We start from the raw sequence: 105,814 nt of genomic DNA, 5'->3' as shown, positions 1-105,814 counted from the left end.
CAAGTGTACGGTGAATATAATAAGAGGGACCAACCAACGCACGCCCCCCCCCCCCCCCCCCCCCCCCCCCCCCCCCCCCCCCCCCCCCCCCCCCCCCCCCCCCCCCCCCCCCCCCCCCCCCCCCCCCCCCCCCCCTGGTCCGTGCCCCCGCTACAGGGCCGCGGACACGGCGACGGCGTCGGTGACCAGCAGCTCGGCGGCGTCCTCGGGCACCTTCTTCCCCCGCTGCGCCGCGACCTGCTGCTGGAAGGCGAGCAGCTGGTTGGCCGCGGTGCCCATCAGGTCGCGCGCCATCGCGGCCTCGACCGCGCTGAGCGTCTGCTCCAGGGCGCGGACCAGCCCCCGGTCGGTCAACACCCCCTCGCCGGCGAAGCGGGCGACGGTGCCCTGCAGTGAGGCGACCGTGGCCCGCACGCCGAAGACGACGGTGCGCTCCGCCGCGTTGCCGGCCGAGTCGTGCGCGACGACGGTCAGGCGGTGCTCGCCGAGGGACAGGTCGAGCAGGTCCAGCGCCTCGGCGGTCGTCGTCGTCCCGTCGAGGCTGACGGCCACCTGGGCCACGTCGCTGCGCTCGTCGGTGACCTCGACGTCGACCGGGACGACCTCGTGGTGTTCGTAGTCCGCTGCCGCGGGACTGACGATCGAGATGGTGGGCGCGATCGTGTCGACGACGGTGAACGTGACACTCGAGGAGTTCGTGTTCCCCGCGACGTCCTCGGCCGTGACCTGGAGGGTGTGCTCCCCGAGGGAGAAGGAGGACAGGTCGATCGAGGCGCCGTCCTCGACCGGTTCGCCGTCGAGCGTGATCACGGCCGCGTGGACACCGCTGAGGTCGTCGGAGACCGCCACGTCGACGGTCAACGTCTCCTCGTAGCCGTAGCTGCGCTGCCCTGGTGTGGCGATGTCGATCGCCGGCGCGACGGTGTCCTCGGCCTGCAGCGCGGCCGCGTAGTCGCCGAGGGTCATGAAGACCGCACCGGCGTCGGCCGCCAGTTGCTGGAGCTCGGTCAGGGTCTGCTGGTAGCCCGCGAACGCCACCGGGTCCAGCGCCCCCGTCCGGAAGTCCGCGTCGAAGGACGTGAGCTCGTACAGGACGGAGCAGACCCCGTAACGCTCGAAGTCGTTGCGGCAGCGATCGGCCAACGACGCCGAGGCGTACTGCTCCCAGTCCGAGTAGTCCTTGCCGTCCCGGGTCGGGGTGCACACTGCCGGGTCGTCGCAGTCCACACCGCTGTGCGCGGCCAGCCCCTGGACGTCGGTGCGCTGGCAGTCGGTCCACGACGCAGCCCCGTTGCCGCAGGCGATCTGCGACCACGGCAGGTGCACGAGACCCGTGTCGTCGACGTAGGTGAACCTCGGCGACTCGGCGTACCAGGCCGAGGCGACCCAGCGGTACCCGAGCGCCTGGATGGCCTCGCCGGCCGCATCGTCGTACGCGTCGGTCGGCGGCACGAACCCGCTCAGCTGGTGGGACGCCCGGCCGAAGTCCACGGTCTCCAGCATCGCGTCGTGGCCCACCCGCATCAGGTTGTACGACCGGGCGGCGTCCATGCCGCAGTCGAACTCCGCCGCCGAGGACCCGTGCTCCTCGACGTAGGGCACGTAGACGCAGGTGTGGTACGTGCCGTGCTGGACCGCCTCGAAGTTCGGGTTGTCGATCACCTCGTCGAGGTACGCCGAGCCCCGGGCGGCGCCGAACCGCGGAGCGTCCCAGGGGATCACCGCGAGGCTGAAGGGCAGGCCGCGGGCGAGCGACTCGCCCACCAGCGCCTCCGCGATCTCCTGCCGGTATCCCACCGACATGGCATCCGCCCGCTGGGTGATGACCGGCTTGCGGCCCCAGCCGATCCGGTCTGCCATCTGCACCTCGTGGGACCCGGCTCCCGGGTGGTCCCTCCGGTCGTCACGGGCGTCACAGCGGTCCCCGCGTCCGTCCCCGTCGCCATCGCCCTGGTCGGGGTTCGGCGTCCACGGGCAGTTGTCGGCACCGTCCGCGGTGGCATCGCCGTCGTCGTCCGGGTCGCAGGCGTCCCCGGCGCCGTCGTCGTCGGTGTCCAGCTGAGCCGGGTTGGCGTTGTCCAGCTCCAGGTCCGGCTCGTTCGGTGTCGTCGGGCAGTTGTCCAGCGAGTCCGAGAGCCCGTCGGCGTCGGTGTCCGGCGCCTCGCCGTGCAGCATCGTCACCGGGTTGGCGACGAACGCGGAGTGGAAGCCGCGGAGGAGGTCGAGGTACCCGTCGCCGTCCCAGTCGGTCGCGTCCACCACGTTGTGGACCAGGCCGGGCAGGCTCGTCGACGTGCAGGACCGGAACACCGGGGTGGCGTCGGTCCCGCTGTTGAGGCACTGCCGGAGGGAGAACTGCTGCGTGCTGCCCTCCCGCGCTCCGGCGACGAGGAGGTCCCGCCTGCCGTCGTCGTCGACGTCGACGACAGTCGGCTCGAAGTAGGTCTCTGTCCCGAGCCCGGAGGTCGACCGGGACACCACCGTTCGCGCGTCCGCGAGGACCGGCGCCGTGGCCGTCCCGACGTTGGCGTAGAGCCGGACGGCCTTCTCGGTCGCCACACCGCCGGTGCCGACCAGCAGGTCTGCGTCGCCGTCGCGGTCCCAGTCGACGACCTCCGGGGAGACGTAGGCGGTGCTGCTGCCGGTCGTCCCCCCGACCAGTGCGCCGCTGGTCGTGCGCAGCTGCCGGCAGCTGCCGCCGTCGACCCCTCCCGCGGAACCGGTGGCCGCCGTGAGGCAGACATGGATGCCCTTGCTGCCGTCCTGCGTGCCGAACAGCAGGTCGGGCCTACCGTTCCCATCCCAGTCGGCGACGGCCGGCCGGACGAAGGTCACGGGGCCGGCCACGGACGACGCCGAGCCCGCGCCGAACGCCGACACCGGTGGCCCGAGGCTCCCGTCAGGGCGCCGGGTGGCCACCGCGACCCCGCCGAACTGCTCGGTGGTGCGCAGACCGACCAGGAGGTCGTCCCGCCCGTCCCCGTCCCAGTCCGCGACGGTCGGCGCCGGGGCGTGGTCCTTCGCCAACGCGACCAGGTCCACCATCGTGTCGTACTCCCACGGAACCGGCGCCGCGCTCACCGGCCGCTGCCCCGAGACCCCCATCGCCGCGACGAGGCCGAGCCCCGTCAGCAGCGTCACCACCCGCACGCGCCACCGCGTGCGCTCGACACGTCCGTGCACTCCGCGCCCCCGTACGTCCGTCGAACCGATGCCTCTCCGCGCCTGAAGACGACGCGGCCGGGATCACAGTAAGCAGACACTGACGCTCCGCAGTTGGAACGACTGCAGTGCGTGTTCTCACACCCGCGAACGCCCGGCTTGGGCCGGTCTGCAAGTCGGCCACCAGAGCGCGACAAGTGCGGCGAAAGGCCTCCCCACCAGGCTCCTCCCCGAGCCCCTTGGAGGAGGAACCGACCATGACGCAGCAGATCCACGACCCCCGCTTCGGCGCCGCACAGCCGTTCCCGCCCGGCCCGCCGGCCGCGCCCCTGGGCCCGCCGACCGGCCAGCCGCCGTTCGGCCAACCGCCGTCGGGTCAGCCGCCCTTCGGCCCTCCGGCCGGCTTCGGCGCTCCGCAGCCGCCGGCACCCCGGAAGAAGACCGGCGCGATGGTCGGCAGCATCTTCGGCGTCCTGGTCCTCGCCGGCCTGGTCGTCGGCGGGATCTTCCTGTTCGGCACCACGACCATCGACAGCGCCGAGGCCGAGCGCCAGATCGCCGCGCTGACCGAGGAGCAGGTCGGCGTGGCCGCAGCCGACGTCTCCTGCCCCGAGGACGTCGAGGCCGAGGCCGGCGGCACGTTCTCCTGCACCGGCACGCTCGACGGGCAGGGCGTCTCCTTCACCGTCGAGCAGACCGACGACGAGGGCAACGTGCAGATCTCGGGCGACAACACCCTGGTCGTCGTCGCCACGGTCGAGGAGTCGCTGGCCCAGCAGGTGGGCAGCGAGGCCGGTGTCGAGGCGGTCGCCACCTGCGACGCCGACGGCCGCAGCGTGCTGGTCGACCCGGCCGGGACGCCGATCCCGTGCACCGTGACCAACGCGACGGACAGCACCGACAGCGCCGACGTCCTCGCGACGGTCGACGAGGCCGGCAACGTCAGCTACGAGTTCGCCTGACCCCACGCCGACGCCAGGCGGTGGCCCGGGGAGTTCCCGGGCCACCGCCTGGCGTGGTGTCAGTGGCCCCGCTCGGCCGGCGGCACCCAGCCGATGGCCGGGGCGACGTGCCGGACGATCGTCTCCAGCAGCCGGGCGTTGTAGTCGACGCCCAGCATGTTCGGCACCGTGAGCAGCAGCGTGTCGGCCTCACGGACGGCGGCGTCCTTCGCGAGCTCCTCGGCCAGCTGGTCGGGCTCGCCGACGTAGCTCTTGCCGAACCGGGCGCGCACCCCCTCGAGCAGGCCGACCTGGTCCTCGCCCGAGCGCTCGCCGAAGTACTGCCGGTCGAGGTCGGTGACGATCGGCATGACGCTGCGGCTGACCGACACCCGCGGCGTCCGCTCCCAGCCGGCGTCGGTCCAGGCGGCGCGATAGCGCGCGATCTGGTCGGCCTGCAGCTCGTCGAAGGGCACGCCGGTGTCCTCGCTGAGCAGGGTCGAGCTCATCAGGTTCAGCCCCTGGCGCGCGGTCCACTCGGCGGTGGCGCGGGTCCCGGAGCCCCACCAGATCCGCTCGGCCAGCCCCGGCGACTGCGGCTGGATCGGCAGCCGGCCGGTCGCGCCGCCGGTCATACGGGGGTCGGCGTCCACGACCGGCTTGCCGGCGATGGCCGCCAGGAACAGCGCGGTCTTCTGGCGGGCCAGCTCCGTGTCGGAGGAGCCCTCCGGCGGCACGTAGCCGAACGCCTCGGACCCGCGCAGCGCGGTCTCGGGTGACCCGCGGCTGACGCCGAGCTGCAGCCGGCCGTCGCTGAGCAGGTCGGTGGCCGCGGCTTCCTCGGCCATGTAGAGCGGGTTCTCGTAGCGCATGTCGATGACGCCGGTGCCGATCTCGATCCGGCTGGTCCGCGCGGCGATGGCGGCCAGCAGCGGGAACGGCGAGGCCAGCTGCCGGGCGAAGTGGTGCACGCGCACGAAGGCGCCGTCCACGCCGAGCTCCTCGGCCGCCACGGCCAGCTCGACGCTCTGCACCAGGGCGTCCCGGCCGGTCCGCACCTGCGACCCCGGGATGGGTTGCCAGTGCCCGAAGGACAGGAACCCGATCCGCTTCTCTCCTGCGTCCACGCCCCTGCGAGCGCCGCGGGCAGCGGGTCTGTTCCCGGTCCGTGGGCACCGCACAGGGCGGTCGCCCCGGTCACGGACCCGTCCCAGCCGTCCCTCCTGCCTCAGTGCACACGGGGAATGACTCTCCGTGTCCGTTCGACCACGACTCTCCGTCGACGGGTTCCGTCACTTGACGGCTCCGGTCCCGCACCCTGTCCGGGTGACTCTGAGCGCCCCCGACGTACCGCGGCCCGGGGCGGGGACCCCCGGCCCCGCCGCCGGCTCGAGGCTCCGCGCCATCGACACCCTGCTCGCCGACCGCGGCCAGCTCTTCCGCGCCCTCTTCCTCGAGGCGCCGATCCCCAAGGCCCTCGTCGGCCTCGACGGGCACCTCCTCGTGGTCAACGAGGCGCTCTGCGAGCTCACCGGCCGTAGCCCCGAGGACATGGTCGGCCGACACGTCGACCTGCTCGCCCACCCCGACGAGGCGCCGGTCCCCGACCTCCCGCCGGACACCGAGGCCGCGCTCGACCCGTGGCTTCGGCTGGACGGCGAGCGGCGGCTGCGCCGGGCCGACGGCGAGGAGCTGTGGGCCCAGCAGTCGCACCAGGTCGTCCACACCAGCACGGGGGCGCCGCAGTTCGTCGTCCTCTCCCTGGTGGACGTCACCGACCGCCGCCGCGCCGAGGAGGACCTGGTCCGGCGGGCGTTCACCGACCCGCTCACCGGGCTGCCCAACCGCCGGGCACTGGGCGACCGCCTCAACCACGCGCTGGCGCTCTCCCGCCGGCGGGGGCTGCAGGTCGGGCTGGTGCACCTCGACCTCGACCGGTTCCAGGCGGTCAACGACGTCCTCGGGCACGAGGCGGGCGACCAGCTGCTCACGCAGGTCGCCGACCGGTTGCGCTGGAGCACGCGGGTCGAGGACACCGCGGTCCGGCTCGGCGCCGACGAGTTCCTCATCCTCGCCGAGGACGTCGAGGACCTCGAGGGCCTGCGCGCGCTCGCCGACCGGCTGCTGTCGGTGCTCGACGACCCGTTCCTCATCGGGGAGCGCGAGATCGTGCTGTCGGCCAGCGTCGGCCTCACCCTCGGCTCCGACGTCGCCCCCGACGACCTGCTGCGGCAGGCGCACAACGCCCTCACCCGCGCCAAGACCGACGGCAGCCGGGCCCGCATCGAGGTGCACGACGGGGTGCTCAGCGACAGCGAGGTCGACGCGCTCCAGCTGGAGGCCGACCTGCGGCACGCCCTGGAGTCAGACGAGCTGCGGCTGTTCTACCAGCCGATCGTGTCGCTCTCGGACGAGACGCTGCTCGGCTACGAGGCGCTCATCCGCTGGCAGCACCCGACCCGCGGGCTGCTGCCCCCGGGCGCGTTCCTCGACGCTGCCGAGAACAACCGGCTGACCTCCAGGCTCGGCGCCTGGGTCCTGCGGCAGGCCTGCATGGACGCCGCCGGCTGGCCGGCCGGCCTGCGGGTCCACGTCAACGTCTCCGCCCGCCACCTCGCCGAGCCCGGCTTCGCCGACCTGGTCGCCGAGGCGCTGGCCGAGTCGGGGCTGCCGCCCGAGCGGCTGGAGCTGGAGATCACCGAGTCGACGGCGCTGTTCGCCGCCGAGGCCACGCTGCAGGCGGTGTCGGAGGTGACCGACGCCGGCGTCACCCTCGCCCTCGACGACTTCGGCACCGGCTACTCCGCCATCACGGCGCTGCACCGGCTGCCCATCCACACGGTCAAGATCGACCGCTCCTTCGTCGCCGACGTGGTCACCGAACCCTCCACCGCGGCGCTGGTGCAGGGCCTGGTCCAGCTCGGCCTGGGCATGGGGCTGCAGGTCATCGCCGAGGGCATCGAGGACCTCGACCAGGCGCAGTGGCTGCGCGAGCACGGCTGCGCGATGGCCCAGGGCTACGCGTTCGGCCGCCCCGCGCCGCTGCCCGGCGCCGCCCCGACGCCCGAGGAGGTCGAGCTGGCCAGCACGCTGCCGCCGGGCACGGTCACCGTCGAGGACGTGCTGGCCGCCGAGGAGCCGGCCGAGCCCGGCGCCGACCAGCCGGCGACCCGGCTGATGAGCGTCGAGGAGCTGACCGCCGAGGGGCTGGCCGCGCACGACCTCCCCGGGCGCGACCTCGCCGCCCCGGACCCCGAGGAGCGGCCCGCCGACCCGGAGTGACCGGCGCTCAGGCGCGCGGCAGGGCCAGCGGGACCGGTCGCTTGGCTGCGCGGCCGTCCCCGGAGGACCGCCCGCGCAGCCGGCGGCCGAGCCACGGGGCGACGAAGCCGCGCACCCAGGCGGCCTCCTCGGCCAGCGCCGCCCGCAGCGCGCGCTGCGGCTGCGGCGGCAGCGGCATGCGCCAGTCGTCGCCGACCGGCAGCCCGAGCGCGGTCGCGGCGGCCAGCGCCGTCCGGCGGTGCCCCTCGTCGGTGAGGTGGATGCGGGTGGTGTCCCACATCCGCCAGTCCTGGATCCAGTCGGCACCCCACTGGTCGAGGACGACGGCGCCGTGCCGGGCCGCGATCGACCACAGCGAGGCGTTGAAGACGGCGACCCGCCCCCGCGTGCGGCGGATGATCGGCGTCTGCCGGGGGTCGACGCCGGTCGCCAGCAGCACGTAGGCGCCCGCGCCCCGGAACCGCGCCACGGCGTCCTCCAGGGTGGCTGCCAGCCGGTCGGGGTGCGCGCCCGGGCGCAGCAGGTCGTTGCCGCCGGCGACCAGGCTGACCAGGTCCGGCCGTGCGGCCAGGGCCACCGGCACCTGCTCCTCGACCACCTGCCCCAGCAGCCGGCCGCGGACGGCGAGGTTGGCGTACTCCAGGTCGCCGTCGGCCGCGGCCGCCAGGTGCTCGGCCAGCCGGTCGGCCCAGCCGCGGTACTCCCCGGGGTGTTCCGGGTCGGGATCGGCCAGCCCCTCGGTGAAGGAGTCGCCGAGGGCGACGTAGCGGCGCCAGGTCGTACGGGTGGGCTCGAGCTGCACGCCCCCACTCCAGCACGGCTCCCGCGGCCGGGCCGGTCGCGGGGTGGTGACCGCACCCACACCCCGCCCGACCTGCGACGACGCGACCACGGGGGCATGCGGACCGACGTCGCGGCGACCATGACGCGCCAGCCGCCGGTCGACACCGCCGTCGACGCTATTGACCGGGAGGGGCGTGTGCCGCGACTACGCGCACCTGACCGTCAGCCTGCTGCGCGCGCTGGAGGTGCCGGCCCGGCTGGTCGCGGTCTACGCCCCGGGACTGGACCCGATGGACTTCCACGCCGTCGCGAGGCCGACGTCGACGGCACCTGGCACGCGGTGGACGCGACCCGGCTGGCGCCGCTGCGCTCGCTGGTGCGCATCTGCTCGGGCCGGGACGCCGCCGACACCGCGTCCCTCACGACGCTGGGCGGGGTGGCCCGGTTCGAGTCGATGACGGTCACCGCCACCGTCGAGGGGGAGTTCCCGCTGACCACCACGGCGCCGCCCCGCTGCCCTGAAGGAGGACCACCCTGCCCCCCACCGCTCGCAGGCTCGCGGCGGGCCCCTGCAGGATGGCCGTGTGCGGACGACGAGCAGCCGGGAGGTGTACCGCAACCCGTGGATGCGGGTGCGGGAGGACACCTTCGAGCTCGCGGACGGGACGCCCGGCCTCTACGGCGTGGTGGAGAAGTCCCACTTCGCCCTCGTGCTGCCCTACACCGACGGCGGGTTCTGGCTGGTCGAGCAGTTCCGCTACCCGATCGGCCGGCGGGCCTGGGAGTTCCCGCAGGGCACCTGGACCCCCGGCACCACCGGCGACCCCGAGGTGCTGGCCCGCGCCGAGCTGGCCGAGGAGACCGGCCTGCGCGCCGGGTCCGTGCGCCACCTCGGCCACCTCGACCTCGCGCCGGGGCTGTCCACCCAGGAGTTCGACGTCTGGCTGGCCACCGACCTCACCGCCGGGCCGACCGCGCAGGAGGCCACCGAGGCCGACATGCGGCAGGCCTTCGTGCCCGAGCCCGAGCTGCGTGCGATGGTCCGGTCGGGCCGGTTGACCGACGGGCCGAGCCTGGCCGCCTACGGCCTGCTGCTGCTCGACCGCGGCTGAGCGCCCAAGGGCAGGTCACCGGAGTCCGGCCAGCGCCCCCGGGAGCCGTACCAGCGCCGCGCGGCGCGGACCCGGCGTCCGGCGGCCCGGACCGCGCCGAGCTGGCCGACCCGGTGCAGCGGTCGCTGGCGCCGGAGCTGGGCCTCGGTCCGGCGCCCGCTCTTCCCGTAGACGAAGGCGAGCACGTCCCGGTCGAGCTGACCGTCGAGGCCCTCCCACCGCTCGGCGCGGCGCCGGGCCGCGTCGACCGTGCGGTTGGCCCTCGGCCGGCGCCGCTGGTCGTACGCCGCCGGCCCGGCGACCGGATCGAGGCGGGCGTCGGCGAGGGCACGGGCGAGGACCGCGGCGTCGGTGACGGCCAGCCGTGTGCCGGAGGCGTAGGTGAAGTGCGCGCAGTGCGCGGCGTCCCCCATGAGGACGATGCCGTCGCGCAACCACGTCCGGTTGGTCAGGTGCGCGAAGGTCTGCCACGATCCCGGGTCCTCCTGCGTGCGGCCGACCAGCGGACGCCCGCGCAGCGTCCTCGCGAAGACCTCCGACAGCAGCCGCAGCCCGTCGTCGCTGGGCATCCTGTCCAGCCCGAGGCCCCCCCACGTCTCCGGTGCGCACTCGACCACGCAGGTGCTGGAGCGGGGGCTCGAGGGATAGGCGTGCATCCAGATCCAGCCGGCCGGCGTCCGCTCGAAGGGAAAGGTCAGGCGCGGGAACACGTGGTCGGTCCCGAGCCAGAGGTAGCGGTTGCGGCCGGAGGTGACCTCGGTGCCGAAGTCCGCCCCGAACTGCCGCCGGATGCGGCTGCCCACCCCGTCGGCGGCCACGACCAGGTCTGCGTCCCCGGCCGCCGCGACGTCTCGCACGTCGCGACCGAACTCGACCTCCGCGCCGAGGTCGACGGCGCGCTGCGCGAGGACGTCGACCAGAGCCGCGCGCTCGAGCGCGGAGCGGAAGTGCGGCCGGTACACCGGGTGGCCGCGCACCACCCACTCCTGCTCGTCCCAGGTCACCGACCGGGCCCGGATCGCGCGGGCACTCGGCGGGTCGTTGGCGAACAGCAGGTCCAGCATCCGGTCGGAGTAGGTCACACCCCACCCGGTCGTGGCGCCGGGCGTGTTCCGCTCGACCACCCGTACCCGGATGCCCGGGTCCCGCCTGCGGGCGCAGATGGCGAAGTACAGCCCGGCCGGCCCGCCGCCGACGCAGACGACGTCCATGCGTCCCGAGGATGAACCGGCAGCCCCGGACCGGACAAGGCGGTCAGCCGCGGTAGGACTCCAGCAGCCGCAGCCAGATCTCGCTCGTCGTCGGGAAGGCCGGGACGGCGTGCCACAGCCGGGCGATCGGCACCTCCCCGGCGACCGCGATCGTCGCCGCGTGCAGCAGGTCGGCCACGCCGGGGCCGACGAAGGTGACCCCCAGCAGCACCTCCCGCTCGGGGTCGACCAGCGCCACCGCCGTTCCCTGGTAGCCGTCGGCGCACAGCCGCGCCCCGGCGACGTCGCCGAGGTCGTACCGCACGACCCGGTGCGCCACGCCGTCCCGCTCGGCCTGTGCCCGCGTGAGCCCGACCGTGGCCACCTGCGGGTCGGTGAAGACCACCGCCGGGGTGGCCAGCCGGTCAGCGGTCGCGGTGAACGGCGACCAGTCGGCCAGCGGCACCCGCTCCCCCCGGGCGCGGGCGACGATGGCGGCGCCGGCCTGCCGGGCCTGGTACTTGCCCATGTGGGTGAGCTGCCGCCGGCCGTTGACGTCGCCGACCCCGTACAGCCACGGCCGGCCGCGCACCTGCAGCGAGTCGTCGACGTCGAGGTACTCGCCGGGCGCCAGGCCGACGGTGTCGATCCCGATGTCGCCGGTGCGCGCCCGCCGGCCCACCGCGACGAGCACCTCGTCGCCGCGTACCTCGCCGGAGGTGCACTGCAGCACCACGTCGTCCCCCTCCCGGCGCGCCGCGGCCACGTCGGTGCCCAGCCGGACGTCGACCCCCCAGCCGCGCAGCGCGGCGGCGACCGCGTCGCCGGCCTCGGGCTCCATGTCGTCGAGCAGCCGGTCGGCGCGCTGCAGCACGGTGACCTGCGCGCCGAGCGCCTGCCACGCGGTGGCCATCTCGCAGCCCACGTAGCCCCCGCCCACGACCAGCAGCCGGCCGGGGACCTCCTTGGCGCTCGTCGCCTCCCGCGGCGTCCAAGGCCCGACGTCGGCCAGGCCGTCCACCGGCGGGACGGCGGCCTCCGACCCGGTGCAGACCGCGACCGCGTGCCGGGCGGTCAGCCGGGTCGTGGCGCCGTCCGGCGTGAGGACGACGACGGTGCGCTCGCCGTCGAGCCGGCCGACGCCGCGGACCAGGTCGATGCCCGCGCCGCGCACCCACCGGGCCTGGCCCGAGTCGTCCCAGTGCGCGGCGAAGTCGTCGCGGCGGGCCAGCGTGGCGGCGACGTCCTGCTCGCCGGTGACGGCCTGCCGGGCGCCGTCCACCGCGCGCGCGGCCGCCAGCGCCTCGGTGCCCCGCAGCAGCGCCTTGCTCGGCATGCACGCCCAGTACGAGCACTCACCGCCGAGGAGGTCGACCTCGACGAGGGCGGCGGTCAGCCCGCCCCGGACGACGACGTCGGCGACGTTCTCCCCCGTCGACCCGCCCCCGAGGACGACGACGTCGTAGGTCTTCTCGTCTGCGCTGCTCACGCCCTGGATCTTCGTCGGTGTGGTCGACTGGCCGCCATGCCGGTCGACCCCGCCACGTTCGCCGAGGCCCTCCGCCAGTACGCCGCCGGGGTGTGCCTGCTGACCGTGCGCGACGACATCGACGACGTCGGGACGACGGTCTCCTCGGTCATGAGCGTCTCGGCCGCACCCCCGCTGGTGGCGGTGGGTCTGGCGGCGGACGGCTACCCGGCGGAGGTGCTCGAGGCGGTCGGCCGGTGCGCGCTCACCGTGCTCGCCGCGCCGCAGGCGATCCTCGCCAGCCGCTTCTCCTCCGCCGGGCGGCCCGGCGCGCGGCACCTGCTCGAGTCGGCGCCGTGGAGCCGGGCCGCCGGCAGCGGCGCGATCGTCCTCGACGAGGCGGCGGCGGCGCTGGACTGCCGGCTCGACCGCGTGGTCGAGGCCGGCGACCACGTGCTCGCCCTCCTCGAGGTGGTGGACGTGCCGGTGCTGGACGCCGGCGCCGTCCCGCTGGTGCGGCTGCGCGGCCGGTACGTGGAGGGCACCGGCGGGCCGGCCGGCCGGGCGTGATGCCGGCCCCCGTGCCGGGTCGCGCCGCGAGCGTGCGAGCCGTGGGGGCACGGGAGCCCTTCCACTAGCGTCGGCCGCGATGACCGAGCCGCTCGTTCCCACCGACTCCGCCGTCCGCCGCGCGCTGGCCCGCGCCGAGCGGGGGGTGACGCTGGACGCCACCGAGGCCGAGGTCCTGCTGTCCGCGCGCGGCCTGGCTCTCGGGGAGCCGCTGGACCGGCTGCTGACCGCGGCGTCCCGGGTGCGGGACGCCGGGCTGGCCTCGGCCGGGCGGGCGGGGGTGGTGACCTACAGCCGCAAGGTGTTCATCCCGCTGACCCACCTGTGCCGGGACCGCTGCCACTACTGCACGTTCGTCACCACGCCGGGGCAGCTCCGGAGGGCCGGCAAGGCACCGTTCCTCTCCCCCGACGAGGTGCTCGACATCGCGCGGGCGGGAGCGGCGCTGGGGTGCAAGGAGGCGCTGTTCACCCTGGGCGACCGGCCGGAGGCGCGCTGGCCGGTGGCGGCCGAGTGGCTGGAGGCGCACGGGTTCGACTCCACCCTGGCCTATCTGCGGGCGATGGCGATCCGGGTGCTGGAGGAGACCGGGCTGCTGCCGCATCTCAACCCCGGGGTGCTGTCCTGGGAGGAGATCCAGCGGCTCAAGCCGGTGGCGGCCTCGATGGGCATGATGCTGGAGACCACCGCCACGCGGCTGTGGGCGACCCCGGGCGGCCCGCACTTCGGCTCGCCGGACAAGGAGCCCGCGGTGCGGCTGCGGGTGCTGGAGGACGCCGGCCGCTCCGCGGTCCCGTTCACCACCGGGGTGCTGCTGGGCATCGGGGAGAACGCCCCCGAGCGGGTCGAGGCGATCGGCGCCATCCGCGCGGCGCACGCCCGGCACGGGCACGTGCAGGAGGTGATCGTGCAGAACTTCCGGGCCAAGCCGCGCACGGCGATGGCCGCCGCGGACGACCTGGGACTGCAGGAGTACGTCGCCGCCGTGGCCGTGACCCGGCTGCTGCTGGGGCCGAAGGCGCGGGTGCAGGCCCCGCCGAACCTGTCCGACTCCACCGAGCTGGGCCTGCTGCTGCGCGCCGGGGTCGACGACTGGGGCGGGGTCTCGCCGCTGACGCCCGACCACGTCAACCCCGAGCGGCCCTGGCCGAACATCGACAAGCTGGCGGCGCTGTCGGCCGAGGCGGGGTTCACCCTGCGCGAGCGGCTGGCCGCCCAGCCGCGGTACGTGCTCGAGCCCGAGCCGTGGCTGGACCCACGGGTGCGCCCGCACGTGGCGGCGCTGGCCGGCCCGGACGGGCTGGCGGTCGAGGGCCGGGTCCCGGCCGGGCTGCCGTGGCAGGAGCCGGACGCCGCCTGGACCTCGTCCGGGCGGGTGGACCTGCATGTCGAGGTGGACACCGTCGGGCGCACCGCCGACCGCCGGTCGGACTTCGACGCCGTCTACGGCGACTGGGCCGACCTGCGCGCCCGCACCGAGTCGGCGCGCGACGGGCACTCGACGGCGCTGGCGGTCGGCGATCGGGAGGTGCTGGCCGCGCTGTTGCACGCCGAGACCGACCCGGCCGGGCTCTCCGACGCCGAGTACCTGACCCTGCTCGGCGCCGACGGTCCCGATCTGGAGCACCTGTGCGCGCTGGCCGACGCCGTCCGCGCCGACACCGTGGGCGAGGACGTCACCTACGTGGTCAACCGGAACATCAACTTCACCAACGTCTGCTACACCGGCTGCCGGTTCTGCGCCTTCGCCCAGCGGCGCACCGACGCCGACGCCTACACCCTCTCGCTGGCCGAGGTCGGCGACCGGGTCGACCAGGCCTGGGCGGCCGGGGCGACCGAGATCTGCATGCAGGGCGGCATCCACACCGACCTGCCCGGCACCGCCTACCTCGACCTGGCCCGTGAGGTGAAGCGCCGGCAGCCGGGCATCCACCTGCACGCCTTCTCCCCGATGGAGATCGTCAACGGCGCCGCCCGCACCGGGCTGTCGTTCGCCGAGTTCCTCACCGCGGCCAAGGAGGCCGGGCTGGACAGCGTCCCCGGCACTGCGGCGGAGATCCTCGACGACGACGTCCGCTGGGTGCTGACCAAGGGCAAGCTGCCGGCCGCCACCTGGATCGAGATCATCGCGACCGCGCACCGGATGGGCATCCCGACCACCTCCACGATGATGTACGGCCACGTCGACACCCCCGCGCACTGGGTGGCCCACCTGCGCACCCTGGCGGCGGTGCAGGACGAGACCGGCGGGTTCACCGAGTTCGTGCTGCTGCCCTTCGTGCACCACAGCTCGCCGATCTACCTGGCCGGCGTCGCCCGGCCCGGGCCCACGGTGCGGGAGAACCGCGCGGTGCACGCCGTCGCCCGGCTGCTGCTGCACGGCCGCATCGCCAACATCCAGACCTCCTGGGTCAAGCTCGGCGAGGCCGGCACGAAGGCGGTGCTGACCGGCGGCGCCAACGACCTCGGCGGCACGCTGATGGAGGAGACGATCAGCCGGATGGCCGGCAGCGAGAACGGCTCGCTGAAGACCATCGCCGAGCTCGAGGCCATCGCCGCCGCCATCGGCCGCCCCGCCCGCCAGCGCACCACCGAGTACGGCACCCCCTCGGCCGAGCGGATGGCCACCGCCCGCACCGAGGAGGGCCGCCGCGCACTGACCCTGCCGATCACGCCGGTCTGACGGAGGCCCGCGTCCTCCCCACCGCTGCCGGCCTCTGGACGGATCCGGGACGCGACCGGCCGAGGTCAGCGGAGGGCGGTCACCGGGCCGCGGCGGTCCGGACGAGGACCCGGTGACGCCGCTGCCAGACCTCGTCGGGCAGCCGCCGCCCCTGGGGACGGTGGCGGAGTCCGAGAGTGCAGGTTTCCTGCGCCGGGGCACTCCGGTACTCCCCCGGCATGAGCGCGACGGTCGTGGTCGACCTGGACAAGGTGCTGCTCGGCGGGGACGCCTCGACCCTGTTCCTCGCCGGCCGGCTGCGGCAGTCGCCGCGGCGCGCGCTCCCCCTGCTGGTCCTCGCACCCCTCCTGCTGGTCGGCTCGGCGCTGCCCTGGACCCGCCCGCTGGCCGCCCGCCTGCTGACCCGCGTGGCCATCGGCCGGACCCCGGAGGGCGACGTGGCGGCGATCGCCGACGCCTACCGCCGCGCGCTCGCCCGCAAGCCGGAGGCCGCCGTCGCCGAGGCCATAGCCCGCGTGCGCGAGCACCAGCGGCAGGGGCACCGCGTCGTGGTGGCGACCGGCTGCGAGGAGACGATGGCCCGCGGCTTCCTCACCGCGCTCGGCCTCGGGGACCTCGACGTGGTCGGCTCCACCGGGTCCCTGCGGCCGCTGCGGGTGCGCCGCGTCATGGGCGACACCAAGGTCCGGGCGCTGACCGACCGCGGCCACCCGCCGCCGTGGGTCGCCGTCTACAGCGACAGCTCCTCGGACCTGCCGCTGTTCGCCGGCACCACCCGCCCGGTGCTGGTCAACGCCGGGGAGCGCGCGGTGCGGGAGGTCGCGCGGGTGCTGGGACGGCGTCCGGAGACGGTCACGTGGCGGTGACGGCCGGACCGCACGGATCCGCCCGCACCGGGTAGGGAGGACCCGTGCGAGCCATCACCTACACGCAGACCGGCGATGCCGACGTCCTCCAGCTCGTCGAGCGACCCACCCCCGAGCCCGGTCCCGGCGAGGTGCGCGTGCGCGTCGCCTTCTCCGGGGTCAACCCCACCGACTGGAAGGCCCGCAGCGGCGCGACCGCGGGCGCCGCTATCGGCCCGGACGGGCAGATCCCCCACCAGGACGGGTCGGGCACCGTCGACGCCGTCGGGGAGGGGGTCGACCCGGTGCTGGTCGGTGAGCGGGTGTGGATCTGGGAGGCGGCCTGGCAGCGACCCTCCGGCACCGCCGCGGAGTACACCGTGGTCCCGGCCCGGCACGTGGTGCTGCTCGGCGCCGGCCCGTCCTTCGAGCTGGGCGCCGCGCTGGGCATCCCGTTCCTCACCGCGCACCGCTGCCTGACCGTCGCCGAGTCGCTGCCCGACCGGCTCGGTCCCGGCTCGCTGACCGGCCACACCGTCCTCGTGCAGGGCGGCGCGGGGGCGGTGGGCAACGCCGCGATCCAGCTGGCGCGCTGGGCCGACGCCACCGTCATCGCCACGGTCAGCAGCCCCCGCAAGGCGCAGCTGGCGAGCGCCGCGGGTGCCAGCCACGTGATCGACTACCGCGAGCAGGACGTCGTCAGCGAGGTCCGCAAGATCACGACCAAGGGCGTCGACGCGGTCGTCGAGGTGGCGCCGGCGCAGAACGCCGCCGTCGACGCGCAGGTCGTCGGCCTGCACGGCGCGGTCGCGGTGTACGCCAACAACGGCGGCGACGAGGTGACGCTGCCGGTCCGCGCACAGATGGGCCCGAACGTCCGCTGGCAGTTCGTGTTCGTCTACACCGAGCCCGAGCGCGCCAAGGCGATCGCCGTCGAGGACGTCAACGCGGCCGTCCTGGACGGTGCCGTTCGGGTCGGGGAGGACGCCGGCCTGCCGCTGCACCTCTACCCGCTGGCCGAGACCGCGCAGGCGCAGCGCGCGGTCGAGGACGGCGCCGTCGGCAAGGTCCTCGTCGACGTCACCGCCTGAGCTCGTTGCGAACGACCTGAGGGAGCGCTGAGCTCCCGGCTCGAGCCACGAGGAATCCGGAGACTCGTCGGTTCCGTGGCCACTCCTGCTGCGCTCACCGGAGCGCCAGCACGTGCGCCACACCATGGGCACGGCCTCCACCTTCCCGGCTTTGTACTCGGACTCCCTCGCGGTGGGGCGCCCTCGTCTCGGCGCGCCAGTGCCTGTGGTCACCCACGTCACCACTCAGACCGACTGGGCGGCGATCCACTACACGACGCACCCTGATCACCCCGGCCGGTCACAAGGATCAAATCGCGCCTGAATTAGTCGGATCGCTGGCACGAAAAAGAGTCGCAGAGGGGTTGACGCCTTGCTTGGCAGCTACCAAGCTACGGCCCCGGGAAGACCAGGAACACAAGCCTTCCTTCGCGTCACCGCGCATATGTGAAGAGCTGCGAAGAGATCTCACGGTCACGCGTGACAGCGAGACTTTCCGGCGGGAAGCGGTTCGATGAGATCTCGCGAGATCGCTCTAGTCCCCGACAGAAGAGAGCGACCATGGAACGTCCTCATCACGATGCGGCGCGAAACGGCCGACTCCTACGAGAGGATTCGGGCCGAGTTTGTGGACCAGTCCACCGTGCCAGCACGGATTGACCCGGACCACTTGGCCACCTGAACCGGTTCCTCCGGTCACGGTGCATGCCTGTCCGCCCTCAGCCAGTGCTCGTAGACCCCGGCGTCACGGAAGCCCGCACGGCTGATGCGTCTCGTGGCAATTCGTGAGCAACGCCTGCCACCCCAATCCACAGACTCTCACCGACCCTGCACTCCTCACCGTCAGCAACGCCTCGCAGGCGCACACAGAATGCGCGCAGGCGCACACAGAATGGCACCAGGCCATGCTGGAGACCTCCCTCCCCCACAACGCGCAGGGGACCATTCCAGCCCCTTCGCGGATAGCTGTGGTCGGCAGTGGGTATGTCGGCACGGTCGTCGCTTGCTGCTTCGCCTGGCTCGGCCACCACGCAGTCGGCGTGGAATCCGACCCAAGGAGACTCGAAGCACTGGAGAGAGGTCACCTGCCGTTACACGAACCCGGCCTCGAACACCTTCTCGTGACCGGTCTGCAAAGTGGGCGTCTCCGCTTCACCGATGACTACTCCGATGCACTGCGTCAGGTGGGCGCGGTCTTCCTGTGCATCGGGACCCCGAGCGCGCCCGACGGCTCGGCCGACATGCGTGCCGTCGAAGCGGCTGCGTACGCGGTCGGGTGCGCGCTGAGCGCACCGGCCGTCCTGGTCACCAAGAGCACGGTCCCCATCGGAGGGGCGAGCCGGGTGCTGGACGTCGTGACGGGGGCGCTGCGGCGTCGGAACGGTGACGCCCCTACCGTCCGGCTCGTCCACAACCCCGAGTTCCTGCGGGAGGGGACCGCGGTCCACGACTTCCTTCACCCGGATCGGGTGGTCGCGGGCAGCGATGACGCCGACGCGCTGCAATCGGTGACCCGGCTGTACGGACCGATCCTGACCCAGTCCTTCCCCGGCGGTGAGCCCAGCCGCCTGCCGGGCTTCGTGGCCACGGACGTCGTCACCGCCGAGACGGTCAAGTACGCCTGCAACGCCTTCCTCGCGACCAAGATCAGCTTCATCAACGAGATGGCTGCCATCTGCGACCTGGTCGGGGCCGACATCGAGGACGTCGCAGTCGGGATGGGCCTCGACAGGCGCATCTCGCCGGACTTCCTCAGAGCCGGGCTCGGCTGGGGAGGATCGTGCTTCGGAAAGGACCTCTCCGCCCTCGTGACCACCGCGCGCGGCCATGGCCACGACTCCGACCTCCTGTCGGCCGCCATCCTGGTCAACGAGCGGCAGCGAGCCGCTGCGGTCCAGCGACTGGCCATGGCCCTGGGGTCGCTGGAGGGATCTCGGATCGGCCTGCTGGGACTCGCCTTCAAGCCCGGTACCGACGATGTCCGCGACGCGCCCGCCGTGGACCTGGCGGCGCGCCTCCTCGCTCTCGGCGCGACCGTGACCGCGTACGACCCGGTGGTGTCGTCAGTCGCCCTCCCTGGGCTCACCATCGCCCCCGATCCTCATGACGTCGCCGAGGACGCCGACGCCATCGTGGTGGCCACCGAGTGGCCGGACTTCCTCCTCCTGGACCTCGGTGACCTCCACCGCCGGATGCGCGGTGACGTGCTGCTGGACGGCCGGAACCTGTTCGACCGAGGTCAGGCCAGAGCCGCCGGCTTTCGCCACCTGGCCCTTGGCCGGCCTTCCCGCGACGTGGCACGGTCGCCGGTCGTCCCAGCCTGCTGGGACCAGGTCGACGTGGCGGCCGCCCCATGAGCACGCGCAGCTCTGCCCCCAGAGGCCCGATGAGGTCGCACGAGGAACCTCGGGGCCGTACGTCCACCTCGACGTGGAGGGATCCACATCATGGGAGACATCCTCATCACCGGAGGAGCCGGGTTCGTGGGGTCCAACCTGGCGGACGCCCTCCTCACGGACGGGCACTCGGTCACCGTCTTCGACTCGCTGACCCGGCCAGGCACGGAGACGAACCTCGAGTGGCTGGGCGCCAGGCACCCCCGCAGGCTGAAGTTCGTCCGGGGCGACGTCCGGGATCCCGAATCCGTCACGCGGGCCTGCGCCGCGGCGGACACCATCTACCACCTCGCCGGCCAGGTGGCGGTCACGACGTCGGTGGAGGACCCGCGCTCCGACTTCGCGGTCAATGCCCTGGGGACCTTCAACGTCCTCGAGGCCGCCCGAGCAGGCGGCCGGCATCCAGTCGTGGTCTTCACCTCGACGAACAAGGTGTACGGGGGGATGGCGGACGTGCAGATCGTCCGGCAGGACACCCGCTACGCCTACCGGGACCTGTCAGCAGGCGTGCCCGAGAGCCGCGGCCTGGACTTCCACTCCCCCTACGGCTGCTCGAAGGGCGCCGCTGACCAGTACGTGCACGACTACGCGCGGATCTACGACCTGCCCACCGTCGTCTTTCGCATGAGTTGCATCTACGGACCACGCCAGTTCGGCAACGAGGACCAGGGTTGGCTCGCCCACTTCATGATCGCCGCCTCGTCGGGACGTCCGATCACGATCTACGGCGACGGCCTGCAGGTGCGCGACGCCCTGTACGTGGGTGACCTGGTCAGGGCGTTCCGCCTCGCGGTCGAGCGCATCGAGACCACCGCCGGCAACGTCTACAACATCGGTGGCGGACCGGCCAACACCATCTCCGTGTGGTCGGAGTTCGGCCCGGTGGTCGCGGAGCTGCTGGGGACGCAGCCCGAGGTCGGCTTCCAGCCGTGGCGCCCGGGGGACCAGCAGTGCTACGTCAGCGACATCTCCCGGGCGGCAGCCGACTTCGGTTGGTCCCCCGAGGTCGACCTCAGGACGGGCCTGGAGCTGCTGTGGGCCTGGGTCACGGCCGAGGACGGACCCGGTCGGTCGCCCACCGCCCGCCCTCTGGCCGGCTCCACGGTGACGTCATGAGGGTCCTCGTCACCGGCGGTGCCGGGTTCATCGGCTCGCACCTCGCCGAACGCCTCGTCCGCCTCGGTCACGACGTCGTCGTGCTGGACGCCGAGACGACGGGGCACCGCGAGGACGTCCCCGTCGGGGCCGAGTACCGGCTGGGGGACGTCTCCCGCGTGACCGACCTCGACGAGGTGTTCGCCACCGGCCTGGATGCGGTCGCGCACATCGCCGGACAGGTGTCACTCATCCGGTCCTTCGCCGACCCCGTCGTCGACCTGAGGACGAACGTCGAGGGCACGGTGAACGTGCTGAGCTGCTGCATCCGCCACCGGGTGCCCCGGCTCCTCTACGCCAGCTCGATGACCGTCTACGGCCACAACGGGACGCTGCCCACCGCGGAAGACACCCCGTGCACCCCGATCTCCTACTACGGGATCACCAAGTACGCCGCCGAGCGCTACGTCCACACCACTGCTGAACGCCCCGATCTCGACTTCGACTTCGGCGTCACGTCGTTCCGCATGTACAACGTCTACGGGCCACGGCAGGCGCTGGACAACCCGTATCAGGGGGTCCTCGGCATCTTCCTGGGCAACGTGCTGCGGGGCGAACCACTCACGATCTACGGGGACGGGAAGCAGTCGCGCGACTTCGTCTTCGTCGACGACGTCGTCGACGCCTGGGTGGCCGCGCTGGACGAGCGCGCCAGCCACGGGCAGGTGATCAACCTCGGCAGTGGCCGGCAGCTCTCTATCAAGGGCCTGGCCGACCAGGTGCTCGCCGCATCCGGGCGGCCAGCGGGGGACGACGCGCAGATCACCCATGCCCCGGGGCGTCCGGGCGAGCAGCGTCACGTCGAAGCGGACATCTCACGCGCTGCGAGCCTCCTGGGCTGGCGGCCGCGCGTTGCGTTCGCGGACGGCCTGGTCCGCACCGTGGAGTGGGCGAGGGCCGCGATCCCCGCCGTCCCGGCCGCTGCCACACCGGGATGAGGCTCCTCGTCGTCACCCGGGCGGGGGCCCGCTCGGACCACGTCTACGGCCTGACCTGGAGGTCTCGGTTGAACCTGCTGCTGGTGTCGAAGCTGCACGCATGGGCGCGCCCGGTGAGATCGGTGACCCGCTACGTGGAGGTGGGCCGGGAGCTCGGCCACGAGGTGGCGCTCTTCGCCGAGCCCCTGTCCGACCTCCCCCAGATCCCCTGTTCCCTCGACGTCGAGCGCTTCGACGTCGCCCTGTTCGTCGTGTACGAGGCCAACGACTTCCCGGACCTCCCCCATCTGGCGCGACTGCTCGACGGCATCCCGCGGGAGCGGCGGATCCTCCTGGACTGCTCGGGGCGGTACGGCGAGACGATCCGGGTCGAGCACGACTTCAACCACCTCGAACGGCTCGACGGTCACCAGTCCTGGGAGTGGATGGAGGGCTACGAGGCCGTCTCGGAGCAGATCCTCCAGCCCACCATGCATCCTCGACGTCGGGACGTGCGGTCGTTCCTGTTCCATGGCTTCCACTCGCCGGCGGTGCTCCGCCCGTACTCCTCCGCGGCAGAGGCGGCCCAGGTGTGGCTGTCCGGCGACGGCGGCAAGCCGTACGGCCTCGCCTACGTCGGCAACAACTGGCAGCGCTGGTCCCAGCTCGCTCCACTGCTCGAGGCCGTCGGACCGCTGCGCGGACGGGTCGGGCCCGCCGTGCTGTGCGGCTGGGACTGGGACAAGCGACCCGACTGGGCGGTGGAGCACGGACTGGCCGGGGTGGACGTCGACGCCGACCTCCTCAACCGGGTCGGGGCCGAGACGACGTGGGGTGTGCCGTTCCACGAGTTCGTGGAGTTCACCAGCCGGGCGCGATTCAGCCCCGTCGTCCAGCGACCGCTGTACAACCACCTGGGCCTGGTGACCAACCGTGCGTTCGAGACGTTCTGCGCGGACACGATCCCGATGCTCATGCTGCCCGACGACATGGTGGGCGAGCTCTACGGCGACGCCGCCCGTCAACTCGTCCCCGGTGAGGACGTGGCCGGTTTCGTCGAGGACGCCCTCTCCCGTCCGGAGCCCTACTGGGACGCCGTGCTGGCCACCAGGGAGCACCTCACCCGCGAACACTCCTTCGAGCGGCGCTTCGCCGAACTCCTCGCCATCATCGACAGCGGCAGGACCGCGGACGCTGCGATCGGTCGCCGATGAGGGTCCTGTTCATGCTGGAACGACGTGCCGATGCCGGCAGCATCCAGGCGGTGGCCAACTACATCCGGACGGCCAACCGGATGGGCCACTCCTTCGCCCTCTTCGGCAGGCCGGAGCCGGCGTTCCCGGACGTCACCTGCTCGACGGACCTGCGGTCCTTCGACCACGTCGTCCTGGTGGTCGAGTCGGGACTGGAGTGGCTGGACGGCCTGCGGGCTCCCCGAGTCCTCGCGGAGGTGCCGCGGCACCGACGGGTCGTCCTGGACGCCGACGGGATGTTCGGCCCGCTGACGTGTGTCGACGGCTACGACCACAATCACCGGGACGAGGATGAGCGAGGTCGGTGGACAGCCAGTCTCGAGGCCCTGGCCGACCGCATCCTCCAGCCGAGGCTCCCCGGTTCAGCAGGGGATGCCGAGGCCTTCCCCTTCTACGGCTACGACCCGGAGTCGGCCCGCCGGCGCGCCAGCGACAAGACCTTCGACGTCCTCCACGTGGGCCACAACTGGTGGCGCTGGCGAGAGGTGAGTTCGATCCTCCTGCCCGCCATCGAGTCCATCCGGGACCAGATCGGCGACATCGGGTTCATCGGTTCGTGGTGGGACGCCCCGCCGCGCTGGTTCCGCAGCGCCGACCTGCAGGATGCCTTCGACACCGACCCGGAGTGGTTCGCCCGGCTGGAGATCCGGATCAAGCCGGCCGTGCCGTACACCGACGTCGTCGCGGCGATGGGAACCGCCCGGGTCAACGTCATGACCCAGCGTCCGCTGTTCCGCCGTCTGCGGCTGCTCACGTCGAAGTACTTCGAGATCTTCGCCGCCGACACGGTGCCGCTCGTCCTCCTCGATCCCGACCATGCCGCGGCCGTGTACGGCGCGGCAGGCCCCGACCTCACCCTCCACGACGACGTCGGGGACAAGCTGCTCGACGCCCTGGCCCAGCCGCAGAAGTACTCCGAGCTCGTCGACGAGGTCCGTGACCACCTCGAGCACCACCACGCCTACCGGCACCGCGTCCTCCAACTCGTCGGCCTCCTGGGTGGCTGGGAGGGAGCGGGATGAGGATCGTCTTCGTCTACTGGCCGTTCGAGGACCAGGGCAGCGGGCTGGTGATCCAGGGGTACAGCCGGGCGGCCCACGCCCTCGGTCACGACGTCGAGGTCTACGGGATCCCGTACGACCGCATCCCCCTCGACTACACGCTGGAGCTGGCCTCGGCCGACGCGGTGGTCTTCCTCTTCGAGTGGACGACCGAGCTCTACTACGGGGACCGGCTCGACCTCGTCCGGCTCGTCGGTTCCGTGCCCCGACGGCGACGGGTCGTCATCGACGGCGACGGCAACTACAACGACCCCCTCCAGGTCGGCGAGGACTACAACCACTCGGCACCCGAGGAGGCCCGCAGCTGGACCGCGGTGTGCGACGCCCTCACCGACAAGATCTGTCAGCCCACCCTCCACCCACTGCGGGACAACGTCACCCCGTTCCTCTTCTACGCGTACGACTCGGCGTGGGAGCGTCCGTTCCAGCCGACTGAGAAGTCGTTCGACCTCTTCTACGTCGGGCACTCGAAGTTCCGCTGGGAGGCCATGCGCCGCCTCCTGGACGCCGTGGAACCGGTCCGTGGCCGGTTGGGACGCATCGGCATCGTGGGACACGGCTGGGGCTCTGCTCCGCCTTGGGCCGGCGAGTTCTCCTGCAGCGACCAGTACCGCAGTGACCCCGCGCAGCTGGCCGCGCTCGGGGTCGAGGTGCTCCCCCCCGTCCCGTTCCGGGAGGTCGTCGCCTGCATGGACCGGGCCCTGTGCAACGCCGTGCTGACCCGGCCGACGTTCGGCTGGCTCCGTCTGGTGACCCCACGGATCTTCGAGACACCGGCCGCCGGCACCATCCCGCTACTCGTCCTCGACGAGGAACACGTCGAGGAGATCTACGGCGAGGCGGGCCTGGACCTGGTGCTGCCGGACCGGGATGGGCACGAGAAGATCCTCGACATCGTCGATCGACCCGCCCACTACGGCGAGGTCCTCGCCGAGGTCCGGTCCCACTTGGCCCGCCACCACTCGCACCGGGCGAGGCTGGACCAGCTGCTGCAGATCGTCGAGGCCTAGGCCGTGCGCATCTTCTTCGCCTATTGGCTCCTCGAGGACGGTGGCAGCGCCCAGGACCTCCGCGCCTACGTCACCGCCGCTCCGAGCCTCGGCCACGAGGTCTTCCTGTACGGCCCCCCGGGTTCATCCCCGGGCATCCCCTGCTCGCTCGACGTCGGTTCGGCGGACTTCGTCGTCTTCGTCTTCGAGTGGACGACTCAGATCGGAGCCCTCGACGGCCTCCACCTGACCCGGATCCTCGCTCAGGTCCCCCGAGAGCGGCGGATCGTCATCGACTGCGACGGCGGCTACAACAGTGCCCTCTCCGTCGACGGCGACCGCAACCACCGCGATGCGCAGGATGCGCGGGAGTGGGTGGAGGTCTGTGACCGCATCTCCGACCGGATCTTCCAGCCCACCCTCCATCCTCTGCGCCCAGGTGTCTCGACGTTCTTCTTCCACGGCTACGACCCGGCCTGGGAACGACCGTTCGACTTCACCGGCAAGGACCACGGGATGGTCTACGTGGGACATTCGAAGTTCCGGTGGGGCCCCATGCGGCGAGTCCTCGGAGCCGTGGAGCCCGTCCGCTCGTCCGTCGGCCGCATCTCCCTGGTGGGCCACGGCTGGGACGCGATGCCGAGCTGGGCGGCGGACATGGCCATGGAAGACGCCTACGCAACGGACCTCGACTACCTCGATCGGCTCGAGGTCGAGTGCGTCCCCCCGGTGCGGTCCGACGAGGTCCTCCGCTGGATGGGTCGCGCGGTCTTCAACCCGGTGATCTACCGCCCGCTCTTCTCGCACCTGCAGTTCGTGACGTGCCGGACCTTCGAGACCCCGGCCGCAGGGACCATCCCGCTCTTCGGGCTCGACGAAGCCTACGTGAGCGAGGTCTTCGGAGAGGCGGCCACGGCACTCGTCCTGCCCGACCACGCGCCCGAGGACCTGGTGGCCGATCTGGTGTCCCGTCCCGAGCACTACCAGGCCGTCGTGTCGCAGATCCGCTCTCACCTGGCCCGGCGGCACTCCTACCGGGCACGCGTCGACGAACTGATCCGGATCCTGGTCGGGGATCCGCGCGCACCCGTACCGGCGTAGTCCCGAGGGGAACGGCCATGCGACTGATGTTCGTGTACTGGAAGCTCGACGACGCAGGCAGCGCGCACACCATCCACCGACTGGCCGCGGCCGCACGCCGGGCCGGACACGAGATCGTCCTCTACGCCCCACCGGACCCGAGCTATCCGACCGAGTGCTCGTTGGACGTGGAGTCGGCGGACACCGTTGTCTTCCTCCTCGAGTGGAACATCTACCTCCACCACGACGAGCCGCTCGACATCGCGGGCCCCATGCGCCGCTGCCCGCGCGATCGACGGATCGTCATCGACAACGACGGCATGTACAACGACCCCCTCGCGGTGGACGGCGACTACAACCACCGCAGCGCCGAGGACGCACGGATCCGCACCGAGCTCTACGACCGGATCTCGGACCGCGTCTACCAACCGACGCTCCAGCCCCTGCGGCCAGGTGTCTCGACCTATCTCTTCCACGGCTACGAACCGGAGCTGGAACAGGACCTCCCACCGGGGCCGCGCGAGTACGGGATGGCCTACGTGGGGAGCAACTGGTTCCGGTGGGGGCCGATGCAGCGGGTGCTGCGGTCCGTCGAACCGATCCGCGACCGCGTCGGGCGGATCCGCCTCGCGGGCCATGACTGGCTGGGCGCTCCCTGGTGGATCGAGTCGCCCCTGCGGGATGAGGCGTACCGAACGGACCCGGAGCTCCTCGCCGGTCTCGACGTCGAAGTCACCCCGCCCGTGCCAGTGGACCGGGTCGTCCCGACGATGAGCCGGGCGCTGTGGAACCCGGTCCTGGCCCGGCCGACCTTCAACCACCTCCGCCTGGTCCACCCGCGGCTGTTCGAGACGCCTGCCGCCGGCACCATCCCGCTCTTCGACCTCGACGAGGCGCACGTCAAGGAGCTCTACGGCGAGCCTGCTCTCGAGCTGGTGCTGGGGACGGATGCCACCGATCGGATCGTCGACGTCCTCGACCGGCCGGAGCACTACGCCGCCGTGGTGGCGAGGATCCGGGGACACCTGGGCGAGCACCACTCGTACGACGCGCGGCTGCGGGAACTCGTCGCCCTGGTGGAGGGCTGATGCGTCTGCTGTTCGTGCACCACGTCGTCGAGGACCGCGGCAGCGCGCAGGACATGTACCACTACGCCCTGGCGGCCCGGGACCTCGGTCACGAGGTGGTGTTGTTCGGAGCGCGGCCAGCACGGTCGGCCTACGACTGGACCCGGCGGGTGGAACGAGCCGACGCCGTCGTCTTCATCTTCGAGTGGACCACGGGCCTGCAGCACGGGGACGTCATGGACCTCACCCGGCTGATCGCGACGGTGCCGCGAGAGCGGCGAGTCGTCCTGGACTGCGACGGGCGCTACAACGAGGCCATCAGCGTCGACGGGGACGAGAACCACCCCCATGCCGAGAGCTCCCGGCGCTGGCTCGAGACCTGCGACGCGCTGTCGGACACGATCTGCCAGCCGACGCTGAACCCGCTGCGACCGAACGTCCGCCCGTTCTTGTTCCACGCCTACCACCCGGACTGGGAGGTGCCGCTCGAGCCCGCCGGCAAGGAGTTCGGCATGTGCTACGTCGGCAACAACTGGTTCCGCTGGAAGTCCGTCCGCCGGGTCCTCGCCGCGCTGGAGCCGATTCGGGAAGAGGTCGGCCGGATCGCGCTCATCGGCCACGGGTGGAACACACCGGCGCCCTGGGCGAATCACTCGATCAACCCCGACGCGTACGAGTTCGACGCGGACTACCTGGAACGCCTCGGGGTGGAGGTCCTGCCCCCCGTCCCGTTCGACGAGGTCGTCCCCCAGATGGGGCGCGGCGTCTTCAGCCCCGTCGTCTACCGGCCGCTGTTCGACCACCTGCGGCTGGTCACGTGCCGGACCTTCGAGACCGTCGCCGCGGGCACCATCCCGTTGTTCGCCCAGGACGCCACCTTCGTCGAGGAGGTCTACGGACCTGCGGCGGTCGAACTGGCCCTGCCTGCCGAGGGCGCCGAGGACAAGGTCTGCGACGTCCTGAGGCGTCCCGCGCACTACGTGGACGCCGTCATGGAGATCCGCCACCGGCTGGCCAAGGACCACTCGTACCACACCCGCCTCGCCGAACTGCTCGCGATCGTGGAGGGCTGACGTGCCACTGGACCCGTTGCCGCGCAAGCGCCTTCAGATGAGATACGGGGTCAACCAGGCGGACCAGTGCGCGGACTTCGCCGTCGGCCCGCACCGCGAGACGATCTGGGAGCGCCTCCGCGAGGTCGACACCAGCCTGGTGCGGCTCTTCCTCTTCGACAAGGGCGCGCCCGATCCGGTCGAGCGGTGGCCCACCTTCGCCGCCTACGTCCAGGCGGTGCTGGAGCTGGGCGCCACCCCGATGGTCACCTTCGCCAAGCTGCACCGCCCTCTCGACGATCCCCGGGCGCTGCGCTGGTTCGCCGGTCAGTGCGGGGACGTCGTCTGGGGCTGCGTCGAGCAGTGGGGTCCCGAGGCGGTGGCCGACTGGTACTGGTGCGTCTGGAACGAGCCCAACAGCGACTGGGTGGGCGGCGGGCTGAGCTTCGAGCAGTACCGCCGGGTCTACGAGGCGGTGGCCGAGGCCGTCGCACCATGGCTCCCGCCTCCGCGCGCCGACCGGCCGCTGCGGCTCGGCGGCCCCGCGGTGGAGGGCTTCCAGCCCTTCTGGATGGACTGGGTGTGGCGCTCTCTGAACGAGATCGACCCGGCCATGGTGGGGTTCGTCGACTGGCACTGCTACGCCGACTGGCGGGACTACGGCGAGAGCGGCGCTCCCTCGCACGAGGGCCACTACAAGGCCTTGCTCATGTCCCGTGCCGCCGACTACGAGTCACGCAGCCGCGCCATCGGGGAGCTGATCGGGGACCGCCCGGTGGCCAACATCTGCGGCGAGCTGAACACCCACTCCCACTACACCGACGACGTCCGGGAGCGCTTCAACCACTCGGTCTTCGGGGCGACCTTCTACGTCGCCGCTCTCCTGCGGCTGATGCGCAGCGACGTCGACGCCGAGATGTACTGGACCGGCACGGAGGACAAGGGCGGCTACGGGATGTTGCGGCCCGACGGCACACCGGCCCCGGCCTTCTTCGCCAAACGCCTGTGCGCCCAGCACGTGCGCACCGGGGACTGGGTGTCGTTCCCGCGGTGGAAGCGCTCGGGCGTGCCCGTCGACGCCGTCGTCGCCGAGAACGCGGCGGGCCGCAGGAGCGCGGTGCTCGTCCACCTCTGCGACCGTTCCGGGGTCTACGACCTCGCCGACCTCGATCCATCGCTCGTGGAGTGTGACCTCGTCCACCGCATCGACTGCGGCACGGGCGCACGGGTGGTGAGTGGACGCACCGACGGCAAGATCGCCTTCGACGGTTACGGCGTCGCCGCCATAACCACGGCGGGGAGCGGCGACCCGTGACCCGCCATCGCACCCTGCATCGGCGGCACGAGTTCCGCGGTGCGGCTTCCCGCCGGCCCCGCACTCCGGACTCCTGGCCGCCGAACGAGGAGAAACGTCCAGGGGGCCATCCTGGGTGGCGCGTCTACAAGCGTCTCGTCGCGAACAGCCCGCGCTGCCGCCTGCCGCTCCTCGGCCTGCTCGCACTCAGTGTCCTCGCCGCCCCCCTCGCGTTGCTGACCCCTCTGCCTCTCAAGATCGTCCTCGACAACGTCATCGGTGACGAACCGTCGGACTCCCTCTCCTGGCTGGTTCCCGGAGACGGGCCGCCGAGCCAGGGCTCCACGCTCGCCATCGCGGTGGGGATCGTCATCGTCATCGCCGTCCTCGTCGAGCTGCAGTTCCTGGCCAGCGAGGTGCTCGGCGTGTGGGTCGGTGAACGGCTACGCCTCGATCTGCGGACGAAGCTGTTCCATCGGGCCCAGCGCCTGTCGCTGGCCTACCACGACACCGTCGGCACCGCGGACTCCCTGTGTCGGATCGAGAAGGACGCGACAGCGGTCAAGTTCATCCCCACCGTCGGCATCGCCCCCGTCGTCACCGCGGCCCTGACCCTTGCGGGGATGTTCGTGGTGACCGCCCGCATCGATCCCCAACTGGCCGCGGTCTCCTTGGTCGTCTCGCCGCTGCTCTACCTGGCCACCCGAGCGTCGGCCCGGAGGCTGCGGACGATGTGGGCCGATGCCATGGCCCTGGAGAGCTCCGCCCTCGCCGTCGTCTCCGAGGTGCTGGGCGGTCTGCGTGTGGTGAAGGCGTTCGGCGGGGAGGACCGGGAGCAGGAGCGGTTCGTGTCCCGGTCCGGGGAGAGCGCCCGGGCCCACGTCCGGATCGCCGTCCTCGACCGGGGCTTCGCGATGCTGGTCGGCCTCATCCTCGGGACCGGGTCGGCAGCTGCCTTGCTCATCGGCACGGACCACGTGCGGCAGGGCCGGATCACGGCTGGTGACCTGGTGCTGATCATGGCGTACATCGCTGCGCTGTACGCCCCCCTCAAGACCATCGCCACGACCGTCGGCAACCTGCAGATGGCCTTCGCCGCCGCCGAACGCGCCTTCGACCTCCTCGACGAGGACCCAGAAGTGGTGGAGCGCCCGGAGGCTCGCCGCCTGGGACGGGCGGAGGGCCACCTGGCCTTCGAGTGCGTCTCCTTCCACTACCCGGGGGGCGGCCCGGTCCTGCAGAACGTCTCCTTCGAGGTTCCGGCCGGCTGCCGAGTCGGAGTGGCTGGTGCCACGGGCGCAGGCAAGACCACCCTGATCAGCCTGCTCGCCCGGTTCTACGACCCGGTCGAGGGCCGCATCCTGCTCGACGACGTGGACCTGCGCGACTATCGCCTGGCCGATCTGCGCCGCCAGTTCGCCATCGTCCTGCAGGACTCCTTGCTCTTCTCCACCAGCATCTGGGAGAACATCGCCTACGCGAGGCCGGGCGCGAGCACGGCCGACATCGTCGCCGCAGCCCGAGCCGCCAACGCACACGAGTTCATCGCCCGCCTCCCGGACGGTTACGACACCGTTGTGGGAGAGCGCGGAGCGACCCTCTCCGGCGGTGAGCGCCAGCGCATCGCCCTCGCCCGCGCTTTCCTCCGGGACGCCCCGATCCTCGTGCTCGACGAGCCCACCAGCGCTCTCGACATCGCGACCGAGGTCAGCGTCATGGAGGCGATGGAGCGCCTCATGGCCGGGCGCACGACCTTCCTCATCTCCCACCGCCCCTCCACCCTGGCGTCGTGCGACGTCCTCGTGCGGGTGAGCGGGGGCGTGGAGCGGTCGATCGAGGTCCAGCCCCTCCCCGACGGGAAGTCCGCCGCCGTGCTGAGCGAGGTCTGCAGCGACCCCCGACCAGCCCCGTCCCCCCTCGGGAGATAGCCATGCGCGCACTCGTCACCGGCGGGGCCGGGTTCCTCGGTTCCCACTTGTGCCAGGCCCTGCTGCGACGAGGCTGAGACGTCGTCGCCGTCGACGACCTCTCCACGGGCACGGGGCGCCCGGTACCTGCTCGCCTCGACCAGTGAGGTCTACGGGGACCACTGGTCCACCCCCAGCCGGAGAGCTACTGGGGCAACGTCAACCCAGTCGGACCGCGCTCCGTGTACGACGAGGCCAAGCGGTTCGCCGAATCCCTCACCACCGCGTACCGGCACCCGACCGGCCTCGACGCCAAGATCGTCCGGCTCTTCAACACCTACGGTCCTCGACTCCGTCCCGGCGTCGGACGCGTCGTGTCCAACTTCGTCGTCCAGGCGCTCCGTGGGGAACCCCTCACCGTCTACGGGGACGGCCGCCAGACCCGGTCCTTCTGCTTCGTGGACGACGAGGTCCGAGGGATCCTGGCGCTGCTCGAGTCGGACTGGAGGGGCGGCCCGGTGAACATCGGGAACCCCGACGAACAGACCGTCCTGGACCTCGCCCGCACCGTGCTGCACGCGACCGCCTCGGACTCCTCACTGGTCCACGGCCCCCTGCCGGTCGACGACCCCTCACGTCGCAGACCCGACATCCGGCTCGCTCAACAGGTGCTCGGCTGGCGTCCGGAGACGTCCCTGCGCCAGGGTGTCCTGCAGACGGTCGAGTGGTTCCGCGACGTCGATGCACGGTCTGCAGAGCACGAGGCGCTCGCAAGCGCGGGCGGCTCACAGGTGGCTGGCTCGCCCTGATCCGGGGGCCGCTCCTCCGCGCTCCCCGCACCGACCGACGGACACCGGCCGTCTCCGCGTGCTGCGAGGAGCGGGAGCGCAGGAGACCTGGGCTCCCGGCCTCCGGTCAGCTCACCCGACGCCGAGGTCGCGGGCGATGAGCATCCGCTGCACCTCGCTGGTCCCCTCGCCGATCTCCAGGATCTTGGCGTCGCGGTAGAAGCGGCCCACCGGGAACTCGTTCATGAAGCCGTAGCCGCCGTGGACCTGGGTGGCGTACCGGGCGTTGTCCATCGCCACCTCGGAGCTGTACAGCTTGGCGACGGCGGCCTCGCGCTTGAACGGCTCGCCGCGCAGCATCTTCTCCGCCGCCCGGTAGTAGGCCAGCCGCGCGGTGGAGGCCCGGACCTCCATGTCGGCGATCATGAACTGGATCGCCTGGTTGCGGCCGATCGGCTGCCCGAACGCCTCCCGCTGCCCGGCGTACTTCACCGACTCGTCGACGCACCCCTGGGCCAGGCCGACGGCCAGCGCCGAGATGGCGATCCGCCCCTCGTCGAGGATGGAGAGGAACTGCGCGTAGCCGCGGCCCCGCTCGCCGACGAGGTTCTCCTCGGGCACGCGGCAGTCGGTGAAGGACAGCTCGCGGGTGTCCGAGGCGTTCCAGCCGACCTTCGAGTACCGCTGGCCCACGGTGAACCCCGGGGTGTCGGTCGGGAGGGCGATCGCGGAGATCTCCTTGCCGCCGTCCGGGCGGGTGCCGGTCACCGCGGTGACGGTCACCAGGTCGGTCATCCCGGTGCCGGAGTTGGTGATGAACGCCTTCGAGCCGTTGACGACCCAGTGCCCGTCCTCGAGCCGCGCGGTGGTGCGGGTGGCGCCGGCGTCCGAGCCGCCGCCGGGCTCGGTCAGGCCGAACGCGCCCAGCGCCTCCCCGGAACACAGCCGGGGCAGCCACCGCTGCTTCTGCTCCTCGGTGCCGAACCGGTAGATCGGCATCGCGCCGAGCGAGACGCCGGCCTCGAGGGTGATCGCCACCGACGAGTCGACCCGCGCCAGCTCCTCCAGTGCCACGCACAGGTCGAAGTAGGTGCCCCCCGACCCGCCGTACTCCTCGGGGAAGGGCAGCCCGAACAGGCCGAGCTCCCCCATCTGGCGGACGATCGCCGTCGGGAACTCGTCCCGCTCGTAGAACTCCCCGATCTGCGGTGCGACGACCTCCTGCGCGAACTGGCGCACCACCTTGCGCAGGGCCTCGGTCTCCTCGTCGAGCCGGTAGTCCAGCACGTCCGGTCACTCCCCCTCGTCGGCGGCCCGTGGGGTCACCACGGCCACCCGCTCGTCGAGCCGGACCTGTCGGCCGGCCTCCACCGGGAGCTCGGTGACCGTCCCCGCGACGGGGGCGGTCAGCACGTGCTCCATCTTCATCGCCTCGACCACCAGCAGCGGGGTCCCCGCCTCCACCTGGTCGCCGACCGCTGCCTGCACCACCGTCACCGTCCCGGGCATGGGCGCGGTGACGACGCCGCCCCCGCCGGCGCCCTCGGCCGCGGAGTGCAGCCGCTCGTGCTCGCGGAAGGCCGCCACCCGGCCGTTCGCGGCTAACCAGACGTCGCCGCCGGCGTGGACGACGGCGTACCGGGACGTGACCCCGTCCAGGGTCACGGCGAGCTCGCCGCCGTCCCGCCGCGCGGTCGCGGGCACCGGGTCGGCGTCGCCCACCTGCACCTGGGCGGCGGAGGAGCGGCCGCGGACCCGCACCGTCACCGGCTCCCCGCCGGCGGCCTGGAGCCGGCGCAGCGTCCAGGCGGGCTCGCCCAGCCGCCAGCCGTCGGGGACGTCCCAGCGGTCCACCACCGGCCCGGCCGGCTCGGACTCCACCAGCAGCGCCAGGGCTGCGGCGGCGTACGCCGTCGGCGGCACCGGGTCGGTCACTGTGAGCGCCGCGCCGCGCCGCTCGATCAGCCCGGTGTCCAGCCGGCCGGCGACCACGTCGGGGTCGGTCAGCAGGGCGCGCAGGAACGCGGTGTTGGTCGGGACCCCGAGGACGGCGGTGTGCCCGAGCGCGCCCACCAGCCGGGCCCGCGCGGTCTCCCGGTCGGGGCCGTGGGCGACCACCTTGGCCAGCATCGGGTCGTAGTCGGTGCCGACGACCGAGCCCACCGCCAGCGAGCTGTCCAGCCGGATGCCGGCGCCGTCGGGCTCGCGCAAGCCGAGCACGGTGCCCGCCTGGGGGAGGAAGCCGCGGGCCGGGTCCTCGGCGTACAGCCGCGCCTCGATGGCGTGCCCGTCGAGGCGGACGTCGGCCTGGCCGAACGGCAGCGGCTCCCCCGCGGCCACCCGCACCTGCAGCTCGACCAGGTCCAGGCCGGTCACCATCTCGGTGACCGGGTGCTCGACCTGCAGCCGGGTGTTCATCTCGAGGAAGAAGAAGTCGCTCGGCCGTTCGGCGTCGACGATGAACTCCACCGTGCCGGCCCCGGTGTAGCCGACGGCGCGGGCCGCCTCGACGGCGGCCTGCCCCATGGCCGCCCGCTGCGCCGGGGACAGCAGCGGGGACGGCGCCTCCTCCACCACCTTCTGGTGCCGGCGCTGCAGGCTGCACTCGCGCTCGCCGAGGTGGACGACGGTGCCGTGCGCGTCGCCGAGCACCTGCACCTCGATGTGCCGGGCCGAGCCGATGTAGCGCTCCACCAGCAGGGTGTCGTCGCCGAAGGAGCCGCGGGCCTCCCGCCGGGCGGCGGCGATCGCGTCGCGCAGCTCACCCTCCGACCGCACCACCCGCATGCCCTTGCCACCCCCGCCGGCGCTCGGCTTGAGCAGCACCGGGAAGCCGGCCTCGACCGCCGCGGCGGCGACCGTGTCGTCGTCCATGCCCGGCTCGGTCCGCCCCGGGACGACGGGCACCCCGGCGGCCATCACCGTGCGCTTGGCCCGGATCTTGTCGCCCATCGCCTCGATCGCCGCGACCGGCGGGCCGACGAAGACGATCCCGGCCTTCTCGCAGGCCCGGGCGAACTCGACGTTCTCCGAGAGGAAGCCGTACCCGGGGTGCACCGCCTGCGCACCCGTGCGGACGGCGGCGTCGACCACCCGCTCGATGGACAGGTAGCTCTCCACCGCGGGCGCGGGGCCGATCGGGACGGCGACGTCGGCGACCTGGGTGTGCCGCGCGCCCGCGTCGGCCGCGCTGTAGACGGCGACCGAGCGGATGCCCATCGACCGCAGCGTGCGGATCACCCGGACGGCGATCTCGCCGCGGTTGGCGACCAGGACTGTCTCGAACACGGCCGTCACCACTCCCCGGCCAGGACGGCCATCGTGGCCACAAAGGCCTCCTTCACATCCGGAAGACGCCGTAGCCGACGTCCTCGAGCGGCGCGTTGGCGCACGCCGACAGGGCCAGGCCCAGCACGGTGCGGGTCTGCGCGGGGTCGATGACGCCGTCGTCCCACAGCCGGGCGGTGGCGTAGTAGGGGTGCCCCTGGGTCTCGTACTGGTCGCGGATGGGCTTCTTGAACGCCTCTTCCTCCTCGGCCGGCCAGTGCTCGCCGCGCGCCTCCAGCCCGTCGCGGCGCACCTGGGCGAGCACCGACGCCGCCTGCTCCCCGCCCATCACCGAGATCCGCGCGTTGGGCCAGGTGAACAGGAACCGGGGCGAGTAGGCCCGGCCGCACATCGAGTAGTTGCCCGCGCCGAACGATCCGCCGATGACCACGGTCAGCTTCGGCACCCGGGCGCAGGCGACCGCGGTGACCATCTTCGCGCCGTGCTTGGCGATGCCCCCGGCCTCGTAGTCACGCCCCACCATGAACCCGGAGATGTTCTGCAGGAACAGCAGCGGGATGCTGCGCCGGTCGCACAGCTCGATGAAGTGCGCGCCCTTGAGCGCCGACTCGGCGAACAGCACCCCGTTGTTGGCGACGATCCCGACCGGGTGGCCGTGCAGCCGCGCGAACCCGGTGACCAGCGTCTGCCCGTAGAGGGGCTTGAACTCGGCGAACCGGCTGCCGTCGACCAGCCGCGCGACCACCTCGCGCACGTCGTAGGGCGTGCGCGGGTCCGGCGGCACCACCTCGTAGACCGACTCCGGCGGGTACCGCGGCTCCTCGACCGGCTCGACGTCCCACGGCCGCGGGCTGCGCGGGCCGAGGGTGGCCACGATCTGCCGGACCAGCGCCAGCGCGTGCGCGTCGTCCTCGGCCAGGTGGTCGGTGACCCCGCTGACCCGGCTGTGCAGATCGCCGCCGCCGAGCTCCTCGGCGGTCACGACCTCGCCGGTCGCCGCCTTCACCAGCGGCGGGCCGCCGAGGAAGATCGTGCCCTGCTCGCGGACGATGACCGCCTCGTCGCTCATCGCCGGCACGTAGGCCCCACCGGCGGTGCACGACCCGAGGACGGCGGCGATCTGCGGGATGCCGGCCTTCGACATCGTCGCCTGGTTGTAGAAGATCCGGCCGAAGTGCTCGCGGTCGGGGAAGACCTCGTCCTGCATCGGCAGGAAGGCGCCGCCGGAGTCGACCAGGTAGACGCACGGCAGCCGGTTGTGCAGCGCCACCTCCTGCGCGCGCAGGTGCTTCTTCACCGTCATCGGGTAGTAGGTGCCGCCCTTGACGGTGGCGTCGTTGGCGACGACGACGCACTCGCGGCCGGAGACGCGGCCGATGCCGGTGATGATCCCGGCCGCGGGGGCGTCCCCGCCGTAGAGCCCGTGCGCGGCCAGCGGGGAGAGCTCGAGGAACGGGCTGCCCGGGTCCAGCAGCGCGTCGACCCGCTCGCGGGGCAGCAGCTTGCCGCGCTCCACGTGCCGCTGCCGGGCCCGCTCCCCGCCGCCGTCGGCGACCCGGCGCAGCTGCGCGGCGAGGTCGGCGACGAGTGCGGCGTGGGCCGCGGCGTTCCGCGTGGCGGACTCCCCGTCGGCGGTGGGTGTGCGGGAGAGCACAGGTGCGTCCACGCGGCGATGTTAACGACGGTTCACTCGACTGGTCAACGAGCGTTAGCATCCGGTCCGTGACCGACGTCGACACCGCCCTGCACGCCGACGCGACGCGCCCCTCGCGCCGGGAGCAGATCCTCCGCGCGGCCGCGCAGCTGTTCGCCGAGCGCGGCTCACGGGCGGTCGGGGTGGACGACGTCGGTGCGGCGGTCGGCGTGACCGGCCCGGCGATCTACCGGCACTTCGCGAGCAAGGACGCGATGCTCGCCGAGATGCTGCTGCGGATCAGCGAGCGCCTGCTGGCCGGCGGCACCGACCGGGTGGCCGCCGCCGGCGGGGACCCACTCGCCCAGCTGCGGACGCTCATCGCCTTCCAGGTCGACTTCGCCCTCGACAACCCGGCGCTCATCACCGTGCACGACCGCGACCTCGGATCGCTGGCCGAAGAGGAGGCGGCGCAGGTGCGGCGGCTGCAGCGCCGCTACGTGGAGGTGTGGGTCGACGTCCTGGGCCGGCTGCACCCGGGGGCCGACGTCGCGGCCAGCCGGGCGCGGGCGCACGCGGTGTTCGGGCTGATCAACTCGACGCCGCACAGCGCCGGGCGGCTGCCGCGGGCCCGGATGGCCGCCCTGCTCGCCGCGATGGCCGAGGCCGCCGCCCTGTCCTGAGAGAGAGGACCCCGTCCTCCCCACGCCTCGCACGCTCGGGGCGGTGCCCTGGACGGGGCCTCAGGCCGTGGGGTCGGGCATGGGGAGGACCAGCGCGGTCGAGGCCACGACGTCGAGGTCCTGCGCGGTGCCCTTCCGCCCACCCCGGGCCCACGCCGTCTCGACGATCGTCACGGTGCTGCCGGACACCGCGCTGGAGTACTCCGCGTTCGACAGCTCCTTCGGGCCGCCCTCGTAGCGCACCCCCTCGCGCAGCAGGTCGCTGACGTTGCCGCTGCCGTTGCGGTCGGCGAGCGCACGCAGCGCCCGCGCGGCCGACGCCTCGCCCATGTCGACCACCGAGACCGACACGACGACCGGCCGCCCCTTGGCCTCGGTCGCGTACAGCGCCCGCGCCAGGCCGGTGCAGTCGGTGTCGGAGAAGAAGTCGGACACGGCGCCGTAGGCGTTGCCGGCGCACGTGTCGTCGACCTGGACCTCCTGGACGACGAAGGTCAGGCCGTCGACCACCTCGCGGTCGCCAGGCTCCGGACCGGTCGGCGCCTCCACCGGGGCAGTGGTGTCCCCCGCCGCCGACGTCGCGGCACCCGCCGACGCCCGCCCGTCGTCGTCCCCGCCGAGCAGCAGCGTCGCGCCGATCCCGAGGACGACGACCAACAGCAGCGCGGCGCCGACGAGCACCGCGGTGCGCCGCGACGGCCGCGGACGCCTCCGGGGGCCGACCAGTGGAACGCCCTCGGGCAGGTGCGGCCGCGCGGCCGGCGGCGCGGGGACGGGCGCAGGTGCGGCTGGTTCCTCGGCCCGCGCCGGCTCCTCCCGCTCGGCACCGGCGAACAGCCCGCCGATGCCGCCGGTCTCCTCCACCGTCACGCCGACGGTCGGGCCGATGAGGGTGTCCTTCGGGCCGACCCGGGGTGCCTCGGCCGCCGGCTCGGGCCCCCGCTGCGCGGGTGCGACGAGGGCGGAGGCGGCCGCGACCTCGTCCCGGGCCGCGGCCGCACGGGCGGCGGCCTCCTCGTCGGCGCGGATGGCGGCGGCGGCCACCGCGGCCGCGGCCGCGGGGTCCACCAGCGGGCGGCCGGGCGGCGCGGCGGGCGGCGGCACGGCGGCCGGCGGCGGCGCGGCGGCGGCCGGCGGCGCCGGATGGGCAGGAGCCGCCGAGGCCCCGGCACGCGAGGCGGCCGTCATCGCGGCGGGGGCGAGCAGTTCGGGGGTGCGCAGCACGTACGGCGAGTACGGGAAGCCCTCGCCGTTGAGCTCCTGGACCGTGGGGCCGCGCCCGGCCATGCCGAGCGCGTCCAGTGCCGCGCGGACGTCGGCGGTGGTCCACAGCCGGGGGTTGGCCACGCCGGTGTAGCGGGCCGCCCGGGCGATGCCCAGCAGCAGCGACCGCGGCTCGAGCAGGGCCACCTGGTCGCCCTCGCCCAGGTCCCCGTCGGCGGGCACCAGCCCGGTGAGGTCGCCGACCAGCACGGTGAGCCGGGCGATCCGGCCGGGCTCGAGACCCGCGCGCCGCAGCCGGACGGCGGCGTCCATGCCGGCGCGCATCAGCCCGTCCAGCGGCGTGGACCCGCCCCCGGCCAGCCGCAGCACGTCGCCCGGCCGGCCGACCTCCGACCCGATCGTCCAGGCACCCTCGGGTGCCGCGGTGACCACGCCGCTCTGGTGGGCCACCTCGACCACCCGGACGACCGCCAGGCCCTCGGGCACGAACAGGACCGCGTCGGCGAGCCGCCGCTCCATCGGGCCGTCGACGACCGGGATGGAGGCCACGACCGCGCCCCGGACCGCGCCGCCGGTGTCCCAGCGGCTCAGCTCGGCGAAGAGCGCACGCTCCCCTGCCGTCTGCAGCGGCACGGGGGTGAGGGGCAGCACGTGGTCCTCCGAGCGGGTCTGGCAGCGGGGCGGCGGGGAGCCGCGCCAGCGCTGGAGCCGGGGTCTGGGGGTCGGCGGGGACCCGCCCCCGGCAGAGCTGTCATCTGAACGTTACGTCATGTGACACCTCGGGCCGGGGCCCTCAGCGGGTCGGCGTGCCGCCTCCCACCGCGCTCAGGACGGCGTCCGGCTCCTGCTCCCGCCCGGGCTCCACCGGCCGCGCCCAGGCGGCCAGCCACGGGCTGCGGCCGACCACGTCGACCGCCGTCCAGAGGGCGGTGAACACGACGCCGGTCAGCACCACCGCCGTCGGGCTCCAGTCCCAGGGCGGGAGGAAGCCGATCGCGTCCTGGCCGGCGCCGGCGACGTAGAAGACCGCCGTGACCAGCGGCCCCGCCAGCCAGCCCGGCACCCGCAGGGTCACCGCGAGATCGATGGCGACCGCCGCGACGAGGAACACCAGCGGGAGCACCGACGGCGGGAAGTCCATCGCCACCAGGCCCAGCCACATGACGCCCCGGTAGGCGAGGTACGTGGCCGCGACGGCGGTCGCCGTCCAGCGCAGACCGACGAGCCTGCGGGCCACCACGAGCGCCAGCAGGCCGGCGCACAGCATCCACGCGGGGTGCACCCAGGCGGGCACAGGGAGCATGAACGTGGTCGGCGTCTGCCCCTGGGAGGCGGCGAAGTCGAGCAGCTGCGGCTCGGCCGTCGTCCGGCCGGCCTCGTAGGCCTGCAGCGACAGGACGCCGTACTCCTGGTGCTGGTTCGGGAAGACGACGTTCTCGACGAAGAACAGCCACAGCCCGAGCGCGACGAGGTCGCGGGGGCGGCCGGGCGCGGCGTGGAGCCACCAGCCGCGGATGGCGCCGGCCAGCATGATCGCCGTCCCGATGTAGAGCAGGGCGTGGCTGGGGCTCCAGCTGGTGATGTCCAGGCCGTTGATGCGGTGGTTGACGATGTCGACCGGGATGGCGACCAGGAAGGTCGCGATCCCGACCTGCATCAGCCGCAGCGCCCGGCGGTCGACGCCATAGCCGGTGTAGCTGTGGAAGACCACGAGCGCGACGACCACGGCGGTGCCGGCCGAGTTGAGCAGGTGCGGCGGGGCCAGGTCGTCGCGCAGCCACTTGAAGTGCCAGGAGACGTCCCAGGAGGAGCCGAGCATCTTCAGCAGGAACGCGCCCAGCCACGCGGCGTAGAACCAGCGCAGCTCCTGCTGCCCCGTCGGGCGGCCCGGGCGGCCGGGCGTCGCGTAGGCCGCCCACAGCCAGCGCAGCGCGAGCAGGGGGTGCCGGAGCGCGGCGGGGAGGGAACCCGGAGCCGGGAGGACCGCTCGGTCGGTCGCGGCGGGTGCGGCAGCGGGCACGGCGGAACTCCTGGTCTCGGGGCGGATCAGGCCGAGCGTAGTGGTCGCCGGACACTTCTCCGGAGCCCCGACTGGCACCGGTGTGGCGGATGCGCTATGGAGCCGACACGCGGGCAGTCGTGGCGAGCGGGACGTAGGGTCGTCGGTCGTGGCTGACAGCGCGGGACACCTGGTCTGGATCGACTGCGAGATGACCGGGCTGGACCTCACCCGGGACAAGCTCATCGAGGTCGCGGTGCTGGTCACCGACTCCGAGCTCAACGTCCTGCACCCGGGGCTGGACCTGGTCATCTCGGCGTCGGACGACGACCTCGCCGGCATGGCCGACGTCGTGACCGAGATGCACGCCAAGTCCGGCCTGACCGAGGCCGTGCGCGCCGCCACGCTCACCGTCGCGGAGGCCGAGCAGCAGGTGCTCGCCTACGTCAAGCGCTTCGTCCCCGAGCGGCGCACCGCACCGCTGTGCGGCAACTCGATCGGCACCGACCGCGGCTTCCTCGCCCGCGACATGCCCGAGCTCGACGACCACCTGCACTACCGGATGATCGACGTCTCCTCGATCAAGGAGCTCGCCCGCCGCTGGTTCCCGCGGGTGTACTTCGCGCAGCCGCAGAAGGGGCTGGCCCACCGCGCGCTGGCCGACATCATCGAGTCGGTCCGGGAGCTGGCGTACTACCGCCGGACGCTCTTCGTGGACGGCTCGGGCCCCTCGACCACCGAGGCGCAGGCCACCTCCGCGCAGGTCACCGAGTCCTTCGCGGCGCTGTTCGCCGCCGAGGACGCCGGCCGGCCCGGCGAGGTGCCCGGCGAGGCACCCCCGGCGGCGTCGGGCGCCTGAGACCCGGTATCGTTGCCCCGGTTCCCCGGTCGACCCGCTCCTGCAGCAGGCGTCCGGGAGACGTGGTGGGTGTAGCTCAGCTGGTAGAGCACCAGGTTGTGATCCTGGGTGTCGCGGGTTCGAGCCCCGTCACTCACCCCACACGGGAGAGGCCCTGGTCAGGCGACTGACCAGGGCCTCTCGCCCGTCCGCGTCAGCACCGCCCCGTCAGGAGCCCTGACCCGAGCTCAGCACGCCGGCGGAGGTCGCCGCGTCGGCGCCCGCCGGCTCCCCCGCGACCGCCTCGGCCGCCGTCAGCAGCAGGGTGAACACCGGCGGCGACGGCTGGGTGAGGTGCAGCCGTCCGCCCTCGGCCTCGGCGAGCCGGCGGGCCAGCGCCAGGCCGATCCCGTGCCCGTCGCGGCGGTCGGCGCGCTGGACGAACAGCAGCCCGGAGGGCAGGCACACGCCGGGTCCCTCGTCGCCGACGTCCACCGCCACCGCGCCGCTGGCGGAGCGCACCGCCACGGTGACGGGGCCGGCGCCGTGCACCGTCGCGTTGTCGACCAGCACGGCGAGGACCTGCCGGACCGCGGCGACCGACGCGCGTGCCTGCGGGACGTCGGGGTCGACCCGGACCACCAGGTCGCGGCCCTGCAGTGCCAGCCGCGCACCCCACTCCGGCGACAGCTCCCCGACCAGGGTCCCGAGGTCGACCGGCCCGGCCGCCGTGGCCTGCCCGGCGCGGGCGAGGAGCAGCAGCTCCTCGATCGTCGTCTCCAGGCGGTCGGCGTCGGCCAGGCTGGCGGCGATCGCCGGCCGCGGGTCCTGGTGGGGCTGCTCCAGCGCGGACTCCAGCCGCAGGCGCAGCCCGGCCAGGGGCGTGCGCAGCTGGTGGGAGGCGTCGGCGGAGAACGCGCGCTCGCGCGCGAGCAGGTCGTCGAGGCGGGCGGCGGTCGTGTCGAGCGCCGCCCCGACGGAGTCGAGCTCGGGGATGCCGCCCCGGCGGCTGCGCACGCTGAAGTCGCCGTCCCCGAGCCGGCGGGCGGTCTCCTCCAGGTCCTCCAGCGGGCGGGCCAGCCGCCGCGCCTGGCGGCGGCCGACCAGCCAGGCGACGGTCACCGCTGCCGCGGCGAGGCCGGCCATCCCCGCCCAGATCACCGCCACCCGGCCCAGCACGTCCGTGCGGTCCTCGGAGACCAGCACCGCGCCGATCACCTCGTCGGCGTGCGTGACCGGGGCGGCCGCGACGAGGACGTCGCCGTCGACACCGCCCTTGATCTCGCCGTCCAGCGCCTGCTCCAGGACGCCGAGGTCGTCCGCGGGGGCCACCCCGGCCAGCCGCCCTCCGTCGTCGTCGTACACGGCCACCTGCAGGTCCTCGCCGTCGTCCCCGACGTCGGTGATGTCGTCACGGTCGATCGGGCGGTCCCTGCCCACGTCGTCGGAGACCTCGATGGCCACCTCGTTCGCCACCCGGACCAGGTGTCCACGCTCGTGCTGGACGACGTACTGCAGCACCGCGACCGCCAGCGGGACACCGAACAGGAAGGTCGCGAGAACGGAGGCGAGCACGGCCACGCCGATGATCCGAGTGCGCACGGCATCGACTCCATTCCGCAGCCGTCCGGGGGGGCGCCGCCCTCGTCAGCGTCAGGATGCAGCGCTCCAGGCGTGGTGTCACGCCCCCGGGTGCCGGCACCTGTGCGCTTCCTGTGAGTACCTGCGTGCTTCCTGTGAGTTCGGCAAGAAGTTGGCAAAGCACCCCTTCTGCCGAACCGGGCCCGATCCGGTGCGACCTAGCGTCGCTGCGTCCGAAGACCAGCCCCCCGGCCGCCGAACCGAGGCGACCCCACGCGCATGCAGAGGAGGGATCGGCTGATGACTTCGATGGACATCTGGATCGCGGTGGTCATCGTGGCGCTGATCATGATCGTCGGGTTCGTCATGTGGCTGCTGGAGAGGCGGCAGTAGCACCACCGGCCGACACCCCCCGTTTCGGGGACCGCGGACCGCCGAGCACACCCCCCGGATCCGGGATCCGCGACCGCCCGCGCCCCTCCAGGGTCGACCCAGCGGTCGCGGCGCCGCCGTCCGGGACGACGGACGGCCACGCGTCGTAGGCAGGGAGCCCAGGACCGCGGAGGACCCGGGAGCCGCGATGTCCAGCTCGTCCCTCGCCCGTCGCACCCGGCGGGGCGCGGTCGCGACGGTGGTCGCCGGCACCGCGCTCGCCCTCGTCGGCCAGGACCTGATCGGAGCGACGCCGGCCCAGGCGTCCCTGACCGGCCCCGGTGTGGACGAGGGCGAGCGCGTCACCGTCTCGCACGACGCGGACTCGGTGGCGGTCCACGGCTACCCCGAGGGGACGCCGCTGGTCGTGGAGGTGCTGCGCCGGGACCCGGACAGCGGCGAGGACCTCGTCCTCGGGCGGGCGAGCGGGCCGGCCCGGCTCCTCGAGGACGGCGGCCCCGGCCTGGAGGTCAACCGCGGCCCGGCGGAGGTCGCCGCCCGGCCCGGGGACTGCTGGGACGTGCAGACCCCCGACATCCGCCCCGGCGACCGGCTCGTCGTCACCACGCCGGAGGACAGCGACGAGGTCACCGTCGACGACCTGCGGTGGACCGGCGCGCCGTTCCTGGACCCCGCCACCGGGGACGTGCTCGTGGCCGGCGTCGCCCGGTACGCCGACGGCGAGCCCATCCCCGTCACGGAGCTGTCGGCCGACCCGTTCGCCAACGACACCGGCGGGTACCTGATCGACCCGGACGAGGTGGTCGCCACCGACCCGGACGGCGGGTTCCAGGTCCGCTACCGGACGCCGTTCGCCGGCACCCGCAACGACGAGGGCCTCACCCTCGAGCAGCGGCAGGCCGTGCTGCTCGGCAACGGCCACGGCATCGGGCACGAGGAGTACGCCGAGCCGCTGGCCGAGACCACGCCGGCCGAGACGACGCCCGCCGCGACGGTGCTCGGCGAGGCGGTGCTCGACGAGGCCGTGCCCGACGAGGCGGTGCCCGACGGGGAGGTGCCCGCCGAGCGACCGGACGGGACGACACCTGACGAGGCACCGGCAGGGACGGAGCTCGACCGGCCCCAGCAGGCCGGGACGGAGCTCGACCCGCCGCGGCCGGTCGCGATCATGCGCGTCACCGGGCCGGCCGAGACCCCCGGTCCGGCCGAGGGCTGCGAGGCCTCCCCGGCGACCGGCGACACCCCGCTGCCGGCCGACGAGGGCCCCACTCCGGATGAGGGCACCGTCCCGGCCGAGGACACCGCCCCAGCCGAGGACACCGACCGGGCCGAGGACCCCGCCGACACCGTGCCCCCGCAGGTCGGTGGGCAGTCCCCCGCGCCGGGCGGCACCGGGGTCGCGCCCGACGCGCCGGTTACCGCCGTGTTCAGCGAGGACGTCACCGGGGTGGACGCCGGCAGCCTGACGCTCACCGGCCCGGGCGGTGCCGTCGCGGCGGAGGTCGCGTACGACGCCGCCACCCGCACCGCGTCGCTCCTGCCGAGCGCCCCGCTGGCCTGGGACTCCACCTACACCGCCGCGGCCGGGGGGATCACCGATTCCGCCGGGCTCCCGCTGGCCACCACGACGTGGACCTTCACCACCGCCCCGGCGCCGGACACCACGGCTCCCGCGCCGACCGCGGTCACGCCCTCGTCGGGCGCGTCCGCCGTCGCCCTGGACGCGCCGGTGACGGCCACGTTCAGCGAGCCGGTCACCGGCGTCGACGGCTCGACGCTGACGCTGACCGGTCCGGACGGCGCCGTGCCCGCGACGGTCACCTACGACCCGGCGTCGCGGGTGGCGACCCTCGACCCGGCGGCGCCGCTCACGCCCGAGGCCGGCCACGTGGCGACCGTGACCGAGGGCATCCGGGACGCCGCTGGCCACGCCCTGGCCCGGACCTCCTGGACCTTCACCACCGGGCCCGCGCCCGACACCGCCGTCCCCACCGTCACCGGGGCCACCCCGACCGACGGCACCGGCGGCGTGCCACCGGACGCGACCGTGACCGCCACGTTCAGCGAGCCGGTCACCGGGGTCGACCCCGCGACGATGGTGCTGCGCCCCGAGGGTGGGGGCGAGGCGGTCCCCGCCGCCGTCCGGTACGACGCCGGCACCCGTGCGGCCGTCCTCGACCCGTCCGTGGACCTGGCGCCGGGGACGCGCTACACGGCCGGCCTCGGCGGCGAGATCGAGGACCCGGCGGGCAACCGCCTCGCGCCGGTGTCCTGGTCGTTCACCACCGCCGCACCGGCGCCGACGGCGGGCACCGCCGCGCCGACGACCACCGACCGGACCCCGGCGCCGGACCGGGTGCGCCCGACGATCACCGGGCGGAGCACGGGGCCCGGCGCCACCGGGGTCGCTCCCGACGCCACCGTCGGCCTGGTGTTCAGCGAGCCCGTGACCGGCCTCGGCCGCTCCTCGGTCACGCTGCGGTCGGCCAGGGGGGACACGGTCCCGGTGGAGCTGCGCATCGACCCGCCCACGGCCTCGGTGGCCCTCGTGCCGACCGCCGACCTGGCCCCGGGGACCCGCTACACGGTGTCGGTCGGCACCGCGGTGCGGGACGCCGCCGGCAACCGCTTCACCGGCGCCTCGTGGAGCTTCACGACGGCGGCCGCCCCGGTCGCCCGGTCCGCCGTCACCGGCCGGTGATCCCGGCGCCGTCCGGCGTGCCGCGTGGGGCGGCAGTGACGGGAGCGCCGAACACGCTCGCCGGGGTGCTGGTCGGCCCCGGCGGGCCTGGCGACGCTGGGGCCATGACTCTCGCCTACTCCTACGGGACCGCTCGCGCCGTCGTGATGGTCGGCTCGGTGGGCAGCCTCGAGGGCCTGCAGCCGCGGCAGATCGGACCGGCGCACGCCACGATCGGCCGGGTCACCGGCCGCAGCCGCAAGGCGCTGTGCGGCGCCTACGTCGCCGTCGACGAGCAGACCGTGTGGCCACCGGAGGGGTACGAGAACTCCCAGCTGTGCGCGGAGTGCGCCACCCTCGCCACGCTCTGAGCCGGCCCCCTCTCGCCTTCGTCCGCTCGGTGCACCCGCTCCTCCCGCGGGGCGCTGCGCTCCTCGCTGCGATGCTCCCGCCCTGTCCGCTCACCCGCCGGCCACCGACGGCAGCACCTGCACCACGGCGCCGTCGGGCACGGGCGCGCCCAGGCCGCCGGTGAACCGGACGTCGTCGCCGTCGACGTAGACGTTCACGAACCGCCGCAGGACACCCGCCTCGTCGCGGATCCGGCGGTCCAGCAGGGGGTGCTCGGTGGCGAGCGTGTCGAGCACCTCCCGGAGCGTGCCGCCGCCGGAGTCGACCTGCAGGTGCTTGGCCCCGCCGGCGAGGTCTGCCAGCACGCCGGGCAGCACCACCTCGACACTCATCAGCCGATCCTCGCGGCGCGGACCACCAGCACGTCGGGCAGGTGGTCGGCGACCAGGGTGAAGGTGTCGCCCTCGTCGGCGCTGGCGTAGACGCAACCGTCGCGGGTGCCGACGTAGAGTCCGGTGGGGTCGGCCTCGTCGGCACAGAACCCGTCGCGCATGACCGCGGCCCAGAAGCGGTCGGGCAGCCCGTCCCCCAGCTCGGTCCAGGTCTCGCCGGCGTCCCGGGTGCGGTGCACCCGCAGCCGGCCCTCCGGCGGCACCCGCTGCATGTCGGCGACCAGGGGCACCACCCACGCCGTCCCGGGAGTGGACGGCGAGGCGACGATCGGGAAGCCGAAGTCGGCGGGGAGGCCGCCGGCGATCGACGTCCAGCCCTTGCCCGCGTCGTCGGTGCGGAAGACGCCGAAGTGGTTCTGCGCGTACATCCGGTCGGGGCCGGCCGCGTCGACGGCGACCTTGTGCACGCACTGGCCGTACTCGGGCGGGGGCTCGGGCAGGAAGACGGCGCTGATCCCGGAGTTGCGCGGGGTCCACTCGCCCCCGCCGTCCTCGCTGACGTAGACCCCGCCGGTGCTCATCGCGATCGTGACGCGGTCCGACGCCGGGTCGGGCAGCACGGTGTGCACCGCACCTCCCCCGCCGCCCGGCTCCCAGGTGGGCCGGTGCGGGTGCTCCCACAGGCCGCGGACCAGCTCGAAGCTGCAGCCGCCGTCGGTGCTCCGCCACAGCGAGTGCGGCTCGCACCCGGCCCACACGACGTCCGCGCGGTCGGCGCTGTCGGGGCGCAGCTGCCACACCCGGGCGAGCGCGGCGCCGGTGTCCTCGGGGAAGCGGATGGCGCCGGACTCGGTCTCCTGCCAGCTGGCGCCGAGGTCGTCGGACCGCATGACCGTCGGCCCCCAGTGCCCGTACTGGATGCCCGCGAGGACCCGCGGCGTCGGCCGGCGGGTGTCGATCGACACCGCGGCGACCTCCTGGGCGAGCAGGTGCGGCTCCCCCAGGGTCCAGGTGCGGCGGTCGTCGTCGCTGCGGGCCAGCCACAGGCCCTTGCGCGTACCGATGGCGAGCAGGTCGGTCATGGCGCCCCTCCAGGTCCGTCGGCGGGGCGCAGAGTCCGCCCCTCGGACGTGCAGACCGTCCGAGGGGCGAGAACTCAGCGGCGGGTCGCGCCTCCGGCGGGCTGGTCGGGACCGGCCGGCTGTCCCTGACCGCCGTCGTAGCGGCCGCCGTCGGCGTACCGGCCGTCGGCCGGCGTGCCGTCGGGGTGGGGGTCACCGGAGTGCCGGCCGTGCGAGTCGGCCAGGCCCGGGGCCAGCTTCTCGGCCTTGGCGCGCAGCTGGTCGGCCGCCGACGCGTGCTCCTGCGCCGCCGCGGCGCGCTGCTCCGCCTCCCGCTCGGCCAGCCGGGTCCGCTCCTCGACCTCGGCGCGCTCGCGCCGGGCCCGGGCGGCCTGCTCCTCGGCGGCCGCCCGCTCCTTCTCCGCCTGCGCGCCGCGCAGCTGGGCCTCGCGCAGGTGGTCGCGGGCCTGCTCGCGCTTGCGCGCGGAGTTGATCCGGTTGCGCTTGGCCATGGTCAGGGCCAGCAGCGCGAGCACCACCACCGCCACGACGACGATGAGCACGATCAGCCAGGTGTCCACGGCACTCTCCTTAGCTCGGAAACCGGAGTGTCGATTCCCGTCCCGAGCACCGCGGAAACGCCGTGGTGAGGCGTCAGCTCACTTCAGCGCGCTGCCGGCCTGCCACTCCTCCCACGGGATGGTCCAGTCGTGGATGTTCGAGCGCAGCGTGCCCGCGTCGGAGCCGCGGATCTCCACGACGTCGCCCGGCTGGGAGAACTCGAAGAACCAGCGGGCGCGCTCGGTGGAGAGGTTGATGCAGCCGTGGGACACGTTCGCCCGGCCCTGCTGGGCGACCGACCAGGGCGCGGCGTGCACGAACTCGCCGCTGTCGGAGATGCGGACGGCGTACTCGACCGGGGTGCGGTAGCCGTTCGGGCTGTCGACCGGCACGCCGTAGGTGCTGGAGTCCATGATCATGTCGCGGTTCATGTCGGTGACCACGTGGGGGCCGTTGTAGCTCGGGTTGTCCGGGCTGCCGGCGCTCATCGGCCAGGTCTGCACCAACTGGTCGCCGTCGTAGACCTCCATCGTGTGGGTGGACGCATCGGCGATCGAGACGTGCCGCTCACCGATCCGGAAGGAGACCGTGCGGTCCTTCTCGCCCCACACGCCGTTGCCGAAATCGATGCCGAAGAGGTCGGCCTCCAGCGTGACGTCGGTGTTCTCGGGCCAGTACTGGGACGGCCGGAAGTGGACCTCGGTGTCGCTGAACCAGTTCCAGACGCCGTCGGTGGGCGTCGAGCTGGTGACCTGCAGGTGGCTCTCCACGGCGGCCTTGTCGGTGACCGGCTCGTCGAAGTAGACCCGGATCGGCATGCCGACGCCGACCGTCTGCCCGTCCAGCGGCCCGATCGAGGGCGTGGTGACCGTCGCCGGGTCCACGGTGGTGAACGTGGCCGTGGTCTCCGTCGCGGCGTCGTCGGCGTTCTCCGCGGTCGCCGTGAGCGTGTAGCTGGTGGCGTAGGCCAGCGGGGTGTCCGGCGTCCAGACGTCGGTGGCCGGGTCGTCGGGCGAGTCGGCGACCGAGCCGGTCACCGGCGCACCGGCGCCGTCGACGACGGTGACGTCGGCGAGCTCGCCGTCCGTGACGGAGATCTCCACCGGCGCGGACGGCGAGACGTCGGCCGCGCCGTCGGCCGGGGACACCTCGACCGTCGCCGGGGCCGCCGTCGCGGTGGGCTCGGCGCTCGCCTGCCCGCCGCCCTCGCTGCCCTGGCACCCGCTCAGCAGGACCAGCGCACCCGCCGCCACCAGCACGGTCGTCCGTCGCATGCGTTCGCCTCCACCTCGTCGGCAGCCGGTCCGACCCGGCCGCCTGCACCGGTGCTCCAGTGTCCACGCTGGAACCGGAACAGGGGCGGACGCCGGGCCGGAGGACCACCCCGACGGCCCCTCCGACGGCGCTGGTATCGTTCTCTCTCGTTGCCGGCGAGCCGGACGACACGCGCCATTAGCTCAATTGGCAGAGCAGCTGACTCTTAATCAGCGGGTTCGGGGTTCGAGTCCCTGATGGCGCACCTCTCCTCCACGGGTACGGCTCCTGACCTGCGAGTCCGACCCGCGTGCCCCGACGGCGCCGGCTGCGGTGCCACGGAGACGTCCACGACGCCGGCCAGCAAGCCCACGCGCCCCAGTCAGGGATCGTCAGCCGGGCGCCCCGTCGCGCTCGCTCCTCCGGGCGAGGCTCTGGGCCTGCCCTGCGTGTACGTCGCTCACCCATTCCCAGCCGGGCTCGACCGATGGGCCGATCCGCGGGTCGTCAGGATCACGGCCGTTGCGCAGGGCGTGCACGTACGCGCGGTCCTGGTCGATCCGTGCGCGGACCTGATCGGCCCCGCCGACGGACCCGTGACCGGGGATGACGACGTCGACGTCGTCCGCCACGCCCTCGAGCAGCCGCAACCCGACGAGGTAGTCCTCGATCGGGTCCTCGGTGCTGTTCACGTCGTCGAGCATCGGGATCAGGACATCGGAGAGCATGTCGCCGGCCACGAGAACGCCGCGTTCCTCGATCACCAGCGCCGCATGCCCCGGAGCATGAGCCGGATGCTCGATGATCCGCACTCGAGGGCCATCCCAGGGAACGTGCGCAGTTCCGGCCGGCAGACCGGTGATGAGGCCGAACAGGTCCAGCGGGACCTCCTCGGTGATCTCCGGCGGCAACCCCTCGGCGACGCGGGCCTCCCAGTCCGCGTCCGACAGCAGATCTCGCACGTGAGCCGCACAGCGGGCTGTCCCGTAGCGGGGCGCTTCGCCGAGCTCGGCGTGCCAGAGCACGTGGTCCCAGTCAGGATGCGTCGAGAAGCCCGCCACGACGGGCTGGCCCAACTCGCGGAGGTCGTGCGCGAGGCAGACCATCTCGGAGCCGCGTATCCCCGGGTCGACGAGCAGCACGCCGGCCCGGCCTCGCACGACCACGGCGTTGTTCCGGAGCAACTCGCTCCGGTGGACCAGCACACCCTCCGCGACCTGCCTCAGCACGGGTGGCTCCTTCCGCTCGTGGTCACGCCGGCCCGGTCGACGTAGCCGTCGGGACGGTCCTCCCCTCGGGACACTGCTGATGCAGGTCGGTCGTGCTCGGAGGACAGCCACCGCCCGGGGCCGCCCCGCGCCTCACGGGGGAGACTGCCGGGCACCCCCGAACTCATCGCTCGCGTCGCCGTCCCGTCGCAGGGAGCTCGAGCGGAACACGGCAGGACGGACCCGTGCCCCTCGGTCGCCCTCCCGTGGGACCCGCCCGGTGAGCCGCCGCCCACGTCGACGCGTCGCAAGAGGGGCTGCTGCGTGGCCGCGAGCCGGTGCCCGTGCGAAGCCCTGAGCACCGATGACCGAGCCTCCACCGAACGAGGCCGCTTCGTCGTCTCCGTGCGCTCCCGGCGCCCCGCCTGCGCACCGACTCACCCCTCGGGGATGACGCAGGACCGGCCCGCGGCCCGGACGATCGTCCCAGCCCGCCCCCGAGCCTGGAGGCCGAGTCATGGGGAGCACCGCGAGCCGGCCGGACCCGGTGTCGCGCTGGAAGGAGCGTGCGGCGTGACCGGCGTCGGCGTGGTCGTCGTCGGCCTGCTGCTGTGCTTCGCCGGCCGGCTGTCGATCCACCTGACGGTGCTGGCGTCCGGCTTCGCGCTCGGCTGGCTGCTGGCGGAGTCGCTCGGCGGCTCCCCCGGCGTCGCGGTCGTCGTCGCCGCCTGCTCCGCCGTGGTGGCCTGGGTGCTGGCCACCTTCGTGTTCCGGGCGGCTCTCTTCGTCGTGGGGGCGTTCGCCGGCGGGGTCATCGGGGCGAAGCTGTTCGGGCTGCTGCAGGGGGACGACGGCAACGTGGTCCTCGCGATCCTGTTCGTGGTGGCGGTCGCCGTGCTGACCGGCCTGGCCACGCAGCGCTTCCGCGAGACGGCCGTCATCTGGGCCTGCGCGCTGGGCGGCGCCGGGCTCGCCCTCAGCGGGCTGGCACGGGTGTGGCCGGACACGCTGGGCTTCCTGCGCACGCCGGACACCACGGCCGAGGCGGTCATCGACACCGCAGCGTGGCTCGTGCTCGGCGTCTGCGGCTGGTCGGTCCAGCGGCGGCTGGTCGGGCAGCGCGGCACGATGGCGAACCGGCGCTGACCACGGGAGGCCCACCATGCGCGAACGACCCGACGCGACCCCGCCGACCGCGATGCCCGTCCTGGAGCGCGGCAAGCACCGCAACCCGTCGGAAGGCGCCTGCTTCATGGAGTACACGGCGCTCCTCGCCGGTGAGCCGTTCAGCGACGACCCGCACTGCGTGGACGCGGACCTTGCGCTGGTCATGCGCATCGCCAACGACCGGCTCGCGGACGCCGACCGGTCCCGGCTCGTCCCGCTGCTCGGCCGGGCGATCGGCCTCTGCGTCGAGCGCCCGGTGCGGTCGGGGGGCCGCGGGGCGTGGCGGCTGCACCTGCGGCGGATGGCCCGCTACCGCGACCTCACCGCAGCGCTCCACCGGAGGGTGTCCGATCGGTTCACGGCCGCTCTGCACGTGCGTCCGACCTCGGACACCCGGCTGCTCTACGGGGACGGGGAGCAGTGCGCCTCCCTCTTCTGGGACCTGCTGGACGACCCCGACGCGCCGGACCGGGCCGCGGACCCCGTCGACCGGCTCATCGGTCGTCTCCTGCTGCTGCACGAGTGCTACGAGCAGGCGCTGGACGACCTCGGGCTGGGCCGCGCGTCCACGGTGCGACCGGCCGCCGACGAGCCGGGCCGGGAGGCGCAGGCCCCGGCCTGCCGCCTCGGCTGATCGACCCGGTCCGCGCAGCGCGGGCCGCGCCGTGGGCGGCCCGCTCCCCACCTCCCCGGACGACGGGCAGGATGGGCGGCCGCCAGGTGAGGAGGTCGCCGACCGTGCTCGTCGTGCACCGCGTGCCCGCTCCGCTGCGGCCGTTCGTCGCCCAGGCACACGGCTACCGCGTCCCGGCCAACCCGACCGGGGTGCACCGCGGCCTGCCCTCCCGCCACCTGAGCCTCGTCGTGGAGCTGGCCGCCCCCCTGCGGCTCACCCTCGGCGGCCCGGTCACCGCCCACGCCGTCGTCGGGGGCCTGCACACCCGGCCCGCGCTGATCGACGCCGGCCGATCCCAGGACGGGCTGCAGTACTCGCTGACCCCGCTGGGCGCCTCGGCCCTGCTCGGCCTGCCCGCGGGCGAGCTCGGCGAGCGCGCGGTCGACCTGGGCGACGTGCTCGGTCCCGCGACCGGGCGACTGGTCGAGCAGCTCGTCGAGGCCCCCGGCTGGGCCGAGCGGTTCGGCCGGCTCGACGCCGCGCTGCTGGCCCGCCTCGGCGGGCGTCCCGCTCCGCTGCCGCCGGAGGTCGGCGAGGCCTGGCGCCTGGTGCACGGCAGCGCCGGCCGCTGCCGGGTCGAGGACCTCGCCGGGCACGTCGGGTGGAGCCGGCGGCACCTGACCGAGCGGTTCCGGCTCGTGACCGGGCTCACCCCCAAGCAGGCCGCGCGGGTCGCCCGGTTCGAGGCCGCCCGCCGGCTCCTGGTCGACCCGCGCCGCCCGCCGCTGGCCGAGATCGCCGTCCGCTGCGGCTTCGCCGACCAGCCGCACCTGGCCCGGGAGTGGCGGGCGCTGGCCGGCTGCAGCGTGGGCACCTGGCTGCGCGAGGAGCTCCCATTCGTCCAAGACAGCCCCGCCGACGGCGAGGCACCCTCCCCGGCATGACCACGTCGACACACACGCAGGTCCCCGCCCCCACCGTCTGGCCCAGCGTCGGCTTCACCGACGTCGACGCCGGCACCCGCTTCCTCACCGAGGGACTCGGCTTCACGATCACCGCCTGCTACCGCGGCGAGGACGGGACCGTCGAGCACGCCGAGGCCCGCTGGCCCGACGGCGGCGGCGTCATGTTCGGCAGCCGCGGCAAGCCCGGCGACTGGGGCGCGCTCGGCCCGCAGGGCGTCTACGTCGTCGCCGCCGAGGCCGCCACCGTCGACGCCGCCTGGCAGCGGGTGCGCGCCATGCCGGGGGTGCAGGTGCTGCGCGAGCCGCACGACACCGACTACGGCTCCCACCAGTTCGACGTCCGCGACGCCGACGGCAACCTGTGGACGCTGGGCACCTACCGCGGCGCCTGACCGGCCGGGCCCGCGTCCCGGCCCGCCGGCGGCGGCGAGCCCCGGAACACCAGCCACACGAGGGCGACCTGCCACAGGACGAAGCCGCCCAGGGCCGCCAGCCACTCCGCCGGGCCCAGCGCGGCCAGCGTCCTCCGCGGGACCACCGCGACCGAGCACACCGTCAGGACGCCGGCCAGCCACACCACGACCGCCGCCCAGCGGTAGCGCGGTGCGCGGCTGGCGCGGACGGTGACGCCCAGGGCGGACAGGTCCTCGGGCGGGTGCCGGCGGACCATGGCCCGCCGGGACCGGTAGACCGCCGCCCGCGGGTACCGCTCGGCGAGCAGCCGCTCGCACCGGCGCCGGCTGCGCGGGCGGAGCCGGGTGCGGCGCGGGAGGGTGACCGCCTCCACCCGCGCCGCGGCGGCCCGGAAGCCGGTGTCGCCGAGGACGATGCGGCCGCGGGCGGCGATCACCGCGGTCACGTCCCCCCAGCCGGCCCCGGGGCCGGCGTGGCTCGGGTGGTACCAGCCGTAGAGGCCGCAGCCGCAGCCCCACGCCGGCGGCGCGTGCGTCTCGTCCACGGCGCACCGGGCGGAGTGGACCCGGCCGCTCCAGGGCCCGCTGGCCACGTGCACCGGGGGGCGGAGCCCGTCCTCGGCGAGGCGGAACCGGCGGTAGCCCCGCAGCTCGCCGGGGACCAGCGTGGGCGGGTCCCCGGGCGGCTCGGGCCCGGCCGTCACGCCGGGGCCGGAGCAGCCGGTGCCGGTGCCGGGACCGGCTGCGGCTCGGCCGGCGCCGGCTCGGTCACCGGTTCGACCTCGATCTCCCGGCGCTCCCGGCCGATGTCGCCGGCCACGCACGTGCGCGCGGCGGTGCGAGCGGGAGCGGGTGCGGTCGACGTGTCCATGTGCGGCTCCTCGCCCGTGCGGCTCCGCCTCGACCGGTGCTCACGGCCGACGCGTCGGCTCCTGTCAGTGAAGCACCGGCGGGCCCTCCGGAGGAGGCCCTCGGGCGTCAGGACGGCGTGGGCGCGGTCGGCCGCGACGCCGTCTCCTCGGCCGGCGCCGGGGTGCGGCTGAGCTTGCGCCAGATCCAGCTCGACGGCACCCGTCGTCCGGTCAGCACGTGCTCGAGGGTGGCGTCCACCACGAGGACGGTCGACAGCGCCCGCCGCGCCGCAGCCCACCCGGCCAGCAGCAGCTCGTCGCCCACGCGCAGCGGGAAGTCGCCGTCCGGGGCCAGCGTCGCCTCGCCGCCGCGGAGCACGAGCAGCACCAACGCGTGCAGCGGCTCGTCCCGGTCCTCCGGGTTGTGCAGCAGGTCGCCCACGCGGGCCTCCCCCGTGGCCAGCCAGCGCACCAGTGCGGGCGCCTCGGCGTCGGTGAGCCGGACCTTCCACAGCGACTGCAGGTGCCGGCCGCACAGCTCCCTGAGCCGGTCGACCAGCTCGGCCGCCCACGCGTCCCCGTGGCCGGGCATCTCGCGGAGGAAGCGCCACAGCAGGGGCGTCGCCAGCTGGGCGTAGACCTCGTGGGCGATCACCTCGGTCGGCACGAGCAGCGCGTCGGTGTCCATCGCCGCGAACAGCGGGGCGCTCGCCGGCCGGTTCTGCCGTGCCGCGACGAACAGGCGGGGGTTGGTCCGCCGGGCCGCCGCGACCAGCGACAGGTTGGCGATGTCGTTGTCGGTGCCGGCCACGAACCCGACGGCGTCCTCAAGCCCGGCCTCGGTCAGCGCGCCGGGCTCGGAGCCGTCCACGACCAGCAGACCGTCGGTCGCGACGTCGGTCGGCGCGGACTCCACGACGGTGACCCGGATGCCCTCGGCCCGCAGGTCGCCGGTGAGCTCGCGGCCCAGCCGCCCGTAGCCGCAGACCACCCAGCGACCGCTGCGCGGCGGGGCGGCGCGCTCCGGGAGCGGCGCACCCGGCCCGCTCTCCAGCCAGGTCAGCAGCTGGTAGGCCGCCGGGGCGCGCAGCGCCAGGCGCAGGAGGTCGCCGAACCGGTCGAAGGGGTTGACCACGTTCGGCGACCCGAACGCCCGCATCCGCTCGGCCATCCCGCGAGAGGTCGCCCGCGCGATCACCGGCAGGTCCGGCCGCAGCAGCGCCGCCGCCATGACCACCGACAGGTTGACCTCCTCGTCGTCGGTCAGGGCCACCACCGCCTCGCAGCAGGGGTGGTCCAGGCCGGCGACGGCGAGGTGGCCGGGGTCCCGGGCGTCGGCGGCCAGGCCGGGGACGTCGGCGTGGAAGGAGCCCAGCTCCAGGTCGTCGATCCGCTCGTCGGACGCGTCCAGGACGACGAACCTGCGGCCCAGCGCGTCGAGCGAGTGCCCGAGCAGCTCCCCTGCCCGCCCGTAGCCGGCGACCAGCACGAACGGCTCGCGCAGCCGGCGCACCTTGCGGGTGAAGTGCTGCAGCGCCAGGGCGGAGCGGAAGGCGCGGTCCTGCGCCAGTGCGAGCAGTGACCCGATCGCGTACGCCCAGCCGATGACGGTCAGGTAGATCGAGACCGTCACCCACATCCGCTGGTTGTAGGTGAACGGGTACGGGATCTCGCCGAAGCCGATCGTCGAGGCGGTGTAGCTCATGACGTAGAAGGCGTCGAAGAAGCCCATGTCCCACGGCCGGCCCTCGGCGTCCTGACCGGGGATGAGGGTCAGCCCGAGCACGCTCACCGCGAAGATGCCGATGAGCACGATCAGCGGGGCGCGCATCCGCCGCATGACCAGGAAGATCGTGGCCGATGCCTGGGCGGCCGAGGACGCCGCGGCACGGAGGATCGCGCGCCGTCCCCGTCGCTCCTCCTCCGGCCCGCCGAACAACTGGTGCCAGAAGGTCAGCAGGGGGTTGCCCACGCCGGTCTCCCCTCAGCCGCGGTGGAACGACACCGTCTCCACCACCAGCAGGACGACGGAGACGATGTTGGCCAGCAGTGCGCCGCCGGACAGCGACACGACGCTCGCCGTCCAGGCCGCGGTCAGCCCCGCGGTCGAGACGTAGACGGCGTAGCCGTACATCAGCGCCGCCCCGATGAGCTGCAGGTCGGCGACCAGGCTGGTGGCCAGGTGCACGGCCCCGATCTGGGTGCGGTCGCCGAACTTCAGCACGGTGGCGATGAGGTTGACGACGACCGCGGCGAACAACTCGTAGGGGTTGTGCAGGGTCGGGTCGGAGATGTCGCCGATGAAGAAGCCGAAGTTCAGGGTCGCCGCGAGCACGACGAAGAACCCGAAGACGACCTTCTCCAGGTTCACCCGGTCCTCCCGACGACGGTCTGCGCCCGCTGCCCCGTTCGGGCCGGTCTGAAACGCGCGTTCCCCCGGCCGTGCGAGGTCAGGACGACGCGGCCCGGGACCTCACGGTTCCTCGCGCGGTGTCCGACGCGAGTGCAGCAGCGGGAGCACCACCCCGTCGACCACCTCCGCCACGACGTCGGCGTCGACGGGGCGCCCGGTCAGCCACCGCAGCACGAGCACCGCCGGGCAGACCTCCGTCGCCACCGAGCCCGCCGCGGCCCGGCTGATCTCACCGCGCTCGACGGCCCGGTCGAACACCGTCGCCCAGGCGCGGTCCCAGCAGGCCAGCGGGCCGCGCCGGTAGGCCTCGGCGAGCGCCGGGTCGGCGGCCACCGCGCCGAGCAGGCTGCGCGTCATCCGACCGGCGGGTCCGTCGAGCCGGTCCACCGTGGCGGTCATCAGTGCGACGAGGTCGCCGCGGAGGTCGCCGGTGTCCGGGGCGGCCGCGACCTGCTCACCGGCGACCTCCAGGACCCCCAGGAGGAGGTCGGTCTTGCTCGACCAGCGCCGGTAGATGGTCGCCTTGCCCACCCCGGCCACCGTGGCCACGGCGTCCATCGTGAGCCCCGACCACCCCTCGCGACCGAGCACCTCGAGCACTGCCGCGGCGATGGCCTCGTCCCGGGCCGGGTCCAGCCTGCGGGTCGCCGTGCGGGTGCGGGTCGGCGCGGCAGCGCGCAAGGAACCATCACCGACCGTCACCACTCGAACGTAACGCGTGTCGAAGGCGGGCGCAGAGCGGACGGAACGACACCGGAGGCACCACGCGGGGTGACGAGGGGCCCTGACGGAGCTCGCCGAGCGCGCGGCTGGTCCCGCCCGCGAGCGGGGGCCTGCGCACCGGCCTCGCCGCAGCCCTGCGGGTCCTGGGTGTCCGCCCGACGGAGCGACGATCACGTGGTCAGGCCGGGCTGAACCCTCCACACGCCCGCCTGAACGGGTCCGCCGACGCCGCGAGGCCGGCCGCGGGATCCCCGCGGCCGGCCTCGTCCGTCCCCCTCGACCGGGGCCGCCGTCCCCCCTCGGCGGCGCCGGTCGTGCGAGCCGACGGCTCCGTCCCCCCGTGCGATGGAGACGCCGGTCGTGCGAGCCGGTGGCACCGTTCCCCCGCGGTGACACCGGCCGTCCCGCCCGGCGCCGCCGTCCCCCTCGGCGGCGCCGGTCGTGCGAGCCGGCGGCTCCGTCCCCCCGTGCGATGGAGACGCCGGCTGTCTGTCAGGCCCCGGAGGGCCGGCTCATCGCGGCGCGCCGGCGCGTTGCACGGCGCTGAAGGTGAAGTCCAGGGAGCTGCTGGCCCCCTCGACGAGGTCCGCCCCGGTCGTCGAGGGCAGGGACGCCGTCAGCAGCAGGTGCGTGACCCCGCCCGGCGCCAGGCCGGCGGCGCCGTCGAGCACCGCGTCGAGCACGATCGGACCGGAGTAGAGGCTGGTCGTCGTCCCGTCGCAGGTCCACGTCCCGCCGGCGGACTCCCAGTCCTCCGGGCAGGCCTCGACGTCCAGCTGCAGCCCGTGCACCGGGTCGCTGTCCAGCACGCTGGACGACGTCGCGACCGAGCCCAGCCGCAGCTCCGAGAGCGCGACCGAGCCGTCGTTCACCAGGTCGATCGCCGAGCTCTCCGAGTCCCCGGCCAGAAAGACGCCGTGGTCGAACAGCGACAGCGTCGCGGCGTCGGCCGCCTGGGTGAGCGCGATCGACAGCAGCCCCGTGTCGAGCTGGGTGACGACCGGGGTGGTGCTGTCGGTGAAGGTCCCGAAGGTGCTCAGGCCCGCGACGGCCGCGGCGATCCCGATGACGCCGACGGACGCGGCGATCCGGCGCCCATCGGCCCGGGTGCTCCGCTCGGTCACGGTGTCCTCCTCGTCTTCGTGTCCTCGCCGGTGTCCCGGCGACACGAGGAACTCTGGCGGGCCGACCGCAGGGCTCCCGCCGCGCAACCGCAAGGGATCCGCAAGATGCGAGAAACCGGTTGTGGGGCTCCCTAGCGTCGGGACGTGACCCGGATCGAGGGGCTGGAACCCGTCCACCGCGACGAGGACGGCGAACTGGTGGGCTACTTGAGCACCCAGCGGCGCGACGGCGCCCGCTGCGTGGTGGCGCACGCGCTGTTCGGCTCGGCTCTGCGCGCCTTCCCCGACCGGGAGGAGGCGGCCGCGTGGCTGCGGCGCCGCGGCCTGCCCGTGCTCGCCGAGCACTGGCGGTACCGGCCGGCCGACGGCTCGGACGAGCGCCCCACCTCCCTGGTGGAGGCCCGGCTCGGCGCGGTCACCGTGCGGTTCGGGTACGACCCCGAGGACACCGTCACGCTCACCGGCGCCGAGCCGGAGCGGCTCACCCCCGCGCGGCTGGGCTGAGGAAGGTCCGTCCGCCCGGCACGGTTGTGGGCGGTGTGAGCAGCGACGCCGAGGTCGTCGTCATCGGCGCCGGCCAGGCCGGGCTGAGCGCCGCACACCACCTGGCGCGGCAGGGGTTCGTCCCCGGCGCGGGTTTCGTCGTCCTCGACGGCGAGACCCGCGCCGGTGGGGCGTGGCAGCACCGGTGGCCGTCGCTGACGCTGGCCCGCACCCACCACGTGCACGACCTGCCGGGGCTGCCCTTCCCCGCGACGGCCGACGACGTGCCCGCCGCCGACGCGGTGCCGGCCTACTTCGCCGACTACGAGCGGCAGTTCGGGCTGCCCGTGCACCGGCCGGTGCGGGTGACGGCGGTGCGCCGCTCGGACGACGGCCGGTTCCTGGTCGAGACGTCGGCCGGCGAGTGGAACGCGGACGCGGTCGTGAACGCCACCGGCACGTGGACCGCCCCCTTCGTGCCGCGCTACCCCGGCCAGGGGCTGTTCCGCGGCCGGCAGATGCACGCGGTCGACTACCGTGGGGCCGCCGAGTTCGCCGGCCGGTCGGTGGTCGTCGTGGGCGGCGGCGCGTCCGCGGTCCAGCTGCTCGGCGAGATCGCCGAGGTCGCCGACACCACGTGGGTCACCCGGCGCCCGCCGGTGTGGCGGGAGGAGCCGTTCGGGCCGGAGGCGGGGCGGGCCGCGGTCGCCCTGGTGGCCGACGCCGTCCGCGAGGGGCGGTCCCCCGGCAGCGTCGTCGGCATCACCGGCCTGGTGGTCACCCCGTGGGTGAGGGAGGCCCGCGAGCGCGGCGTCCTCGACCGGCTGCCGGTGTTCGACCGGGTCACCCCGGACGGCGTGGCGTGGGACGACGGCCGCTCCGTCCGCGCCGACGTGATCCTCTGGGCCACCGGCTTCCGCGCCGCGCTCGGCCACCTGGCCCCGCTGCACCTGCGCGGGCCCGGGGGCGGCATCCGGATGGCGGGCACCGCCGTCGCGGACGAGCCGCGGGTGCACCTGGTCGGGTACGGGCCGTCGGCGAGCACGGTCGGCGCCAACCGCGCCGGGCGGGAGGCCGCGGTCGCCCTGCGCCGGCTGCTGCACCCGGGAACGGCGCTCCCCCGGTCGGCGTAGCCCCTCCGGGACCGATCAGGGTCGGTCCAGGGGGTTCCCCGATGTACCCCCGGCCCCGCGGCCGACAGCCTCGACGGCATGACCTCCCAGACCCCGTCCCGCCGGGACGCCGCGTGATCACCGCGCACCGGCTCACCAAGACCTACGGCGCGAAGACCGCCGTCGACGCCGTCACCTTCACCGTGCAGCCGGGACGCGTGACCGGCTTCCTCGGCCCGAACGGCGCCGGCAAGTCCACGACGATGCGCATGGTGCTCGGCCTGGACCGGCCCACCTCCGGCAGCGTCACCGTCAACGGCCGCCGCTACGCCGACTCCCCCGCCCCGCTGCGGGAGGTCGGCGCGCTGCTGGAGGCCCGGGCGCTGCACCCCGGCCGCTCGGCCCGCGACCACCTGCGCTGGCTGGCGGCGAGCAACGGCATCCCGGTCCGCCGCGTCGACGAGGTGCTCGACCTGGTCGGCCTGACCTCGGTCGCGCACACCCGGGTCGGCCGCTTCTCGCTCGGCATGGGCCAGCGGCTGGGCATCGCCGCGGCGCTGCTGGGCGACCCGCCGGTCGTCGTCCTCGACGAGCCGGTCAACGGGCTGGACCCGGAGGGCATCCGCTGGGTGCGCACCCTGGCCCGCGACCTGGCCGCCGAGGGGCGCACGGTCTTCGTCTCCAGCCACCTGATGTCGGAGATGGCGCAGACCGCCGACCACCTGCTGGTCATCGGCCGCGGCCGGGTGCTCGCCGACTGCTCGACGGCGGACTTCATCGCCGCGCACGCCGCCTCCTACGTGCGCGTGCGCAGTCCGCAGCACGACGGGGTGGCCACGCTGCTGCGCCGCGAGGGGCTCGACGTCGCCGCGCACGGCGGCGAGCTCCGCGTCCAGGGGCGCGACGCCGCCGCCATCGGCGAGCTGGTCGGGCGCTCGGGGCTGCTGCTGCACGAGCTGACGCTGGTCCGCTCCTCGCTGGAGGACGCCTTCATGACCCTGACCGCCGACAGCGTCGAGTACGCGGGGGCGCAGCGGTGACCGCCGTCGGGACGCACGCGTGGACCCGCGCCGAGGCGCCGGCGACGCCCGGGGCCGGAGCGACGCTGCGGGCCGAGTGGATCAAGTTCTGGACGGTCCGGTCGACGCCCTGGTCGGTCGTCGCGATGTTCGTCCTCGGGGCGGGGCTCACCACGCTGGTCTGCGCGCTGGCCGCCGCGGACCTCGCCCGCGGGGACACCGGTGAGCCGGCCGGCGCGTTCGTCACCTGGGGGATGATGTTCGCCCAGGTCACCGCCATCGTCCTCGGGACGCTCGCGGTCACCAGCGAGTACGGCACCGGGGTGATCCGGGCGACCCTGGCGGCCACCCCGCGGCGCGGGACCGTGCTCGCGGCAAAGGCCGTCGTCCTCGCCGGGACGCTGGTCGTCGCCGGCACCCTCACCGCGCTGGCCGGCTACCTCGGCGGCAACTGGTTCCTCGACCGGGAGGGCATCGGCCTGGCGCTCGGCGACGACGGCGTGCTGCGCGCGCTGGTCGGCAGCGGCCTGTACATGGCCGGCCTCGGGCTGCTGGCCGCCGCCGTGGGCCTGCTCGTGCGGCACACCGCCGCGGCGCTCTCCATCGTGCTGGGGTTGGTGTTCGTCGTCGGCAACATGGTCATGCTGCTGCCCGGTGCCTGGGGCGAGTGGGCGACCAAGCTGATGCCGGGCAACGCCGGCGCCCGCATCGCGACGCCGGAGTCGTTCAACCCGCTGCTGCTCGACCCGTGGCCCGGGTTCGCGGTGTTCGTGGCCGAGGTGGCCGCCGTCCTGGCGGTCGCGGCGGTGGCGTTCTCCCGCCGGGACGCGTAGCGGTGCACCCGTTGCCGGCGTTCCTCGTGCACCGCGGGCCGGGCAGGTCCGGCAGGGCGCGAGGAACGCCGGCCGTGCGGGTGCAGGACAATGGCTCGTCGTGACCCAGCCACCCGATCCGCAGGAGGCCGGGCGGCGGACCGCCGACGAACTGGTCCGCCTGCTCGCCGAGGACGACCCCGCCGCCGCCGACGCTCTGCTCGCGCAGGTCGGCGAGGTCCGCGACCTGGTCTTCGTCGGCGCCGGGCTGACCGCGCTCGCCCGCGCCGACGGCCGGCAGCTGCCACCCGCCCAGCGCGCGCAGGCCAGCACCCGGCAGCTGCACCTGGGCCGGCTGCGCGACGCGGCCCGGAACGACCCGGCGGGGCTGCGGGCCTGGCTGCGCCGCTCGGGCGAGGAGGTCCTCCTCCTGCGCGCGCTGCGGGAGGCCGCGGACCGCGTCGCCGGGTGAGTCAGCCGGCCGGCCTCGTCGCCGCCCGCGCCACCGGCAGCACGAGCAGCAGCCCGGCGGCGACGAGCACGTAGGTCCACGGCAGGCCGACGCCGGCCGCGACCAGGCCCAGCACGAGGGCCCCGACGGCGGTGCCGACGTCGAACGAGGCGTTCCACATGGCGCTGGCGGCGGTCGCCCCGGCCTGCCCGGCACGGGCGAACGCGGTGACCAGGGTGAGGTTCTGCACCGCGCCGAACCCGGCACCGAACAGCGCCGCCCCGGTCAGCACCCAGGCGTCCCCCGCGCCGAGGCCGACGGCGACCGTCGCCAGCCCGACCGCGGAGACGACCAGGGCCGCCGGCAGCAGCCGCCCGGTGCCGACGCGGTCGGCGAGCAGCCCGGCCCGCCAGCGGGTCAGCGCCCCGGTGACCCCGAAGACGAGCAGGGCCGCCGTCGCCAGGACGCCGTCCGGGCGCTCGATCGGCAGGAACGTGACCAGCCCACCGCCGGCGAGGGTGACACCGAGCAGCACGACCGACGGGGGCAGCGCGGCGCGCACCGCTGCCCGCGAGGACCCGCCGGCCGCCGCCTCCAGCTGGACCGACCGCACCAGGCCCGGCACCAGCGGGAGCGCGACCACCGGCGCGGCGGCCAGCCAGGCCAGCCAGCCGGCGTGCCCGTCCAGGACGAGCGCCACGCCCGCCGGGACGGCGACCAGGTTCGGCACCGCTATGGCCAGCCCGTACAGGCCGATCGACTCGCCGCGCCGGCCGGGCGGGGCCACCTGCGCGGCGAGCAGCGCGCCGAGGACGGTGAGGACGGCGAACCCGGCGCCCCGCACCACCGCGATCGCCGACAGCAACAGCAGCCCGTCGCCGAGCGCGTAGAGCGGAGCCGGCGCTCCCAGGGCGAGCAGCCCCGCGGCCAGCACCGGGCCGAGGCCCAGGCGGGCGGTCAGCACCGGCACGGCCGCCTGCACCGCCACCGTGACTCCCAGGAAGACGGCGGTCACCACGCCCGCGGTGTCGGGGTCGGCGCCCCCCGCGACCGCGTACGCCGGCAGCGAGGCCAGGGTCAGGCAGTAGCTGGCGAAGCCCAGCGCCGTGGCGCCGACCAGCGCCCGCATCGCCGGCAGCCGCCACAGCGACTCGTCCGTTCCCGCCCCGCCGGCCACACCGCTCCCCTCGCCCGGGCCCCGTCGCCCGGCCGACCAGCATGCCGGGGCGGCGACCCCACCACGGCAGCGGGTAGGGACGGCGGGTGCCGCTGCTCACCGTCGGCCACGGGCCCCAGGACCGCGCGCGCCTGGGCGCCCGGCTGGCCGCTGCGGGGGTGGCGCGGGTGGTCGACGTCCGGCGGTTCCCGGGCAGCCGCACCAACCCCGACGTCCGGCGCGAGGCGCTCGAGGAGTGGCTGCCCGCGGCGGGCATCGGCTACCGCTGGGACGCGCGGCTCGGCGGCCGGCGGCGGCTGCCCCCGGGCGAGCCCGTGGCGGACGCCTGGTGGACCGTCGCGCAGTTCGCCGCCTACGCCGCCCACACCCGGACGGCGGAGTTCGGCGCGGCCCTCGACGAGGTGCTGGCCGACGCGGCCGGCACGACGGTGGCGGTCATGTGCAGCGAGAGCGTGTGGTGGCGCTGCCACCGGCGGCTGGTCGCCGACGTCGCCGTCCTCGCCCGCGGCGTGCCGGTGCGCCACCTGATGCCCGACGGACGGCTGGGGCCGCACACCCCGTCGGCCGGCGCCGTCCTCGGCGACGACGGCCTCGTCCACTGGCCCTAGCGGAGGAGGAGGGGCGCCTCCCGCGCCCTCCTCCACTCAGGCCATGTGCGGGTAGGTGTGGTCGGTGGGCGGGACGAAGGTCTCCTTGACCACCCGGGTCGACGTCCAGCGCAGCAGGTTCTGCGCCGCGCCGGCCTTGTCGTTGGTGCCCGAGGCCCGCCCGCCGCCGAAGGGCTGCTGGCCCACCACGGCGCCGGTGGGTTTGTCGTTGACGTAGAAGTTGCCGGCGGCGAAGCGCAGGAACCGCTCGGCGTGCGCGATCGCGGCCCGGTCCTGCGCGATCACCGCCCCGGTGAGCGCGTAGGGGGCCACCGACTCCATCTGGGCCAGCGCGGTGTCGTAGTCGGCGTCGTCGTAGACGTGCACGGCCAGCACCGGGCCGAAGTACTCGGTGGTGAAGACCTCGTGGCCGGGGTCGGTGCCCTCGACGATCGTCGGCCGGACGAAGAACCCCTCGCGGTCGTCGGCCTGGCCGCCGGCCACGATGGTCAGGGCGTCGTCCTCCTTCGCCCGCTCCAGGACGCCGGAGAGCTTCGAGAACGCGCGCCGGTCGATGACCGCGCCCAGAAAGTTGGACAGGTCGGTGACGTCGCCCATCGGCAGCGCCTCGGTGGCGCCGATCAGGTCCTCGCGCAGCCGGGCCCACACGCTGCGCGGCACGTAGGCGCGGGACGCCGCGGAGCACTTCTGCCCCTGGTACTCGAACGCGCCGCGGATCAGCGCGGTGCGCAGCACGTCGACGTCGGCGGAGGGGTGGGCGACGACGAAGTCCTTGCCGCCGGTCTCCCCGACGACCCGGGGGTAGCCGCGGTAGCCGGCGATGTTCTCGCCCACCCGCCGCCACAGCTGCTGGAACACCGCGGTGGACCCGGTGAAGTGGATGCCGGCCAGGTCCGGGTCGGCCAGCACGACGTCGGAGACCGCGGCCCCGTCGCCGGTGACCATGGTGATCACCCCGGGCGGCAGGCCGGCGGCCTCCAGCAGCCGCATGAGGAAGTGCGCGGCGAACTGCTGGGTCGGTGCGGGCTTCCAGACCACGGTGTTGCCCATGAGCGCCGGCGCGGTCGGGAGGTTGCCGGCGATGGCGGTGAAGTTGAACGGGGTGACCGCGTAGACGAACCCCTCCAGCGGGCGGTGGTCGATCCGGTTCCACACCCCGGGGCTCGAGGCCGGCTGCTCGTCGAGGACCTGTCGCGCGAAGTGCACGTTGTAGCGCCAGAAGTCGATCAGCTCGCAGGCGGCGTCGATCTCGGCCTGGTACGCGGTCTTGCTCTGGCCGAGCATCGTGGCCGCGTTGAGCGTCTGCCGCCACGGGCCGGCCAGCAGCTCGGCGGCCTTGAGGAACACCGCGGCGCGGTCGTCGAAGGACACCTCCCGCCAGGCCGGGGCGGCCTGCTTCGCGCAGCGCACCGCGTCGGTGGCGTCGGCGTGGGTGGCGTGCGCCGCGGTGCCGAGGACGGCGGCGTGCCGGTGCGGCTGGACGACGTCGAACCGCTCGCCGCCGCCCATCCGGCGCTGCTCGCCGAGGGTCATGGTCAGCTCGATCGGCTCGGCGGCCAGCTCGGCCAGGCGGGCCTGCAGCGCCGCCCGCTCCGGCGAGCCCGGCGCGTAGCCGAGCACCGGCTCGTTGCGCGGCGGGGGAACTCGGGTGATGCCGTCCATCGGGCCTCCTGGAGGACGACGGCCAAAGTGGCCACTCTGGCCGGGGAACGGGTCTACGAGGTGGTGACGAGGGAGCGGAGGAAGAAGCGCAGGTTGGCCGGCCGCTCGGCCAGGCGGCGCATGAAGTAGCCGTACCAGTCGACGCCGTAGGGGACGTAGGCGCGCACGCACACGCCGGCCGCGGCGAGCCGGCGCTGCTCGGCGGAGCGGATGCCGTAGAGCATCTGCACCTCCCACGAGTCCGGCCGCCGTCCCGCGTCGGCGGCCAGCCGCTGGGCGACCGCGACCAGCCGGGGGTCGTGGCTGCCGACCATCGGGTAGCCGGGCCCGCTCATCAGCACGCCGAGGCAGCGGGCGTAGGAGGCGTCGACCTCCGCCCGGCTCTGGTAGGCGACCGACGGCGGCTCGTCGTAGGCACCCTTGACCAGCCGGACCCGTGACCCGGGGGCGGCGAGCGCGCGGGCGTCGTCCTCGGTGCGGTGCAGCGCCGACTGCAGCACGGCGCCGGTGCCGGGGTGGTCGCGGCGCAGCTCGGCGAGGACGGCGAGGGTCGAGTCGACGGTGGCCGACTCCTCCATGTCGAGGGTCACCGTGGTGCCGATCGCGCTCGCGGCCTCGGCGACCGGCCGGACGAGCTCCAGGGCCAGGTCGGTGCCGCCGTCGGGCAGCGCCTGCCCGAACGCCGACAGCTTCACCGACACCTCGGCGGCGCGGCCCAGGCCGAGTGGGGCCAGGCCGTCGAGCAGGGCCAGGTAGGCGTCGCGCGAGCGGCGTGCCTCGGCGCGGTCGGTCACGCCCTCCCCCAGGTGGTCGAGGGTGACCGCGATCCCCTGCCCGGTGAGCCGGCGGACGACGGCCAGCGCGTCGTCGAGCGTCTCCCCGGCGACGAAGCGGTCCACCACCCGCCGCGTGGCCGCGGTGCCCGTGACCAGCCGGCGCAGCTCGGGCCGGCGGGAGGCGCCGAGCAGCAGGGCCTTCTGTGAGAGCACGCCCACCTCCGGCGTCCGGCGACCTGACACCTCCGACGCTAGGCAGCCGCCGCCCCCGCCACCAGCGACAGACGTACGGTCCGTGCCGTCGGGGTCTCGTACACCTGTACAGGGAGGACGGCGGTGCTCGACGTATTGCGGGACCTGGTCGCCGTCCTGGTCCCGCTGCCCGGCCCCGCGGACCTCCGGCCGGCCGGGGCGCTGACCGGACCGGACCCGGCCGACGGCGACGCGCGGCTGCTGCTGCACGCCTCCCTGCGGGCCGCCCGGCTGCAGGACGTGCCAGCGTGACCGGTTGCACACTGCACCGGCCGCGCATGGGTGCCCTACCCTCGGGTAACTGGCCGGTGTGGGAGGAGAGGCGTTGCCTCGAGATGCTGGGCGCGCCGACGTCCTCACGACGTTGCGGTCCGCAACGGCAACCCAGCACGAGCAGGTCGAGAACACCCTCGCACTGATGGACCCGGCGCTGCACCGGGACCGGCTGGTCGAGGTCCTCGCCCGGCTGCACGCGTTCTGGACCGCCGCCGAGGCCGGCCTGGACACCTGGGCGCGCCGCGCGCCGGCCGACGCCGAGACGCTGGACTGGTCCCGCCGCCGGCGGGCACACCTGTTCGCCACCGACCTGCGGGCTCTGGGCGCCGCCGACGAGCCCTCGCCCGTCCCGGACCTGCCGGACGTCGAGGACACCGACCACGCCCTGGGCCGGCTGTACGTGCTGGAGGGCTCGACCCTCGGTGGCACGTTCATCTCCCGCCACCTGACCACGCTGCCCACCCTCGGCCCGGACGTGGAAGTGCGGGCGTTCTCCCCCTACGGCGCCGACACCGGCGCGATGTGGCACGCCTACCGGCGGGTGGCCCGCGCGCACGTGGCCGCCGGGGGTGACGCCGGCCGGCTGGTGGGCGCCGCGCGGGCCACGTTCACCGCGCTGGCGCACTGGGTGGCGCCGGTCGGGACCCCGGCGTGAACAGCGCCGAGCCGGACCTGGAGCTGCTGCCCCCGGGGACGCCGATCGACCTCGGCAACTGCGAGCGCGAGCCGATCCACGTCCCGGGCAGCATCCAGCCGCGCGGGGTGCTGCTCGCGGTCGACGAACCGGACCTGGTCGTCGTCCAGGCGTCGGAGAACCTGGCCGACCTCGTCGGCGTGGACTGGCGCGCGGCGCTGGGCCGGCGGCTGCCCGACGTCCTCGGGATGGCGGCGGCCGAGGCGATCGCCCGGTCGGCCAGCGCGTTCGGGGACCTGCGCGAGCGCAACCCGGTCGAGGTCACCCTCGACGTCGACGGCAGCCCGGTGCCGGTCGACGCGCTGCTGCACCGGGCCGCGGTCGGCGACACCACCCCGCCCGCGAGCGTGCTGGTCGTGGAGCTCGAGCCGGCCCGCGGCCCGCGGCCGTTCTCCTTCCCGAACACCTACCAGGCGGTGCGCAGCACCGTCGGGGAGCTCAACCGGGCCTCGACGCTGCAGGAGCTCCACGACATCACCGCACAGGCGGTCCGCCAGCTCACCGGCTTCGACCGCGTGATGGTCTACCGCTACGACGCCGACCACAACGGCGAGGTGGTGGCCGAGGCGAAGGCGCCGGGCCTGAACTCCTTCCTCGGCCTGCACTACCCGGCCTCGGACATCCCCGCCCAGGCGCGGGCGCTGTACGAGAAGAACTGGATCCGGCTGATCTCCGACATCGACTACGTCCCCGCGCGGTTGCAGCCGGCCGCGCTGCCGGCGACCGGGCAGCCGCTGGACCTCACCTACTCCACGCTGCGCAGCGTCTCGCCGGTCCACGTCGAGTACCTGCAGAACATGGGCGTGCGCGCCTCCATGTCCATCTCCCTGCTGCGGGACGAGCGGTTGTGGGGCCTGATCGCCTGCCACCACTACTCGGGCCCGCACGCCCCGCCGTTCGCCACCCGGGCGGCCGCGGAGTTCCTCGGCTCGACGCTGTCGCTGCGGCTGGTCGACCGCGCCGAGGAGGACGAGGTGCACCGCGCCCTGCAGGTGCGCTCGACGTTGGCCTGGCTGACCGCCGCCACCCTCGACGAGGACCGCCCGCTGGCCGAGACGCTGCTCGGCTCGCCCAGCCTGCTGGACCTGCTGCCCGCCGACGGCGTGGCCGTGTCCCTGCAGGGCAGCACCGGTCACCGCGGCGCGCCGCTGCCGGCGGGCGCGGCCGACGCCCTCGCCGCCTGGGCGACCGGCCGCCCCGAGGACGTCGTGGCCTCCGACTCGCTGCGGCTGGAGGCCCCCGCCCTGGTCGGCGCGGTGGGGCCCGCGTGCGGCGTCCTGGTGCTCCCCCTGCCGGAGGGCCAGTACGTGCTCTGGCACCGCGCCGAGGCGGTGCGCACGGTCGACTGGGGCGGGGACCCGCACAACAAGGCGATCGCCGCCCGGGAGGGCGACGAGATCCGGCTGAGCCCGCGCAGGTCTTTCGAGCGCTGGCGCGAGACGGTGCGCGACCGCGCCGAGCCGTGGACGGCGCAGGAGCTCGCCGAGGCCACCGAGCTGCGCACCCACCTGCTGGAGGCGCTGTACGCCCGCTCCCGCCGCGTGGTCCGCGCCGCGGAGACCCTGCAGCGCAGCCACCTCACCGACCCGCCGGAGTCGACCGCCCTCGACGTCGCGGTCCGCTACGTGCCGGCCACCAGCGAGGCCCAGGTCGGCGGCGACTGGTACGACGTCTTCGAGCAGCCCGACGGCTCCACGATGCTGGTCATCGGCGACGTCGTCGGTCACGACACCGCGGCCGCCGCCGACATGGCCCAGCTGCGCGGGCTGCTGCGCGGCATCGCGTTCGACAACGCCGAGGGGCCGTGCGCCGTCCTGGCCCGGCTGGACAGCGCCGTCGCCGGCCTGCACCTCGGCGCCCTGGCGACGGTCCTCGCCGGCCGGCTCACGCCCGACCCGGCGTCCGGCGGCGCGCGGCTGCGCTGGTGCAGCGCCGGCCACCTGCCGCCGCTCGTGGTCGGCCCGGACGGCGTGGCCGAGGCACTGACCGTGCCCCGGGCCGGCCTGCTCCTCGGCGTGGACCCGACCGCGACCCGCGGCGAGTCCGAGGTGCTCCTGGCGCCGGGCTCGACCGTGCTGCTGTACACCGACGGGCTCGTCGAGCGCCGCGACCAGCTGTTCGACGACGGCGTCGCCCGGCTCCGCGAGGAGCTCCCCGCCCTCCGGGAGCGGCCGGTCGGCGAGATCTGCGACGAGGTCCTCGCCCGGCTCCTCCCGGAGGGCGCGGAGGACGACGTGGCGCTGGTCGCCGTCCGGCTGCGGTAGGAGACCGCCCTCAGCCCTCCGGCGCGTCCGGCGGGGCCGTGAAGCGGGCCGACAACCCGTCGCCCTGGTCGCCGCCCTCCGCGGGCAGCGGCGCCTCGTCCTCGGCCGCGCGGACCGCGGCGGTCGTCTCCTCGGGAGGAGCCGCTCCGGAGCGGGCGTCGCGCTCGAGGGCGGCGAGCAGCCGTTCCTCGTCGGGGGCGAGGTCGCCCGGGCCGAGGTGCCCACCGGGCTCACCGGCGTCGGAACCCGAGGCCATCGCGGTGTCGGGCGTGGGGTCCTCGGGGTCGGTCGAGCTCATGCCGCGCCTCCTCCTGACGGGCACCGCAGGTCAGCGGGGGAAGTTGGGTTCGAGTCGCGGCACGATCTGCATCTCCGGCACGAACGCCGACGGGTGCAGCGTGACCAGGAAGCGCACCATCTCGGCCACGGCCGAGGGCGGCATCATCAGGTGGGACGGGATGCCCCACTGCTCCATCATCGGCGTGTCCATCGCGGCCGGGATGACCGCCTGGACCCGGCACGGGAAGGGCCGCTCGGTGCCGTCGTCCGCCTTCCGCGCCTTCTCCCGCAGCTCCCGCTGGATGCACCGGGTGGCGTTCAGGAAGCCGGCCTTGGAGCCGTTGTAGGCGATCGCGCCGCTGCCGGAGGTGATCGCCGACAGGGACACGATGTGGACGACGTCCGCGGTGCGCCCCTCGGGCAGGTGCTGCACCCGCTTCACGAACTCGCTGGTCAGGAAGACCGGTCCCTCGCAGTTCACCGCCTGGACCCGCTGGTAGTCGGCGAGGTCGATGTCGGTGACGTACCCGGGCCGGTCGATGCCGGCGACGTTGACCAGGACGTCGAACGCGTCGCCGTGGGCGTCGAACAGCTGCTGCACCACCTGCTTGCGGCTCGCGTCGTCGGTGACGTCGAGGGGGACGACCTCGGCGGAGCCGCCCGCATCGGCCACCAGCTTCGAGGTCGCCTCGCTCCCGGCCGCGTCGATGTCGGCGATCGCCACGTGGGCGCCGGCCTCCACGAGCGCCACGCACGTCGCCCGGCCCAGCCCGCTCGCGCCGCCGGTGACCAGGGCGACCCGCCCCGCCAACGTCCCGCTGTCCGTCATCCGCTCCTCCACGTGGCGATCACCGTCGATGTCGTGATCAGCCTCGCCGAAGACGCGGGCGGCCGCAGGTCGGGAGACCTACGTGGTGGCCGCACTCCCGGACACCGACCGGACCACCGACAGGCTCGGCGGCCCCCACACGTCGGCGAGCGTGACCGTCTGCAGGCCGCGCTCGGCGATCAGCTCCAGCAGCTCGTCGTACACCTGCGTGATCGTCGGCTGGTTGGCGTGGCCGACGATGATCGCCTGGGCGGCGAACCACTCCCGGGCGGCGGACATCAGCTCGTCGGCGGTGAGCAGCCGGTTGTCCTCGAACGTGCCGTTCCACAGGACGACCGTCGGGTGGCCGACCAGCTCGGAGATGCGGTCGATCCGCTCGTCGTGGGCGCCGAACGGCGGGCGGAAGAACGGGGTGTCCTGCGCGCCGAACGTCGTCTCCAGCCAGTCCCGGTTGCGGCCGATCTCGTCGGCGACCTGATCGTCGGAGAGCGTGGTCAGGTCGGGGTGGGACCACGTGTGGTTGCCCATCGCCACCTGACCGGAGTCGATCAGCGGCTGCAGCCTCTCGCCGTTCTCCTCCCACGCCTTGTACATGCCGTTCGGGAAGAAGGTCAGCCGCACGCCGCTGTCCTCCGCGAACTCGCACAGCGACCCGACGACCTCCGAGTCCGTGCCGTCGTCGATGGTGAGCGCGAGGTCGGTCCCGTCCCCCGGCAGCCGGTCGACCGGTCCGACCGGGGGGTCGAGGAACTGCCGGGCGGCCGGCGCCACCGGCTCGGCGGCCCGCGCCGGGGCCGCGGGGGCGAGCGGGACCTGCCGCGGGTCCACGAGGCCCGTGGTGCCACGGCCCACGGCCGCACCGGCCACACCTGCGGCGAGGAAGAGGAGGAACCGTCGGCGCTCCATGCGGCGGAAGCTAGGTCGGCGCGGCGGCGCGTCCCCGACAGCGACACGAGCACCCCCGCGCGGCGGGCGCGCCTCGTACCGCCCCGGCTACGTAGCGCTCCGCGGGGCGAGCCCCGCGTCCTCGATCAGCCGCGCCTGCTCCCGGCACCAGGGCGACCACGTGTCGTCGCCCTCCGCCTCCTGACGGCGGCGGAAGTCCGCCCAGTCCAGCAGCTCCCAGGCGCCGACCTCGGTGGGGTCGGGGTCCGGCGTGCCGGTGAAGCGCCCCAGGTAGACCGGGCACACCTCGTTCTCCACCACGCCCCGGAACTCCGCGCGGTACCGGTAGCCGGGCAGCGCCTCCCGCAGCCCGTCGACCTCCAGCCCCAGCTCGAAGGCGGCCCGCCGGGCGATCGCGGCGGCGTCGTCCTCCCCCGGCCCGGGGTGCCCGCAGACGGTGTTGGTCCACATGCCCGGGAAGGTCTGCTTGCCGTCGGCGCGGCGGGTGACCAGCAGCCGTCCGGCGTCGTCGAACAGGTAGGCGGAGAAGGCCCGGTGCAGCGGCGTCTCGCCGTGGTGCACCAGCGGCTTGGGCATCGTGCCGATCGCCGTCCCGTCGTCGTCGACGAGGACGATGAACTCCTCCGAGGTGGGCGTCACGCCCCCATGGTCCCGGATCCCGCGACCTCGTGCGCCCGGGCCGCCGGCGCTCAGACCTCCTTCACGTGCTCGAACGGCTCCCGGCAGCTGCGGCAGCGGCGCAGCGCCTTGCACGCCGTCGCGCCGAACTCGCTGACCTCCTCGGTCTCCGCCGATCCGCACAGCGGGCAGGACGCCGTCCGCCGGGAGGGGCCCAGCTCCAGGGACACCGGCCCGGGATCGGCCTGCGGCGCCGGCCCCGGTGGCGCGATGCCGGCCTCGACGAGCTTGCGGCGCCCCTCCGCGGTGATCCAGTCGGTGCTCCACCGGGGCGCCAGCACGGTGCGGACGTCGACGTCGGGGTAGCCGGCCTCGTGGAGGGCGTGCAGCAGGTCGGCCCGCATCGTCCCCATCGCGGGACAGCCGGTGTAGGTCGGCGTGATCTCCACGACGACGATCCCCTCCTCCACGCGGACGTCGCGCAGCACGCCGAGGTCACTGAGGGTGAGCAGCGGCAGCTCGGGGTCCGTGACCGTGTCGGCGACGGCCCGGAGATCGACGGTGGCGGTCATCACACCCACCATGACCCGCCGCCTGCCAAGACGCCAGTCACGGCACCCGTCCGGGCGGTCGCGTGTCCGTGCCCCTCTCCTCACGGAGGGTGATGAGGTCCCGGTGGGGTCGGGGACTGGCGGACCGCGCGATCGGCGAGCAGGGTCGCGGGGTGGACAGCTTCCGGCGGGACGGCATGGTGTTCGACGTCCGGGACGGCGGACCGCCCGAGGGTGAACCGGTGGTGCTGCTGCACGGCTTCCCCCAGGACTCCACCGCCTGGGCCGCCGTCGCCGCCGGCCTGCACGCCGCGGGCCTGCGTACCCTCGCGCCCGACCAGCGGGGCTACTCCCCGAGCGCTCGGCCGGGAGGACGGTCGGCCTACCGGCTGCGGGAACTGGCCGCTGACGTGCTGGCGCTGCTCGACGAGGCCGGGCTCGGCAGTGCCCACCTGGTGGGCCACGACTGGGGCGGGATCGTCGGGTGGGCGCTGGCCGCCTGGCACCCGGAGCGGGTGCGCACGCTCACCGCCGTCTCGGTGCCGCACCCGGCCGCCATGGCCCGGGCGCTCGTCACCAGCGACCAGGCGCTGCGGTCCTACTACGTGGCGCTGTTGCAGGTCCCGCTCGCGCCGGAGCGGCTGCTCCTGGCCGCGGGCGGCGAGCCGTTGCGGCGCGTGTTCCTGCGCAGCGACCTGCCGCCGGACGTGTGCGAGCACTACGTCGCCCGCATGCGCGAGCCGGGCGCACTGGCCGCGGCGATCGCCTGGTACCGGGCGCTGCCGCTGGACGCCCGCGACCCGGTCGGCACCGTGCGCGTGCCGACCCTGCACCTGTGGAGCACCGGGGACGCCTTCCTCGGCCGCGCCGCCACCGAGGCCACGCACCGCTTCGTCGACGCGCCCTACCGGCTCGAGGTCCTGGCGGGCGTGCCGCACTGGATCCCGGAACTCGCCCCGGAGCGGACCGCCGAGCTCGTCGTCGAGCACGTGCGCGGGCACGGCTGACACCCGACCGCGCCTTCTCCAGTCCGGCGACCACCGTCCCGACCACCAGGTCAGGACCGCGGGCACACCCGGCCCCACCCGGCAAGAGGGGGACCGTCACAGCCCGGTCCGCCCCCGTCCGTCACGGGACGGTGGCACAGTGTGTCCAGTGCTCAGTGACTACGTGACCGGCGCCAAGCGCATCGTCGCCGTCGGGCCCTCGTCCGTGCTCGGGGTCCGGGACGACGACCAGCCGGCCGGCGTCGCGCACGCCGTCCTCCGCCCGGCTGATCCCGGCCAGGCCGTCTCGGTGTGCGGCACCGAGGTGGTGGCCCTGCCCGGGCAGGACTGGCAGGTGCCCACGGTGGGCGTGCTGCGCTGCGAGGACTGCGAGCAGCTCGCGGCCTGACCCGACGCGGCTCCCCGGCCAGTCATCCCTTCCGCGTGATGCGGGTCCCGCCGGCGACGGCGACCCTTCCCGGGACCGGGAGCACGTCGCGAGGAGGCCGGCCGTGGTGGAGGAGAGCGAGCCCGAGGCCTGACCCCGCTGCCCAGCGGGAGCCGTGCACCGCACCCCCGCCGGCCGGTGGCCGACCGGCTCGTGCAGCTCGAGGGCCGCTGGCTCATGGGTCGGCTCGGACCGCACGACCTGTACGAGGGCATCGAGGGCCTGCTGCGGCTGGAGGACGCCGAGCGCCGGGAGCAACTGCTCGGCACGATCCGCTCCCGGGCGGAGGAGCTCGCGGCGGCGAACGGCGACATGCCGGTCGACGGGCCGTCGAAGGGGATGCTGACGCTGTCCTCGGCGGTGCTGGCCGCCTACGAGACGCTGCTGCCGGTGTTCGACGGCGACGCGCGACGCACGATCCTGTTCCTGCAGCACGTGGTCGGCGTGGTGGCACGGCGGCCGTTCCGGATCGCCTTCGAGGCGCTCGGCCGGCGCGACGACCCCCTCACCGCGATCGAGCGCGCCTGCCGCCGGGAGGCCCCGTTCCACGGCTCCTACTTCGACATCGCCTACGAGCGACAGGACGCCGGCACCTTCGAGATGCGCGCCGAGCGGTGCTTCTTCCTCGACTTCTTCGCCCGCCACGACATGCCCCGGCTGACCACCGTGCTGTGCGCCTGGGATGCCAACTGGTTGTGCGCGGTGGACCCGGTCGCCAGCGGGCTGCGCGCCGAGCGGACCTCGCTGATGTCGCTGGGCGACCACGCCTGCCGGTTCGGGATCGTGCGCACCGACGACCCACTGGCGTCCTACCGCGACGAGCTGCAGCGGCGGCCCACCGGGGAGCCGGAGCCGGGCTGACCCCGGCCTACCCGAGGAGGTCCGGATGGGAGAACGCACGACGACGACCGCCGACGCCCGGCTGGCGCGGCTGTTCGGGCTGCGCGGTGACACCTGGCTGCGGCACGCCAACCCGGTGAGCGCCTGGACCCGCTTCGCCGTCCTCCCACTGCTGGCGCTGGCGGTCTGGAGCCGCGTCTGGCTCGGCTGGTGGGCGCTGGTCCCCGTCGCGCTGGTCCTGCTCTTCACGGCCGTCAACCCGGTGCTCTTCCCCCCGCCGGCCTCGACCCGGCACTGGACGTCCCGAGGGGTGTTCGGCGAGCGCATCTGGGCCGAGCGGGGCTCGGCGGCGCTGCCGGACCGTTTCCGGAGGTCGCGGGTGCCCGCCGTGACCTACGCGTTCCAGGTGGCCGGCCTGGTCCAGCTGGCCTACGGCCTGGTCGTGCTGGACGTCGTGGCCGTGGTCGGCGGCGTGGTGCTCGTGCAGTGCGCGAAGGCGTGGTTCATCGACCGCATGGTCCTGCTGTTCGAGGAGGAGAAGACCCGCCGCCCCGAGTACGCCGCGTGGGAGTACTGATCGGAGTGTGGGAGCACAGGTCCCACACTCCGATCAGACCAGCGCGCCCAGGGCGAAGCGCGGCTCGGCGGTGGCCCGGTCCAGCGCGAGGTCGGCGGCCAGCTCGCCCACGAGCGCGGCGAACTTGGCCCCGTGGCCCGAGCACGGCGAGACGACGACCACCGGGCCGACGCGGTCGAGCACGAAGTCCTCGGTCGGGGTGGTGGTGTACAGGCAGCTGCCCTGCGCGACGGGCTCGGGGTCCAGGCCGGGGAGGAACCGCGCGACGTACCCGACGACCCGCTCCCGCGACGCCGGGTCGATCCGGCCGTCCCGGCCCGACGCGGTGGTCGCGGTGCCGCCGTCGTGCTGGGCGACCTTGAACGCCGGCCGGGGGCCGCCGTCGGCGCCCGAGGGCAGCCCGAACAGCTGCAGCTCCCCCTTGTGCACGAACGTCGGCCAGGCGGCGCCGGGGTCGCGCAGCCGGAAGTGGAACACCTGCTGCTGGGTCACCGTGAGCGGCGGCAGGGCCAGCGGCACGCCGACCCCCGGTGCCAGCTCCGGCAGCCACGGCCCGGCCGCGACGACGACCCGGTCGGCGGCGACCGCCGGCCCGTCGGTGCGCAGCAGGACGCCGTCCCCGTGGAGCTCGACGCCGAGGACCCGCGCCCGCCCGAGCACCGTCCCGCCGAGCTCCGCCACCCGGCGCACCCAGGCGGCGACGGCGGCGTCGGCGTCGAGCACCGCCGCCTCCGGGTGGAACAGCACCGGCCCGTCGAAGCGCATCCCCGGCCAGCGCCCCTCGGCCTCGGCCGCGGAGAGCAGCTCGTGCGGCACGCCCTCCCGCTGCATCAGCGCGGCGAGGCCGGCCGGGTCGCGCGCCGCGCCGTGGTCGAGCCCGCCGGTGGCCCGCAGCAGCGTCGTCCCGGTGTCCGCCTCGGCCTCGGCCCAGCGGTCGAACGCGCGGCCGGTCAGCCGCACGTAGAACGGATCGGCGTACGCGCGCCGGACGATCCGCGAGGTCCCGTGCGAGCTGCCGTGCACGTGTCCCGGGTCGAAGGCCTCGACCAGCGCCACCGACACCCCCCGCCGGGCCAGCTCCCACGCCGTCGCGGCGCCCATGAGCCCCGCGCCGACGACGGCCACCTCGACCCGCAGGTCGGTCACGACATCCCCAGTTCGCTCCCGCGGGGCGTTCCGCTCACAGCCCCCGCCCCGGGATCCACGATGTGCCGGCCAGCGGCACCCGCGCCATCGCGGCGGCCTCGATGGTGAGCGCCACGAGGTCCTCCGGCTCCAGCGAGTGCAGGTGGGCCTTGCCACAGGCGCGGGCGATGACCTGTGCCTCCATCGTCATCACCCGGATGAGGTTGGCGACCCGCCGTCCGCCGACGACCGGGTCGAGGCGGGCGGCCAGCTCGTCGTCCTGGGTGGTGATGCCGGCCGGGTCGCGGCCGGCCTGCCAGTCGTCGTAGAACCCGGCCGCCGAGCCCAGCCGGCGGTACTCCTCGTCCAGGTGCGGGGCGTTGTCGCCGAGCGCGATGAGCGCGGCGGTGCCGATCGCGACGGCGTCGGCCCCCAGGGCCATGCACTTGGCGAGGTCGGCGCCGCTGCGGACGCCGCCGGAGACGACGAGCTGGACCTGCCGGTGCAGCCCCTCCTCCTGCAGCGCCTGCACCGCCTGCGGCAGCGCGGCCAGCGTCGGGATCCCGACGTTCTCGATGAACACGTCCTGGGTCGCCGCGGTGCCGCCCTGCATGCCGTCGAGCACGATGACGTCGGCGCCGGCCTTCGCGGCGAGCTTCACGTCGTAGTAGGTGCGGCTGGCGCCGATCTTGACGTAGATCGGCTTCTCCCAGTCGGTGATCTCCCGCAGCTCCCGGATCTTGATCTCCAGGTCGTCGGGGCCGGTCCAGTCGGGGTGCCGGCAGGCGCTGCGCTGGTCGACGCCGACCGGCAGGGTGCGCATGCCGGCGACCCGCTCGGTGATCTTCTGGCCGAGCAGCATCCCACCGCCGCCGGGCTTGGCGCCCTGGCCGAGCACGACCTCGATGGCGTCGGCCATGCGGAGGTGGTCGGGGTTCATGCCGTAGCGCGAGGGCAGGTACTGGTAGACGAGGTGCTTGGACTGGCCGCGCTCCTCCTCGGTCATCCCGCCGTCGCCGGTGGTGGTCGACGTCCCGACCTCGCTGGCGCCGCGGCCGAGGGCCTCCTTCGCCCGGCCGGACAGCGCCCCGAAGCTCATCCCGGCGATGGTCACCGGGGTGGAGAGGTGCAGCGGGTAGGTGGCGTTGCGGTCGCCGAGGACGACGTCGGTGTCGCACCGCTCGCGGTAGCCCTCGAGCGGGTAGCGGGACATGCTCGCGCCGAGGAAGAGCAGGTCGTCGAAGTGCGGCACGCGGCGCTTGGCGCCACCGCCGCGGATGTCGTAGATGCCGGTCTCGGCGGCGCGCTGGATCTCGGCGATGGTGGCGCGGTCGAAGGTCGCGGACTCGCGGAGGGTGGGGTCCGGGAGCGGGGCGGGCTGGCTGAGCATGACGGGTCCCCTCAGTACGCCGAGGCGTTGTCGGCGTGGAAGTTGTAGAGACGGCGGGCCGAGCCGTACCGGCGGAAGGACGTCGGGTCGGCGTCCAGACCGGCGGCGGCGAGCAGCTCGGCGAGCTCGGCGACGTGCTGGGGACGGACGTCCTTCTCGACGCAGTCCGCGCCGAGGCTCTTGACCGAGCCGGCCACGTAGATGCGGGCCTCGTAGAGGGAGTCGCCGAGCGCGTCCCCGGCGTCGCCGCAGACGACCAGCCGGCCGGCCTGCCCCATGAAGGCGCTCATGTGCCCGACGTCGCCGCCGACGACGATGTCCACGCCCTTCATCGAGATGCCGCAGCGGGCCGCCGCGGAGCCCTCGACCACGAGCAGCCCGCCGTGCGCGGTCGCGCCGGCCGACTGGGAGGCGTTGCCCCGCACCCGCACGGTGCCGCTCATCATGTTCTCGGCGACGCCGACCCCGGCGTTGCCCTCGACGGTGACCGTCGCGGACGTGTTCATCCCGGCGCAGTAGTAGCCGACGTGCCCCTCGATGCGGACGTCGATCGCGGCGTCCAGGCCGACGGCGAGGTTGTGCTTCCCGTCGGGGTGGGTGACCCGCCAGGACGGCGCCTCGTCGGCGACGTCGGGGGCGTGCAGCGCCTCGTTCAGCTCTCGCACGCTCGAGCGGGACAGGTCGACGAGGGCGGGCTCCACCTCGGTGGCGACCTCGATCGTGCTCAGCGCTGCCATGCGTAGACCTCTTCCGGCTCGGGCTCGAAGATGCGGGCGGCCTCGACGCCGGGCAGGCCGGCGAGGGCGCGGTACTCCGACGCCATCGCGACCCACTGCGGGGTCTCGGCCACCACCGCCGGCTTGCAGGCGATGGCGTCGCGGACGACGGCGAAGCTGTCCTTGGTGGAGACCAGCAGCGTGTAGAAGCCGTCGAACCGCTCGCAGAGCAGCTCCAGCGACTTCTCCAGGTCGTGGCCCGCGGCCAGCTGCGCGGCGACGAACCGGGCGCCCACCTCGGAGTCGTTGTCGCTGTCGAAGACGGCGCCGGCCGCCTTGAGCTCGCGGCGGATGGTGGCGTGGTTGGCGAACGAGCCGTTGTGCACCAGGCACTGGTCGGTGCCGACGGAGAACGGGTGGCAGTGCGCCGGGGTGACCGCCGACTCGGTGGCCATCCGGGTGTGCGCCACGCCCTGCCAGCCCTGCGCGGCGGGCAGGCCGAACTCGGCGGCCAGCGCCTGCGGGTGCCCGACGCCCTTGAGGACGGCGACCTCCTCGCCCGCGCCGATCACCAGCGCGCCCGGCACGGCCTCCCGGACGACCGCGGCCAGCGTGTCGGGGTCGGTCGCGGCGTGCACGACCAGTGTCTGGCCGGCGTGGACCACCCTGGCCTCCGCGATGCGGGCGCGGACGGCGGTGGCGACGTCGTCCGCCGTCCGGTCGCCGGTCAGCAGGGAGACGCTCGCCTCGCCCGGCGGCGACCACCGCGGGTCGCCGTACACGGCCACCCCGGCCGAGTCCGGGCCCCGCTCGGTGACCTGGCAGAGCATCCCGGTCAGCAGCTCGCCGAGCCGGGGGTACAGGGAGGGCTCCCGCAGGTGGAGCCCGACGATCCCGCACACGTCAGTGGGTGTCCTCTCTTCGGTCGGGTGGTGGGGCGGGCCGGCGACGCAGCCGGTCAGAAGGCGGTCACGTAGCGGTCGACCTCCCAGGGGGTCACCTGCCCGTGCCACTCGAAGAACTCGTCGCGCTTGAGGCCGACGAAGTAGCCGGCCACGCCCGGGCCCACGGCGTCGAGCGCGCCGGAGACGACCGGGTCGGCCTCCAGTGCCTCGACCGCGTGCAGCAGCGTCGGCGGCAGCGGAGCGCTGCGGGTGGCGCCGGGGTCGCCCGGGTCCAGCCCGCGACGGACGCCGTCCAGCCCGGCCGCCAGGGCCGCGGCCGCGGCCAGGTAGGGGTTGGCCGAGCCGTCGCCGCCGCGCAGCTCGACCCGGTTGCCGTCGGGGACCCGCAGCAGGTGGGTGCGGTCGTTGCCGCCGTAGGTCGCCGTCCGCGGGGACCAGGTCGCGCCCGAGCGGGTGGAGCTGGCCCCGGTGCGCTTGTAGGAGTTGACCGTCGGGGCGAGCACCGCCTGCAGGCCGGCGGCGTGCTCGATCAGGCCGGCGAGGAAGGAGTAGGCCAGCGGCGAGAGGCCCAGGCCGCGCGGGTCGCCGGCGTCGGGGAAGGCCGGCACGCCGTCGCGCCAGAGCGACAGGTGCATGTGCAGCCCGCTGCCGGTGCGGTCGCTGAACGGCTTGGGCATGAACGTCGCGGTCATCCCCCGCTGCTCGGCCAGCACGCTGAGCAGGTAGCGGAGGGTCACCACCCGGTCGGCGGTGGTCAGCGCGTCGGCGTAGGCGAAGTTCTGCTCGAACTGCCCGTTGCCGTCCTCGTGGTCGTTGGCGTAGTTCCCCCAGCCGAGCGAGTTGATCGCCTTGGAGACCCCGGCGAGGTGGTCGTACATGCGGGTCAGCCCGCGCGCGTCGTAGCAGGGCCGCGCCGCGGTGTCCTTCGGGTCGGCCGGCCGCAGCGCGCCGTCCGGGCCACGCGCGACGAGGAAGTACTCGACCTCGGCGCCGACCTTGAGTTCCAGGCCGAGCTCGGCGGCGCGGGCCAACTGCTCCTTGAGGACCACCCGCGGGGCGTAGGGCCAGGGCAGCCCCTGGACGTGCGGGTCGCAGTGCACGATGGCCAGGCCCGGACGGATGAACGGGACCGGCATGTAGGAGGCCGCGTCCGGGATGGCCATCAGGTCGGGGTCCTCGGGCTCCTGGCCCATCGCGCCGACCGCGTAGCCGGCGAAGCCGACCCCCTCGGTCTGCAGCTCCTCGACGGCCTCGATCGGCACCAGCTTGGCGCACGGCTTGCCGGTCAGGTCCACGAATAGCGCCATGACGAACTCGATGCCGTCGGCGCGGGCACGGGTGGCGAGGTCGGCCTCGACCGGGGCGGCCGCGCGGGGTACCGGCGGGGCCTCGGGACGGGCGGCGGTGAGCGACACGGTGAGCCTCCAGGCGTCGTCGTCCACTGACGTGAACTGTTGTCGCCTGCGAGTGAACCCCCGGCGCGTTTCGCGACCGTTACCGCCGCGGAGAGTTCGTGTTGCCCGTCGCCCCACCGGCTCCCCGGGCCGATGACTCCGGGACGCCGGCACGGTCTTCGCTGGCAGGACACCACGGGGAGGGCTCGTGGGACGGTTCGACGGCAAGGTCGCGTTCATCACCGGGGCGGCGCGCGGGCAGGGCCGCAGCCACGCCCTCCGGCCGGCCGGCGAGGGCGCCGACGTGATCGCGGTCGACCTCTGCGCACCGATCGGGACGGTCGCCTACGACCTGGCCACGCCGGAGGACCTCGCCGAGACCGCGCGGCTGGTGGAGCGGCTGGACCGGCGGGTGGTGACGGCGAACGTCGACGTCCGGGACGCCGAGGCACTGCGGACGGCGGTGCGCGACGGGGTGGCCCGGCTGGGACGCCTGGACGTCGTGCTGGCCAACGCCGGCATCGGACTGATGTCCTCCGACGCCGCGGCCGCCGACGCCTTCCGCGACCAGCTCGACGTCAACCTCGTCGGCGTCTGGAACACCGTCCAGGCCGCCGCCCCGGTGCTGGTCGAGCAGGGCCGCGGTGGGGCCGTCGTCCTCACCAGCTCGGCGTCCGGGCTCACCGGTCGCGGCGGGGACGGCTCCGGCGGCGGGGACGGGTACGTCGCCAGCAAGCACGGCGTCGTCGGGCTCATGCGCACCTGGGCGAACTGGCTCGCGCCGCACGGCATCCGGGTGAACTGCGTCAACCCGTCCGGCGTCGCGACGCCGATGGTGCTCAACCCGGCCGTGGAGGCACTGTTCGGCGGCAGCCTCGACACCCCCGCCAAGCCGGTGGAGGACGTGGCGAACCTGCTGCACGTGACCCTCGTCCGGCCCGAGGACGTCAGCGCCGCGGTCGCCTTCCTCGCTTCCGACGAGGCCCGGTACGTCATCGGTGTGGCGCTGCCCGTCGACGCCGGGATGCTCGTCCGCTGACGCACGGTCAGCGCGAGTCGACCGCCCGGCGGTAGTGCGGGAGGAGCGTCGTCCACCCGGCGGTGTTGCGGTCACGCCAGGCCGGGCCCGCGCGCCCCGAGCCGCTCCCCCCGGTGTGCTCGATGTCGACGCGGGTGCGCTGCTCGCCGACGGCCGAGAAGCGGATCTCGACGTCGGTGGCGTCGGCGCGGTCGGCGCGCAGAACCACCGGTAGGCCAGCCGGGACGGCGGCTCCCAGGCGGTCACCTCACCCCGGTCGTGCTCCGCGCCGCCCGCCGTCCGCTCGTAGACCCGCCCGCCGCCCCGGCCCTCCAGCTCGACGTGCAGCCCCGTCTCCCCGCTCACGGTGTGGTCGGCGGGCCACCAGGTGCCGATGCCGCTGGTCCACACGGCGAAGGCGTGGCCCACCGGGCAGTCGACCTCGAAGCCGAACCGCAGCGGCTCGCTCACGCGCCCGGCTCCGTGTTCTCCGCTGTCAGCCGGAACCGGGCCGCCGCCCCGCCCCACACGCGCTCCATGTAGTCGCGGACCGCGGTCAGCCCCTGCTCCTGCAGCCGGTGGATGCGCCGGGTGCCGCGCGGCTCCTCGGCGACCAGGCCCGCCTCCTTGAGCAGCCGCAGGTGCCGCGAGACGGCCGGCCGGCTGACCGGCAGCTCGCGGGCGAGCTCGACCACCGTCACCCGCACCGGGAACGCCCGCCCGGGCGCGGCCTCCGTGCGGATGCGGACCTTGCCCCTGGGCGCGACCGCCCCCTCGACGGCGGTGACGCCGGAGTCCCGGGACGGCCAGGTCCGGCCGTCGACCAGCACCCGCCAGACCTCCTCCGGCGCCGCCGCGACCGTCGCCGTCGACTCGTAGGACCGCATCGTCCGCCCTCCCAGCTCGGTGACCTACGAGTTACCGTGAGCGACGGGTGACCGACTCGGACAGCAGTGCGGGCGTTCCGCGCGCACCGCGGGTCCTGCAGGACCGGCAACGCGCGGGGAACGCCCGCACCGGGGACGTCCGGTCAGCCGGCGCGGAGCCAGTCGACGGCGGCGCCGCGGTAGCGGGTGATCCCCGTCGTAGTCGGCCATGCGTCGGAGAGCTCGGCGAGCGCGGCCGTGAACCGGGTCCGCCACCCGGCACCTCGGCCAACTCCCGCAGCGACAGCAGGTGCCAGCGGATGAGGAAGCAGACCGACTCGGGTCTCCGGCGCCGCACCGCACCGCACCTATGCTCGGCCGATGGAGGTCCCCCCGGCCGGCGCCCACGACGAGGCGCCCAGCGGCCATCTCGAGGACGTCATCGCCCTCCGCGTGCGCGAGTTCCGCCTGGCCAAGGGCATCTCGCTGGCCGAGCTCGCCCGGCTCACCGGCATGAGCAAGGCGATGCTGTCCAAGATCGAGAACGCCCAGACCTCCTGCAGCCTCTCCAGCCTGGCCCGCCTCGCCGACGCGCTCGCCGTCCCGGTCACCGCGCTCTTCCGCGGTCTGGATGCCGAGCGCGAGGCGGTGTTCACCCCCGCCGGGCACGGTGCGCAGATCGTGCGGCGCGGCAGCAACGTGGGCCACCTCTACCAGCTGCTGGGGTCGCTGCGCGGCGAGCACAAGCGGCTGGAACCGCTGCTGGTGACCCTCACCGAGGCAAGCGAGGTCTTCCCGCTCTTCCAGCACCCCGGGACGGAGTTCCTCTACGTGCTGGAGGGGGTCATGGTCTACGGGCACGGCGAGGCCCGGTACGAGATGCACGCCGGCGACTCCCTGGTGTTCGACGGCGAGGGGCCGCACGGACCGGCCGAGCTGGTCGAGCTGCCGATCCGGTTCCTGACCGTCACCAGCTACGGGCACGTCACCGGCTGATCGGCGGCATGGACCACGGCTGGACCGGGCATCCAGCGATCCCATCGAAGACACCCCGGGAGGACCCGTGTCCACACTCACCGGACGCCGCTGGCGCGCCGCCGCGGCGGGGATCGCCATCGCCGCCGCCTCGTTCACCACCGTCGCGTGCGGCAGCGACGTCGTCGACGACGACGTCCAGCAGAACGTGGAGGAGGGTGTCGACGACGTCGAGCAGGAGGTCGAGGACGCCACCGACGGCGAGGACGGCAACGGCTGACCCCCTCGCCCCGCGTGACCGGCGGTCGCGCGGGGTACCCGCGGCGCGATGAGCACCGACGCGACGACGACCTCGCTCAGCCGGGCGCAGCGCCTCGACCGGCTGCCGTTCACCCGCGAGCACGGCCGGCTGGTGGTCGGCTCCGGGGTCGGCTGGGCCCTCGACGCGATGGACGTCGGCCTCATCTCCTTCGTCATGGCCGCGCTCGCCGTCCAGTGGGAGCTCAGCGCGACCGAGCTGTCGTGGATCGGCTCGATCGGCTTCGTCGGGATGGCCCTGGGCGCCACCCTCGGCGGGCTGCTGGCCGACCGGATCGGACGACGGCAGGTCTTCGCGCTGACCCTGCTGGTGTTCGGCGTGGCGACCGGCGCGGCGGCGCTGGCCTGGTCGGTGGCGGCGCTGCTGGTGTTCCGCTTCCTCATCGGGCTGGGCCTCGGCGCCGAGCTGCCGGTGGCCTCGACGCTGGTCAGCGAGTACGCGCCGGCGCGGGTGCGCGGCCGCGTGGTGGTGCTGCTGGAGGCGTTCTGGGCCGTCGGCTGGCTGCTGGCGGCGCTGATCGGCTACCTCGTCGTCCCGCGCAGCGACGCGGGGTGGCGGTGGGCGCTCGCGCTCGGCGCGGTGCCGGCGCTGTACGCCGTGGCGGTGCGCCGCGGGCTGCCCGAGTCGGTGCGGTTCCTGGAGCTGCGCGGGCGGACCGACGAGGCCGAGGCGGCGGTGCGCCGCTTCGAGTCCGCCGCCGGGGTCGACCCCGTGCCGTCAGCACCGGCGCGGCCGGCCGACCCGCCCGGGCCGGGCGCACTGTGGGCCCGCGGCACCCGCCGCCGGACGGCGGCGCTGTGGACGGTGTGGTTCGGCATCAACTTCTCGTACTACGGCGCCTTCATCTGGCTGCCGACCCTGCTGGTGGCCTCCGGGTTCTCGCTGGTGCGCTCCTTCGGGTTCACCCTGCTGATCACCCTCGCCCAGCTGCCCGGGTACGCCGCGGCCGCGGTGCTCATCGAGCGGTGGGGACGACGCCCGACACTGGTCGTCTTCCTGCTCGGCTCGGCGGCCGGCGCCGGCCTGTTCGCGCTGGCCGACGGCGAGACCGCTGTGCTGGTCACCGGCATGGTGCTGTCGTTCTTCAACCTCGGCGCGTGGGGTGCGGTCTACGCGGTGACGCCGGAGGTCTACCCCACCGAGCTCCGCGGCACCGGCGCGGGCGCGGCGGCGGGCTTCGGCCGGATCGCCTCGATCGCCGCGCCGCTGTGCGTGCCGCCGCTGCTCGGCGCCGGCGGCAACGGGCTGGTGTTCGGCACGTTCGCCGCCTTCTTCGTCCTGACGGCGCTGGCCGCCTGGGCGCTGCCCGAGCGGCGCGGGCGGGCACTGGAGGAGGCGGCCATCCCGCACTGATGCAAAGGTGTCTTTGCAAAGACTCCTCTGCAGACTAGCCTCGGCCGCGTGCCCGCGGACCTGCCGTCGATCCCCGTCGTCGACGTGCACGACCCGCGCACCCTCCGCGCGCTGGCCCACCCGCTGCGCGCGACCCTGCTGGGACTGCTGCGCGCCGAGGGGCCGTCCACCGCCTCCAAGCTGGGCCAGCGGCTCGGGGAGAGCAGCGGCGCCACCAGCTACCACCTGCGCCAGCTGGCCTCGTTCGGCCTGGTCGAGGAGGTCCCCGGCGAGGGCACCGGCCGCGAGCGCTGGTGGCGCGCCGTGCACCGCAGCACGCAGTGGCACACCGAGGAGCTCGTCCGCCAGCCCGGCGGGCGGGAGGTCGTCGACGAGCTCACCCACCGCTCGCTGACCCACCACCGCCGGCTGCTGGCCGCCCACGCCGAGCAGCGCGAGCAGCTGGACGAGGCACTGCGCGACGACGCGTCGCTCAACGACTGGGCACTGCGCCTCTCCCCCGCCCGCGCCCGGGCGCTCACCGACGAGCTGAACGCCGTCCTCGAGCGCTGGCGGGCCGAGGAGGAGGACCCCGACCAGCCGCTGGTGCACGTGCTGGTCGACGTGTTCCGGCTCCGCGAGTACCCGGCGTGAGCATGCCGCTCGGCGTCCGCGCCGCCACCCGCCGCTACGTGGGCCTCACCGCGCTGCGCTGGCTGCCGATCGGGCTCAGCACGCCGGTGACGGTGCTGCTGGCCTCCGCACGCGGCCTCTCCCCCGCCGACATCGGCGTCGTCGTCGCCGTCTACTCCGTGGTCACCCTGGCGCTGGAGCTGCCCACCGGCGGGCTGGCCGACGCGATCGGCCACCGGCCGGTGCTGTTGCTCTCCGGGGCGCTGACCGCGGCCGGGCTGCTGGCGACCGTGGTCGCGGACAGCGTGGCGCTCTTCGCCCTGGCCTGGGCGCTCATGGGGATGGGCCGGGCGCTGGACTCGGGGCCGCTGGAGGCCTGGTACGTCGACACCGTCCGGACCGCGGACCCGGCCGCCGACGTGACCCCGGGGCTGTCCCGGGCGGCGGCGGCCGACGGTGCCGGCCTGTGCCTGGGCGCCGTGCTCGGCGGCGCGCTGCCCCTGCTGGCCGGGTCCGGGAGCCGGGCGCTGGCCCTGCCGGTCCTGGTCGCGGCGGCGCTGGCCGTCGCCTCGCTGGCCGCCGTCGCGGTGCTCGTCGTCCCGGTGGGGACGCCCCGGGCGGGCGGGACGGCGGCGCTGCGGGCCGCGCTGGGGGAGGTGCCGGCCGTCGTCCGGGACACCTCCCGGCTGGTCGTCCGGGACCGCCTGCTGCGGCGGCTGCTCGCCATCTCGCTGCTGGTCGGCACCGTGCTGACCACCCTCGAGCTCCTCGGTCCGCTGCACGTGGCCGACCTGGTCGGCAGCAGCACCGAGGGGTCGGCCGCCTTCGGCGTCGTCATCGCCGCCTCGTACGGCGTGGCCGGGGTCGGCGCGCTGCTCGCCCCGGCCGCCCGGCGGAGCGCCCGCGGCTCCGTGGCCGCGGCCAGTGTCGGGCTGGCCGTCCTGGGCGCCCTGGCCGTCGCCGCGGTCGGCGTGGCCGGCGACGTCGTCCTGGCCGGGATGGCCTTCGCCGTGTTCCACCTCACGAACGCGACCGCCTGGCCGCTGTGGAAGGACCTGCTGCACGCGCGGGTCGGCGCGGGACAGCGGTCCACCGCGCTGTCGGCGTCGTCCCTCGCGCTGATGGTCGGCGGGCTCGGCGGCAGCCTGCTCGTCCCGCGGCTGGCCGAGGCCGCCGGCGTCCCGGCCGGGTTCTGGGCGGCCGCCGGGGCGCTGCTGCTGATCGCGCTGGTGTCCCTCGGCCTGCGGCCCCTCCGCGACCACGGCGCCGCGACCACCGGGAGCGAGTCCTCGGTGGTCACGACGCCGTGATCGTCGCGCGGGTGCCGGGTCAGCCGGCGGACGTCTCCGTCCGCGGCCCGGGGGCGCCGGCCGCGGCGATCCGCTCCGCCGAGGCGATGACGCTCTCCGGCGTGCTCGTCGCACCCGGGGTGTGCGGGCTGCCGTCGAGGTCGTAGGCGACCTCGGCGTGCTCGGCGACGTCGATGCCGCCCACCTCGGCCTCCTTGGTCAGCCGCAGCCCGATCGTCTTCTGGATCGCGAGGGCGATGAGCAGGGTGACGACGAAGGAGTAGCCGATGACCGCGATCGCGGCGACCGCCTGCACGCCTAGCAGCTCGAGGCCGCCGCCGTAGAGCAGACCGTCCCGGCCGCTGGGGGCCTCCGCCGAGCCGAGGACGCCGACCAGCAGGGTGCCGATGATGCCGCCGACCAGGTGGACGCCGACCACGTCGAGCGCGTCGTCGTAGCCGAAGCGGTACTTCAGCGCGATGGCCAGCGGGCAGATCGCCCCGGCGATCGCACCGACGGCGAGCGCGCCCATGGGGGTCACCGCACCGCAGGAGGGGGTGATGGCGACCAGGCCGGCGATGGCGCCGGACATCCCGCCGAGGGTGGTGGCGTGGCCGTCGCGCAGCTTCTCGACCAGCAGCCAGGCCAGGATCGCGGCGCAGGTGGCGGTGAAGGTGGTGAGCATGACCACCGAGGCGCTGTTGCCCGCGGCGAGCGCGGAGCCGCCGTTGAAGCCGAACCAGCCGAACCACAGGATGCCGGCGCCCAGCGCCACCAGGGGCAGGTTGTTGGGCCGGGCCTGGCGCGGCCAGCCGGTGCGCTTGCCGATCACCAGGACGACGGCCAGCGCGCCGATGCCGGCGTTGATGTGGACGGCGGTGCCACCGGCGAAGTCGACCGCGGCCAGCTCGTTGGCGATCCAGCCGCCGAGGACGCTGCCGTCGGCGGAGTCGAACGCGAACACCCAGTGCGCGACCGGGAAGTAGACCAGCGCCGCCCACAGCCCGGCGAACAGCAGCCACGGGCCGAACCGCACCCGGTCGGCGACCGCGCCGGCGATGAGCGCCGTGGTGATGACGGCGAACAGCGCCTGGAAGACCGCCACCAGGGCCGGGGGCAGTGCCGCGGACTCGTCGCCGGCGACCAGGGAACCCAGGCCGAGGTACTCGGTCACGTTGCCGAGCAGTCCCGCGCCACCGTAGGAGTCCCCGAAGACGACGGAGAAGCCGAACAGCGTCCAGAGCACGCCGACCACGGCGACGGCTCCGAACACCATCATGATCATGTTCAGGATGCCGCGGGAGGACACCATGCCCCCGTAGAAGAGGGCCAGCCCCGGGATCATCAGGGCGACGGCCATCGTGGCGGCGAGGATGAAGGCGGTGCTTCCGACGTCCATGCAGGGCCTCTCGATCGTCTACTCGCGGTGTTCGCGGTTGCGTTTGAGTAGACGTGGGGTCGGTTACCGCCGTGGTCGTCGTCTGTGACGATCGGGTGACGGCCGGACGCGCGAGTCCCCGTGTCCCGCCGTCCCCAGCAGCCGGCGGCGACTCCGCGGGACGTCGGCGTCCCGTCCCGCGGCAGCGCCCCCGAGGCTCGACAGCTCCTCCGGGGAGCGCCTGCTGGCCGGCCGGTCGGGTCAGTGGTCGCGCGCGGCACCGCGATCGGGTGCGCTCATGTCCCCCGTCGCGGGCGTGCCCTCGGCGAGCCCGTAGCGCAGGTACACGGTGCCCTTCGGACCGGCCACCGGCGGTTCGAGGAGGGTGACGTTCGTGGGCACCGCGCCACCGTCGAACACCTTCTTCCCGACGCCGAGCACGATCGGGTGCACCCAGAGGTCGAGACGGTCGAAGAGCTTCTCGCGCAGGAGGGTCTGCACGAGGTCCAGGCTCCCGACGACCTTCACGTGCTCGTGCCGGTCACGGACCTCGCGCACCGCGCCGGCCAGATCCGGGCCGAGCTGCGTGGACCCGGCCCACGAGAGGTCGGGCCTGCCGCGGGAGGCCACGTACTTCGGGACGCTGTTGAAGAGCCTGGCGATCTGGTCGTCCTGGCCGCCCTCCTGGTACGGCCAGTGGGCGGCGAAGACGTCGTACGTCCGCCGGCCGAGCAGCAGGGCGTCCGTGTCCTCGTACGCGGCCATGACCTGGGCCCCGGCGACCTCGTCCAGCAGGGGCGCCTGCCAGCCACCGAACGCGAACCCGGACGGGTCCTCCTCGGGGCCGCCGGGCGCCTGCCCGACCAGGTCGAGAGTCGCGAACAGCTCGATGTGGATGAGGCCCATGCCGTGCTCCCGGTGGGTTCGGTCGTCTCGGTCGAGGAGGAGACCGGTGGGCGCCGGCAGACTCAGCGCTGCGGCGACACCCGGTTTGGTCTGGTCGACCGCCTCGCCCGGCGCATTGATCACGCTCCCGCGGCCGGCGTCCTCGCACGGCCCGGGTACACCCGCCGCCGGGCGGGTAGCCGCCCTGCATGGCTGAACTGTCCCGCGACCACCTGCAGGGCCTGAGGGTCGCCGTCACCGGCGCCAGCGGCAACGTCGGGACGGCGCTGCTGCGGCGGCTCACCGGCCCGTCCAGCGGCGTGGCCGAGGTGCGCGGCCTGGCCCGCCGCCGACCGCCCGGCACCGCTCCCTACGACCGGGTGCAGTGGCACCTCGCCGACCTCGGGGAGACGCACAGCGAGTCCGCGCTGACCCCGTTCCTGGACGGCGTCGACGCCGTCGTCCACCTCGCCTGGGCGCTCCAGCCGGGCCGCGACCCCGAGCGGCTCCACCGGGTGAACGTCGACGGCACCCGCCGGGTCGCCCGCGCCGCGGTCGCCGCGGGGGTGCAGCACTTCGTGCACATGTCCTCGCTCGGCGCGTACGCCCCCGGGGCCGCAGGGCAGGAGGTGGGCGAGGACTGGCCGACCACGGGCATCCCCACCTCGCAGTACAGCCGGGACAAGTCCGAGGCCGAGCGGGTGGTCCGCGAGGTGTTCGGCCGGCACCCGCAGGCCACGCTGACCGTCGTCCGCCCGACGCTGGTGCTGCAGCCGGAGGCCAGCAGCGAGATCGGCCGGTACTTCCTGGGGCCGCTGCTCTTCGGCGCGGCGCGGCTGCTGCCCGGCCCGGTCGCCCGGCTGCTGCCGCTCCCCCTGCCGTCGGTGCGCGTGGGCTTCGTGCACGCCGACGACGTCGCCGACGCGCTCGGCCGGGTGCTCGACCGCCGCGCCCCCGGCCCCTTCAACCTCGCCGCCCAGCCGGTGATGGACGCCGACGCCATCGCCCGCGTCCTGGGCACCACGCGGGTGCCGGTGCCGGCCGTCGTGCTGCGGATGGCCCTCGCGGCCGCGTTCACCGCCCACCTCGTGCCGACCGAGCCCGGCTGGCTGGACATCGGGACGCAGGCGCCGGCGCTGGACACCTCCCGGGCCCGCCGGCTGCTGGACTGGGCACCGTTCCACCGGGGTGACGAGGTGCTGGCGCAGTTCGTCGCGGCGATGGGCCGCGGGGAGGGGGCGCCCGGTGCGCTGCTGCAGCCAGCCGGCGGCCCGGAGCGCGACCCCGCCGGCGACCCGGCCAACACCCCCCGCCCGCGGGCGGACTAGTCCCCGGGGGTGGGCCGCTCGTCGCGGGCCGTCCAGGCGCCGATGGGCCGGCTCATCGGCGCGAACACCTCGGCCGACCGCTCCGGGCGCAGGGCGACGAACAGGCCCTCCGCGTCGGCGAGCACGGTGTCCGGGTCGTCCCCGGCGACCAGCCGGGCGGTGGCCGGGGTGCGCCGCCCGTCGGCCTCCCCGGCCTCCGCCGACAGCAGCAGCGGCACGCCGAGCGGCACCGGCCGGCGGTACCGCACGGTCAGCGTGGCGGTCAGACCCCCGCGCCCGGCGGCGCGCACCGCCCGGGCCAGGACGTGGTCGAGCAGCGTGGCGACGACGCCGCCGTGCACCAGACCGGGCGGCCCCTCGTGCGCCTTGCCCACGGTCACCCGGCCGGTGGCCCGGCCGTCGGGGGTGTCGCCGGCCACCAGCGGCGGCGCGACGGGGCTGCCCGGGCCGTACACCGGGCTGTACCAGCGCTCCCCCGCCTCCGGGTCGTCGACCCGGGCGACGTCGTGCACCCCCCGGCCCTCCACGCGCAGCCGGGCGGTGAGCTCGCGCGCCGCGGCGGCGACGGCGGCCAGCTCGGCGGCCGGGACCTCGGTGAGGACGGCGGCGTCGACGAGGTCCCGGAGCGCGGCGCCGAGCGCGCCCACCACCTCCCGGCGGGCCGCCCGCTCCTCCGGCGTCGGTTCAGCCACGAGGCATGCCGGCGTCGCGGAGCAGCCCGCCGCCGATGATCACCCGCTGCACCTCGCTGGTGCCCTCGTAGAGCCGGTAGAGGCGGGCGTCGCGGTAGAAGCGCTCGACGGGGGTGGTGCGGAGGTAGCCCAGGCCGCCGTGGACCTGCACCGCCCGGTCGACGGCCCGGCCCACCATCTCGGTGCAGAACAGCTTGGCCGACGACGGGCCGATCGAGGTGTCCTCGCCGGTGTCGTAGCGGGCGGCCACGTCACGGACCATCGCCCGCGCGGCGAGCAGCTCGGCGTGCGAGTCGGCGAGGTGCGCCTGCACCAGCTGGAACCGGCCGATCGGCGCGCCGCCCTGCTTGGCGGTGGCGGCGTAGGCGACCGACTCGTCGAGCACCCGCTGGGCCATCCCGACGCAGAGCGCGGCGATGTGCAGCCGGCCGCGGGAGAGCACGGTCAGCGCCTTGGCGTAGCCGCGGCCCTCCTCGCCCACCAGCGCGTCCGCGGGCACGCGGGCCTCGTCGAAGAAGACCTCCGCGGTCCAGGCGCCGGCCTGGCCCATCTTGCGGTCCTTGGGCCCGACGGTGACCCCGGGCGTGGCCGCGTCGACGACGAAGCTGGAGATGCCGCGGCCGCCCCGCTCCTCGGGGTCGCTGCGGGCGAAGACGACGAACAGGTCGGCCAGGGGCGCGTTGGTGATGTAGCGCTTGCTGCCGGTCAGCACCCACTCGTCGCCGTCCCGCCGGGCGGTGGTGCGCAGCCCGGCCGGGTCGGAGCCGGCCTCCGCCTCGGTGAGCGCGAAGGAGCCGATCAGCTCGCCCGACGCCAGCCGCGGCAGGTACGCCTTCTTCTGCGCCTCGCTGCCGAACCTCGCGATGACCTGGCCGGCGATGCCGTTGTTCGTGCCGAGCAGCGACCGGAACGCGGGGGTGGTGTAGCCGAACTCGAACGCCAGCTCGACGTCCTCGGCCATAGAGACGCCGAGGCCGCCGTGCTCCTCGGGCAGCGCGTAGCCGAACAGGCCCATCTCGGCGATCCGGGCGCGCAGCTCGTCGGGGATGCGGTCCTCGTCCTCGATCCGCTCCTCGAGCGGGATCACGACCTCCCGGACCAGCTGCCGGACGGCGGCCACGACCTGCCTGAAGTCCTCGGCGTCCACACGGGTCATCGTGCCGCGCACGGGCGCGGGCCGCCCCGGCGGGTCGGGCGCGACACGCCAGCGCAGAGTGCAGTCACCTGACCACTCCCTGTTGTGGCGTTCGGGGAGCCCCACTAGCGTCGACGTCAGCCGCCCGAATCCGTAGGCGGCTCGCACCACACCGCCGGAGTACCCGTGCCGCACCTGCGCGTCGCGCTCGTCCCCGCTCCCGATCAGGTCGTCGTCCGGCTCACCGGCGACGCGGAGACCGCCACCGTCGACCGGCTCACCACGGCCCTCCAGGAGGCCGCCGCCCTGGGCACCCGCCGGGTGGTGGTGGACGTGGCCGGTGCCCGTTTCGCGGACTCCTCGGCCCTGCAGGCCCTCACCGTCTTCACCGCGGTCCTGGGCTCCACCGGTCGCCAGTGCCGGGTCGTCGGCGCGCCGGCGGCCACCCGGCGGCAGGTGCGGGTGGCCGGGTTGGCCGACCGGCTGGAGCTCGACGGCCCGCTGGCCGGCGAGGACCCCGTCCGGCCCTCCGCGACGGCGACCCCCGTGGCGGGGCCGGTACCGGCGGCAGCCGGCCCGGCCGGCCGTGCGGTCGCCGTCCGGCCGGCCCGGGCGGGGCGGCGCGCCGAGGAGCGGCCGTACCGGCGCCGGCTCCGGCTGGGGACCCTGCGCCGCTGGCGGTGACGCCCGGGGTCGCGCGGCGGAGAGGTCGCGGACGACGTGGCCGTCCCACCAGGATGTGACCTCCGAGACAGTCAGGAGGTCCGATGGGCGAGATCGTCGTGCTCCGGCACGGGCAGACCGAGTGGAGCCTCAGCGGCCAGCACACCAGCACCACCGACCTCCCGCTGCTGCCCGAGGGCGAGGAGCAGGCGCGGCGGCTGGCCGGCGTCTTCCGGGACCGGACGTTCGCCGCGGTGTGGGTCAGCCCGCGGCTGCGGGCCCGCCGGACCGCCGAGCTGGCCGGGCTCACCCCGACCGGCACCGACGAGGACCTCGTCGAGCTCGACTACGGCGGCTACGAGGGCCGGACGACGGCCGCGATCAGCGAGGAGCTGGGCCGGACGTGGTCGATCTGGGTGGACGGCACCATCGCCGGCGACACCCCTGGGGAGTCGCTGGCCGACGTCGGCCTGCGGGTGGACCGCGTGCTGGAGCGGGCCCGGCCGCTGCTGGCCGAGGGCGACGTCATGCTGGTCGCGCACGGGCACGTCCTGCGCATCCTCACCGCCCGCTGGCTCGGCCTCGAACCGGCGGCCGGCGCCCTGCTGGCCCTGCCGGCCGGCTCGTTCGGCGTCCTCGGCCACGAGCACCGCCGGCCCGTCCTCACCGGCTGGGGCCTGCACTGACTCGATCCCCGTCATGCGACGGGGGTGGAGGCGTCCTCGGGGGGTGTGACGAGGGGTTCGGCGGCGCGCGGAGGCCCCGCACCGGGACCAGGGTCCTTCGGACCCCTCGGGACGCGCCGTCGTGCCCGCGCGCGGGCGGGCCGCCGCGCGCACGCTGCCGTAGTGATCATGTTCGGATCACCGGGCGGTCCCGGGGGTGGACGGGCCGACCGGCCCGCGTTCCGCTCCGCGCGGCGTGACCGGCCGGCCGAACAGCCAGCCCTGCCCGAGGTCGGCGCCGAGGTCCTCGACCTCCTCGGCGACCCGCTCGTCCTCGACCCCCTCGGCGACGACCAGCGCCCCCAGCCGGTGCGCCAGCTCGACCACCGAGCGCACCATCGTCCGGGCGCCGTCGTCCGGCAGCGCCTGGACCACCGCCTTGCCGAGCTTGACCACGTCCGGCCGGACGGCGGCCATCAGCTCCTGACTCGACCAGCCCGCGGCGACGTCGTCCAGGGCGACCCGCCAGCCGCGCGACCGGTGGTGCTCCAGCACCGAGAACAGGTGCCCGCGGTCGGCCACGGCCGAGACCTCACCGACCTCGACCACGAGCTGACCGGGGTGGATGCCCGCGTCGTGCAGCGCCTGCTCGGTGCCGGCGAGGGCGACCTCCGGCCGGAGGACCGAGGCCGGGTGGGAGTTGACGAACAGGTCGGCGTCCCGGAGCCAGGGCGCGGCGCCCGCGATCGCCGTCTCGCGGCCGATGCGGTCCAGACGGGCCAGCCAGCCGGCGGACTCCGCGACGAAGAACAGGTCCCCGCCGCCGACCTCCCGGCCGTCGACGAGACCGCGCAGCAGCGCCTCGTGCGCGACGACCCGCCGGTCGCCCAGCCGCACGATGGGCTGGTAGGCCGACCACAGCTCGGCCTCGGCGAGCAGCCCGATGTCCGCGGTGACGCCGCGGCGGGCCAGCTCGACCCCCAGTGGCGGCGCGGTCAGCAGCCGGGCGGTCAGCGCGGCCCGCTCGGCCGGGGGGTCGGTCACCACCCGCACGCCGTCGGCCTCCGCGGTGGTCAGCTCGCGGGCCAGCCGCCGGAACAGCCGCTCGACACCGCGCTCCCCGGCCTCGTCGGTGAGGTCGAGCAGGTCCGGCGCCGCCGACACCGACAGGCCCAGCGCCCGCGCGGTGCGGGCCACCGCCCCCAGCAGGTGCTCGTCCGAGCTGCCCAGCAGGACCCGGCTCGCGTGACCGGGGACGTGCCAGTACTCCCGCCGCCGGGCTCCCGGGAATGTGCTCGCCACTCCTGCAGGATGACCGAGCGCGGATGCGCGCCCGCACAGGCGCGCGGGCGTCCCGGCCCGCCGTCGGAACCAGATCCGGAACGTACACGTTGCACGCCTGTCGGCCGTCGCCAACTTGAGTGTCTAAGGTCAGCCCCATGGTCGCACTGCACATGACGGACTCGCCACGTTCCACCCGTGGCGGTCGCCCCCGTGACCCCAGCCGGGACGGGGTGATCCGAGCGGCCATCCTGCGACTGCTCGCCGAGGTCGGCTACGGCGCACTGACGATGGACGCCGTCGCCGCGGAGGCCGGGGTCGGCAAGGCCACGATCTACCGGCGGTGGCGCACCAAGCAGGACCTGGTCGTCGACACCATCTCCGACCTCAACCAGTTCGTCGCCGCCCCGCCGGACACCGGCAGCATCGAGGGCGACCTGCGGGCGATGATGCACCTGGTGGCCGAGGCCACCCGCAGCCCCGCCGGGGCCGCCATCCGGTCACTGCTGCCGGCCATGCAGTACCAGCCGGCGCTGGTCGAGGCGTTCCGGCAGGGCCCCCTCGCGGTGTGGCGTCAGGCCTACGCGGAGATGTGGGCCCGCGCCGAGGCCCGCGGCGAGGTCCGCCCCGGCCTGGCGCAGTCGGTCACCGCCGAGGCCACGAGCGCGCTGATCGTGCAGCGGTGGCTGCTCACCGGCGAGCCGGTGGACGACGACTACGTCGACCGCGTGCTCCAGGTCGTCGTCCTGCCGCTGGTCCAGAACGCGCGGCCGACGTCGTCCTGACTCACCAGCCGAGCGCCCCCCGCTCCCCCTTGAAGGGGCCGACGACCTCGTCGGTTATCCAGCCGCCGTAGAAGCCGCCGGCCTGGGCGCGGACGGGCTCGCCGTCGACCAGCGCCCGGTCGACGCGGCGCGGGTAGAAGGCCACCGCTCCGCGCAGGAGCACGTACCGCGGGGTGGGGTCCTCGTAGGACCAGCCGACGGCCGCGACCCGGCGGCCGTCGACGACGGCGTCCCAGTAGGTGGCCGCCCCCTTCCACTCGCACCAGGAGGTCCCGGCCGCCCGCTGCAGGACGCCGTCGGCGACGTCCTCGCGCGGGATGTAGTAGACCGGCGGGTGGCTGGTCTCGCACACCCGCACCGCCCGGTCGGTCGCGGCCACCACCCGGCCGCCGAGCTCGACCACGATCCGCCGCCCGGTCACCTCGGCCGAGGGCGGGCGGGGGTAGTCCCAGACCGACTCCTGCCCCGGACCCACCGGCTCGGGGCGCGGACGGGGCACGTCAGTCGTTGCGGTGCCGGACCTTCTGCACGATGACCAGCGTCATCAGCAGACCGAAGCCACCGACGACGGCCATGCCCACCGGCGTCTGCAGGAACGACTGGACGGCGGCCTGCCCCTGGGCCTTGAGGCGCTGCGGGCTGCTCCGGTGGACCAGCTGGTCGAGGGTGGCCGCCAGGGACTCGCGGGCGGCGTCGATCTCCAGCTGGATCTGTCGAGGGTCGCGAGGCACGGCGACAGCCTGCCAGACGCCGCGCGAACCAGCGCGTTCCCGTCGGGCCGGGGCACCCGCACGGGCGACGCGCCGCCACTCGCGGGGCTCCCCCGCCGCCGCCTCCTAGACTCGGCACCTGCGCGGGAGTGGTGTAACGGCAGCCACGCCAGACTTAGGATCTGGTGCCTTCGGGCGTGGGGGTTCGACTCCCCCCTCCCGCACTCGGACGGGGACGACCGCCCGGTCGAACCGGGCCCCGAGCTGCGCCACTGGACCCTCCGCCCGGTCAGGCCCTCCCCAGGAGCTCGCCGACCAGCGGGACCAGTGCCGCGAAGGCCTGACCTCGGTGACTGCGGGCGTCCTTCTCCTGCGGGGCCAGCTCGGCCGAGGTGAGCTCGAGCCCCTCCGGGACGAACACCGGGTCGTAGCCGAAGCCGTTGCTGCCGCGCTTCTCCCGGATCACCCGCCCACGCCAGCTGCGTTCCAGCACCCGCTCGGCGCCCTCCGGGGTCACCACCGCGGCCGCGCAGACGAACGCCGCCCCCCGCCGCTCGTCGGGCACGTCGGCCAGCTGGTCCAGCAGCAGCGCGGTGTTGGCGTCGTCGTCGCCGTGCCGGCCCGACCAGCGCGCGCTGAGCACCCCAGGCATCCCGTTGAGCGCGTCGACGGCGATCCCGGAGTCGTCGGCCACCGCGGGCAGCCCGGTGTACCGGACCGCCTCCCGCGCCTTGAGCAGTGCGTTCTCCGCGAAGGTGGCACCGGTCTCGGGCGCCTCCGGGTAGTCCTCGACGTCCCGCAGGCCGACCACGGTCACCCCGGGGACGGCGGTCTCCAGCAGCCGCTGCAGCTCGGCGAGCTTGCCCGGGTTGCGGGTGGCCAGCAGCAGCCGGGTGCTCACCGGGCCGCTGCCTGCAGCGCCGCGGTCTGGACGCGGGTGAGCTCGGCGCAGCCGGCGACGGCCAGGTCCAGCAGCGCGTCGAGGGTTGCCCGGTCGAAGACGCCGTTCTCCGCGGTCCCCTGCACCTCGACGAAGCTGCCCTCGCCGGTGCAGACGACGTTCATGTCGGTGCCGGCGCGCACGTCCTCCTCGTAGGCGAGGTCCAGCCGCGGTTGGCCGTCCACGACGCCGACGCTGACCGCGGCCACCGACTGCACGATGGCCGTCTTCTTCGCGAGCTTCTTGCGGTCGGCCAGCCAGGAGACGGCGTCGGCCAGCGCGACGTAGGCGCCGGTGATCGCCGCGGTCCGGGTGCCGCCGTCGGCCTGGAGCACGTCGCAGTCGATCGCGATGCTGTTCTCCCCCAGCGCGGCCAGGTCGATCGAGGCCCGCAGCGAGCGCCCGACCAGCCGGCTGATCTCGTGGGTGCGGCCGCCGATGCGTCCCTTCACCGACTCCCGGTCGCTGCGCGTGTGCGTGGCGCGGGGCAGCATCGCGTACTCGGCGGTGACCCAGCCCAGGCCCGAGCCCTTGCGCCAGCGCGGGACGCCCTCGGTCACGCTCGCGGCGCACAGCACGCGGGTGCGGCCGAACTCGACCAGCACCGAGCCCTCGGCGTGGTCGAGCCAGTTGCGGGTGATCGTCACGGGGCGGAGCTGGTCGGCCGCCCGGCCGTCGGGGCGGGTCTTCCCGGGTGTCGCCGTCACGTGCTCCGACAGTAGTGCGCCGCGGGCGGGCGCCTGCGCCGCCCGGCAGGATCACCGGCATGCGATCGGAGCTGCGAGCCGTCCGGACCGGCGGGATGCCGACCGTCGTCGACCTCACCGGCGAGTGCGCCGAGTTCGTGCGGAGCGAGGCCGACGGCCTGCTGCACGTCTTCGTCCCCCACGCGACGGCGGGGCTGGCGATCATCGAGACCGGTTCCGGCAGCGAGGAGGACCTGCTCGCCCAGCTCGACCAGCTCCTCCCCCGCGACGACCGCTGGCGGCACCGGCACGGCAGCCGGGGCCACGGCCGGGACCACGTGCTGCCGGCGTTCGTCCCGCCGCACGCGACCGTGCCGGTGCTGGAGGGCCGGTTGCAGCTGGGCACCTGGCAGCGCATCTGTCTGGTTGACACCAACACCGACAACCCGCAGCGGCACGTGCGGCTGTCCTTCCTGCCCGGCTGACGGGCGGGACCGCCTGACGGCACCCCGTGGATACCGGTCGGCAGGGCACGGCAGGATGCCGGGCATGACCGACACCGCCAACGGCACCGACACGGCCCCCGTCCGCCTGGCCCCCGGGGACCCGGCACCGGAGTTCACGCTGCCCGACGCGGACGGCAACCCGGTGTCGCTCGCCGACCACCGCGGCCGGCGGGTCATCGTCTACTGCTACCCCGCCGCGCTGACCCCGGGCTGCACCACCCAGGCGGTCGACTTCACCGCCGCCGCCGGCGAGCTGGCCGAGGCCGGGCTGGACATCATCGGCATCTCGCCGGACGCCCCGGAGAAGCTGCTGCGCTTCCGGGAGAAGGAGGGGCTGGGCATCACGCTGGTCTCCGACGTCGACAAGCAGGTGCTCACGGCCTACGGCGCCTTCGGTCCCCGCAAGCTCTACGGCAAGGAGGTGATCGGCGTGATCCGGTCGACCTTCGTCGTCGACGCCGAGGGACGCATCGAGAAGGCGGCCTACAACGTGAAGGCCACCGGGCACGTGGCCAAGCTGCGCCGGGACCTCGGCCTGGCCTGAGCCCGCGCCACCCCGCCTCCCGTCGACGGGCGGACGCCCTCACGCCCGCCACGTCGCGGCCGGCGGCGACCTCCCCGGCGACCCGCTGCAGCATCGCGTGCGTGTGGTCGGGGCCTAGCCCGACGACGACCAGCTCGGGGTGGCCGAGGCCGAACAGCCCGACGGTGTAGCCGAACGACGGCCCGTCGCCGTCCTCACCCGGCCACACGTACGTCACGGCCCAGCGGTGGGCGCGGATCACCCCGGCGAGGTGGGCGTCCTCCTGGTCGAGCCAGGCGGTGGTCTGCGGATCGATCGTCATGCCGGCAGCCTGCGCCGCCGACCGGTGCCCGTGCGGGCCGCGGCTGGCCGGGCTGTGGACGGCGTCCCCCGCTGTGGAGGGAGCTCGGAACCGTCAGTCCCCCTCCTCCGCCCGACGGGCCCGCGCGCGCCGGCGGCCCTCGTGCATCGCCTGCACCCGGGCGACCGGGATCGTGTGCCCCTCGGCGACCAGGTCGGCCGGGAGCTCCTGCGCCTCGGGCAGCAGGTCGGCCCACCGGTCGCCGTCGCCCAGGTGCTCCGCCGCCGTCCGCACGGTCGGCTCCCCAGGACGGGTGGCCGGCAGGTCCTCCCACGACACCGGGGCCGACACCGGCAGGCCGGGCCGGATGCGGGGGCTGTAGGCGGCCACGATCGTCGACGAGTAGGACCGGGTGGAGTCGAGGAATACCCGGCCCTGCCGGTCGGCCTTGATGTAGGCCGTCGTCGCGAGCTCGGGGTCGAGCCGCTCGGCCCGCACCGCCAGCGCCCGGGTCGCCGCCGCGGCGTCGTCCGCCTGCGCTCCGCGCACCGGGACGACGACGTGCACCCCCTTCGAGCCGCTGGTCTTGACCGCGCCGGCCAGCCCGGAGTCCGCGAGGGCCCGGCGCACCAGCTCGGCGGCGCGCACGACGACGTCGAACCCGGCGTCCTCGGGCGGGTCGAGGTCGAGGACGATCCCGGTCGGCTCGACCTCGCCGGCCCGGACGAACGGCACGTGGAACTCGACGGCCCGCTGGTTGGCCAGCCACAGCAGGGTGCGGTGGTCGTCGCAGAGGACCTGGTGCACCTCGCGGTGCGCGCCGGTGGACCAGACGGGGACCGTCCGCACCCACTCCGGCGCTCCCTTGGGCACGTTGCGCTGCATGAACGGCTGCTGGCCGGGGCGGACCCGCTTCACCGACAGCGGCCGCCCGGCCAGCTGCGGCACCAGCCGGTCGGCGAACGCGTCGAGGTGGTCGACGAGATCGCCCTTGGTGACCTCCAGCCCGTCACCGAGCGGTGCGTCCAGGCTGGTCAGCCGCACGCCATCGCGTTCGTCGTCCACCACCCGACCCACCGTGCCCGCCGCTGCCGGAGCGGGCAAGCGGGAGATCGGGGGGCGACCCCGTCCAGAGGCTCGCCGCGAGCTGGTGACGTACTGGAACGGCCACCCTTCAGGGTCCCTCCGCCTGCGCGTGCGAGGCGTGGGGGGAAGGGTGGTCCTTCTTCAGACCTCGTACGTCGCGCCGGGTTCGACGAGCTCGCTGGCCGCGAACACCGCCCGCGCGTCGGCCAGCTGGGTGTCCCGGTCGACCCAGGCGGGAACGTGCGTCAGCAGCAGCCGGCCGACCTCCGCCGCGGCGGCGTGCTCCCCCGCCTCCCGGCCGGTGAGGTGCAGCGCCGGCGGGAGGTCCGGGACCTCGGGGTGCGCGGCCTCGGCCAGCAGGACGTCGACCCCGCGGGCCAGCTCGACGACGGCCTCGCTGGCGCCGGTGTCGCCGGTGTAGACCAGCGACCGGCCGCCGGCGGTGAGCCGGATCGCGTAGCACTCGACGGGGTGCGCGGTGCGGGCCAGCTCGGCCGCGAACGGGCCCAGCTCCAGCTGCCCGGCCCCGACCGGCACGAAGTCGAAGACGTCGGTGAGCCCCTCGCCGTCGGAGTCGTAGGCCAGCGCCAGCCGGCGCTCGGCACCCACAGGGGCGTACATGGGCACCAGCCGGTGGGAGGACCGGCCCGAGTAGCGGTGCCAGACCACGAAGGGCGCGACGTCGAGGCAGTGGTCGGCGTGCAGGTGGGAGAGGAAGACCGCGTCGACGGTGGCCGGGTCGACCAGTCCCTGCAGCGCGCCGAACGACCCGTTGCCGAGGTCGAGGAGCAGCCGGAACCCGTCGTGCTCGACGAGGTAGCAGGACGCCGGGGACTCCGGCCCCGGACCGCTGCCCGAGCAGCCGACGATCGTGAGTCTCACGCAGCCGCCCCAGACACGCAGGTCAGGCTAGCGGGCATCACCGGGAGACGCGGCTCACGCCCCGGGCCGGCCGGCTCAGGCCCACAGCTGGCCCTCCAGCGCGGAGGTCGCCTCCTCCAGCGTGCCGGCGTAGGCGCCGGTGGAGAGGTACTTCCAGCCGCCGTCGCAGACGATGAAGACGACGTCGGCCTTGCGCCCGGCCGCCACCTCCTTGTCGGCGATGCCCAGCGCCGCGTGCAGGATCGCGCCGGTGGAGATCCCGGCGAAGATGCCCTCCTGCTCGACCAGCTGGCGGGTCCGGCGGACGGCGTCCTGCGGCCCGACGCTGAACCGGGAGTCCAGCAGGCTCGGGTCGTAGAGCTCGGGCACGAACCCCTCGTCGATGTTGCGCAGCCCGTAGACCAGCTCGCCGTAGCGCGGCTCGGCGGCGATCACCTTGACGTCGGGCTTCTTCTCCCGCAGGAACCGGGAGACGCCCATGAGCGTGCCGGTGGTGCCCAGGCCCGCCACGAAGTGGGTGATCGACGGCAGGTCGGCGAGGATCTCCGGGCCGGTGCCGGTGTAGTGCGCCTCGGCGTTGGCCGGGTTGCCGTACTGGTACAGCATCACCCAGTCGTCGTGCTCGGCGGCGAGCCCCTTGGCGACGGCGACGGCCTGGTTGGACCCCCCGGCCGCCGGGGAGCTGATGATCTGCGCGCCGTACATCTCCAGCAGCTGGCGTCGCTCGATCGAGGTGTTCTCCGGCATCACGCAGATCAGCCGGTAACCCCGCTGGCGGGCGACCATCGCCAGCGAGATCCCGGTGTTGCCGCTGGTCGGCTCGAGGATGGTGTCGCCCGGCTTGAGCTTCCCCTCCTTCTCGGCCGCCTCGATCATCGAGATCGCCGCCCGGTCCTTGATCGAGCCGGTGGGGTTGTGGTCCTCGAGCTTGGCCCACAGCCGGACGTCAGGGGTCGGCGACAGGTTCGGCAGCCCCACGAGCGGGGTGTTGCCGAGCGAGTCGACGAGGGAGGCGAAGCGGACCATGGGAGTGCTCTTCCGGGAGACGGGCGGGTGCGGGCCGAGCGGGATGCTCAGCAGCCGCCGGCGACCGCCGGGAGGATCGTCACCGAGTCGCCGTCCTTGACCTGGGTGTCGAGCGCGCCGGTGAAGCGGACGTCCTCGTCGTTGACGTAGACGTTGACGAAGCGGTGCAGCTTGCCGTCCTCGGTGACCAGGCGGTTCTTCAGACCCGGGTGCTTGGCGTCGAGGTCGTCGACGAGCGCGGCGAGGGTGTCCCCGGTGCCCTCGACGGTCTTGTTGCCGCCGGTGTGGGTGCGCAGGATGGTCGGGATCCGGACCTCGATGGCCATGGCGTGCTGATCTCCTCGGGATGTCGGGATGGGGCGGGCCCGCTGAGCGGCAGCGAGCCGTGCGTCTGGTCGGGCAACGCCCGTTCGCCACGGGGCATTCCTCGGCCCCGTCGGCCCTCCTGCAGGGGCCCGACGCGCGCCTGCGAGCGGCGGGGGCAGGAGGGTCCTTCCTCAGTCGTAGACGACGGTCGTCGGCGAGTGGCCGAACAGGTAGGACTCGACGACGTCGACGTCCTCCTCGGTGACCTCGCCGTCGACGATGCGGAAGCTGCGGAACTCGACCTCGTCACCGGCCAGCCCGGTCTGCGCGCCGTGGTGCCGCGTGGAGACGAGCACGTAGTGCGCGTTCGGCTCGGACGCGTAGCTGATGTCGGTGCGCGACGGGTAGGCCTCGGTGGCGGTGTGCGAGTGGTAGATGACCACCGGCTCCTCGTCCCGGTCGTCCATCTCCCGGTACAGCGTGAGCAGGTCACCGGAGTCGAACTCGTAGAACGTGGGCGACCGCGCGGCGTTGAGCATCGGGATGAAGCGCTCGGGCCGGTCGCTGCCCTCCGGACCGGCGACGACACCACAGGCCTCGTCCGGGTGGTCTTCCCGGGCGTGGGCCACGATGGCGTCGTAGGTCGCGCGGTCGATGCGCAGCACGGCCCCAGTCTACGAGGACCCCCTGCCCCCCACCGCTCGCGGGCTCGAAGCGGGCTCCTGCAGGGGGCCGTTCCAGTACGTCACCAGGCTCGGGGCGCTGCGCGACGGGGCCGCCCGATACGGTGCCCTCTCGTGGTCTCCTCGCTGCTGTTCGCCGTCGGCGTCCTGCTGATGGCGCCGCCGGCCCTGGTGCTCGGGTGGGGCGGGCTGCGGCGCCGCAGCGGTCACTACAGCAGCGACGTCGGCGCCGACCGGGCCTCGCTGGTGCTCCTGGTCACCCTGCGCTCGCTGGTGCTGCTGCTGGTC

Annotated in this window: 105 protein-coding genes, 3 tRNA genes and 2 pseudogenes (1 of these 110 running past the window's edge); 58 read left to right on the top strand and 52 right to left on the bottom strand. The window is 74.5% G+C overall.

The genetic code is table 11. The annotated features are described in order from the left end of the window. Positions 1–150: 150 nt before the first annotated feature. Positions 151–3,141 (bottom strand): FG-GAP-like repeat-containing protein, encoded by a 2,991-nt coding sequence (locus tag ACI782_RS10465; protein WP_456908805.1) that lies wholly within the window; start codon positions 3,139–3,141, stop codon positions 151–153. Positions 3,142–3,419: 278 nt separating this feature from the next. On the opposite strand from ACI782_RS10465, the gene ACI782_RS10460 reads away from it, so the two are divergent. Beyond that, positions 3,420–4,124 (top strand): DUF4333 domain-containing protein, encoded by a 705-nt coding sequence (locus ACI782_RS10460; RefSeq protein ID WP_456908803.1) that lies wholly within the window; start codon positions 3,420–3,422, stop codon positions 4,122–4,124. A 59-nt stretch (positions 4,125–4,183) separates the two neighbouring features. Here the strand turns inward: ACI782_RS10460 and ACI782_RS10455 are convergent, their stop codons facing one another. Continuing rightward, positions 4,184–5,230, bottom strand: coding sequence for an LLM class flavin-dependent oxidoreductase (locus ACI782_RS10455; protein ID WP_456908801.1), 1,047 nt, complete (start codon positions 5,228–5,230; stop codon positions 4,184–4,186). Positions 5,231–5,429: 199 nt separating this feature from the next. On the opposite strand from ACI782_RS10455, the gene ACI782_RS10450 reads away from it, so the two are divergent. Beyond that, positions 5,430–7,385 (top strand): putative bifunctional diguanylate cyclase/phosphodiesterase, encoded by a 1,956-nt coding sequence (locus tag ACI782_RS10450; protein WP_456908799.1) that lies wholly within the window; start codon positions 5,430–5,432, stop codon positions 7,383–7,385. A 7-nt stretch (positions 7,386–7,392) separates the two neighbouring features. Here the strand turns inward: ACI782_RS10450 and ACI782_RS10445 are convergent, their stop codons facing one another. After that, positions 7,393–8,187 (bottom strand): SGNH/GDSL hydrolase family protein, encoded by a 795-nt coding sequence (locus ACI782_RS10445; protein WP_456908797.1) that lies wholly within the window; start codon positions 8,185–8,187, stop codon positions 7,393–7,395. Between the two features lie 145 nt (positions 8,188–8,332). Here ACI782_RS10445 and ACI782_RS10440 point away from each other — a divergent pair. Together ACI782_RS10440 and ACI782_RS10435 are read left to right on the top strand one after the other, a co-directional pair. Further along, positions 8,333–8,626: pseudogene (locus ACI782_RS10440) on the top strand (transglutaminase-like domain-containing protein); the annotation flags it as partial. 126 nt (positions 8,627–8,752) lie between these two features. Continuing rightward, complete coding sequence (locus ACI782_RS10435) at positions 8,753–9,280, top strand: NUDIX domain-containing protein (protein WP_456908795.1); 528 nt, start codon at positions 8,753–8,755, stop codon at positions 9,278–9,280. On the opposite strand, the gene ACI782_RS10430 is transcribed toward ACI782_RS10435, so the two are convergent. Both ACI782_RS10430 and ACI782_RS10425 read right to left on the bottom strand, forming a co-directional pair. Then, positions 9,250–10,491 carry an FAD-dependent monooxygenase gene (locus ACI782_RS10430; protein WP_456908793.1) on the bottom strand — a complete coding sequence of 414 codons (1,242 nt, stop codon included), beginning with the start codon at positions 10,489–10,491 and terminating at the stop codon, positions 9,250–9,252. The genes ACI782_RS10435 and ACI782_RS10430 overlap by 31 nt on opposite strands. Before the next feature lie 43 nt (positions 10,492–10,534). Then, positions 10,535–11,959, bottom strand: coding sequence for a dihydrolipoyl dehydrogenase family protein (locus ACI782_RS10425; protein ID WP_456908791.1), 1,425 nt, complete (start codon positions 11,957–11,959; stop codon positions 10,535–10,537). Positions 11,960–11,995: 36 nt separating this feature from the next. On the opposite strand from ACI782_RS10425, the gene ACI782_RS10420 reads away from it, so the two are divergent. The 17 genes from ACI782_RS10420 to ACI782_RS10340 all read left to right on the top strand — a co-directional run bounded on the left by ACI782_RS10420 (position 11,996) and on the right by ACI782_RS10340 (position 32,086). Continuing rightward, positions 11,996–12,508: a flavin reductase family protein gene (locus tag ACI782_RS10420; protein ID WP_456908789.1), complete on the top strand. Its 513-nt coding sequence runs from the start codon at positions 11,996–11,998 to the stop codon at positions 12,506–12,508. Between the two features lie 79 nt (positions 12,509–12,587). Further along, on the top strand, positions 12,588–15,191 hold the full coding sequence (locus ACI782_RS10415; protein ID WP_456908787.1) for a bifunctional FO biosynthesis protein CofGH: 2,604 nt from the start codon (positions 12,588–12,590) through the stop codon (positions 15,189–15,191). Between the two features lie 218 nt (positions 15,192–15,409). After that, the gene (locus ACI782_RS10410; RefSeq protein ID WP_456908785.1) at positions 15,410–16,057 is read left to right on the top strand and encodes a haloacid dehalogenase-like hydrolase; all 648 of its coding nucleotides are present in this window, start codon (positions 15,410–15,412) and stop codon (positions 16,055–16,057) included. Positions 16,058–16,101: 44 nt separating this feature from the next. Next, the gene (locus ACI782_RS10405; protein WP_456908783.1) at positions 16,102–17,127 is read left to right on the top strand and encodes an NADPH:quinone reductase; all 1,026 of its coding nucleotides are present in this window, start codon (positions 16,102–16,104) and stop codon (positions 17,125–17,127) included. Between the two features lie 764 nt (positions 17,128–17,891). Beyond that, positions 17,892–19,463 carry a UDP-glucose dehydrogenase family protein gene (locus tag ACI782_RS10400; protein WP_456908781.1) on the top strand — a complete coding sequence of 524 codons (1,572 nt, stop codon included), beginning with the start codon at positions 17,892–17,894 and terminating at the stop codon, positions 19,461–19,463. A gap of 90 nt (positions 19,464–19,553) precedes the next feature. After that, positions 19,554–20,618 (top strand): NAD-dependent epimerase/dehydratase family protein, encoded by a 1,065-nt coding sequence (locus ACI782_RS10395; protein WP_456908779.1) that lies wholly within the window; start codon positions 19,554–19,556, stop codon positions 20,616–20,618. Further along, positions 20,615–21,595, top strand: coding sequence for an NAD-dependent epimerase/dehydratase family protein (locus ACI782_RS10390; protein WP_456908777.1), 981 nt, complete (start codon positions 20,615–20,617; stop codon positions 21,593–21,595). Before ACI782_RS10395 ends, ACI782_RS10390 begins: the two co-directional genes overlap by 4 nt. After that, a complete protein-coding gene (locus ACI782_RS10385) occupies positions 21,592–22,788 on the top strand; it encodes a hypothetical protein (protein ID WP_456908775.1) in 1,197 nt (398 codons plus the stop codon). The genes ACI782_RS10390 and ACI782_RS10385 overlap by 4 nt, the downstream gene beginning before the upstream one ends. Then, positions 22,785–23,849: a glycosyltransferase family protein gene (locus ACI782_RS10380; protein WP_456908773.1), complete on the top strand. Its 1,065-nt coding sequence runs from the start codon at positions 22,785–22,787 to the stop codon at positions 23,847–23,849. The genes ACI782_RS10385 and ACI782_RS10380 overlap by 4 nt, the downstream gene beginning before the upstream one ends. After that, positions 23,846–24,898 (top strand): glycosyltransferase family protein, encoded by a 1,053-nt coding sequence (locus ACI782_RS10375; RefSeq protein ID WP_456908771.1) that lies wholly within the window; start codon positions 23,846–23,848, stop codon positions 24,896–24,898. The genes ACI782_RS10380 and ACI782_RS10375 overlap by 4 nt, the downstream gene beginning before the upstream one ends. A gap of 3 nt (positions 24,899–24,901) precedes the next feature. Further along, positions 24,902–25,978 (top strand): glycosyltransferase family protein, encoded by a 1,077-nt coding sequence (locus ACI782_RS10370; protein WP_456908769.1) that lies wholly within the window; start codon positions 24,902–24,904, stop codon positions 25,976–25,978. Positions 25,979–25,995: 17 nt separating this feature from the next. Next, entirely contained in the window at positions 25,996–27,045 is a 1,050-nt protein-coding gene (locus tag ACI782_RS10365) for a glycosyltransferase (RefSeq protein WP_456908767.1), read from the top strand. Then, positions 27,045–28,097 carry a glycosyltransferase family protein gene (locus ACI782_RS10360; protein ID WP_456908765.1) on the top strand — a complete coding sequence of 351 codons (1,053 nt, stop codon included), beginning with the start codon at positions 27,045–27,047 and terminating at the stop codon, positions 28,095–28,097. Before ACI782_RS10365 ends, ACI782_RS10360 begins: the two co-directional genes overlap by 1 nt. Before the next feature lies 1 nt (position 28,098). Then, complete coding sequence (locus tag ACI782_RS10355) at positions 28,099–29,391, top strand: GH39 family glycosyl hydrolase (protein WP_456908763.1); 1,293 nt, start codon at positions 28,099–28,101, stop codon at positions 29,389–29,391. Further along, positions 29,388–31,298, top strand: a complete 1,911-nt coding sequence (locus ACI782_RS10350; RefSeq protein WP_456908761.1) for an ABC transporter ATP-binding protein — start codon at positions 29,388–29,390, stop codon at positions 31,296–31,298. The genes ACI782_RS10355 and ACI782_RS10350 overlap by 4 nt, the downstream gene beginning before the upstream one ends. Positions 31,299–31,300: 2 nt before the next feature. Then, on the top strand, positions 31,301–31,375 hold the full coding sequence (locus tag ACI782_RS10345; protein ID WP_456908820.1) for an NAD-dependent epimerase/dehydratase family protein: 75 nt from the start codon (positions 31,301–31,303) through the stop codon (positions 31,373–31,375). An 84-nt stretch (positions 31,376–31,459) separates the two neighbouring features. Beyond that, a complete protein-coding gene (locus ACI782_RS10340) occupies positions 31,460–32,086 on the top strand; it encodes an NAD-dependent epimerase/dehydratase family protein (protein ID WP_456908818.1) in 627 nt (208 codons plus the stop codon). A gap of 111 nt (positions 32,087–32,197) precedes the next feature. Here the strand turns inward: ACI782_RS10340 and ACI782_RS10335 are convergent, their stop codons facing one another. Genes ACI782_RS10335 through ACI782_RS10325 form a run of 3 tightly spaced genes read right to left on the bottom strand, consistent with a single transcriptional unit; the run spans position 32,198 to position 37,019 of the window. Beyond that, positions 32,198–33,352 carry an acyl-CoA dehydrogenase family protein gene (locus ACI782_RS10335; RefSeq protein WP_456908758.1) on the bottom strand — a complete coding sequence of 385 codons (1,155 nt, stop codon included), beginning with the start codon at positions 33,350–33,352 and terminating at the stop codon, positions 32,198–32,200. Positions 33,353–33,358: 6 nt separating this feature from the next. Further along, positions 33,359–35,353, bottom strand: a complete 1,995-nt coding sequence (locus ACI782_RS10330; protein WP_456908756.1) for an ATP-binding protein — start codon at positions 35,351–35,353, stop codon at positions 33,359–33,361. A 52-nt stretch (positions 35,354–35,405) separates the two neighbouring features. Beyond that, the gene (locus tag ACI782_RS10325; protein ID WP_456908754.1) at positions 35,406–37,019 is read right to left on the bottom strand and encodes a carboxyl transferase domain-containing protein; all 1,614 of its coding nucleotides are present in this window, start codon (positions 37,017–37,019) and stop codon (positions 35,406–35,408) included. A gap of 56 nt (positions 37,020–37,075) precedes the next feature. Between ACI782_RS10325 and ACI782_RS10320 the strand changes: the two genes are divergently transcribed. Further along, positions 37,076–37,669, top strand: a complete 594-nt coding sequence (locus tag ACI782_RS10320) for an SACE_7040 family transcriptional regulator (protein WP_456908752.1) — start codon at positions 37,076–37,078, stop codon at positions 37,667–37,669. A 60-nt stretch (positions 37,670–37,729) separates the two neighbouring features. On the opposite strand, the gene ACI782_RS10315 is transcribed toward ACI782_RS10320, so the two are convergent. Further along, positions 37,730–39,544: a hypothetical protein gene (locus tag ACI782_RS10315; protein ID WP_456908750.1), complete on the bottom strand. Its 1,815-nt coding sequence runs from the start codon at positions 39,542–39,544 to the stop codon at positions 37,730–37,732. Between the two features lie 142 nt (positions 39,545–39,686). After that, entirely contained in the window at positions 39,687–40,913 is a 1,227-nt protein-coding gene (locus tag ACI782_RS10310; protein WP_456908748.1) for a hypothetical protein, read from the bottom strand. A 148-nt stretch (positions 40,914–41,061) separates the two neighbouring features. Between ACI782_RS10310 and orn the strand changes: the two genes are divergently transcribed. After that, positions 41,062–41,751 carry an oligoribonuclease gene (gene orn / locus ACI782_RS10305; protein ID WP_456908746.1) on the top strand — a complete coding sequence of 230 codons (690 nt, stop codon included), beginning with the start codon at positions 41,062–41,064 and terminating at the stop codon, positions 41,749–41,751. A 65-nt stretch (positions 41,752–41,816) separates the two neighbouring features. Beyond that, positions 41,817–41,892: transfer RNA gene (locus ACI782_RS10300), tRNA-His, on the top strand. Positions 41,893–41,958: 66 nt separating this feature from the next. On the opposite strand, the gene ACI782_RS10295 is transcribed toward ACI782_RS10300, so the two are convergent. Further along, positions 41,959–43,332 carry a sensor histidine kinase gene (locus ACI782_RS10295; protein WP_456908744.1) on the bottom strand — a complete coding sequence of 458 codons (1,374 nt, stop codon included), beginning with the start codon at positions 43,330–43,332 and terminating at the stop codon, positions 41,959–41,961. Between the two features lie 559 nt (positions 43,333–43,891). On the opposite strand from ACI782_RS10295, the gene ACI782_RS10290 reads away from it, so the two are divergent. Together ACI782_RS10290 and ACI782_RS10285 are read left to right on the top strand one after the other, a co-directional pair. Beyond that, positions 43,892–46,405 (top strand): Ig-like domain-containing protein, encoded by a 2,514-nt coding sequence (locus ACI782_RS10290; RefSeq protein WP_456908742.1) that lies wholly within the window; start codon positions 43,892–43,894, stop codon positions 46,403–46,405. 104 nt (positions 46,406–46,509) lie between these two features. After that, positions 46,510–46,755, top strand: coding sequence for a hypothetical protein (locus ACI782_RS10285; protein WP_456908740.1), 246 nt, complete (start codon positions 46,510–46,512; stop codon positions 46,753–46,755). Between the two features lie 90 nt (positions 46,756–46,845). Here ACI782_RS10285 and ACI782_RS10280 read toward each other — a convergent pair whose 3' ends face one another. From ACI782_RS10280 to ACI782_RS10265, 4 genes are all read right to left on the bottom strand, one after another. After that, positions 46,846–47,127 (bottom strand): MoaD/ThiS family protein, encoded by a 282-nt coding sequence (locus ACI782_RS10280; RefSeq protein WP_456908738.1) that lies wholly within the window; start codon positions 47,125–47,127, stop codon positions 46,846–46,848. Continuing rightward, complete coding sequence (locus ACI782_RS10275; RefSeq protein ID WP_456908736.1) at positions 47,127–48,209, bottom strand: WD40/YVTN/BNR-like repeat-containing protein; 1,083 nt, start codon at positions 48,207–48,209, stop codon at positions 47,127–47,129. The genes ACI782_RS10280 and ACI782_RS10275 overlap by 1 nt, the downstream gene beginning before the upstream one ends. Positions 48,210–48,283: 74 nt before the next feature. After that, the gene (locus tag ACI782_RS10270) at positions 48,284–48,769 is read right to left on the bottom strand and encodes a hypothetical protein (protein WP_456908734.1); all 486 of its coding nucleotides are present in this window, start codon (positions 48,767–48,769) and stop codon (positions 48,284–48,286) included. 78 nt (positions 48,770–48,847) lie between these two features. Further along, positions 48,848–50,023, bottom strand: coding sequence for a L,D-transpeptidase (locus tag ACI782_RS10265; RefSeq protein ID WP_456908732.1), 1,176 nt, complete (start codon positions 50,021–50,023; stop codon positions 48,848–48,850). Between the two features lie 172 nt (positions 50,024–50,195). Between ACI782_RS10265 and ACI782_RS10260 the strand changes: the two genes are divergently transcribed. Next, positions 50,196–50,268: transfer RNA gene (locus ACI782_RS10260), tRNA-Lys, on the top strand. 127 nt (positions 50,269–50,395) lie between these two features. Here ACI782_RS10260 and ACI782_RS10255 read toward each other — a convergent pair. Beyond that, positions 50,396–51,169, bottom strand: coding sequence for an MBL fold metallo-hydrolase (locus ACI782_RS10255; RefSeq protein ID WP_456908816.1), 774 nt, complete (start codon positions 51,167–51,169; stop codon positions 50,396–50,398). Between the two features lie 615 nt (positions 51,170–51,784). Between ACI782_RS10255 and ACI782_RS10250 the strand changes: the two genes are divergently transcribed. From ACI782_RS10250 to ACI782_RS10235, 4 genes are all read left to right on the top strand, one after another. Continuing rightward, positions 51,785–52,357: a hypothetical protein gene (locus ACI782_RS10250; RefSeq protein WP_456908730.1), complete on the top strand. Its 573-nt coding sequence runs from the start codon at positions 51,785–51,787 to the stop codon at positions 52,355–52,357. 16 nt (positions 52,358–52,373) lie between these two features. Then, entirely contained in the window at positions 52,374–53,012 is a 639-nt protein-coding gene (locus ACI782_RS10245; protein ID WP_456908728.1) for a hypothetical protein, read from the top strand. Between the two features lie 104 nt (positions 53,013–53,116). Then, positions 53,117–53,938 (top strand): helix-turn-helix transcriptional regulator, encoded by an 822-nt coding sequence (locus ACI782_RS10240; protein ID WP_456908726.1) that lies wholly within the window; start codon positions 53,117–53,119, stop codon positions 53,936–53,938. After that, positions 53,935–54,351, top strand: coding sequence for a VOC family protein (locus tag ACI782_RS10235; protein ID WP_456908724.1), 417 nt, complete (start codon positions 53,935–53,937; stop codon positions 54,349–54,351). The genes ACI782_RS10240 and ACI782_RS10235 overlap by 4 nt, the downstream gene beginning before the upstream one ends. Here the strand turns inward: ACI782_RS10235 and ACI782_RS10230 are convergent. The 6 genes from ACI782_RS10230 to ACI782_RS10205 form a co-directional block, all read right to left on the bottom strand. Next, positions 54,336–55,076, bottom strand: coding sequence for a hypothetical protein (locus tag ACI782_RS10230; RefSeq protein ID WP_456908722.1), 741 nt, complete (start codon positions 55,074–55,076; stop codon positions 54,336–54,338). The two genes, ACI782_RS10235 and ACI782_RS10230, sit on opposite strands and share 16 nt — an antisense overlap. Then, entirely contained in the window at positions 55,073–55,243 is a 171-nt protein-coding gene (locus tag ACI782_RS10225; RefSeq protein WP_456908720.1) for a hypothetical protein, read from the bottom strand. The genes ACI782_RS10230 and ACI782_RS10225 overlap by 4 nt, the downstream gene beginning before the upstream one ends. Positions 55,244–55,350: 107 nt before the next feature. Next, a complete protein-coding gene (locus ACI782_RS10220) occupies positions 55,351–57,195 on the bottom strand; it encodes a potassium channel family protein (RefSeq protein ID WP_456908718.1) in 1,845 nt (614 codons plus the stop codon). Between the two features lie 12 nt (positions 57,196–57,207). Then, positions 57,208–57,594: a DUF6394 family protein gene (locus tag ACI782_RS10215; RefSeq protein ID WP_456908716.1), complete on the bottom strand. Its 387-nt coding sequence runs from the start codon at positions 57,592–57,594 to the stop codon at positions 57,208–57,210. A 102-nt stretch (positions 57,595–57,696) separates the two neighbouring features. Next, complete coding sequence (locus ACI782_RS10210) at positions 57,697–58,338, bottom strand: TetR/AcrR family transcriptional regulator (protein WP_456908713.1); 642 nt, start codon at positions 58,336–58,338, stop codon at positions 57,697–57,699. Between the two features lie 533 nt (positions 58,339–58,871). Beyond that, the gene (locus tag ACI782_RS10205) at positions 58,872–59,483 is read right to left on the bottom strand and encodes a hypothetical protein (protein ID WP_456908711.1); all 612 of its coding nucleotides are present in this window, start codon (positions 59,481–59,483) and stop codon (positions 58,872–58,874) included. Positions 59,484–59,627: 144 nt separating this feature from the next. Between ACI782_RS10205 and ACI782_RS10200 the strand changes: the two genes are divergently transcribed. The 5 genes from ACI782_RS10200 (at position 59,628) to ACI782_RS10180 (ending at position 63,381) form a co-directional block, all read left to right on the top strand. Next, on the top strand, positions 59,628–59,987 hold the full coding sequence (locus ACI782_RS10200; RefSeq protein WP_456908709.1) for a hypothetical protein: 360 nt from the start codon (positions 59,628–59,630) through the stop codon (positions 59,985–59,987). 35 nt (positions 59,988–60,022) lie between these two features. Then, a complete protein-coding gene (locus ACI782_RS10195) occupies positions 60,023–61,099 on the top strand; it encodes an NAD(P)-binding domain-containing protein (RefSeq protein ID WP_456908707.1) in 1,077 nt (358 codons plus the stop codon). Between the two features lie 113 nt (positions 61,100–61,212). After that, entirely contained in the window at positions 61,213–62,118 is a 906-nt protein-coding gene (locus ACI782_RS10190) for an ABC transporter ATP-binding protein (protein ID WP_456908705.1), read from the top strand. Then, on the top strand, positions 62,115–62,930 hold the full coding sequence (locus ACI782_RS10185; protein WP_456908703.1) for an ABC transporter permease subunit: 816 nt from the start codon (positions 62,115–62,117) through the stop codon (positions 62,928–62,930). Before ACI782_RS10190 ends, ACI782_RS10185 begins: the two co-directional genes overlap by 4 nt. A 100-nt stretch (positions 62,931–63,030) precedes the next feature. Next, positions 63,031–63,381, top strand: coding sequence for a hypothetical protein (locus tag ACI782_RS10180; protein ID WP_456908701.1), 351 nt, complete (start codon positions 63,031–63,033; stop codon positions 63,379–63,381). A 1-nt stretch (position 63,382) separates the two neighbouring features. On the opposite strand, the gene ACI782_RS10175 is transcribed toward ACI782_RS10180, so the two are convergent. Beyond that, entirely contained in the window at positions 63,383–64,537 is a 1,155-nt protein-coding gene (locus tag ACI782_RS10175; RefSeq protein WP_456908699.1) for an MFS transporter, read from the bottom strand. A gap of 86 nt (positions 64,538–64,623) precedes the next feature. On the opposite strand from ACI782_RS10175, the gene ACI782_RS10170 reads away from it, so the two are divergent. Beyond that, positions 64,624–65,145, top strand: coding sequence for a DUF488 domain-containing protein (locus tag ACI782_RS10170; RefSeq protein WP_456908697.1), 522 nt, complete (start codon positions 64,624–64,626; stop codon positions 65,143–65,145). Between the two features lie 36 nt (positions 65,146–65,181). Here the strand turns inward: ACI782_RS10170 and pruA are convergent, their stop codons facing one another. Then, positions 65,182–66,807 carry an L-glutamate gamma-semialdehyde dehydrogenase gene (gene pruA, locus ACI782_RS10165; protein WP_456908695.1) on the bottom strand — a complete coding sequence of 542 codons (1,626 nt, stop codon included), beginning with the start codon at positions 66,805–66,807 and terminating at the stop codon, positions 65,182–65,184. A gap of 53 nt (positions 66,808–66,860) precedes the next feature. Continuing rightward, positions 66,861–67,796: a proline dehydrogenase family protein gene (locus tag ACI782_RS10160; protein WP_456908693.1), complete on the bottom strand. Its 936-nt coding sequence runs from the start codon at positions 67,794–67,796 to the stop codon at positions 66,861–66,863. Between the two features lie 123 nt (positions 67,797–67,919). On the opposite strand from ACI782_RS10160, the gene ACI782_RS10155 reads away from it, so the two are divergent. Genes ACI782_RS10155 through ACI782_RS10145 form a run of 3 tightly spaced genes read left to right on the top strand, consistent with a single transcriptional unit; the run spans position 67,920 to position 71,069 of the window. Continuing rightward, positions 67,920–68,087 carry a hypothetical protein gene (locus tag ACI782_RS10155; RefSeq protein ID WP_456908691.1) on the top strand — a complete coding sequence of 56 codons (168 nt, stop codon included), beginning with the start codon at positions 67,920–67,922 and terminating at the stop codon, positions 68,085–68,087. 58 nt (positions 68,088–68,145) lie between these two features. After that, entirely contained in the window at positions 68,146–68,766 is a 621-nt protein-coding gene (locus tag ACI782_RS10150) for a biliverdin-producing heme oxygenase (RefSeq protein WP_456908689.1), read from the top strand. After that, positions 68,763–71,069, top strand: coding sequence for a SpoIIE family protein phosphatase (locus ACI782_RS10145; protein ID WP_456908686.1), 2,307 nt, complete (start codon positions 68,763–68,765; stop codon positions 71,067–71,069). The genes ACI782_RS10150 and ACI782_RS10145 overlap by 4 nt, the downstream gene beginning before the upstream one ends. Positions 71,070–71,079: 10 nt before the next feature. Here the strand turns inward: ACI782_RS10145 and ACI782_RS10140 are convergent, their stop codons facing one another. From ACI782_RS10140 to paaD, 5 genes are all read right to left on the bottom strand, one after another. Next, positions 71,080–71,367, bottom strand: coding sequence for a hypothetical protein (locus ACI782_RS10140; RefSeq protein ID WP_456908684.1), 288 nt, complete (start codon positions 71,365–71,367; stop codon positions 71,080–71,082). 30 nt (positions 71,368–71,397) lie between these two features. Continuing rightward, positions 71,398–72,177 carry an SDR family NAD(P)-dependent oxidoreductase gene (locus ACI782_RS10135; RefSeq protein ID WP_456908682.1) on the bottom strand — a complete coding sequence of 260 codons (780 nt, stop codon included), beginning with the start codon at positions 72,175–72,177 and terminating at the stop codon, positions 71,398–71,400. Between the two features lie 78 nt (positions 72,178–72,255). Next, positions 72,256–73,083, bottom strand: a complete 828-nt coding sequence (locus ACI782_RS10130; protein ID WP_456908680.1) for a polysaccharide deacetylase family protein — start codon at positions 73,081–73,083, stop codon at positions 72,256–72,258. Between the two features lie 87 nt (positions 73,084–73,170). Continuing rightward, on the bottom strand, positions 73,171–73,722 hold the full coding sequence (gene idi / locus ACI782_RS10125; RefSeq protein ID WP_456908678.1) for an isopentenyl-diphosphate Delta-isomerase: 552 nt from the start codon (positions 73,720–73,722) through the stop codon (positions 73,171–73,173). Positions 73,723–73,772: 50 nt separating this feature from the next. After that, positions 73,773–74,273 carry a 1,2-phenylacetyl-CoA epoxidase subunit PaaD gene (gene paaD / locus ACI782_RS10120; RefSeq protein ID WP_456908676.1) on the bottom strand — a complete coding sequence of 167 codons (501 nt, stop codon included), beginning with the start codon at positions 74,271–74,273 and terminating at the stop codon, positions 73,773–73,775. A gap of 152 nt (positions 74,274–74,425) precedes the next feature. Here paaD and ACI782_RS10115 point away from each other — a divergent pair, with 152 nt between their 5' ends. From ACI782_RS10115 to ACI782_RS10100, 4 genes are all read left to right on the top strand, one after another. Continuing rightward, positions 74,426–75,259 carry an alpha/beta fold hydrolase gene (locus ACI782_RS10115; RefSeq protein WP_456908674.1) on the top strand — a complete coding sequence of 278 codons (834 nt, stop codon included), beginning with the start codon at positions 74,426–74,428 and terminating at the stop codon, positions 75,257–75,259. Between the two features lie 148 nt (positions 75,260–75,407). Beyond that, a complete protein-coding gene (locus ACI782_RS10110; protein ID WP_456908672.1) occupies positions 75,408–75,647 on the top strand; it encodes a hypothetical protein in 240 nt (79 codons plus the stop codon). 177 nt (positions 75,648–75,824) lie between these two features. Beyond that, on the top strand, positions 75,825–76,547 hold the full coding sequence (locus ACI782_RS10105) for an L-2-amino-thiazoline-4-carboxylic acid hydrolase (RefSeq protein ID WP_456908670.1): 723 nt from the start codon (positions 75,825–75,827) through the stop codon (positions 76,545–76,547). 25 nt (positions 76,548–76,572) lie between these two features. Continuing rightward, positions 76,573–77,103, top strand: coding sequence for a DUF6653 family protein (locus ACI782_RS10100; RefSeq protein WP_456908668.1), 531 nt, complete (start codon positions 76,573–76,575; stop codon positions 77,101–77,103). A 33-nt stretch (positions 77,104–77,136) separates the two neighbouring features. Here ACI782_RS10100 and ACI782_RS10095 read toward each other — a convergent pair whose 3' ends face one another. From ACI782_RS10095 to glnT, 5 genes are read right to left on the bottom strand one after another with little or no spacing between them, the layout of a single operon-like run. Next, positions 77,137–78,249: an FAD-dependent oxidoreductase gene (locus ACI782_RS10095; protein ID WP_456908666.1), complete on the bottom strand. Its 1,113-nt coding sequence runs from the start codon at positions 78,247–78,249 to the stop codon at positions 77,137–77,139. Between the two features lie 34 nt (positions 78,250–78,283). Further along, positions 78,284–79,618, bottom strand: coding sequence for an FMN-binding glutamate synthase family protein (locus ACI782_RS10090; protein WP_456908664.1), 1,335 nt, complete (start codon positions 79,616–79,618; stop codon positions 78,284–78,286). 11 nt (positions 79,619–79,629) lie between these two features. Then, a complete protein-coding gene (locus ACI782_RS10085; RefSeq protein WP_456908662.1) occupies positions 79,630–80,355 on the bottom strand; it encodes a GltB/FmdC/FwdC-like GXGXG domain-containing protein in 726 nt (241 codons plus the stop codon). Then, positions 80,343–81,236 (bottom strand): hypothetical protein, encoded by an 894-nt coding sequence (locus ACI782_RS10080; protein WP_456908660.1) that lies wholly within the window; start codon positions 81,234–81,236, stop codon positions 80,343–80,345. The genes ACI782_RS10085 and ACI782_RS10080 overlap by 13 nt, the downstream gene beginning before the upstream one ends. Before the next feature lie 56 nt (positions 81,237–81,292). Beyond that, positions 81,293–82,681: a type III glutamate--ammonia ligase gene (gene glnT / locus ACI782_RS10075; RefSeq protein ID WP_456908658.1), complete on the bottom strand. Its 1,389-nt coding sequence runs from the start codon at positions 82,679–82,681 to the stop codon at positions 81,293–81,295. Positions 82,682–82,841: 160 nt separating this feature from the next. Here glnT and ACI782_RS10070 point away from each other — a divergent pair, with 160 nt between their 5' ends. After that, positions 82,842–83,672 carry a mycofactocin-coupled SDR family oxidoreductase gene (locus tag ACI782_RS10070; RefSeq protein WP_456908657.1) on the top strand — a complete coding sequence of 277 codons (831 nt, stop codon included), beginning with the start codon at positions 82,842–82,844 and terminating at the stop codon, positions 83,670–83,672. Between the two features lie 7 nt (positions 83,673–83,679). Here ACI782_RS10070 and ACI782_RS10065 read toward each other — a convergent pair whose 3' ends face one another. Together ACI782_RS10065 and ACI782_RS10060 are read right to left on the bottom strand one after the other, a co-directional pair. Beyond that, positions 83,680–83,880 carry a hypothetical protein gene (locus tag ACI782_RS10065; protein ID WP_456908655.1) on the bottom strand — a complete coding sequence of 67 codons (201 nt, stop codon included), beginning with the start codon at positions 83,878–83,880 and terminating at the stop codon, positions 83,680–83,682. 238 nt (positions 83,881–84,118) lie between these two features. Next, complete coding sequence (locus ACI782_RS10060; RefSeq protein WP_456908653.1) at positions 84,119–84,538, bottom strand: helix-turn-helix domain-containing protein; 420 nt, start codon at positions 84,536–84,538, stop codon at positions 84,119–84,121. Between the two features lie 360 nt (positions 84,539–84,898). On the opposite strand from ACI782_RS10060, the gene ACI782_RS10055 reads away from it, so the two are divergent. The 5 genes from ACI782_RS10055 (at position 84,899) to ACI782_RS10035 (ending at position 89,086) form a co-directional block, all read left to right on the top strand. Further along, positions 84,899–85,513: a helix-turn-helix domain-containing protein gene (locus ACI782_RS10055; protein WP_456908651.1), complete on the top strand. Its 615-nt coding sequence runs from the start codon at positions 84,899–84,901 to the stop codon at positions 85,511–85,513. 67 nt (positions 85,514–85,580) lie between these two features. Beyond that, positions 85,581–85,772: a hypothetical protein gene (locus tag ACI782_RS10050; protein WP_456908649.1), complete on the top strand. Its 192-nt coding sequence runs from the start codon at positions 85,581–85,583 to the stop codon at positions 85,770–85,772. 48 nt (positions 85,773–85,820) lie between these two features. Further along, positions 85,821–87,164, top strand: a complete 1,344-nt coding sequence (locus tag ACI782_RS10045) for an MFS transporter (RefSeq protein ID WP_456908647.1) — start codon at positions 85,821–85,823, stop codon at positions 87,162–87,164. Between the two features lie 48 nt (positions 87,165–87,212). Next, positions 87,213–87,797, top strand: coding sequence for a helix-turn-helix domain-containing protein (locus ACI782_RS10040; protein ID WP_456908645.1), 585 nt, complete (start codon positions 87,213–87,215; stop codon positions 87,795–87,797). A gap of 2 nt (positions 87,798–87,799) precedes the next feature. Then, positions 87,800–89,086, top strand: a complete 1,287-nt coding sequence (locus ACI782_RS10035; protein WP_456908814.1) for an MFS transporter — start codon at positions 87,800–87,802, stop codon at positions 89,084–89,086. 19 nt (positions 89,087–89,105) lie between these two features. Here the strand turns inward: ACI782_RS10035 and ACI782_RS10030 are convergent, their stop codons facing one another. After that, a complete protein-coding gene (locus ACI782_RS10030; protein WP_456908643.1) occupies positions 89,106–90,464 on the bottom strand; it encodes an ammonium transporter in 1,359 nt (452 codons plus the stop codon). Between the two features lie 240 nt (positions 90,465–90,704). Then, complete coding sequence (locus ACI782_RS10025; protein WP_456908641.1) at positions 90,705–91,349, bottom strand: dihydrofolate reductase family protein; 645 nt, start codon at positions 91,347–91,349, stop codon at positions 90,705–90,707. Positions 91,350–91,537: 188 nt separating this feature from the next. Here ACI782_RS10025 and ACI782_RS10020 point away from each other — a divergent pair, with 188 nt between their 5' ends. Further along, entirely contained in the window at positions 91,538–92,656 is a 1,119-nt protein-coding gene (locus ACI782_RS10020; RefSeq protein WP_456908639.1) for an NAD-dependent epimerase/dehydratase family protein, read from the top strand. On the opposite strand, the gene ACI782_RS10015 is transcribed toward ACI782_RS10020, so the two are convergent. Then, entirely contained in the window at positions 92,653–93,348 is a 696-nt protein-coding gene (locus ACI782_RS10015) for a PaaI family thioesterase (protein WP_456908637.1), read from the bottom strand. The two genes, ACI782_RS10020 and ACI782_RS10015, sit on opposite strands and share 4 nt — an antisense overlap. Further along, entirely contained in the window at positions 93,341–94,504 is a 1,164-nt protein-coding gene (locus ACI782_RS10010) for an acyl-CoA dehydrogenase family protein (protein ID WP_456908635.1), read from the bottom strand. Before ACI782_RS10010 ends, ACI782_RS10015 begins: the two co-directional genes overlap by 8 nt. A 165-nt stretch (positions 94,505–94,669) precedes the next feature. Between ACI782_RS10010 and ACI782_RS10005 the strand changes: the two genes are divergently transcribed. Together ACI782_RS10005 and ACI782_RS10000 are read left to right on the top strand one after the other, a co-directional pair. After that, positions 94,670–95,167 carry an STAS domain-containing protein gene (locus ACI782_RS10005; RefSeq protein WP_456908633.1) on the top strand — a complete coding sequence of 166 codons (498 nt, stop codon included), beginning with the start codon at positions 94,670–94,672 and terminating at the stop codon, positions 95,165–95,167. Between the two features lie 83 nt (positions 95,168–95,250). Next, positions 95,251–95,832 (top strand): histidine phosphatase family protein, encoded by a 582-nt coding sequence (locus ACI782_RS10000; protein WP_456908631.1) that lies wholly within the window; start codon positions 95,251–95,253, stop codon positions 95,830–95,832. Between the two features lie 177 nt (positions 95,833–96,009). Here ACI782_RS10000 and ACI782_RS09995 read toward each other — a convergent pair whose 3' ends face one another. Then, entirely contained in the window at positions 96,010–97,113 is a 1,104-nt protein-coding gene (locus ACI782_RS09995) for an EAL domain-containing protein (RefSeq protein WP_456908629.1), read from the bottom strand. A gap of 212 nt (positions 97,114–97,325) precedes the next feature. Here ACI782_RS09995 and ACI782_RS09990 point away from each other — a divergent pair, with 212 nt between their 5' ends. Continuing rightward, on the top strand, positions 97,326–97,877 hold the full coding sequence (locus ACI782_RS09990) for a TetR/AcrR family transcriptional regulator (protein ID WP_456908627.1): 552 nt from the start codon (positions 97,326–97,328) through the stop codon (positions 97,875–97,877). Position 97,878: 1 nt separating this feature from the next. On the opposite strand, the gene ACI782_RS09985 is transcribed toward ACI782_RS09990, so the two are convergent. Further along, positions 97,879–98,376 carry a DUF427 domain-containing protein gene (locus tag ACI782_RS09985; RefSeq protein WP_456908625.1) on the bottom strand — a complete coding sequence of 166 codons (498 nt, stop codon included), beginning with the start codon at positions 98,374–98,376 and terminating at the stop codon, positions 97,879–97,881. A 1-nt stretch (position 98,377) separates the two neighbouring features. Continuing rightward, positions 98,378–98,608 (bottom strand): DUF3618 domain-containing protein, encoded by a 231-nt coding sequence (locus ACI782_RS09980; RefSeq protein ID WP_456908623.1) that lies wholly within the window; start codon positions 98,606–98,608, stop codon positions 98,378–98,380. A gap of 122 nt (positions 98,609–98,730) precedes the next feature. Between ACI782_RS09980 and ACI782_RS09975 the strand changes: the two genes are divergently transcribed. Then, positions 98,731–98,811: transfer RNA gene (locus ACI782_RS09975), tRNA-Leu, on the top strand. A 65-nt stretch (positions 98,812–98,876) separates the two neighbouring features. Here ACI782_RS09975 and rdgB read toward each other — a convergent pair. Beyond that, a complete protein-coding gene (rdgB, locus tag ACI782_RS09970) occupies positions 98,877–99,488 on the bottom strand; it encodes an RdgB/HAM1 family non-canonical purine NTP pyrophosphatase (RefSeq protein ID WP_456908621.1) in 612 nt (203 codons plus the stop codon). Then, entirely contained in the window at positions 99,485–100,234 is a 750-nt protein-coding gene (gene rph, locus ACI782_RS09965; RefSeq protein WP_456908619.1) for a ribonuclease PH, read from the bottom strand. The genes rdgB and rph overlap by 4 nt, the downstream gene beginning before the upstream one ends. 59 nt (positions 100,235–100,293) lie before the next feature. On the opposite strand from rph, the gene ACI782_RS09960 reads away from it, so the two are divergent. Both ACI782_RS09960 and bcp read left to right on the top strand, forming a co-directional pair. Next, a complete protein-coding gene (locus tag ACI782_RS09960) occupies positions 100,294–100,698 on the top strand; it encodes a secondary thiamine-phosphate synthase enzyme YjbQ (RefSeq protein ID WP_456908617.1) in 405 nt (134 codons plus the stop codon). A 64-nt stretch (positions 100,699–100,762) separates the two neighbouring features. Beyond that, a complete protein-coding gene (gene bcp, locus ACI782_RS09955) occupies positions 100,763–101,263 on the top strand; it encodes a thioredoxin-dependent thiol peroxidase (RefSeq protein ID WP_456908616.1) in 501 nt (166 codons plus the stop codon). Positions 101,264–101,315: 52 nt separating this feature from the next. On the opposite strand, the pseudogene ACI782_RS09950 reads toward bcp, so the two are convergent. The 6 genes and pseudogenes from ACI782_RS09950 to ACI782_RS09925 all read right to left on the bottom strand — a co-directional run. Further along, positions 101,316–101,564 (bottom strand): annotated as a pseudogene (locus tag ACI782_RS09950) (DUF4262 domain-containing protein); the annotation flags it as partial. Positions 101,565–101,657: 93 nt separating this feature from the next. After that, entirely contained in the window at positions 101,658–102,608 is a 951-nt protein-coding gene (locus ACI782_RS09945; protein WP_456908614.1) for a DNA polymerase domain-containing protein, read from the bottom strand. Positions 102,609–102,770: 162 nt separating this feature from the next. Continuing rightward, positions 102,771–103,511 carry an MBL fold metallo-hydrolase gene (locus tag ACI782_RS09940; protein WP_456908612.1) on the bottom strand — a complete coding sequence of 247 codons (741 nt, stop codon included), beginning with the start codon at positions 103,509–103,511 and terminating at the stop codon, positions 102,771–102,773. Positions 103,512–103,586: 75 nt separating this feature from the next. Continuing rightward, positions 103,587–104,537: a PLP-dependent cysteine synthase family protein gene (locus tag ACI782_RS09935; protein ID WP_456908610.1), complete on the bottom strand. Its 951-nt coding sequence runs from the start codon at positions 104,535–104,537 to the stop codon at positions 103,587–103,589. A 47-nt stretch (positions 104,538–104,584) separates the two neighbouring features. Continuing rightward, positions 104,585–104,863: a ubiquitin-like small modifier protein 1 gene (locus ACI782_RS09930; RefSeq protein WP_456908608.1), complete on the bottom strand. Its 279-nt coding sequence runs from the start codon at positions 104,861–104,863 to the stop codon at positions 104,585–104,587. A 171-nt stretch (positions 104,864–105,034) separates the two neighbouring features. Then, complete coding sequence (locus ACI782_RS09925) at positions 105,035–105,508, bottom strand: Mov34/MPN/PAD-1 family protein (protein ID WP_456908606.1); 474 nt, start codon at positions 105,506–105,508, stop codon at positions 105,035–105,037. 132 nt (positions 105,509–105,640) lie between these two features. On the opposite strand from ACI782_RS09925, the gene ACI782_RS09920 reads away from it, so the two are divergent. Next, positions 105,641–105,814, top strand: partial view of a hypothetical protein gene (locus tag ACI782_RS09920; RefSeq protein WP_456908604.1) — the beginning only. It continues 183 nt past the right edge of the window; only the first 174 of its 357 coding nucleotides appear in the window; it begins with the start codon at positions 105,641–105,643; its stop codon lies off the right edge, out of view.

It is taken from the genome of Geodermatophilus sp. SYSU D00703 (assembly GCF_054050155.1).
The sequence above is the reverse complement of the archived record's forward strand: the minus strand, read 5'-3'. Positions and strand labels throughout refer to the sequence as shown.

Bases quoted from the DNA above. Each gene is read 5' to 3' on its own strand.
- ACI782_RS10460 (WP_456908803.1), top strand. From the start codon at position 3,420: ATGACGCAGCAGATCCACGACCCCCGCTTCGGCGCCGCACAGCCGTTC.
- ACI782_RS10430 (WP_456908793.1), bottom strand. From the start codon at position 10,491: ATGGACGTCGTCTGCGTCGGCGGCGGGCCGGCCGGGCTGTACTTCGCC.
- ACI782_RS10420 (WP_456908789.1), top strand. From the start codon at position 11,996: ATGCCGGTCGACCCCGCCACGTTCGCCGAGGCCCTCCGCCAGTACGCC.
- ACI782_RS10415 (WP_456908787.1), top strand. From the start codon at position 12,588: ATGACCGAGCCGCTCGTTCCCACCGACTCCGCCGTCCGCCGCGCGCTG.
- ACI782_RS10410 (WP_456908785.1), top strand. From the start codon at position 15,410: ATGAGCGCGACGGTCGTGGTCGACCTGGACAAGGTGCTGCTCGGCGGG.
- ACI782_RS10395 (WP_456908779.1), top strand. From the start codon at position 19,554: ATGGGAGACATCCTCATCACCGGAGGAGCCGGGTTCGTGGGGTCCAAC.
- ACI782_RS10390 (WP_456908777.1), top strand. From the start codon at position 20,615: ATGAGGGTCCTCGTCACCGGCGGTGCCGGGTTCATCGGCTCGCACCTC.
- ACI782_RS10385 (WP_456908775.1), top strand. From the start codon at position 21,592: ATGAGGCTCCTCGTCGTCACCCGGGCGGGGGCCCGCTCGGACCACGTC.
- ACI782_RS10380 (WP_456908773.1), top strand. From the start codon at position 22,785: ATGAGGGTCCTGTTCATGCTGGAACGACGTGCCGATGCCGGCAGCATC.
- ACI782_RS10375 (WP_456908771.1), top strand. From the start codon at position 23,846: ATGAGGATCGTCTTCGTCTACTGGCCGTTCGAGGACCAGGGCAGCGGG.
- ACI782_RS10365 (WP_456908767.1), top strand. From the start codon at position 25,996: ATGCGACTGATGTTCGTGTACTGGAAGCTCGACGACGCAGGCAGCGCG.
- ACI782_RS10360 (WP_456908765.1), top strand. From the start codon at position 27,045: ATGCGTCTGCTGTTCGTGCACCACGTCGTCGAGGACCGCGGCAGCGCG.
- ACI782_RS10290 (WP_456908742.1), top strand. From the start codon at position 43,892: ATGTCCAGCTCGTCCCTCGCCCGTCGCACCCGGCGGGGCGCGGTCGCG.
- ACI782_RS10285 (WP_456908740.1), top strand. From the start codon at position 46,510: ATGACTCTCGCCTACTCCTACGGGACCGCTCGCGCCGTCGTGATGGTC.
- ACI782_RS10280 (WP_456908738.1), bottom strand. From the start codon at position 47,127: ATGAGTGTCGAGGTGGTGCTGCCCGGCGTGCTGGCAGACCTCGCCGGC.
- ACI782_RS10275 (WP_456908736.1), bottom strand. From the start codon at position 48,209: ATGACCGACCTGCTCGCCATCGGTACGCGCAAGGGCCTGTGGCTGGCC.
- ACI782_RS10265 (WP_456908732.1), bottom strand. From the start codon at position 50,023: ATGCGACGGACGACCGTGCTGGTGGCGGCGGGTGCGCTGGTCCTGCTG.
- ACI782_RS10245 (WP_456908728.1), top strand. From the start codon at position 52,374: ATGCGCGAACGACCCGACGCGACCCCGCCGACCGCGATGCCCGTCCTG.
- ACI782_RS10235 (WP_456908724.1), top strand. From the start codon at position 53,935: ATGACCACGTCGACACACACGCAGGTCCCCGCCCCCACCGTCTGGCCC.
- ACI782_RS10225 (WP_456908720.1), bottom strand. From the start codon at position 55,243: ATGGACACGTCGACCGCACCCGCTCCCGCTCGCACCGCCGCGCGCACG.
- pruA (WP_456908695.1), bottom strand. From the start codon at position 66,807: ATGGACGGCATCACCCGAGTTCCCCCGCCGCGCAACGAGCCGGTGCTC.
- ACI782_RS10140 (WP_456908684.1), bottom strand. From the start codon at position 71,367: ATGAGCTCGACCGACCCCGAGGACCCCACGCCCGACACCGCGATGGCC.
- ACI782_RS10135 (WP_456908682.1), bottom strand. From the start codon at position 72,177: ATGACGGACAGCGGGACGTTGGCGGGGCGGGTCGCCCTGGTCACCGGC.
- ACI782_RS10130 (WP_456908680.1), bottom strand. From the start codon at position 73,083: ATGGAGCGCCGACGGTTCCTCCTCTTCCTCGCCGCAGGTGTGGCCGGT.
- paaD (WP_456908676.1), bottom strand. From the start codon at position 74,273: ATGACCGCCACCGTCGATCTCCGGGCCGTCGCCGACACGGTCACGGAC.
- ACI782_RS10100 (WP_456908668.1), top strand. From the start codon at position 76,573: ATGGGAGAACGCACGACGACGACCGCCGACGCCCGGCTGGCGCGGCTG.
- ACI782_RS10090 (WP_456908664.1), bottom strand. From the start codon at position 79,618: ATGCTCAGCCAGCCCGCCCCGCTCCCGGACCCCACCCTCCGCGAGTCC.
- ACI782_RS10085 (WP_456908662.1), bottom strand. From the start codon at position 80,355: ATGGCAGCGCTGAGCACGATCGAGGTCGCCACCGAGGTGGAGCCCGCC.
- ACI782_RS10060 (WP_456908653.1), bottom strand. From the start codon at position 84,538: ATGCGGTCCTACGAGTCGACGGCGACGGTCGCGGCGGCGCCGGAGGAG.
- ACI782_RS10055 (WP_456908651.1), top strand. From the start codon at position 84,899: ATGGAGGTCCCCCCGGCCGGCGCCCACGACGAGGCGCCCAGCGGCCAT.
- ACI782_RS10045 (WP_456908647.1), top strand. From the start codon at position 85,821: ATGAGCACCGACGCGACGACGACCTCGCTCAGCCGGGCGCAGCGCCTC.
- ACI782_RS10035 (WP_456908814.1), top strand. From the start codon at position 87,800: ATGCCGCTCGGCGTCCGCGCCGCCACCCGCCGCTACGTGGGCCTCACC.
- ACI782_RS10030 (WP_456908643.1), bottom strand. From the start codon at position 90,464: ATGGACGTCGGAAGCACCGCCTTCATCCTCGCCGCCACGATGGCCGTC.
- ACI782_RS10025 (WP_456908641.1), bottom strand. From the start codon at position 91,349: ATGGGCCTCATCCACATCGAGCTGTTCGCGACTCTCGACCTGGTCGGG.
- ACI782_RS10020 (WP_456908639.1), top strand. From the start codon at position 91,538: ATGGCTGAACTGTCCCGCGACCACCTGCAGGGCCTGAGGGTCGCCGTC.
- ACI782_RS10010 (WP_456908635.1), bottom strand. From the start codon at position 94,504: ATGACCCGTGTGGACGCCGAGGACTTCAGGCAGGTCGTGGCCGCCGTC.
- ACI782_RS10000 (WP_456908631.1), top strand. From the start codon at position 95,251: ATGGGCGAGATCGTCGTGCTCCGGCACGGGCAGACCGAGTGGAGCCTC.
- ACI782_RS09960 (WP_456908617.1), top strand. From the start codon at position 100,294: ATGCGATCGGAGCTGCGAGCCGTCCGGACCGGCGGGATGCCGACCGTC.
- bcp (WP_456908616.1), top strand. From the start codon at position 100,763: ATGACCGACACCGCCAACGGCACCGACACGGCCCCCGTCCGCCTGGCC.
- ACI782_RS09935 (WP_456908610.1), bottom strand. From the start codon at position 104,537: ATGGTCCGCTTCGCCTCCCTCGTCGACTCGCTCGGCAACACCCCGCTC.
- ACI782_RS09930 (WP_456908608.1), bottom strand. From the start codon at position 104,863: ATGGCCATCGAGGTCCGGATCCCGACCATCCTGCGCACCCACACCGGC.